Below are 112,497 nucleotides of genomic sequence, written 5' to 3'. Positions count from 1 at the left end.
CGCCCCGTACAGGCAAAGCCGCCACACCAGGAAGTAGCCCGCCGAGGCCGCCAGCCACCGCTCCCAGCCGGCGACGCTGCCGATCAGGTAGATGCCGGCGACGTTGGCTGCCACGACAGCGGCGACGATCCCCACCGTCCATAGCAGCACCTTCGCCGCGCGCCGGCTGAACAGCCAGCGCGGGCGCAGCCAGCCCATGCGCATCGTGCTCATGGCGGGCCTCCCGGATTGCCCCTCTGCAACCGGTCGAGGCGATCGGGCACCGGGTCTCCTTCGTAGATGCCGCGCGATCCTGCCGCGCGCGTGCTGTGGCGCTGGATGATGGCCATCGGCGAGTTGTTGGCCAGCTCGCGGCGCAGTTCCAGCTCGGTCTTGAGGTTGCGGATCTCCTGGTCGAGCGTGTCGTTCTCGTGGTTCACGGCGTCGACCGCAAGCCGGTTCGCCGCGACATTGGGTTCCTTCTTGCCCGTCAGCAGGGTGCGCTGGAGCAGCAGCGCCTTCTCCAGCACCGAGGACAGCGCCACCTCGGACGCCAGGCGCCGCGCCAGCAGGTTCTGATCCGGCTCGTCGCGCAGCGCCTCGATGACCCCGCGGGTAATGGGCAGTGACGTACTGCCGGCCTCGCGCAGGTTCTCGAACGTCGTGTTGCGCGTCCCGGAGATCAGTTCCTGCAAAGCTTCCAGCTTCGCCTCGTACTCCTCCTGGATCAGCGGCGTCAGCCCGACGCCGGGCACCGTCTCGGTCTTGGTGCAGGCATCGCAGGTGCGCTGCTCCTGCTCACCGAGCACCCGCGTGGCCCATTCGACGGCCTGCTGCGGAGACGTCCAGGTTTGGCAGGACAGGCTCGCGCAACTGGCGGGCGAGATGGAGGATGTATCGGTCACGCCGCGGCCGTTGACCAGGTTGTAGCCCGCGCGGGTGACATCGCCGACCACCCGGATTGCAGGCTGGCCCGCGCCGCCGGCATTGCTGCCGCCCACCCAGGGCACGCCGTCATTGCCCCGGCGCGTCTCTGCCTGCTCGATCGCCGACACGGCATCCGTGCTCGCCACCGCGTCGCGCAGCGCCATGCCTTCCGCCATCTGGCTCCAGCCGAGCTGGCCGCCTGCCATGTCGGCCATCTTTTCGGCCATGGCGCGGCATGTCAGCTTGGAGCGGTCGAAATCCATCCTGGCCTGCAGCACGCCGTTGGTCAGCAGGTTGTAGAGGCCTGGATCGGCCCGCTGGATGATCAGCGCAGGCAGGGACGCCACCGCACTGGTGGCGCTCTGGATCACGTTGCTCATGATCTGCTGGAAACCTTGGGTGATGCCGTTGAGCTGGTTGCGCAGCGTGGTCTGGATGCTCATGTCGCCGCAGATCAGGTTGCTGTTCCAGCCCACGCCGACCCCGATGGAGTGCATGCCGGCCGCACGGCCCATCGACACGGCGGTACCGCCGCCGATCGAGTACATGACTTCATCGCCGAGGACGGGGCCGCTGATCTGGAAGCCGGTCTGCGCCCACGCCAAGCCGCAGCCTAGGGCGAGCGCGCCAGCCAGCACCGTCGGACGCAGCAGGCGGCATGCCCGGGTGGAGAGGTTCATCAGTTCAGGACGCTTCATCGCCATCCCCTCAATAGAAATCGACGCTGCCGAGGAACACCTGCCCGCGGCGTTCGCAGCACGAATAGGGCCGCCACAGCGCCCAGGCGTAATCGCCCTGCTGGGCCTGGGTCAGGAAGCCGCTGCGCGGGAAGACCGTGCAGGACGAGAACAGGACGGGCGTGAGTTCCTGCCACTTGCCGGTCGAGGCATCACCCTCCATCAGCGCACCGGCCGGCCAGTAGCCGGGGCGCGCGTTCGCCAGCAGCGGTCGATAGACGTGGATCTGGCCGCGGCGAGTGACGACATCGCCCGCGCGCTGGGCCACCACGGCACCGGCCTTGTGGTCGTCGACCTGGTGGAGGAAGCCGCCGCGTGGGTAGACGTTGCCCCAGAGGTTCAGCGAGGTACGCGCACCGACTTCGCGCAGGCCAGGAATCAGCGCTTCCGGATAGAACATCTCGGGCACGTTGTAGCGCCAGGCCAGCGTATCCAAGGTGCTGAGCAGATACGGCATGAACGCCGTGCCTGCGCCCTCGCAGAAGTAGCCCGAGGACGAGGCGAACTGGTTGAACGCCTCGACCCCGGGATGGCCGATGACGTCGGCATTCTTGAACTTGGCGAGATTGTTCTCATGCTCTTCGTTCGTAGTGCCGTCGCCACCAGCCTGCGCCGTTGGGTTGGGCATGCTAATCGCCCGCACTTCGATCCAGGGGTTCTGCCCTGTATTGCTGTAGCTGGAGACCACCGCATCGGGCACGTAGTGACGCACTTTGACGGACGTGCGCACCGTGCAGCCCGTCAAGGTGCAGTACAGCCAGTAGCAGATGCCCACCACCCGGTACTCCAGGCAGTCGGGCGAAGCCACCGAGCCGACGATCGTGGCGGTGTTGATGGCGTAGCTACCCGTGGCGCTGAACAACAGCAGCGAGGCCACGGCAACGCGCAGGCGGCGCAACCGGTCGAATGGACGGATCACGGCTGCGTCCTCCGGTGCTGCTCGATGCGCGCGACGGCGCGGGCCACGTCCGGCTCGCCATAGACCACGTAGCGTTGATCCACCACGACGGCCGGGATACTGGTGATGCCCAGGCTCCATGCGTCGGTGACGCCCTGGTAGGCCGCGGCGATTCGGCGCTGCAAGTCGGCACCGCCCTGGTTCAGGCGCTCCCGCGCCATGCTTTCCGCCCGCGTGGGGTCAGGCGGCAGGCCGGAGGCCAGTTCAGCCTCGATGCGCGCCGGGGCATCCAGCAGGATGTACCGATCCGCCTGGCCGGAAACCGGGTGCGCCCGATCGGTGATGACCCAGGTTTCGGCGTGCAGCGTGCTGGTCGCAAGCACCGCGGCCAGGCCGATGGACGCCAGCCACGGCTGCTTGGCGGAAACGATCGAAGAAAGACGACGCATGGCAGGCCACCCCGGAGTTCACGATGCCGGTAGTGCAGCGCAGACGGCGATCGGGGACGACTGAAAATAGGAAACGAGGCATGCCCGGTTTCATTCCGGGAATGCGGACGGATCGCCAACCACCAGCATGTCCATAGCCGACAGCAAGGCGTCGCCTTCGATCGGCCCCTGCAGCAGAATCGCCTGGCCCGTCTGGCGATCCTGCAATCGCAGCGATGGCGTGGCGGTCACGCCGCTCTTCGTGGCTTCCGAGGTCTGGGCTTGGATCACCGCATCGGGCCGTTCGCTCGCCAGGCACTGCTCGATGGCGGGCGTGAGGCCGGGATAGCGCAGGCCATCGGGCACGCCCTGGCCGTCGCCGCGGGTGTGGGCATAGACCCATTCGACAGCTTGCCAGAAGGCCGCATGCCCACCTGTTTCGGCGGCGCATTCGGCCAAGCGCGCCCCGGCTGACGCGGCCGGCTCGTGCGCGGGCAGCGGCAGGTGGTGCCATTGCAGGGCCACGTCCGCGTTGTCGTCCATCCAGCGCCCAAGCAGTGGAAAGTACGTCCGGCAGAACGGGCATTCGAGATCCGCGAAGAGCGTCAGCGTGAAGCGACCCTCCGGATTGCCCATCTGCCAGGGAGGGCCGGCGACCTGTGCGGTGCTGACCGGCGCGGGAGACTGCGGCGAGGTTTCGCCGGGCGACCGAGAAACGAGCCAGATCAGCAGCAGCGCAACCAGTCCGGCGGACAGAACCCAGGGCCAACGAGGCCGCTTGCGCCGACGGCGGAACGCCTGCGCCTGCACCTGCATCGGAATGGAAGGACGTTTCGGCGCCATGACGGTCTCCAGCTGCTACTGCGGCAAGTCCAGCGCGGGCGATTCGATGCCGCGCGCCCGGTCGATCTTCTCGGCCACTTTGAAGGCCGCTTCCAGTTCGTTGATGCCGTGCTGCTGCATGAGCTGGTAGCGCTCGGCTTTTTCCTCGGGCTCGGTTTGCGCGAGCGCCAGGTAGAGGCTCGGGGGAACGGCCCGGAACAGCACTTCCATGCTCTTGGACAGGATCACCCCTTCGGAGAACTTCCCGGCCTCCTTGCGCGCCGAGAGCATCAGCGCCTTCTGCGCGGGCGAGAGCTCGCGAAAGCGCGCGATCTTCTCGACTTCATCGGGCGGCATGGACAGGCAGATCCACCACTCGATCATGTTGAGCATGGGCTCCGCGGCGCGCGGAAGATCGTCGATGTTCTGCGTCGCAAGCCAGAACCACGCGCCCAATTTCCTCCACATTTTTCTAATTTTTACGATATAGGGCGCGAGCAGCGGGTTCTTCGTGATGATGTGCCCCTCATCGGTGACGTTGATGATCGGGCGGCCGAGGTACTGGTCGCGTTCCGCGATGTTGTTCACCGCGCTGATCAGGCTGATGTAGGCGATGGAGAGCTGCGCGTTGTAGCCCTCGCGGGCATAGGTCGCCAGATCGACCAGGGTGATGTCGGCCTCGGGCCACGGCGTGCCGTCGCGGTCAAACATTCCGCCATCGGTGCCCTGACAGAACATATCCATCGCGTCCGCCATCTCCATCAGGCGCACGCGGCGCATCTCGGGCAGCGTCGAGTCCTGGCCTCGCGCGCGCAATGCGTTGCGCACGTCGCGGGTGAGCACCGTACGCTTCGCAGCCACGCAGTGCTTGGCGGCGTCGAGGATGCACTGGCGGATCAGCGAGCGGTCGGCCCGTGTCATCCGGGCCTCTTCTTTGTCTTCGCCACCGGTGATCATCAGTCGTGCGGTGATCTCCAGTTCGCCCAGCACGTCGCGCTGCTCGTCCGCCTCCATGGCCGCGGCATCCGGCGGCAGGTCTTCGTCCAGCGCATCGGCGTCGAGCGTCTGCACGTCGCTGGGCGTTTCGATCAGCCGGCGTGCGTCGGCGAACGGCGCCAGGGTGACGCCCGAGCCGGGCGCCAGCTTCACGCGGTTCACGGTCAGGCCAAGGCGCCTCGCGAAGTCGCTGAACAAGCCGAAGCTGTTGCCTGCCTCCACGATGAAGAGCCGTGGCCGGTAGATCGCCGTGACCTGATTCAACAGATTGTTGAGCGTCGCGCTCTTGCCCGAGCCCGTCGGCCCGAACAGGAAGAGATGGGCGTTCATTTGCCTATCCAACCTGTTGAGCGGATCGAAGGTGATCGGGCCACCTCCGCGATTGAAGAAGGTGTTTCCCGGGTGGCCGGTTCCCTGGCTGCGGCCCCAGGTCGGCGAGAGATTCGCGACATGCTGCGCGAACATCAGTTGGGTGAACCAATGCCGCCGATCCTGGCTGGGGTTGTAGCAACACGGCAGCCAGCGCAGGTAGCTGTTCAGTGCTGCGACTTCATCGTCCTCGCGCACGGGCAGCAAGCCGGCGTTGAGCATCACGTTCGCCAGATCCAGGCCGCGCCGGTCCAGTTCGGCTTCGTCGCACCCGCGCAGGTAGAACGCCAGCGTGCCCCGGTAGAGCTTGTGCGAGCTGCCGATCAGCGAACGGGCCTCCTGCACGTCCTTGAGCGCCTGTTCCGACGCCAGGGTTTCGCCCACGGCTTTCTTCGCCAGGTGGTTCAAGTGCGATTCGAGGATGTCTTGGGGCGTCGCCACCATCGTCAGACACATCGTGGTGTCCTCGGGCATCTGGTCGAACAGCGTGTTGATCGCATCGCCCTTGCGGGTCTCGCCGGTCAGGTGTCCCGCGCCGGGCGGCATGCGCAGCCGGTCGGTGACCAGCACGCGATGCGGCATGCCGTCGAAATGCCATGCCCCTTGCGCCACGTCGGAGCGCGGCTGGCCGAAGAACAGCCGCTGGCTGAAATCCCGTCCACTGGCCAGCTCGATCTCGCCGTCCTCGGCCTTGTCGGGGTAGCGCGCCAGCGCATAGAAGCGCTCCCGATCCTCGGCCCCGGGCCCGAGCAGCGCGGGATGGGGGTTGAACCAGCGCAACAGCCAGTCGTGAACGTTCGCTCCGGTCATGCGCCGGGCCTGGATGCCGGCGTTCGCCAGCCCGCCGCACAAACGGTCGCAGACGATGTTCAGCATCTGCTCCGGCGTCTGGCCGCGTCGGCTCGCCTGTCCGGCAGCGCGGCGATAGACCACCATCCGCACGCGCCGCGTCTGGCCGCGCCAGCGCAGCCGCGTGACCACCGTGTCCTCGAACAGGCCGCCAGGCTTGGCCACCGCGCGCAGGTGGTGGCCGAAGAAGCGCAGATAGAACTCCGTGAATGCCGTGCCGCGGGCGCGCGGCTGCACGTAGTCGCGCAAGGTCTGCATGTACTGGTCGAAGCTGGGGTCGTCCTGGGCGTAGAGCTGTATGACCCAGGGGTTCTCGTCCAACTCGTCGAAGCTGTCCTGCAGCGCGTTTTCCAGCGCATCCCGGGTCTGAGCCAGCCAGGCCGGTTCCCGGCCCTCGGTGCCTAGCGGCACCAGCTCGTAGAAGGCGGCCACCGATTGCCCGTCTTCGAGCAGCATGGACTTCGATTCGGGCAGGAACTCCACCCAAGGCAGCAGTTCCACGAACGACGGCGCCACGTCGTACAGTGCCTGCTCGTCGGCCACGGTCGCCGGCCTGCGGCCTTGAACCGCAGTGCCGGGTTCGGGGATGCCGGCCTGGCGCAAGGCCTCGACGTGGCGCTGCCAGCCGTCCGGCTGCTCGTCGTCGGTCGTGTCGCTGGCACCTTCGGCGTTCGGCTTCGGCCAGGGGAGTTTCCAGCGCATCAGTAGTCCTCCACGCGCTCGCCCGGCATGGCGTACTGCACGCGCTGGTACAGCGGGAAGACCGTCGTGTAGCCCGGCACGGGTACGGGATCGGTGCCCGCCAGATGCGGGTACACGTACATGATGAGGTCCGGATTGGGCAGGCGCTGGAACTGGCGATGGACCTCGTTGCGCGCGGTGCGCGTGTAGCGCATCTGCTCGGTGGGCGCGGCCTGCACGTCGGCCTCGGTCAGTGGCCGGCGCAGGCTCTGGCGCGCATCGAGCAGCTGCCGGCGTGCCGCCTGGCCAGCACCGCCGCCGCCGTCGCCGGCTTCCTGCCGCCAGATGTCCATCATCGTGCTGTCGCCGTGGGGCAGCAGCTTTTCCTTGCTGGTGGCGCAGCCACCGAGCACCGCGACGGCGACGGCGACGGCGACGGCCAGCGCAAGGCCTTTGGCCCAATCAGTCGAGTTCGAGAGCATGGCGTTCTCCTGCGCGGTGATCGACGCGCCTGCCTTCGGGGTCGTAGTCGATGGCGAGCGGCTTTTCGAGGTGGACGGCGACCTTGGCGCCAGGCTGCACGTAGACAGCGGCGAAGGCCTGGCCGTAGAGCTTGTTGACCCAATCGGCCATGTCGCGCACGCCGCCGGCCAGGATGCGGCCCACGGCTTCGTTGCCCGAGATGCCGACGCTGCCGATGGAGCCATCGGCGCCCACGTAGGACACCTGGCCGCTGTCGCTGTCGATGAGCGAAGCCACACCGGCGCCGGCGGCGGTGATCAGGGCCTGCGAACCGAGGTACTGTTGTGCGTTGCTGCGCCGTTCGCCGCTGACACAAGGGATGCCGTAGGGATCGCTGATCCAGCCCAGTCCGTCACGCTGCTGGTTGTTTTGCTGGTTGCCGTCGCGGTCTTCGGGGATGGTGCGGATCGTGCCGTCGTGGAAGACGAAGGTGATGCTGCGCACCTGGCCGCGCACGCACGAGAGCGTCCAGTCGCCCGCAGCGGTGCCGCTGAACACGGCGCCCGCCACGTCGGGAATGTCGATGCCGTTGGCGGTCAGGTTGTCCTGTCCGACCAGAACCTTGAAGGGAAACGGGTCGGTGACCGTCCCGTCGATCGGCACGCGGCCGATCAGTGCGGTCATCGCCACCGAGCCCATCAGCGTCGAGTTCGTCGGCACGGTGTAGACGGGTGCGGCACTCCTGACGCCGCCCGCGTCCGCGACGGTTTCCGCCGTGGTGTCCGGCGTGTGCTGCGCCGGGCCGAAGCTCGTCGGGAAGCTCATGCCGCCGCGACCCTCGGATTGCTTCGCGTCGTCCGGCTCCACCCAGCGCATGCCGCCTTCCATGCCGGCCCCGTCGCCATCACGCAGTCCCAGGCCCACGGGCAGATCGGCATGGCCGCCGCCGCGGCCGCCGATGCTGTCCAGGCGCCGCTGCAGGTCGGCGAGCAGCCCCTCGGTCTGCTGGCGTTCGCTGGCCGCCTGCTGCTGGTCGCGGCGCAGATTGGAGCGTTCCGTCTCCAGCGCCGAGTTGATGCGCTGGTCGATCGAAGCCTCGCGCTGGCGCAGGCGCTGGTTCTCGGCGCGCTGAGCGTTGTTGTCGGAGAGCGCGGTTTGAAGCTCGGTGCGCAGTTGCCTCACCTGCGCGACGAGCGTCGCTACGGTGTCACGCGGGGTATCGCCTTCGATGCCCAGCGCCTTCATCTCGTCGGGCGTGAGCTGGGCGCTCGCGTCGATCCGTGTCGGCGCCATTTCCCCGCCGCCCGAGAACAGCCGGATGCCGACGAAGAGCACCAGAACGACCACGGGGATCATCAGCCACTTGAGCAGGCCGTTACTGCGCATGGCGGGCCTCCTTCTTGCCGTCCTTGGTCTCGGCTTCCGGCTGAGGCAGATGCGCGGCCGGGTCGAAGCGGTGGATGGCAGGCAGCAGTGACTGCGCCAGGCCACGCCCGCGCGTCACCATGTACAGGACGGTGGTGTCTTCTGGCGTACCGCGCGGGCCGAGCGCCTCGTGTTGGAAGGTCGCGGTCAGGAAATCTCCTTGCATCACGCGCGGGTCGAGAGTGATCCAGCCGCTGCTTCCGTTGGTGAGGCGCACGGCCGTCACCCATTGGTCTTCCAGCCGCCACGACGCGAGCGCGGTGGCGCGCACCGGCAGCGTCGGCATCAGCGAGGCGAGATCCAGATCGCGGCGCAGGTTGACCCGCATGACGCCGGGCAGTGGCTCGACGGTGCGCAGCGGCGCGTAAAGGTTCTGCGCGGCGAAGCGCGTCAGCACGACCGGAACTGGGGTTTCGCGCCGCGTTGCCCGCGCACCCGCTTGGTCTTGGGCGCGCACCGGAGCCTCGTCGACACCCGCCGGCTGAACGCCATAGCGCGCTGCGGTGCTGTTGCCATCGACGATGCGCACGGGCTCCAGTGCGGACTCGCCCTCCTTCGCAGGCTCGGCCGCGATGTCCAGCAGGATCAATGCGCCCGTGTCGGCGTCCTGTAGCTGTAGCCGGGTCGGTTCGATCGGCTCGCTCGCGCGCAGGTACGCCGCGCCGCCTGCGCTCTGCACGCGCAGGCGCTCGCTCACCCCGGCAGGCACACCCACGCGGACGTTCCTGTCGATGAACACGATGCGCTCCTGGCCGACCTTCAGGGGCACGGCCAGCGGCATGCGTTCCCAGCGCAGGATCTCCACCGCTTGGGCAACGGGCGCCGAGGCCACGGCCAGCAGCCCCAGCAAGGCGAGAACTGGATGCTTCATGGGCTTTCTCCTTGGGGCGTTTGCGGAGCCAGATCGCCGGGCACCGGGCGCGTCGGTTCCGGGCTGCCGATGCGCTGCGGCGCGCCTTCGTAGCAATCGAGTACCAAGCCGAACGGGTTGCGTGCGGGATCGATGTCCACACGCGTGACCTTGATGGGGTAGCGCACCAGGGCGCGCTTGACCTGCTCGGCGCCGTAGTACTCGTCGGCGCTGATGTCCAGCGTCACCACCCAGTCGCGGTCGGAGACCACGCGCACGCGCGCCGTGGGGGCATCGCCGTAGCCGCGGCCGGGGATTTCGTAGATGCCGCGCACGCGCTGCCGCAGCTCGCCCGTGCTGCGCCGGTAGTCGTAGTCGGCCCGCAGGAAGGCCTGGCAGGATGGCGTCAAGTACGCTGAAAGCGCGTACAGGTTGCGCGGGTAGTCCTCCTCGCCATTCGTCGGCCAGCGGTTGAGTTGCTGGAACACATAGAACGTGAAGGCATAGACCGATTCGGGGGGCACTTCCCACCACTTGCGGGTGCTGCCGGAGCGCAGATCCGGCGGAACGTGGATCGTCAGATCGCGGGGCGCGCTCCACCAGCCGCCGCCCATCACCAGCGCGACGATGACTAGGGCGCCAGCGCCCAGGCGCAGCGTCCTGATGTGCGCCTGCAGATGGGTGATCTCGTTTTTGAAACGGCTCATCGCGCGCTCCTTCGGGTGGCCCAGAAGCCCGAGCGCGAGATCAGCGCATGGCCGCCCACCCAGCCGGCCATCAGCCGATGCCGCGTGGCGATGCGCCACTGCAACTGCCGGTACAGCCAGGTGTCGGGTCGTCCGCGTTTGAGGCGGCGCAGGATGCCGCCGCCCACGAACACGCCGAGGGCCACCCCGAGGACAACGAACGTGGGCGCGATCGCGATCATCCGGAACGCCCAGGACAGCGGCGCGCCGACCAGCAGGCCGGCGCCACCGGACAGGCCGCAGCAGATCCACAGCTCGTCGGCGGTGAGGCCGCGCACGACCACGGGATGCCGATTGAGCCGGTGCGGAAGGAACGTGACCGTTCCGTCCGCACGGATGTGCGCGTGCTCGGACATGGCCAGCCCCGTTTACAGAATGCCGGTGGCTTCGGTGAGCAGCCAGATGCCGATCACGAGCAGGACGGCGCCGATGGCGACCGTGAGGCCGAACTGGCCCCAGGTCTTGCGACCGGTGTGGATCTCCGCGTAGGTGCCGTAGGCGTGGTAGCACACACCGATGAACATCGTGGCCACCACCAGCAGCGCCACGAGCATGATGATGTCGTAGCCGTAGTTGCGGATGGTGTCCATGATGCCGCTGCCGGTGCCCCGCGAAGGGGGCTCGATCGTTGGCAGGCTCTGCGCGAACGAGAGCGCGGGCAGCGTGAGGGTGCCCAGGGCCACGGTGGCGCGCAGGGCAAGGCGGGAGGTGAGGATGCGGCTTTGCATGGTCAGTCCTTTCAGGTCAGGAGAGGAGGAAGAAACCCAGGACGAGGTACATCGCGACGAAGCGGATGCAGACGCCGAGGAACTGGCGCTGGTTGAGGTGGTTCTCTGCCCACCCCACGTAGGCGGTTCGGATGGCCCACACCCCCCACACGAGCAGCACGGCGAAAACGACACCGACCAGAACGACCGCCATCGCGGAGGGAGCGATGCCGCTGTTGGCCTGAAAGGCGGAGAGCTGGTCGCCGTTCATGGCTGGCCCTCCGTGGTCGTCAGCGGTTCGACGACCCGCTCGGTGCGGTAGTCGCCGGCCAGTTCGGAGGGATCGCGCGGCTGCGCGCGCGATGGGGTCAGGTAGTCATGGATACCGTCGCGGACGCGTTCAAGGTCGGCGCTCAGCCGGCCATAGTCGAAGTGGTAGCGGGTGCGTTCGTCGCGGGGGCGCGTGGCTTCGTGCGCGATCAGCCGGTCGATGGCGTCTAGCTGGCGCAACGCGGCGGCCAGGCGCGCGTGCTCAGGACTTGCGTCGTCGGCATGGGCGCGTGCCGAGAAGCCAAGCACGATGCACAGCGCCAGCAACAGGCTAGGCACGCAGCGCCAGTGGGCGATAGGAGGAACGGTCACCTGCATTTGCCAGTCCGCGAATCACGAGGAATGGCGAAATGTTCTCGGCGCGGCCGGATGCGCGCCGCAAACAATGCGAACCGGCTTCAGCCCGATTGATGGGAAGTTGAAGGGTGACGTGGATCTGGGGTCTTGTGCGATCCAGACGGACGCCCGCGGACTGTCACGGCTTTGGCTATGCCTTGCCCCCGTGCATTACAAGCTCGTCAATCGCCGTGCCGTCCTTCCGGCATGCACTGGACTCACTTGGCCGCTCGATGTTTTCCGGTTTGCGTCAGCGCTCGTTGCGGAGCTCGGGTCATCGACTTGATGTATTCCACCCGACGGAAGCGGAGAGCCGACCAGTCCTCGTCAATGGCCACCTGCCGGACGCCTTCAAATCCCGCCCGGCCAAGCACATCCCAGCCCCTGTCTCGATTGAACTCGCACTTGTAGCGCTTGGACGTGGTTTTGGGGTATGCGAGCCACAGAACCGCATCGCCCTCAGCAGCCGAGGCAAGTGCTGCGGATGCCTCGTCCAGCTGCTTCTGAGTCACGACGAAGGCGATTCCGAAGCCGGTCTTCTCACCTTTGCCGATCTTGCGGGAGATGGCGACATCGATCAGTGCCGCGAGTTCGGGTTCGAACGACGGCGGAGCATTCAGAACGACGATCGGTGTCTGATCTTTGAGATTGAGCTTCTTGAACATGGAAGTCATGGGAGTGCGTTCCGCGATGCCTGGAGATCGGTGGCCTCAATATGGAAACGCCCGGTCAGTGGGCGCTTGTGCCGCAGGTGGTGCGGAATGGTTGCAGGGCCGCGAAGCGGAAGTCTTGTACGAATCTTGCGGTCGGCGCACGATCTAGGCATCCCCGTGCATCAGCCTGGCGATGCCGTTGAGGTGCTCCCGGAACTCCGTTTGGCTGATGCCGGTGAATCGTCTGAACTCGCGGGTGGCATGCGCCTGGTCGTAGTAGCCCTGCAGGCTGGCGAGCAGGGCGAAGCTACCGTAGCCGCCTTTGAGCAATTCGCCGGAAAAGTGGTAGAAGCGCATGATCGACAGGAACTGTTTGACCGGCACGCCCACGTAGCCCCGGAAGAGCCGGTAAAGCGCGTCATAGCTGATGCCCAAGTGCTCCGTCAGGGCTTCGACGCCGATCAGCCCTCCTTTCGACTCGACCGCATCCATCGTGGAACGCAGTAGGGAAAGTCGATGCGGCGGAAGCGGGTCGAGGTGACCGGAAAGCATCTCCTGCAGGGGACGGGTGGCATCGACGCCGAACCCGTGCGTGCCGCAGGCGGTTTCCAGCGCGGATGTCGCGGCCTCGCCCAGCCACGTCGCCATCGGAAGGGCAGCGTCGATGAGCGGCGGCAAACCAAACGCCTTCAGGCCCCAGGGTCGCAGTTGGGCGGCGACATAGTGCGATACCCCTGCTTGTTCGAGGATGATCGGGCGTGTGGGAACGCCAGCACAGTTGCTGACGTTTGGTTCGATCCGGTTGTCCCGGATGGCGATGCGGCTTCCGGGTGCGGCGACGCACACCAGGATGGTCGGCCTGCCATTAGGGATCAAGATCTCCCGATGCGGTACGGCATGTGCCGGCGCCTCGACCATCCACAGATGCTCGACGTAGTCCGCCAGCGCCGGCGACGGGGGAAAGGTCTGGTAGCGCATCTCAATGGGCGCGGACATGGCGGGATTCCCGACAGGGATCATCGGAGGCCAACAATAGCAGCCAGCCAAGGGCAGGAATTCCCGCCATGAGGTCACAGATACTTCTTGAAGCTCCCCGCGGTCAGGGACACCGCCAGCCCCAGCAAGGCGGCGCTGGGCAGCAGGATCAGCAGCGGATGCACTGAGACTGGCAATGCCAGGTAGGTGATCCAGGGCAGAACCGCCAGCGGCATCAGGCTTGCTTTGGCGCGGTGGTAGATGAAGCCGGATTCCCGGCCCGCCCCGAACCGGCGTACGTCGCGCCGGACGAGGCCATCGATCAGGCCGACGAATGTCGCCGTGAAGATCAGCGGCAACGTGAGCACCAGTACCAATAGCCGGACGAGGAACGTCAGCGTCGTGAACGCCGCGGCGATCAGGTAGCGCTCGGACCAGACATAGGCCTGGCTGATGTAGTAGCGGAAGTTGCGCGCCTGCCCCTCGCTGGGCGCGCGGGCGCGTTCGGCGGTCTGGCTCATGCGCTCCAGCAGTCCCGAGCGCACGAACACCCAATCGTAGCCGGTCTCCACCAGTGCGTGCGCCGTGCGCGCGGGCTCCCGCACGACCACGCTGCGGGTGAAGTGGTTCGACAGGTGCCCCAGCTCGAACTGGAGCATCTGCTGGGAGTGCCGCCAGCCCTGATCCTTCCAGAACAGATGCATGCCGACGCACTCCATGACGATGGAGAACAGTAGCGAACCGATCAACACCCCAAGCACCCGGAGCGGCAAGGTGATGGTGCCGACGATCAGGCCCTGCCGGCGGTTCTGCTCCCGCCGTGTGGTGGTGGCGGCGTCGCTCATGGCGTGGCCTCGTTGCCATCTGCGTCGTCCGCGCCGACGATGGCGGCCTGCCCGGCGGTGGTCACCTCGTCGAGCAGGTCATCGGGCAAGGTGGCATCCTGCAGGGCGGGAGAACTGGTGAACTCCCACCATTGGATCGCCTCGGTGTAGCTCTGGCGCATGTGGCTGGCCAGTTGCTGCAGATCCTCCGGCATCGCTTCGTCTGGATCCGGCGCGGGCAACGGTATCCTGATTTTCCAGAGTTGTCCGCCCTGCATCAGCGCGAAACACTGCCCCTTGGGCAGGCTGACGACGTGCGATGGCTCGATCATCGAGACGCTGGACATGCTGATGCGGTCCTGGGTGTTCGACGTGAAATCCGCCGAGCCACGGATGTCCGAACTGTCGGTCGCACCGCTCACGATGGTGGTGGTGTAGACCTCCACCTTCGGCAGTTGCCGTGTCAGCAACTCGGCGGTGGCCGTCTCGCGCACGCGCAGCATGAACAGGTTGTTGAAGTTGCCGATTACTTGGCCGGCCTTCGCGCGGTTCCCGATGCGCGCCTCGATGTCCGAGAGAGTCTGCGTGTACGCGGTGATCTGCAAGCCGGCACCGCCTCCTTTGTTGACGAGCGGCACGAACTCGTCGCCCATCAACTCGTTGAACTCATCGGCATGGACGTTGATCGGCACGCGTGCGCCGGCCGATGCGTCGGGCAGGCCATCGTCGATCCCGTGCTTGTAGATGTGCCCGGCGACCGACACGAGATCGGAGAACATGGAGTTGCCGACCGCCGCGGCGACCTCGGCGTCGGACAACGCATCCAGACCCACATAGACGATGGCCCGTTTCCTGATGATCTGCATCCAGTCGAAAATCGGGCGCGGATCGGCCAGGTCGGAGTAGTTCGGGGCCAGGAGCTGGGCGATCTTGCCGCTGGTCAGTTTCTCCAGCAGCGGCAGGAGGCTGGCGACGATCTTGTCGAAATAGGTCTTGTCGTACCGAACCGCCGAGCGCAGGCCGTCGAGCACGGGGTCGTAGTTGCGAACCTGACTCAGGTACTGCTCCAGCGCCACCACGCGCTTCTCGCGCCCGATCATGTTGCGCGGGATGTTCTTCTCGTTGAGCCTGGCCTCGATCTGGACGATCACCTCCCACGCCTTGGGCTCGGTCTTGGCGAAGTAGTGCTGGGCGTACTCGATGAACAGCGCGTCGATGTTGATGACGTGCCGCTGGATCAGCATGTAGTCAGGGCGCTGCCCCAGTTCCACCAACGCGCGGGCGACGATGTTGACGAAGCGCCATGCGAACTCGCGGAACGCCGCGCTGTTGCCTTCGCCGGACAGTTGGCCCGCGATGCGGGTGGCGACTTCCGAGATGCGGCCGAAGCGGCCCACCGCGTTATAGCGCGCGGAAATCTCCGGCCAGCCGAGATGGAAGATGTAGAACTCGTGCTCGCGGCCCGCGCGCTTGGCCTCGACGTACATCCGCTTCAGGAGATCCGCATCACCCTTGGGGTCGATGACGATGACGACCTCGTGTTCGCCCGCATCGTTCTTTCGGCGAATGTCTTGGGTCACGAACAGCTCGGCGAGCCGGGTCTTGCCCACCCGGGTCGTGCCGAGCACCAGCGAATGGCCGACGCGCTCACCGAGCGGCAGGCTGACGTCCACTTCCTCCGGCTCGATGCCATGCAGGCGTGGCAGGCCCCCGACGGGCGGCAGCGGCCGAACCGGATTGAAAGGCGCGTCCCAGCGCGTGAGCCTGGATAGCCGGGACAGCGGGAACGGCGCGAACTCCAGCCGTTCCTCCAAGCGCCGCGCCAGACGGTAGGCCGGTGTCGGTTCGACGTAGCGGCGGAACTCCGGCCGGTACGTCTGCATCAGCCTATGGGTGTGCTTCTGCTCCCACAGGAAACCGCGCCCGACGAACAGCCGCTGTTGGCTGACGGGTACGTCCCTGCTCGTGATCACGTAGCGCGGCAAGCGACGGATATTGCGGCGGTAGCGCAGGATCACGCGGGCATCGCGGTAGCGGATCGCGCCGTAGGTGCCGAACGCCAGCGCGCTGCCGACGCCCATGGCAGGGCTCAGCGCGAGCGACCACGGGGCCACCAGGGAGAGAAACGCGGCGCCCGCACACGCTGCGACGGTGTATAGCTCCACCGCTGGGCGAAGCAGAACCTCGACCGGCTGTTTCCCTGGCATGGCTTCATTGCTCGATGCCGGTGGCCGTGACCAGCGCCGGGTAGTGCCGCAGGCTTAGGCGCTCGGCCAGGTCGTCGCCGGCCACCGGCGCCAGCGGCACGCCGGGCGCCAGTGCGCGCAGCCGCGCCAGAGCCTGCGCGGTCTCGACGTTGACCACCAGGCCGACCGCGCCGCGCTCGCGCAGCGAGGCCGCATGGCGCCGCAGCCAGGCCCGGGAAACTTCGTCGTCGCCGACGACCGCGAAAGGCCGCAGGCCCGGCGCTTCGATCACCCGGCGTGCGACGGTGCCGGGCGTGAGCTTGGCGCTGCGCACCGGCAGCATCGCGGCCTCGTCCGCGGGCGTCGCGGGAACCTGGGGCGTCGGGAGGGGCAGCCGCGCCGCGCCATGGCGGTTCGATTCGCGCGGCTGGAGGTTGAGGGCTTCGTAGTACGGCAACGCCGAGGCGCCGCCGCGATCCTCGACCACGATCAGCGGTTCGGCACCGTGCGAGGCCAGCGGCAAGGCCGCCGGCAGCACGAACAGCAGCGGTAGGATCGGCAGAACGGGGTGGCATTTCGTCATGGGGAGGTCTCCTGGCGCGCGGCATGCGCCGCGAAGGTCGGGCGCGTGCCTTGGAGGCGCGCGAGATGGCGCGACACGCTGCGCCGGTAGCGCGCGGCGGGTTCGCCGCCCGCGGGCCGGTGGTAGCGGCCGATCGCTAGCAGCCAGTCATCGCCGGGGGTGTGCTGTTCGCGCAGGATCTCGGCGGCGATCGCGAGGTTGCGGTACGGGTCGAGCAGGTCGCACTGGTGGGTGTAGCGGTGCCGGTGGTAGCCGAGGTTGATCTGGCCCAGGCCCGCGTCGATGCGCGTGTGCGGCGTGGTGCGCATCGCCTGCTGCAGGCCGGCGCAGGCGTCGGCGCGGGTAGCGAAGCGGCGCGATTGCCCGGCGACATTGAGCGACCAAGGCCACGGCACGAGGCGCCCATTGCGCCGGATCCCGCTCTCCTGCAAGGCCACGGCGTAAAGCACGGTCGAGGGAATGCCCGCGCGCTGCGCGGCGAGCTGGTAGGCGGGCGGCGGAATCTCCCGGGCATGGGCGGCGCCGACGCACAGGCCCGCGGCCAGCAGCAACGCGTACAGGCACCGCAAGGCAGGTGCGGCGGCTACGGCTGACGCTGCCATTGCCCGTTGACCTCGCGCACGACGGCCGGCAGGTCGCCGGGCAGGCCCAGCGACAGCCAGCGGCCGCCGTCGTGGTTGAGCGTGATGCTGCCGCTGCGCACCCGCGCCGCATCGATCTGCGCGCGCTTGGCCCAGTCGCGGATGCGCGCATCGTCCTGGCGGCTGCCGACCATGTACAGGTCGAACTCGGCCCCAGAGGATTGCAGCCGCTGCACGAGCGGCCCGCAGGCCGCGCAGCCGTCCCTGACGAACACCGCCGTGCGACCGCTGCCGCGCACGGCGGCGGTGCCCGGCGTGGCATCGGGCAGGTTCACTCGCTGCATGCCGGGGTTGAGGCGTTGCCACGCCTCGTCGTAGGCGCGCTGGTACGCGAGCAGCTTCTCGACGCGGCGCGCTTCGGCCTGCACCTGCAATTCCGCGTAACGCCGCCGTTCTTCGTCCGAGCGGGCTTCGACGCCCAGCGCGGAAAGCGGATCGAGGTTCGGCGAGTAGATGCCGAGCGGGCCTTGCATCAACTCGCGGTAGCGGGCGAACTCGTCGTCGCGCAGGCCCCATTTCTTGGCCAGGCGCGCGTCCTGGCTGTGCGCGATCTGGCTCTGGTTCGCGCGGACGGGCTGGACGTTGGAGGTCTGCTGGGGCGCTTGCTGTGCTGACGCCGGCAGGTGCAGCGCCACCAGCAGCAGGACGAGGATGGTATGGCGTTTCATCGCGCGCGGCCCTCTGCTTCAGGGAATCGCCACGCGGCGGGTCTGTTCGCCGGCCTGGAACACCGCCGTGTTCCCCTCGATGGCCTGCAAGCGCCACGGGCCGACGGCATCGCCCGGCAGCAGCACCTGCACCTGATCGGCGGTGAAGTCCCCGGCGCTCGGCGCGACGGACACGCTGCGCTGACCGGCGCGCAGTTCAGCCGCCACGACGCGGAACGACAGCGGGGTCGGCTCAGGCCTGGACGCGGCGGGCTTGGGTGGGCGCGGTTGCGCTGGTGCGGGAGCACGCGCCGTTGTCTGACGCGCCTTGATCTGCTCGACCTCCGCGCGCAGCGCCTGAAGGTCGTCCGCGGCGGCATGGCCACCCAGCGCCTGCTCGACCTGCGCGATGCGCGCTTCCAGAGCTTGGCGGGTGTCTTGCAGTGCCGTTGCCGTCGCGGCTGTGAGCCGCTGCTGCAAGGTCTGGATGGTCTCGGCCAGGCCGGCGACCTGCGCTTCGAGATGCTGCAGGCCGGCATCCACCCGCTCCCGGTCGGCCAGGTCGCTCAACGTCCGGTGGCCCTGGAGCACGAGGACGCTGAGACAGATCAGCCAGAACCAGAGCAGGCTACGCATCATCACGGCGGCGGTCGGACGCCGAGGAGACGGCGGGGTATTCATGGCTGGCCTCCCGCGAGCGGGAAGGTCTGCACCGCCTCGGCGGTGGGCGGCCCCGCGTCGTCGCCGGGCTGCTCGAAGCAGATTTGGCGCGTGTGGTCGTTTGCGTGCAGTTCCCACGCCGGCCCGGCCAGGGTGAGCAGCGCATCACGCAAGGTCATGGGCCCGAGATGCAGGTGTGCCGCCGGTAGTGGCAGCGCGTACAGCCCGATCACGGCATGCGCCGTCTGGCACAGGCTGTAGCCGCTGCGCTTGAGCACATGCCGCAGCCCGTCGCCGACCGTGGTACGGGCATCCTCGGGCATGGATACGTCGATGGTCTGCAACAGCAGATCGCGCTGCGCCGCCATCGGCGCCAGCTCTACGAGCGTGTAGCGGCCATAGCGCACGACGGAAATGAACTCGGGCGCTGCAGCCTCGGGCGCGGGCGAGACTTCCTCGGCGTCGTCAGGTGCCAGCGGCGGCGGCGTGGTCGCGCAGCCGCTGGCCAGGGCTGCGGTCAAGAGGCCGGCGCCGACCAGGTGCCTGGATACATGGATTGCGGGCATGGCATCGGCTCTTCTGTTGCGATGCCGATACCTTGGCTGCGCGCGGCTGCGCGGTCAGTCAGGAATGCGAACTGGGGGGTGCCCGCTTTTTGCCTTGGAGTAGTGCGGGGCGTGGCAGTACGGAAGCAGAAGCCGTCTCTATCAAGCCTCGCCAGACGCACTTTGGGTTACATTGACCCAGTGTCTACCTTGATTGGCCTTGCCTTGCCATGGAATCGATCGGGATCAGGAATCAGGATATGCCCACAGGATCACTGTTCGCCTGCTGTTGTGGGGCGATGGAATTTGGCCGACTGCCGAATTAGGTTCTAGGAGAAACAAACCGGCATGACGATTCGGTCACCTCATCGCGATGCACTTCGAATTCTGTTCGTTTTAAGGGCAGGAGGCAGCCCCGTCGAACCGCCGACGGCTGAGCATGCTCTCATCTTCAAAGGCGAAGCACGTCTACAAGCGTTCGATTTTTGGATGCGAAACCCAGACTATCTTGCGGCGGAGTTGCTTGATTTGTTCGCAGAAACAAAGGACAAGAGTTACTACAAAGCAGCGCAGGCGATCTTGGACGACGAGGAACCTGACCTTCGCCGTGTCCCTATGGTCCGGTACTTCTTTGGTGCCTATGAACGCCTGGATGATGCCCTCTCGCTGCTGAGGTCCCGGGATCTCATTCGTATCACTGGCACCAAGGGAGCCAACAACAAGGTCTTGGAGACAGACTTCGTTCTTACGAAGGCCGGCTATGACACCTGCTCGACCGCAGTGTCGCAGGAGCCCATTCTTCAATGGTATGCGGATAGGGCGGCGTTGGTAGCGAAGGTTGCGGGTCCTATGGGCGGGACAGCTTTGAAACAAAAACAGTATCAGCGCGCGAGCTATGCGGAAACGAAGTTGGGCGGGGTTATCCCGGCCATCACCGAAGATGTGCGAGTTCGTCTAACACAGCTGCAATCCGTGTAGCGATGGGGGGAAAGATGGCGCAACCAAAGGAAGAATGGCTACACGCGATAGCAACGCGAGCAGAAGTGGAGACTGCCGCAGTTGAGGGCGTCCTTTCCGCTCACCGAATTCAACCATCACCTGTACTTGCCCAGCCTCGCAGGCTTGTTCTGCGAGAGATCGAGTTTTCTGGCGAGAAGGACGGCGTCGCGAATGCTGGCGCTTTCGCGTTTTCATGGACGGCCCTTGATCACGGACTGTGGGCCATGCTTTCTGAGCACAACCTGCGGGGCAAATCAACCATCATCGAAATTGTTCGATGGATGATAAGAGGAAGACCATCAAGCAACCTGCAAGATGATGTGCGACGATGGGTCCATGCCGTGCGGCTGGGCTTCTTCCTTGATTCAGACGAATACGAAATCGTTGCCAAGACTCAGGGTGAGCCTATCGGCAGCCTGTACCGAATTCGTGCGCCCAGCTCTACCGGAGGCGAACCGGGGAGAACCGTTCTTGCCGACTTTGCTACCGATGGCGAGTTCGAAGCAGTCATGGCGGATTTCTTCATGCGCACGTTCGCGATGGATCCGATATCGACTTGGCGACAGGGAAAAGAAGACGAGGGTCAGTCGGTAACACATAGCTGGGTAGCCTTTTCAGGCGCCATGTTCATCGGCACTAACTACGAGGTGCTCCTTGGCGACATGCCCGTCGCCACTGGCCTCACATCGCGGTTGATGCAGATGTACCTCGGCGTCCCGTGGGTTTCGACACTCGCTGCTGCGAAGACCGCGCACCAGATCGTTGAGCAAGCTGTTCAAGTTTCTGCGAGAAAAAATGAAAAAGGACATGAAGCGATCAAAGAGCGCATTGCAAGCATTAGCGCCCAACTGGCAGAGAAACGTGCCGAGCTAGCGAAGATTCCAAGCGATAAGGCCTTGCGCAACGCCATTGATGCCGATGCGGCCGAGCTGGCTGATGTTCGTCGCCAAGAGCGATCCATGGTCGAACATGCGGAACGCGCCGTTGCCGCGCTCCGAGAACTCACGGCTGTCCATCAGGAGGATCGGCGGGACCTTCAGACACACATGGATGCCATGTCCGCAACGGCAGTATTTCGTCGTCTCGAACCCAAGTGCTGCCCACGTTGCGACCACACGATTTCCAAGGTGAAGAAGGAGCTTGAAAGTTCCACCCACTCATGCTCTGTTTGCGGTGAGTCGATCACGAGCTCCGAAGATGGCGAGACGATCAAGGCTGAGCTGCAGGAGCGGGTTGCTGCGTCCGAGGCTGCAGTAGCACGCGCCTCGACCAAGACGGAAGAAGCGGAAGGTGGGTTAGCCACCCTTCGAGCAAAAATTGACATCCTGCAAAATCGCCTTGAATCAACTTCTAGAGAGCTAGGTTCCGCAGTGCGGCGGCAAGAGGCCGCAATAGCCGTAGCAGCTCTGGAAGGTCGGCTGGAGGAGGCCTCAATAAGTCCAGTTGCACAAGCTGACGACCGAAGCGACGAACTGAAAATTCTGTCTGCTGTCGTGGCGGAAACGGAGGCCCGGGTTAAGGCGGTGCGAGACGGCCTGCTCACCGATGTTTCTGCACGCCTGGTCGAATACGCCAGGGCCTTCGGAATGGAGAACTTGTCGGAAGCGTCACTGAAGGGAAACGCGGCTCTATCGTTGGTCAAAGGAGGAGTGCCCACGAGCTACAGCAAAGTAACGGAAGGCGAAAAGTTGCGTCTGAAGGTGGCGGCCGTTCTTGCGATGATTGAAATTTCTGAAGCGCAGGGTATTGGTCGGCATCCGGGATTGCTAATGATTGATTCTCCCGCAGCTCAAGAGGTATCTCCTGTCGACGTCGATCACCTTATTGCGGGGCTTCAGGCAGTTTTCACTAAGCTGCCGCATTTTCAGGTGTTTGTTGCCGGTATCTCGTCCAAGGCGATAACCGATCACATATCGGAGACGAATCGCCGTGAGGTTGCCGGAAATGCCTTCCTGTGGTGACCAGCATGCATCCGATCGAAACAGAACTTATAGAGGCAGTGAAGAGCGGGCGAGACTGGCAGTTGGAAGATCTTGGCGGGATCACGAAGCTTGCGCCGGCAGCACGATCGCTCGGTAGTACGCCCATAATGCCCGAGCTGCTTCACCCGCTTGTGTTGGGGTGGAGCGATGCAAAGGCGGCTGATCGAGACGTGTACAAAGGCATCCTGCACGATCTATTGGAGGTCGCGACAACAGATTTCGTACTTCTTGAGGCGGTCGATATCCTAGAACATCATCGACCGCTACCGGACGACGGGGATGAGTGTTGCTTCATGCTCTTCCTGGCAAAGGCCGCAACTGGCGACCATTCGCTCTCTGGGCTATCGCGCGGCGCGGCGCTTGATGGTGCGTTTCGCTGGGCCGGCGACAACAGACGCTGGCAACTTCGCTTACTGGACTTCTTCCTCGGTCTTTCACCGGGTGACGATACAGATTTTCTGCGACGGGCCGCAAAGATTGTCGGCGTCGCTTTTTCGCACTGGCGCGACAAGGAGTTGGTCGAGGTTTTGCATAAACTCGCTCAACTCGAAGCTGTCCGGCCTGAGGCAGCATTCGAATTGGGAATGGCGGCTCTTGCTGAAGCTATGGACAGAGCCGACAGCAGCGCGGCAGTCACGGCCTTCCGTGACGCCAGAGACTGGTTTGGTGAGTCCGACGGAGTATCTGATTACCGTCCTGAAGCCAGCTTGTACCTCGATGGCCTCGACCTACTCCTGAGCTTCCACGGCGGTGCCACGAGCGCATCGTTCGGTGCCGTGAGCACCCGCGTTCAGCAGCATGCGTTCGAGATGCACGCCTGGTCCGGAGGTTCCGGCCCTCCGTGGCTGGGGGCCAGACAGACCGAAGCGGTGTGTTGGAGCGCGTTGGCCAGTGCCGTTGCGGGACTGGCAGGTGCACTTGATGAACCGAGTTGGTGGGAACCGGCTGTTGTCATCGAGGAAGGTCTCCTGTCTGTATACAGCGCAAGTCGATCGATCTTGCGTCGAGATCAGCACGGTGGCGTCGAAACGATGGTCAGGCCTCGAATACGTGCAAGTGTCGCCACGCGGGCCGGACAGGCGCATCAAGTTCGCACGTGGCTCCAGCAAAACGCGACCCACGAATGGACCGCGGAAGCGCAAGATCTGATTGCACAGATTGATGCTTTCATTGAACAGCCAGACAGTCCGGAAAACCCTCCTGAGGCGGCGAGTGAACGGACCTCGCTCGCCGCCATCATCGCAGGGTCCAGTATTCCGGAAGAAAAGAGGAATGTCCTTCTCGGTGTAGTCGCAAACGCCATGTCTTTACAGCTTGCCAATATGACAAGTGCCGAGACCGATGTCATTGAACGCTGTTGTAACGAAGTCCGGGGACACAACGACTACAGCGCGAACACGAACGGGGCACGTCTCTTCGATACTGTGCTTCTTTGGTTGGTCCGTTTTATATTCAATCGCCTGGAGTTGACTAAGGGCGACGACCCAACTGGGGCCTATCTCTTCGAACGTGATGACGGCTCACCGCCTCACGAGGAGGAACTACAGCAGGACTTTTTTCGCTGGGTGGCAACGTTTGCTGCAGGGAGCGACCTTGAACCGACAAACATTGCGAGTGGCAGAGCCGATATACGCCTGAAATCTGGCCCAGAGCGTCTCGTTGTCGAGGTGAAACGTGAGGAAAAGGACTGCTCTTTTGATGCGCTTTTCAATTCGTATGCAGCACAAACGGCGGAGTACCAGAACGTCAGCATCCGATTGGGCGTACTGTTGGTGCTCGACTTGGCGACACCCAACCGCGAAGGCACCCCGCATCTGACGAGCTTGTTTGAGGTCCGCAGCGTCCGTCGCCTAGGTGAGGATCAATCTCGATTTATTCTAATTGTCAAGGTTCCAGGTCGGCGCAAGAGACCGAGCGATCTTACAAAGCTTGCCAGAACCAACCGATAGCAGCTGCTCTGCGCTTGCTGGGTTCCATGGAAATATTGTCAAGTAATAAAAGCGCAGCCATGCCCACGCAGAACGCGGGCATGGCTGCAAGGCGGAGGAAACGAGAGAGCCGGTGGCGCGAGTGCCGACGTAGGCGTAGAAATCAGGCGGCGACCAGTTGCCGGGCCAGTGCGACCTCGACGGAATCACCATCCTGGTTCAGGACATCCAGCCCCGATTCGGGTACGTCACCCGAGGTGGACTGCGAGACCATGATCTTCTTGGCCATCAGTTCCAGGCAGGTCATCTGCGAGGAACCGGCGTAGCCGAGGTAGATCACGCGCACGGACAGCTTTTGCCCGATACGCCAGGAGCGGCGTGCCGCCTGCTGGAGCGAGTACACGTTGTAGCCACTCTGCATGAACACAATCGTGGGGAAGTCCAACAGGTCCAGCCCCGTCTTGACCAACTCGGGGTTGGTGATGAGCACGTCGATGCCGCGGTCCAGTTGCTCGGCGATCCAGTCCTCGCGACGGCTGGCATCCACGCTTGCACGCAGTACCGCCACCCGAAAACCTTCCTGCTCCAGCAGTACCTTCAGGCGTGACGTCGTGTCGCGCGTGCCGGTATAGACCGTGTAGGCCAGCACCTTGCGGCCCTGCGCCTTCTCTTCCTTGCAGATGTCGATCAGCTCACGCTCCTTGGGGCTGATCTCGAACTCGTTGAACTGAGCCGGGACGAACGCCAAGGTGTTGCGCGTGCGCGGATGCACCACGGTCTCCGACCGGAAGCAGCAGTCCGGCCAAGCCAGCAGCACATTGAGGACCACGCCCAGCAGGGTCGTATCGCGTCTCGCCAGAGCTTGCTTCAGCTCCGCGGTCAGCCGACCCGCCAAATCGCGGTAGGCCGCGGCTTGCGCCGTGTCCATCGCAACTTCACGGAACTCCTCGTCATACGGCGGAAGCACGTTGCCGCCGATGTCCTTGAGCTTGAGGAAGATGGTGAACGGCAGGATGCACCGCAAGACCCCTTTCGGGCCGAAGCCGGGCGCCTTGACCGTGCGCACCGATACCTTGGTGCCCTTGGCTGTCTTGTGCGCCGTGCCGGTGCTCTCGGAGTAGATGTCCTTGAGGACGCCGTGATCGCGCATGAACGCCATCGCGGCCGAGGTCATGCTGCCGCTCGTGGTCGGGCGGTAGCCGTCTTCGATCATCCGCCCGGGAAGGGCTCGGAACAGCAGGTAGAACAGATCGTCGCCGTAGCCGCCCATCAACGTACCGGTCAGCAGCAAGGTCTTGCGAGCCTTCGCTGCCAGCACACCCATGGCCTGGCCCTGTGCGGAACCGCCGTTCTTGTACTCATGCGCTTCATCAGCGATGAGCAGATCGAACGTGCCTTGCGGCAAGTACCTCTTGATGAACTCGGACGGCTGATAGCCGCCCTCGCCAAAGCCGAACTCCATGTTGGCCATCGCCCGTTCCATGCGGGTGGCCTGACGGTCGGAAAACACCAGCTCGCCGTTGCCGTCCATGAGGTTGATGAACTCATGGATGTTGTCGCCGAGCATCGAGGCCAGGAAGCCGTCGCCGAACTTCTGCATCAGCTTCTGCGCAGTGACTTCCCCGATGGTCGGGATGCGCTTCAAGGCTTTGAGGACGGCCGAGGACTGGTCGCTGCCAGACAGGCTGCGCGGGCGGACCAGCGTCCACAGGGGCGCGGCGCAATGGCTGCACTTCCTGCGGTACTCCTCGGCCTCGAGCGCGACCGGGTTGACCGGCTCGCCGTCGAGGTCGGTGATGACCGTGCCGCAGTCCGGGCACGCGGCCACGTCGCCGTGGCGGGTGCGCCGCTGGGTGAAGACAGGCTTCCAATGGAACCCCATCCGCATCCTGACGCGCCCCAGGACAAAGAACTCCTGGCCCGTGGGCTGCACACCCAACTGCTCGCGCAGCTTGATGAGCTTGACCAAGGTGTCGGGGCCATTGAGTACCCACACCTTGGCGCCCGCCACCGTCTCCTGGATCTCGCGCCGCCACTTGTAAACAAGGTGCGGCGGCGAAAGTACCAAGGTACGACGGTAGCCTTCAGCGTTGAGAACGGCGGCCGTGGCAATACCGACGGTCGTCTTGCCGCAGCCCATTTCGCCATTGACGATCGCGGCGCGTTCGCCACGATCGACCAGCAGCTCGGCAGCGGCATGGACGACTTCGGCCTGGGCCTGGAACAACTTGCGCTTGAGGCTGGCGACGACGAGTTGCCGGTGCGCCTGCGGTTGGCCGGTATAGACCGGCGGGTTGGCGCTGTTGAGGGCGTCGAGCAGTTCGTCGCCGAACTCACCGACGAAATCCTGAAGGCTCAGGGTCAGAGGGGAAGATTCCGCGTCGAGCAGTTCGCCCTGTACGGACGTGGCTTCGGCGGCGGTGGTTTCGAGATCGAGGGACATGGTGATGCTCCAAAGAAAATGGGGCATGCACCACCCCCAAACGGGGCGATGGCATGCCCCGTGGTGGGAAAAAGGACGGCGAACCGTCGGCGGTGAAGAGCGATCAGCGGATGGTCAACACCTCGCCCCGTGTCGGGGAGTCAGGCGTCATGTCCAACGCGCGGATCACGGGAACGAACTTGTCGGTGAGGATGCGGGTCTCGGCGATCGAGCCGTCCTCGCGTTCGGTGAATTCCCGCTGGAGCGTCTTGTCCTTGTGGGTGTCACCTTTGACGACGAGCACGCGCCCCGTCTTGGAGCGCACCACGCCGGAGATCGCGCCCGCGGCCAAGGCCAGGGCGAGATGCCAGTGGGACAAGGCTCGCGCCGGCGGACGCAGCGACTGCTGCGCGGCCCCCAGGTGCGTGTCCAGCGACGGCCAGAGGCCTTGCAGCCGGCCAACCTCGTCGGCGAACTGCTCCGGCTCCATCGTCACGCGGAAAAAATGCTCCGGTTCGGCCGGACTGGCAGGGACGATGTACGGCAGGAACGGCCAGTCGCTCGGCAGTTCCTCGGCTTCGGTCTCGCCCTGCCCAACCTGCAACAGCAGATTGCGCATGGCCTTGACGCCATCCGGTGCCTGCTCGCGCTGGCGCACCCGCCGACCGAAGATCACCACCTGCTTGAACTGCGTTTCCACCGCTCGGTAGATCCGCAGGTCCGTGTAGTGGCGTGTCAGCCAACCGACCAGCTCCGCGTCGAGCACGTAGCCGGGGACGATGAAGACCAGCACGCCGCCGTACTGCAACAGCGACAGCGAACGCTGATAGAACAGCTTTTCGAGGCGGGCACGGCCCTGTCCCTGATAGCCGATGTTGCCGTTGACGTCCTTGGACAGGTCGCCATACGGCGGATTCAGCCAGAGCAATCCGAAGGACTGCTTGGAGACCATCGTGTCCATCAGGTCCGCGTGCAGGCAGTGATCGACCATGCCGCGGGCATGGCGTGCCCGCTCCGCATCGAACTCGACGGCGAACGCCTTGGCCTGCTCGCGCCCGAGGGCATGAGCGGCTTCGGCGATCGCCACGCCTTCACCTGCGCACGGATCGAGGATGCACATCGACCCGTCGCTAGGCATCAGTGCGTTGAGGGCTCTTTCGAGCGTGGGTTCATCGGTGGGGTAGTACCCATTTTTCACGAAATTGCGGGCGAGCCGCGGGAACATGAGGGCCATGGAAGTCTCCTGGTTGGCGGGGATGAATGGCGGAAGCACGCCAAGGCGTGCCTCCGCGGGTGGGTCAAGCCGCTATCGCTTCCGGCGTCCAAATCTTGGCCGGATAGGGATAGGCGGTGAGCACGTCACTGCGGATCAAGGAGCCCAACGCCAGAGTCAGCGCCGGCATGTCGATGGCGAGCCGATGGCCTTCCAGCGGCCCGAGGGCGAACGGAAGGCGGGCCAGCATCTCGCGGGTTTGCAGCAGTTCCAGCACGGTCTCGCGCCAGTGGTCGAGCAGCGGTAATGGGCAGGTGTCCCGCACCAGCATCCACAGGCGGTCAAGCCGGTGGGTGCTGTCGCGTGGCAGCAATGCCAGTGCGCTGGCGTTGGCCTTGTCGGGCTTGACGCAGCGCCGGTCGAACAGCCACACGTTGGACAGCGAACCGAACAGCGTTCGCCGGTAGGCGCGCGTGATGCGCTTTTCCAGGTGATCGACGTTGCCGATGAACACCGGGACGCTGCCGCCCTGCTCGGTGATGACGTGGAACTGGTGCAGCCCCTGCTCGTCGCGCCCGAGGGTCAGGCGAGCGAGGAACTGCTGGACGGCGGTATCACGCGCCCAAATCGACAGGAAGATCAGGTTGCCCTGGTCGTCGCCAACGCAAGCGTCGGCCATCACGTCGGGGCATTCGTCGATGCGGTATAGCGTGGTGGAAGAAGTGTGTGCGGGCATGGTGGTGTCCTCGGATGAACGGGGACAGCACCGCCCGCTGGGGCAAGTGCTGCCCCAGGGGGTGGAAGAAAACCGCTCAGTCCGGCTCGAACTGCCGGGTGTAAGGATTGAAATGAAGTGCCTGGTCTGCCGCGGTGATCGGCGTGAAGCCGTCCAGGTAGATGTTGTTGAGGTACTGGTCGCGATAGCTCAGTGCCTGCCGCGCCAGTTCCTCGGTGAGGCCGTTGTGGATGAAGTGCTCCAGCATTTCATCGTCGGAGGAGACTTCGTCGTTGGACAACTGCCCCTCGACGAACGCCAACAGCGAGGACGGGAGCGCTGCCAGGATCGGATCCATGTCGGTTCCTCCTGGCTCACGCCGTCAACACCGCGGCGGATGCCGTGGGTGTGCGCCGCCGTGCGTGGTAGGCGCGAACGCCTGCACGCCAGCCGGCGGACTGCTCCGGTGCGAGGTCCAGATAGGACAGCGGGCACGAGTAGTAGTACGGGTGCATGGACTCGTCCAGCGGCTTGTAGCCCCACTGGTTGCCGCTGCGTTCCAGCAGATCGCAGCGGATGTAGCGCAGGGACTGGCCCGGCGCGAGATCACGATGCACACCCTCGACCTTGGCGGTCATTTCGACTACAGACCACAGCACGTTGCCGCGCAGCGTGTGGGCGATGACCTTCACGCTGGCGCGCTCGGTCTCTTGCGGTGCGATCAGTTCCGCGACCAGTTCGGATCGCGATTGAGGGGAGAAATACCAGCCCATGAGAAGCCTCCTGGAAAAGTTGGGCCGGAGGCCTTCCCGCGGGGAAGAACCCCGGCGGGTGATGAGATGCCGCGTGTGCGGCGATGGAGTCCGTTGCCAGTCCTCAGTACGAACCGCAACCGGCCGGGCAGCAGCCCAGTGAAATGCCGTGCGAGCAGTAGCCGTTTTCAGCATTCCAGTCCTGGGTTTCCTGCCGCTCGGCAGACGTTGCGTAGTCCCATTCCTGTGCGATCTGCAGGGCCTGTGCGCGCTGGTCATCGGGCAATCGATCCACTTGCGCGTCGATTGCCGAACTGAAGCATTCAACGTAGTAGTCGTGAGACAGACCGCAGCCCTTCATGGCTTGTGCGGCGGCTGCCTCGCAGAGAGCCCGCCACGCGGATTCATCCAGCGCGGAACGGGGTTCATCGCAAGCGATGGTGGACATGATGGAGACCTCCGGAAAAAAGCCGGAGTCCTGCCCCGTGCGGGGAAGGAACCCCGGCGGGTGGATGAAGAAAACAGCGGATGCGGTGTCTGTGATCACGCAGGTTGCAGTTCGGCCTTGCGGCTCCACTCTTGCGTCTTGAAGTCCACCTCGTAACCCAGCTTGCCCAGGCGGACGATCTGCGTGCGCAAGGTGCGGCGGTCGATGGTCGAGTCCAGTTTCACGGACTCGCCCAGCGGCCAGAGGATGCCGAACAGCGCGGCGTCATCCTCTTCGGTGCTGCCAGCGGCAGCGGCCGTAGCGGGCGGCGCCGCATCCACGCCGAAGGGCGTGGTATCGATCAGCGGATCCGCCGACGCCTGCACAGGTGCAGGTTTGGCCGGTTTGGACGCCTTGGCGGGCTTGGCCGGCGTTGCCGCAGGCTGCACCTCCAGCTCTTCATCGAGCGGATCGACATCTGGGACAGTGAAGCTGCGAGCTTCGTCCCGGCTCAGTTTGTCGATGCCGTAGAGCGTCATTCCGTCCAGGCTGGCGCGGATCTCGAACCGCATGCCATCGCCAACCGGATAGGACTTCGGAAAGATGTAGCGGATCAGGAACTCCCCGTCGTACTTGCCTTCGGGGTACTGCTCCAGTTCCGGGTCTTTGACGGCGAATACGGCGTTGGGTGTGACGAGACGACCTACCGTGAAGGGGCCATTCCTGCCGCGGATGGTGCGCAGCGTGAGCTGGCCCCGGAGGACGATGGGCGGTACCGATTTCGCGGGCGCCGATGTGACTGCCATGGTGGTTCTCCTTGCGAATTAGGAAGAAGGCAAGGCCCCGTGAGGGGCCGTGCCGGATCAGAACGAAGCAGCCAATGCCGGCGCCTGCTCCTCGACTTCGCGTTCGGGCTCGCGCTCGGCGGGCTCGGAAGGCTGGTCGGCAGCGGTGTCGGCGGCCTCCTCGGCTTCGGGCGCGGGTGCGTCCTCGGCTTTCGGCGCCTCGGCTTGCGCCTGGCTCGTGGGATAGACCTGGGTGCCGTCGATCTTGATCAGACCGATGTGGATCAGCGTCGAATCCAGGCTCGCGGCCGGTTCCCCGGTGTGCTCGCCCTTGGTGCGGATGTACGGATCGATCTTCATGTCGTTCAGACGGAAGGCGATCAGCACCTTGCGATCTCCTTCGATGGCCTGCACGCACCGGCGAACCAGGTGCTCGGCTTCGGGGGTGGCGACGATGGTGTCGATGTACCGATAGTCCGGTTCATTGACGGGTCCGGCCAATGCGGCGATGGAGCACGACAGGAAGGGGTCGCCATCCTTGGGAGTGAAGTACTTCGGACGGTTGAGATAGCCGAGGCCGCGGGTGACCAGTTCGTGCTTCTCGATCGAGGCCAGTTCGGCCCGGTCGATCAGCTCGGCCTTGAGCAGTCGCGCCTTGAGGGACGCGGCGGCCTGGCCTTTCTTCTCACCCCTGTCGCGGATGTACGCATCGCCCCACAGATCACCGAGGCGGAAACGCACCAGCGGGCGCTGCTTGGAATCGTCAGCGCCGATGTAGCGCTGGACGAGCTTCTTGACCTCGGTACCGGAGACCTTGACGTCGAAGTAGCGGTAGCTGGGGTCCTTGGCGGAGCCGACCAGCGCGGCGATGGTGCAGGCCAGGAAAGGCTGCGCACGGCGGCCGCCCCTGACGGGCACTTCACGGGCACGCTGGATGTAGCCGATGCCCGAGGTGTGGAGGTCGAAATACGATTTCTCGTTGGACGTGGTGTTCATGGTGAATCTCCATGGGAAGAAAGCGGAGACACACCAACCCCACGATGCGGGGAGAGGTGCGTAACCCCGCGGTGGGTTGATAAGGCGAAAGCATCCGCCACCAGAGGCTGGTGGCCGCTCGCGGAGGGATGCGGTGCGAGCTGGCTCGGTCACGCAGCGGAAGCTGCACCGCAACCTCGAAGACCGATGGTTGCCTGGCATGTCGCTGACAACGTCAGCAGGCATGGGGGCAGCATGGCCTGGCCTCGCGCGCGAGGCAGCCATCAATCGGCACCCAGGCGATTCCCTTTGTCCACGGCTCCCGGCGCTTGCCACAGGCACTTGCGGCGATGCCTGCGATGCAGAACAAAAAAAAGGCCTTCCACCCGGATGGATGGAAGGCCTGTAGGGCTCATGGTCGGCAGGCTCCGGCCTCAGCCGTAGTGCCGCTGGGCCTCCTGCCGTCGCGTGTCTCGAACGTCATGCCGGCAGCGCCTGGCGTCGCCGGGGAGCCTTGACGTCGATCACGTTCACGTCGATCAGGCGCCAGCGCCCGTCGTCGACGAGCCGCTCCAGCACTTCACCGAGCATGTCGAAATACACCTCGTCGTACCGATCGACCAGTTCACCGTCGCGGCGCAGCTCGACCACGTAGGTGTCGCCCCCACGGTCGTACAGGATCGTCACCCGGCCCTCGAACTTCGCGGTCGAGACCGTGAAGCTGATTGCCGGAGGGGTTTCGATGATCTTGGACGGCTTGGGATCGACCCAGGTGAAGTCGCGGGCGCCGGCATCGACCAGCATGTGGGTGATGCGCCGGAACCCGTCGGGCGCCGGCATTTCCTCCAATTGCTGGATGAGCTGACCCAGTTCCATGCACTGCGGCTCGGGGATGGGCAGCTTGGCTGGCGCGGAACCGAGGATGTGCGTCTTGACGGTGTAGGGAATGCCGTCGGACGTCATCTCGGTGCGCACTTCCGGGGTGTCCGCGCGCAGGCCGTCGAAGCGGCGCCGTGCGTAGGGTTGGACATGCACCTTGGCGCCCTCGTTGGGAACGGCGGTCACCAGCTTGGGGTCGAGCACAGCGAACTCGCTGGGCTTGAGCTTGACGACGATGGCGTCGTCGGTGGCCGCAACCACTTTCCCGTCGAAGGGCTGGGGATCGATGGCGAAGCCCAGCGTCGAGGACTGAGGCTGATCATCGAACACGCGGTACTTGAACGTCCGCACGTTGCGGGGCACATGGCCTGCGACAAGCGAAGGCATCATGGATTTGATGAGGGAACGATCCATGGGAATCTCCTTGAGGACGAAACAAGGGATTCCCCGCCCGCAAGGGAGGGATCCCTTGTGGGTGGCGTGAATGGGCGCGGCGCGCCCGTGGAAGGAAACGACCAGCGCGGTTTCCCGCACTTGCAGCCTCGAAGGTCTTGGCTGCCTGGGCATGTGTCGGCAACGCCGACGAACATAAGGGCAAGGATGGCCCTGGCATGGGCGGCCCGCTCGCAGGAAACGGCACTGCGCCGTACCCGGTTTCCTGCGCTGCGGGCAATAAAAAGCCCCTCGATGAGGGGCTGGCAGGATCAGGCTTCGTACACGAAGTAGTGTTCGCGCTGACGTGGAAAGAAGATGTGCTTCCAGCAGTCGCCGCTTGTGTTGCCGCCGTCGAACACGACCATTTCGTAGCCGTCAATGTCGGTGTCCACCAGGTCGGTACGGTCGATATGGCGCACGTGCAGCATGCCGCTCATGCGCTCGAACACCAGGATCTGGCCCGTGGCGCCGTCCTGACACATGGAATTGATGCAGGCCCCGAGCTGCTGCTCGAAGTCCTGGGCGGGGGTGATGAGGCTTGGGAACATGGGGTGCTCCTGGGAAAGTGAGCCGGCCCGGCTCCTGGCGGGAGACGGGCCGGCATTGGGGAACAAGGAGGAAGACTGGTGCGCTACGAGCCTGCTAGGGCTCGACCAGCGGCAGGCCCGGCAGTACAGGTGCGTCGCCGTCGAAGATGAGGATGCGCACGTCGGCCTGGCCGGCCAGTTCAAGGATGTTCACCAGGTCGTCCGGAATACCCTTGTTCCGGTGCTCCTGCCGGAGCTGTTCGGCGGTGATGCCTTCGGCATGCTCCAGGTTGCGATCCGTCCAGGGCGTGGAGATCAGCTTGATGCCGATCGCCGGGCTGTACGGAACCCGGAAGGTGATGAACAGAAAGGCCTCCGGCGTCGCGAGATCCGCCAGGCTGGCCAGGTAGTGCCAGGTCTCCTCAGCGATGTGCGCGCTGCTGATTTCCCAGCACCGGCTGTAGTAGCCGGTCTCGAAAGCCAGCCGTTGCATGACTTCCCGCGCGGCCTCGGCCGAATAGGTATCACCGACGTGAACCGGGCGGTCGTCAAGGTCGTCGCCGTGGATGGCGTACACCACGGCGCCGATCACGCCTTCGCCACCAACGCCTTCAGCAGCATCACATTCGACCATCAGCTCGTGGTTGATGGTTCCGTTTCTGACCACCGCGAAGTCTCTGGTAACGATGCAAGGGGAGGACATCAGCTCCTCGTCGGAGAGGTGCTGTTGGCTGACATGGATGGGTCGCCAGACATGCGGGCTTCCGTCCTCGTAGCTGATGGACAGCGTTCGGAGGATTCGCAGATTCCAGTAGCCACGGAGGAAGGGGTTGGGATTCTTGGACATGGGATTTCTCCAGATCGAACAATGGAGCCAATCCCCGCCGGGAATCGACCCCGATGGGAAGGAAAGAAAGCGGGCATCGCGCGGCGATGCCCGGCAGGTGGAATGGCGACTAGGCCGGACTGGCCTGCAGCAGCGCCGCGACGCGGTTCCGCAGTTGCTCGCGACGGGCCGCGTCGTTGATGCCGGCGAGCAGCCGGTTCGCTTCGCGTGCGATGAGGGCGGCCGCCTTGTCGAGCTCGTCGGCCAGCAGCGCCCGGCGGATCTCGGGCCCCAGTTGGAGGGCTTGGCCGGAGATGCTGAAGGTCTCGAACTCGCGGCTGAGGTACCAGCCTTCGCCGCCGAACTCGAACAGCCGCGGCTTGTCGCAACGCCAGGAACCCTCGAAACGGATCTCCGAGAGGTTGTGGCCGTCGTTGAAACGCGTAGCGATCAGGAACAACGTGTCGAGATCAGCGGTGTCCTCGAAGCGGTGCTCTTCGAGCATCTGCATCAGTGCCTCGTCCTGGTCGGTGCCGAAGTGCTTTGCCAGCAGCTCCAGCAACTCCTCGATCGGAGGCAGTTCCTCGTCGGGCACCGGCAACCCCAGGGACGTCGCGAGTTTGGCGAGGCTCTCGTGGATGTCATCCCACAGAGCGGCATTGCTCTCCGAGATGAGAGCGATGTAGGCCTCGCCGTTGCCCGGATAAGCCGCATCCAGATTGAGGCCGTCGAACAGCGCAGTGATCACCGGCGTGATCTGGTCGAGAACGAGGACGCCGGTGGCGTCGTAGTAGTTGTTTGCCATGTAGCTGACTCCTGGTTGGATGGAGCGGAGCCAGCCCCTGCGGACATGACATCCGCAGGGAAAACCCGGCGCCGGATGGCGTCGGGTGGTGAGAGGTCGCCGGGATCATTCGCCGAAGTCGGCGGGATCGCCCAGGGCCTCGAGCACATCGATCAGCCCGCAGTTCGCGAGCACGTAGAGCTCGTTGTAGTCGTCGCCCGTGGGCGCCTGTTCCAGGTGGTTGAGGCGGGCATCCAGGTCGAGGATGCTCTGCCGCACGCTGCGGGCGACCGAGAGCGGCGAATCGCTGTCGTCGCCCTTCGGGAGGTCGTCCAGCGCCGCAAGCACGGCCCGGGGGGACAGCGCATCGGTGAGGGACTCGTACACCTCCGGCTCGGCGCTGTGGCAGATCGCCTCCTCCGGCTTGTCGCCGATCAGGAAGTGCGTGATCTCGTCGTCGTCTGCGCCTTCGGTGTCGTAGTCCATCACCGCGATGCGTGGCAGCGGGATGTGTGTGGGCCAGTCCTCGACCAAGAGGGCCTGTACGAGACCGCCTTCGAGGACGACAGCCATGGATATGGGTCGGGTCATGTTCGCTCCTGAGAAGAATGGAGGGACATGGCCCCGATCGGGACGCATGTCCCTCTGGGGATGGGAAAGAATGGTCGGTGGCGTGCCGGTTCGGCCTACCAGCCGTTGTAGTTGAGCGTGAGGTCGGCGATGACCTTGCGCCGCTCCAGGTCGAGGCCGCCCAGGTCGGACAGGCCCTCGAAGCCGCAGCGCTTGAGCATCGCTCCACCCTCGCGCGAGTTGTAGTAGCTGACCATGGCGGATAGGAACATCCGCTGGCCACTGCTCAGGACGCCGAGGGCATCGTTGAGCAACAGCATGTTGGGACGAAGATCCCACTTGCTGGTGGCCTGCTCCAAGCCTTCACGGGTGCCGTCGCCGAACCACTCGGGGCCAGCGATTTCGGCGCCACGCTTCCAGGCTTTGAAGAACGCATCCGGCGCGGCGGCGAAATGCCGGTCTTCCCGGATGATCTGATCGACGACATCGGCTGGCAAAAGCTGATTCATGATGGAACTCCTAAGTAGCGGGATCAGGGGGTGGGCAACTGCGTCCAGCCGCCTCTTTCGAGGGCGCGTTGGGCTGTGGTCGCACTTCGGAAGTACTCGCAGGACTCCCGCGAGACGGGGACTTCGGCGTCGCGCGTGCCGATGTAGTGGCCGGCGGCGCTGTGCAACACTTCGAGCGGCAGGAACTTGCCTGCGTAGATCAGGGCCAAGTGGCCGAAGGAGGCTTGCTGGGACATGGCTGGGCTCCTCGGAGAAGCGGAACCTTGTCCCTGACGGGATGGCATCTCCCGCGTGCGGTTGAAAAAAAGCATCGGCGTCACGGGGACGCGCGTCCGCAGACTTGATGCGATGGCGGACTGGCGGGTGGCGCGGGGGAAACCCGCGGCAGCCTGGAACCCTGGCTGCTGGCATGGTGCTGACGGATCAGCGACACATGCGGGCAGCTTCGTGCGTGCCTAGCGCCGCGTCAGTTGGAAATCGGCATCCGGCCCAGCCCCGATTGATGGGCGCAGGAAAAAAGAAAGCCCCGCATCGGATGCGGGGCTGGCAGGAGGGTGCGGTGACGCGGGATCAGCCGGGCTTGTTGCCCAAGACATGCTGCTTCCACAGCGCGAATGCCTCGTCCGGGGCCAACTCGGCGAGAATGATGATGGGCTGGGTTTGCCGGGCGCGCAGCGAAGCGAAGTACGCCTTGCGGTCGGCGATGGCCTTGAGCTTGATGCCCTTGATGAACAGCAGTTTGCCGTCCTTGACGAAAAGCACCTTGCTGCCGATGTCGCGGTTGAACGCGGCTCGCACCTTGCGCTCCGCGTGCATGGCATCGGCCAGCTCGTCGACCAGGAAGTCGAGCGTGATGTCGATGAGATGGGGAGCTTCATCCTCGTGGCCGAGGTCGAGTGGCGCAGGCGGCAAGTCCTTGGCGAATGCTTCGGCCTGGGCCAGCAGCGCAGCCTTGCCATCGAGCGCGCGGATGAACGTCGAGCCGCCATGGCCGTCGTTGCGGGCCTCGGCGATTGGTGTGCCGTCGAACACGACGGTGGCGGAGAAGCACAAGGTTTCCTCGCTGGCGAAGTCGGCCACCTTGAGATTCTTCAGCGTGATGCGGTCTTGTTGGGTGATGGTTTCCATGGGAAGTCCTGAAGACGACCGGGTGGCGACACGCACCTGACGGGACGTGGCGACCATCCCGTGGGTTGGAGAAAAGAGGCATCGATGCCCCGGTGGGCAGCGTTCGTCGGTGCGATGCTGGGGCGAACTGGTGGGTGGCGTGGGTTGAACCCACGGCAGCCTCGACACCCTGGCTGCGGGCATGGTGCTGCGACAGCAGCGACGCATGCGAGGGAGCATCTGCCTTGCGCCCACGTGCGTCATCCGGCAATCGGGGTTCATCGCGGCCGGATTGCCACAGCCGAAAAAAAAGCTCCCCGAAGGGAGCTGAAGGGATGATCACTGCACGCTGGCGAGCTTGCCTTCGTCATCAAAGCTCAGGCATACGGTGGCGCCAGCGAGCTTGGGCTGCGCCGTGTGGCGCAGGAAGCTCGGCAGCAAGGCATCGAGCACACGATTGGGCGCGTCCGAACAGCCCACAGCGATGAAGGTCTGGACAATCCTGGCATCTTCATCCTCGCGATCCTCGTTGTAACGATCATCGAAGATGTAGTTCGAGACCAGCTCGGTGCATCCGCCTCCATCGGGCGTCAGGTAGAGCGTTTCGCCTTTGCGCACGGCTTGCACCGCGTGCTCCGGCTGGCCCTCGACCCCCACGTGCAGGAACTCGACCAGTTCCAGTTCGACCGCGTAGTCGGCCAGCCATGGATTGCTGTCGCGATGCAGCGTCGTGCCCGAACGGACTTGGATCTGCTTCGGCGTGACCGTCCGCGCCAGGGCTTTGAGCCAGTGTCCGGCGTCCAGCCCATGTTCGTTCAGCAGAAAGGCCTTCGCCGCTTCGAGATACACCTCGACGGTGGGCTCGTCGTTCTCGTCGGTCTCAATCTGCCAGACGCCGAGTTCTTCGAGCACTTCGCGGGCGACCAGGCCCTCGGCCGAGTAGCCTTCCCAGTAGCGGCGGAAGCCGGCAGGCTCATTCGCCCAGTCGCGGAACCAAGCCCGGGGGACAAAGGGCACGTCGTTGAGCAGGTCGGCGTTGGACGAATCGAGGCAGCTCTGCGCGTAGTGCTCGACGAACTCGCTGGCGGCCAAGCGTGCCTTGGCTTCGATCAGCGCCTCGCGGTAGGCCAGGTCGATCGCGGACTGGATGCGCTTGTGGTCTTCCGTCTCGTTCAGCAGGTGTTGCCGGTCGGGAAGCTTGGCGAGCGTGTCGTCGGGCAGCAGCACGACCTGGTGCCTCCCGTAGGTCGGCACTCGGCCGATCGGTAGGCCCTGGAGGAAGGTACGCCACTGCGTGCGCGGTGCGGACAGATCGAGCAACACCTGACCCATGGCGGTCTGCCGCCACTGCAGGACGGAATTCATCAGCGGGCGGTCGACCTTGGCACCGTTGAACGACACAGGGACGGGAAAGGCTTCGCACAGCCGGGCCAGCTCGCGCCCGACCCATTCGGCCAGGCTCTGTCCGGTCTGCGGCGACTGCACGCCGCACAGACGGATCTCGGTCCCGACGCGCGCCGATGCGGGAATGACTTCCACCTCTTCGCCGCTGATGATCGCAGCGGTCGAGGCGCGGAAGGCCTTGTCCAGAGAATGCACGCGCAGGCTGCGCGCGAAATACAGCGTGGAGAGCACGCCGATGCCAAAGGGATTCTCCCGAGCCTTCAGTTTCTCGTCCCAGCCAGATTCGGCGATGCAGATGAGGGTCTGAAGGTCGGCGATGCCCCCGCCGTCGTCGCTGACGGTGAGCGTGTCACCTTCGGCGGTGATGTGGATGTGGCAAGCCTTCGCACGCCGGGCGTTCTGCAACAGCTCGCCCAGCATCGAGGCCTGGGTGAACGCATGACGCAAGGTGGCGATCAGGCGGTTCTGATTCGTCTGAAGACGGATGGTGGTCATGGCATGGTTCCTTGGATGAGGTTGTGCGCCGGTGAGGCGCGGGGAAAAGGCGGCACACGCCGATGCCCGCCACGACGACGCGCTGGGTGGCAATGGCCGTTCTTGCGGGGAATGGGCTGGTTGGCCCGTTGGAGATGCAGCACCGACGCCCGGGGCGGGCGCGTGTCCGCGGCACGATGCGATGCGGACAAGGAGGTCGACGCGGGGAATCCGCGGCGCAGCCTGGAAGACCGTGGCTGCTGGCAGTCGCCGATGCTTCGGCTATGCAGGGATGAGGATGGCGTCAGCCATGCTGGGTGTCGTGCATCAATCCGAAGTGGTCGAGTCCACCTTGTGCAGGCACTGCACCAGTCGGTGGCCCAGCCACGCCATGCACGGGACGGCCATGGAGTTGCCGATGGCCTTGTAGCGCGGAGCGTCGGCGGCAGGTTTGCCGCGGTACGGGATCAGTGTGTAGTAGTCGGGCATACCTTGCAGCCGCTCGCATTCCACGGGCATCAGCCGCCGCACCCGCCATTGCGACCAGTCTCCTGGGTCGGGGTCATTCCAGTCGTACCGGAAATGCGCCTCGTAGTCGGGTGCCAGCACATGGCTCTTATCCGCGCCGCCGTCGCTGGCGCGCAGTGCGGGAGAGATGTCGCCGCCCAGCTCGGCCGCAACGCCGTCGGCACGGCCGCGCAGAGCCAGGCTCAGCACCATCGGCCGCCCTTGGCCGGGCTTGCCGCCGCCGGTCGATAGCGCACCGGACAACTGGCCATGACCGGATTCCCAGCGCAGTTCGCCGCGCGAGTTCTGTGCGAACGCGATCGCCGGCACCACGCCGGCGTTCGCATGGCTGCTGCGGTGCCCGCCCGCGCGCAAGGTGGGCGCCAGTCCCGTCGCCGCATCGGCCCCATAGTCCTGGGAGGTGAAGGCGATGATCGGAATGCCGCGACCGGTTCCATCCTCACTACAGCCCTTGCCTCCGTTGGCAGTGCCGAGCGTGTGGCTGATGCGGCCGGCAACCGACTGCGCGAGGAAGGTTTCGACCTCGAAGTCGTTCTTGGCACCGGGCGCTGCGGTCAGGCAGGCGGCGACGTCGATCGGCCCGGCGGTGTTGCCGCCGCCGAAGCCGAATGTGATGGTCACCTCGCCGTAGGCTTGGTTCAGCCCTGCATAGCCGCCTGCCCCCGCAGGGCGAGATCCAGCAGTGGCGGCAGCGTCTTGCCACGGCGAGAAGCCCGGCGAAGAATCCCCGTGCAGGCCACCGCGCTCAAAAAGTACTTCGGCGGGATCGAGGTCGTCTCGACCACTTGCCACAAGAAACACGCGACGGCGACGCTGGGCGACACCGAAATATTGAGCGTCGAGCACGCGCCAGGCGATGCAGCGCTGGGGGCCAGACACACAACCTGCGTGCGTCCATTTTTCCCCTGGTGGTTGGAGCGCACGGCTTTCTCCGGCCAGTGCGCCCAGGAAATGCCCGAAGGCATTGCTGCGGTCGTTGAGGACGCCCGGGACGTTTTCCCAGACGATGGTTGCCGACGGGCGGCGGTCTTGACGGCGGGTTTGGTCGATGGCATTTGCAAGCTCCACATAGGCAAGGGTCAAGGCGCCGCGCGGGTCATCCAGCCCCCGCGCGCACCGGCCACGCTGAACGACTGGCAGGGCGTGCCGCCGACCAGGATGTCGGGTGCCGGCACGGTGCCGGTGCGCACCTGGCGGGCAATCGCGGTCATGTCGCCCAGGTTGGGCACGCGGGGGTAGTGGTGGGCGAGCACGGCGCTCGGGAACGGTTCGATCTCTGCGAACCATGTGGCTTGGAGGCCGAGTGGTTGCCAAGCGAGGCTCACGGCCTCGATGCCGCTGCACACGCTGCCGTACAGCAACGGCGCGTTGCGCGGCCTACCGTGAGGTTGGTTGCAAGGTTGGGGGTTCATATCGGGTCTCCTGTTCGTGTGGCCCAGGGCTGTGGGCGGGCCGGGACGTTGGTGGGCAGGAGAAAGGCGCCGAAGGCTCTGCGGCCTTCGGCTTGGGAAGAAAGAGGAACCACCCGTGGGCTGATCCGCAGGCCCGGTCGTCGCTGGAACCGTCTGCTGTCAGCAATCACACCCGGCCCATGTCGTGGCTGGGGCCGGCATCGTCTGGCGCACATCCGCGCACAAAGGGAGCCCGTTTTTGCGCCGGCGGGCACCGGCACCGATTACCGCTGACCACGAAGGGTCTCTCGGTGGCTCGCATAGTCAGGCAAGCCACCGGGAGACCCTTCGCAGTGGGCGGAAAAAGCGCAGATCAGCGGAACGCGCGGTTCGCGGAGAAGCTACCTTCAGGCCCCGTGGCCGGGGACGGCCGGGTGGGACGCGCACACGGATCAGGAAGGCGTTGCGTGCTGGGCGTCCCGCGGGGCGTGCGGGACACGGGCCACGCCGCCGATGGCGGGCGCGGCTCACGGGGAACGGGATCGGTCAGGAGCCTTTTCGGCCGCTGCTGCTACGGCGTGGGGCGCGCGAGGTGCCGCGCTTGGACGTGCCGGATTCGACCGGCAGCGTGCCTTTGCAGTCGGGATACCGGCTGCACGAAAGAAACGAGCCGCTCTTGCCGCTGCGCTGGCGCGTGGGTGCGCCGCACTGCGGGCAGGCAGGCCCTTGGGGAACCTTGATGGACAGGGACGCGCTGCCGTACTGCGCGATCAACTGCGAAATCCATGCGGCCTGTTTGCCGATGAACTCGTCCAGCGTGAGCTGTCCGGCTTCGATCATGTCGAGCGCCTGTTCCCAGATGGCGGTAGTGCCGGGGTCGGCAATCGCCGCGGGCACGGCGTCGATCAGCGTGAACGCCGCATCCGATGCGCGAATGGAGCGTCCATTCTTCACGAGGTAGCCGCGGGCGATCAGCCCGCTGATGATGTTGGCCCGCGTCGCCTCGGTGCCGATGCCCGTCGTGTCCTTCAGCTTCTGCTTCAGGCGCGGGTCGGTCACGAAGCGCGCAACGCCCTTCATCGATTTGACCAGTTCGCCCTGCGTGTAGGGGTTGGGCGGCATCGTCTTGAGCGCCTTTATCTCGGCTTCGGTCACCTGGCACGTCAGGCCCTCGCGCAGCGCGGGCAGCACCTGGCTGCGCGCCGCGCCGTCGCCGTCCTCATCCGCTTGTGGCTCGGCCAGCACCAGGCGCCAGCCCTTGATGACGACCAGCTTGCCGGTGGCCACCAGCGCCTGCTGGCCGCAGGAGAGGTTCGCCACGGTGCGGTCGAATTCGTGGTGAGGGAGGAACTGCGCCAGATAATGCGCCCGGATGAGCCGGTACACCGCCAGTTCCCGCTCGCTCATGGCCGAGAGATTCGACGGTTCGAGCGTCGGGATGATGCCGTGGTGGGCAGTCACCTTGCTGTCGTTCCATGCGCGTGAGCGTTGGGTACGGTCGAGCTGATCCATGATCGGACGCAGTGAGGGATCCGTCTTGAGCAGACTGTCGAGGACGGTGGGGACTTCAGCAAACATGCTTTCTGGCAGATAGCCGGAATCCGAACGCGGGTACGTCGTGGCCTTGTGGGTTTCGTACAGGGCCTGGGCAATCTCCAGCGTCTCCTGCACGTCCAGGCCGATTTGCTTGGAACACACCTCCTGCAAGGTGCCCAGGTCGAACAGCAGCGGCGGGCCTTCTCGTATGCGTTCTGTCTCGACCGTGACCACCAGGGCGCTGCCGGCGGCGCGAATCTGCTGCACAGCCTGCTGTGCGACGGGCTGCTGCAGGCAGCGGCCAGCGTCGTCGGTGCAGGCATCGGGCGCGACCCACTGCGCGGTGAAACCCTGGCCGCCTGCGGACAGGGACACGTCGATGGCCCAGTACGGTACGGACACGAAGGCCGCGATCTCGCGGTCGCGATCCACGACCAGTTTCAGCGCCGGGGTCTGGACGCGGCCGACTGACAGCACGCCGTCGTAGCCGGCCTGCCGCCCGAGCATCGTGAACAACCGGCTGAGGTTCATGCCCACGAGCCAGTCGGCCCGCGAGCGCGCCAGCGCCGAGTGGTACATCGGCAGCGTGTCGGCAGAGGGCCGCAGCTTGTCGAGTGCCGCGCGGATGGATGCATCGTTGAGCGCCGACAGCCACAAGCGTTCGATGGGGCCGCTGTAGCCGCAGAGTTCGATGATCTCGCGGGCGATCAGTTCGCCCTCGCGGTCTGCGTCGGTTGCAATGACGAGGTGGGTCGCCCTCGCCAGCAGCGCCTTGACGACCTTGAATTGCGTGGCGGTCTTCGGTTTGACCTCGACCCGCCAATGCTGAGGGATGATGGGCAACTGCTCCAACGACCAACGCTTGAGCGCCGCGTCATAGACCTCGGGTGCTGCCGCTTCTACGAGATGGCCGATGCACCACGTGACGGTGACGCCGGAGCCGTCGAGGTAGCCTTCACCGCGCTGGTTGGCGCCGAGGATGCGTCCGATGTCCTTGCCTTGGGATGGCTTCTCGCACAAGAACAGCCGCATGTCCGTCCATCCGATTTCCGTGGTTCATGGAATTGCCGGGGTCGAGATTGCCGAGCACCGCTAGGTGCGGCAGCAAACAAGCCGCATGCGGTGGCGACCGCTTTCACGGGATGGAATGGCTTGTGCGTGGAAGGCGCGTGGCCGGAGGTGTGCGAGCCGGGAGCCGCGATTCGCGGGAGCGCGTGGAATTTGATGGATGTTGATGGAGCTATCCCCTGGGGATAGCTCGACGGGAAGAAGAAGCAGCGGCCCGGCCGCGCCGCTGCTCCACACGGAGGCTACTCGTCCTGCGGAGGCTCCGCGTTCGACGGCTTGGGGCTGAGCGTTACGGACTCGATGCGGTACGGCAGAATGCCCACGCTGCGCGCGTTGATCTGCCAGGTCTCGCGCGGCTTCTCGTCCTTGTCCTCCCAGGGGTCGCGCTCCATGCGGCCGATGACCAGCACGCGCATGCCCTTCTGGTAGAGATCCTTCCAGTGCTCGGCGTCGCGGTGCCAGATTTCCACCGGTGCCCAGAAGCCGCCGCGATCCTCGAAGGTGCCGTCCTTCTTGGGAACGGGGTTGTCGAAATAGACGTTCAAGCGCAGAAGGCGGCTGGGTTCGTCGTTGCCGTTGGGGAACTCCCGGTACTCCGGGGGCGAGCCGATGTTGCCTTCGCCCGAAAAATGCGTGCTCATGTTGCAATCTCCGTCAGGGTGGGTAAAAACCGGCGCCAACGGGCGTCAGTGCAGGCGTTGCTGGTCGATGAACGACCGGACGAGTTCGCAGCCGATGAAGTGCCGCTGAAGTCGCAGGGCGACGGCGCCAGTGGTGCCGCTGCCGATGAAGGGATCCAGCACCGTGTCGCCCACGCGGGAGCCAGCCTGAATGCAGGGAACGATCAGGCGATCGGGAAACACCGCGAAGTGGCTGCCCCTGAACGGCCGGGTGGCCACTGTCCAGACGTCGCGCTTGTTGCGCATGGCGCGCACGCCGATCTTGTGGAGGCTGCCCCGCAGGTTGGCGTTGGGGCTGGTGACGCGCTCGCCGGGTGGCTGGCGCACGGATCGCAGGTTACCCGGCCCCCGCGGATCGGCCGAAGGCTCGCGGATGGCGGCCTGGTCGAAGTAGTAGCGCGGGCGCTTGGAAAGCAGAAGGATGTGCTCGTGCGAGCGCGTGCAGCGGTCGATCACGCTCTCGGGCATGGCGTTTGGCTTGTGCCAGATCAGATCTTGGCGCAGGTACCAGCCGTCGCGCCGCAAAGCGAACGCCAGCATCCACGGGATGCCCAACATGTCCTTGGCCTTGATGTCGCCCGCAGGCCGGATCGCGCCGACGGCGGCCTGGGCCGCACCGTGCTTGGCTCCGCCCTTGGTGCTCGCGGCCTGGTAGGTGCGATGCGCGGCGTAACTGTCGCCGATCACGATCCACAGCGTGCCGTCATCGGCCAATACGCCGCGCACCGCCCGGAACACCCGAACCAAACGCTCGATGTACTGCTCGGGCGTGCCGCAAGCACCGATCTCCAGGTGCTTGTCTGGATGGTTCGGTGGGAGATAGCTGCGCAATCCGAAGTACGGTGGACTGGTGACGCAGGTTCGCGCCTGCACGCCATCCACGCGCATGCGCTCCAGAAGGGCCAGGCAGTCCCCGGCATGGCTTTGATCCAGCCAACGGCACGCAGAGGGCGGCATCATGCTGACGACTTCCGTTCAGGCGGGCAGCGGCCGGTAATCGCCGTCATCCGGCGCAGGTAGGCGTCTTCCGCCTCGGCGGCCTTGCTGGCGCATTCCTGCGCCTGCCTGCCCAAGGTGTGCAACAGGCTGATCTGCATGTTCAGCGTGATGCGCTGAAGTTCGATCGCGTGCAGGTCGGTCAGCAGGTTGACCGGCGTGCTGGTGCTGGCGATCAGTTCCCGCCACAGAGCCACGCCCATGGCCGAGCGGTCGTGCCTGCGCCATCGGAGGAACGTCGTTCCCGCGCCAGTAGCCTGCTGGGCCAGCTCGACGGGCAGCAGGTGGAAGGGATGTCCGCATGCCTGTTGCAGCACCTGTCGCTGCGCCCGGGCGATCAACTCGTCGCGCATGGCGAAGCACTGGCTGGCCCAGGCCTCAAGATCCCCTTTACCCTTAAAAGGCTTCAAAAGGCCTTTTAGAGAGGCGGCATGTTCCAGCTTCATGAAGGCCGACTGTTGCAAGCCCTGGAAGTAGCGGGTATCGCGGTTCGGGTCGCTCATGCCTGCACGTCCTCACCGGCGCTGGTGTCGGATGCCTCCTCGACAGTGGCGGCCTCGTCGTCCGGGGAAGCGGCTGCGGCAGGGCTGCCACCGCGCTGCTGCAGGCCACGGCGCACGATGGGCGGCGCGAACTTCGAGCGGCGCGTGCCTTCCAGCACGTCCTGCGGCAGTTCGCCGAACTTATCCAGCGCCGCCCGCGCTGCGGCATTCTTCGCCGCGAAGTCGTCGCGCGTCGTGCCCGAGTAGCGGTACTGCTGAGCCAGCGAGAACAGGCTGCGCAGCGCATGCGCGCCCTCATTGAGCCAGCGTTCCAAGGTGCTGCGGTCGATGAGCGCCGTGTGGTGGGCGAGGATCAGCTTGCGGGCGATGTCGTCGTAGTCGGCCAGCAGGTAGACGGCGGCAAAGCCGAGCTGCGCGTTGACGAAGAGGGGCAGCTTGACGGGCTGGACATTGAGGTTCTCGCCCAGGCTCAACGCCGCGGGCACTCCGGCCAAGGCTTGGTCAACCTGCTCGCGCAGCGATTGCAGTGTGGCTCGGGTCTGGTCGAGCTTTTCCTCGATGCGCAGCATCCACCAGTCGCTGTACGGATCGTCCTGCTCCGAGCCACGCTTCATCTTGTTCATCTGGGCGATGTAGCCATTGAGGCCGACGATGCCGGGTCGCCCCTCCGCCGCGGCGCGGCCGTGCCAGATGCGGGAAGCGTGGTGGGTGTGCAGCGTCAGCGACATGGCGCTGCGCAAGGAGCCGAGATTCAGTTGCAGAGGTTCATTGGTTGCCATGGCGGCCGCTCGCTGTTGGACAAGGAGCTGCGAGCTTCGGCAGGAACCGGAAGGCAGTCAGTCAACAAACCGAAATAGCCGAAACCCAGGTTCCGTGCGCACAGCACGAACTATCCCCAGGGGATAGCTCCAGGGACGTCCATCGAACGCTGCAACCCAACCCGCTACGATGGCACGCTGTTGCCGACAATCGATCCACGGGGTGAGGAGACGATGGGGGAAAGTGTCCGACTGGTCTTGAATGGCGAGCAGCGAACGCATGGCGATGCCGTGGTGAACCTGCTCCGGCGTGCCCACCACTTCGAGTGCATGGTGGCGTTCGCCAAGGGCTCGGCGCTGCCCGAGCTGCTTGCGCCGTTGGAACAGGCGCTCAATCGCGGCATGACGGCCCGCTTCGCGATCGGGCTGAGCTTTCATCTCACCGAGCCGGGACTGCTGCGCAAGCTGTTCGACCTGTCGAAGCGGTACGCGATGCAGCTCTACCTGAGCAACGACGACGCGACATTCCACCCCAAGATTTATGCGGCTCGGACGCCAAAGCGATGCACGGTGATCGTGGGTTCCGCCAATCTGACCGCCGGCGGACTCTGCGACAACCACGAGGCGTCGGTATTGATCGACGGTCAGGACACCACGCTATTCTCGGAAGTCCATGCGCACTTCGATGCGCTCATCGCCGAGAGGTCGATTGTCCTGGCGACCAGGAAGCGCATCGAAGACTATGCGGCAGAGTTCGCCATCCACGATGCCTGGCGCAAAATGGCGAAGAGGCGGGCTGATCGCGTCAGCCGCGATGATGTGCAGGACCTGGCAGTGCTGGCCGACAAGCTGGCCGAAATGAAGCGCGACGACACGCGCGATGGATTTGCCGCCCAACAAGTGTTGCGCAAGGCGAACCTGCAGCAGGCCAGACGCCAGATTCAATCCCTCGCGACACCCGTAAAAGGTGGTGCTCGGAACTTCCTGCCGCGATACGAAGCACTAATCGACCTGTTCCACTCGGGCGGGCTGCATCGCGCCAAGACCCGCGTCGCCAGAGAGCCAGGCCGATTCCTCGCAGCGGTCGCGGATATTGCGGCTCGGCCCCGCCTGGCGCCCGCCGAGGCCTTCGGGGTCCTGCACGCCCACTTCGAGAACATCACGGGGGCGGGCATCAACCTGCTGACCGAGATCCTGCATGCGCTGGACAACAAGCGGTACGCCGTAATGAACCAGAACGCGGTGACGGGCCTCGCGGTGGCCGGGTTCGATGGCTATCCCCAGCACCCGACGAAGGGGAACGTCGATGGCGAACTCTACGAGCGATACTGCCACCAGGCTCGATCCGTGCAGAGGGAACTGGGACTGGCGAACCTGACCGAGTTGGACGCCTTGTTCAACTATATGTACTGGCAGGACGAGTCCGAGGTGTAGGCCACACTCCGGGGCCGCGAGAACTATCCCCAGGGGATAGCTCCATGGAAGGCCACGGACGTCTGCTTGCCCGGAATCAGCTCTTGCCCAACAGTCCACGCAGCCGTTCGATATGTTGCCGTGCCACCTCCGGCGACACGACGTTACGCGGCTCCGGTGGTTGGACTGGAGCGGGAGGTTCGGCTGGCTTGGCTTGACCAGCCCACGCATTGAACTCGCCGCGGATGGCGCGCTGAACGATCCCGAACAGGTAGCCTGCCGGGTTGCGGATTGAACTGCCCCTGCAGCGGGCCTCCCATTCGTCGAGGACGGCCTGGCGCATGGGCTCGTCGACCTGCTGCAGCGCCATCCTGACGCCTGCCTGCTGTTCCGCTTTCAGTTCCGCGAAGCGTTTGGGCCATTGCAGATCGCCCAGCGCGTGCGCCCGCGCCGTAGTACGTACTTCATTGATACGACTACTACGTACAGTACTGTCGTTCTTCGGATTCCGAAGAGAGCCGTCCGGCGCGGGTTTCAGCCCTGCTTCGGAATCCGAAGAGGGGCGTTCGGTATTCCGAAGAAGGCTCGCGTCCCCTTCTTCGGAATCGTGAGCGGTGGCGTCTTGTGCATAACTTTCGGAGGCTGTGATGCCCTGTCGAGCCAGGCGCTCGGCCAGCACCTGCAGCCGCGACGGCAACGTACGGCCGGACAGCAGCGGGTCTTCTGCGATCTCCTGGAGGGTGTTCAGACCCACCATCTGGACGGCCTTGGCCGAATGGCTCAGGGACTGGCTGACCAGCGCCAGGTAGTCGGCGTCGAGCTGCATGGACTCGAACGGCGTCAAGGGCTCGTCGTGCAGGACGTAGAGGTTGCCGAGGATGCGGCCGGTCTTGGGGTCGCGCCGCCGCCGCACGAGGCTCAACCATCGGGTGAGGCGCAGCAGCGTTAGCGCCCGTGCCACGGTCTCGTGGGAGGCCTGTCCCGCGCAGGGCATCGACGCCAGCCAAGGGCGCAACTGCTCATAGGTGGGGAACGCGGTCACGCCGTCGTCGTTGAGCAGCAGCCGGAATACCTGCCAGGCATTGCGCTCCAGCGGCGTCAGCCGACGATCGAGGAACAGGCGCCGCGGCACGGTCTCGTGCCGGTTGCCGCTGAACAGAAAGCCGTCGCCCGGCGCAGGCGCGGTCACGCCGGGGTCGGGCGTGAGTTCCTTCAGGGCGCCCTCCAACAGATCGGCAAGCGCAACGGGGCCTTGGCGTATTGCGCGTGGCGCTGTCCCGTCCACGGTCATCGCCTAACCCAATCCCTGGTCGACCCAGCTCTTGATCGCGGCCCAGACCACCGACAGCGGCAGCGACATGCCTTCCGCCAGATCCATGGTTGCGTCGAGAATCGAGGTTTCGTCCTCCAGATCGACGTTCCTGCTGCGGGTCACCGCCTTCCATTGCCGCCACAGCTCCGTGTCTTGCTTCTCGTCCAGCACGGGGTGACGCCCCTTGCGCTTGGGCAGGCCGAGGATTTCGCGCCGGAGGGCGACTTCCTGATGGGTCAGGCCGTAGAAGCGGCTCACCATTTCCGTACTGGCGCCGAGGCGCAACATGCGATCGACCGTCGCGATCTCTTTCTCCACGTCCTGCGCCTGCTTGAGCAACCGCCGGAGCACTTCGCGGTTGACCGTCACGGAGCACCAGGAGACGCTGGCGTTGGCCAGCACGCTGATCAGCGCGGGATGCTTGAGCGCATCCAATTCTTCCTCGCCGAACCCCATCAGCTTGCAGCGGCGCAATTGCCCATTGCGCAGGTCATAGAGCGCCTGGGCGATGACGGCCTGGTTGAGCGGGTGTGATGTGGGCATGCCGGCCTCCCTCGCTCACGCCCCGGAACCCACGGCCCCGGCCTCCAATTCCAGCAAGCGCCGGGCCAGCCGCAACAGCCGGAACAGCTTCACCAGCGCGGTGTCGCTCAATCGGCGGACTGCATCGCCTTGGCCGTGCAGCAGCGTCGGCAGGTCGATGACGACTTGCCCGCTGTCCAAACCGACGTCTGCTGGCTGCTGACCGGCCAGGCAGGCCAGCAGCGCGAGCACGGCGCGGCCCAGCGGAGACGGGACTGGAGTGCGGACAAGGCAAGCGAAGCCGATGCTGTCAGGGCGATCCTCAATGCACTCGGCAAGATCCGCTTCGCCCGCGATCTCGCGCGCGAACTGAGCGATGTGGATGCGCAGGCGATCGGGCGTGTCCAGGCCAGGGTCGATGTACCAGACATCGGAGATGGGATAGAGCCCGCCGGCCTGTACCGGGATGGACTGCAATACGTTGGCAGAGAAATCGGGAGGCAGCGCATCGCCCAACTGATCGGCAACCATGCGCTGGATGGACTGCAGTCGCTCGGTCGTCGGCGCTGGCGAGACGATGTGCTCCTGAAGCCGATCGCCAGCCACGGTCACGGGGCCTCCTGCGGACGGATTGCCTGGGACCGAATCGTCCTCGCGCTCACGCGCCGGGGGCGCGGGTGCCGGCGTGGTGGTGGATGGCGTTGGTGGGACTGGCGGGCGGGCGACGGTTCCGGGCTCAGGCAGTACGGGCGGTGCCGATGGCGGCGTCGGGTCGCTGGCCAGGGCGCGGTGGCGGCTCTCGGATTCGGTGAGATCCAGCGCCAGCACATCGTAGTCGATGCCCAACAGTTCGGACATCTGGCCGATCAATTCATCCTGCACCCGCTGCGATGAAAACTCGTCTCCTTGGGCGTCGAACTGCGACAGCACTTCCTGGAAGAAATCGTCGAAGTCCTGTGCCAAGGAGGGGCCTTTTGCGTAGCGCTCCCATGTGAGCATGCACGCCTTGCGCATGACCGACAGGCGTTCGACCTGGTGGCGACCGAGCCCGCCATAGAGCACGGTTGGAATCGCGGGCAGCAGGTAGCGCACCGCATCGGCCATACGGCTGATGTGCGACTGCTGCACCGGATAGCCGTCGGCCCCCAGGCGGCGGGCCAGCTCGGACTGGCTCAGGGTAGCTCCGCTCTCCAGCTCGTAGAACTCCCGCGCCTTCTCGACGCCGAGGGCGCGCTCGATGAAGGTCAGACCGCCACGCAGTTCGTTCTCGGCGAGATGCCCGGTCAGCGCGACGATCTCTCCGCGCGCGGGCCACGGGCGGAACAGGCACGATATGCGGAAGTACCGTTCATCCTTGGTCTCCGACCAGAGTTCACGCAGGATCGCCAGCCGCGTGTTGCCGCCGTTGCGGATAATGTAGTGACCTTCACCGGGGCGCCGGGTAATGGCCGGCGCCGCGTCCAGGCCGCGCCCGCGGATGGAGGCCTTGATTTCCTCGTAGGCCGGATTGCGCTTCTTGCGCGGGTCGTGGTCGTAGGGTCGCAACTGGTCCAGTGTCACGACCATGGGCGTGTCGGCGATCGGGTCGCTCAAGGTCGAGGCCGACGGGCTGCTGCGCTCGAATCCGGCAGCAAGCAGCTTGCTGGCCATGTCCTGGGAAGTCATCTCAGCCATGGCCGCCCCTGTGGGCGCTGGACACCTGCGCCTTGCGTTCGGCGCGGCGGATCTGCGCACGCGCGTTGAGAGCCGCCCGATGGTCGCTGGCCGTCGAGCTGGTGTAGATCGCGGCGCAACCCGGTTTGGTGAACTTGAGGTGTCCGCCCGGTGTGCGCTTGACGTGCCAGCCTTCGCCCACGGCGAACTCGATCAGGGCACGCAGCCGCTTGTGGCCGCGGGCCAAGTCATGTGCGTTCGCCATGGGGCCTCCCGGCAACAAGAGGACGCGGCGGGCGACCGGACACCCTGGCGAATCTGTCCTGCCACTGCGGGAACAATTCGTCGGCAAGGCCACGCATGGTGTCGAGCGCGGCGGGCGCGACTCTGCCCGGTGGCTGGCGGTACTCGACCCGATGCACCGGCAGGCCGTGCGTCGCGGCGCGCGGGTAGGCTTCGATGGCAGGCACGTCGGTGGCCAGCACGCGGATGCCCGCGTGATCCTGGAACAGGTCGCGCAGCGCCTGCTGGATCAGCCGCGCGTTGGCGGACACGGGATGGACGCGGTTGATGAGCAGGCGCAGCGGCGGCGGTTCGATCCCGAGGTGCCGGTACGGCGCGATGTCCTCCAGCAACTGCATGGTGCCGCGCCGCAGCTCGCGGGCCGCGAGGATTTCCGGGGTCACGGGCGATAGCGCGAGGCCGGAGGCGAGCACCGCCATCTCCAGCAGCGCGCTGCGTGCGCCTTGCGTGTCGAGCAACACCAGGTCGTAACTCGCCTGGAATGCAGGAAGCAGATGCCGCAGGCGTAAGCGTCCATCGGGTGCGTGCAGCAGCAGCGTGTTCAACTGCCCCTTGTCGTCGTTGGAGAGCACCACGTCGAGCCCGTCGATGCAGGTACGGGAGACCAGCTGTTCCAGGTTCTGTTCGTTGAACGCGAGCAGTTCGTAGATCCCGCTGGCCGCGCGATGCGCGAGCGGGTAGTAGCTCGATAGCGTGGGTTGCACATCCAGGTCGATCAGCAGGACGCGCAGGCCCGCGTCTGCGGCGAACCCGCCGAGGTTCGCCGCGGTCGTGGTCTTGCCTACACCACCTTTGGTGGAAATTATGGAGATGACCAACATCGTCTGGCTCCTCGTCGTGTGGATGAAGGACGGGGCTAGACGCGCTGGTTGCGGCGTTCGGCGATCCACTGCTCGACTTCGAGCGAGTCCCAGCCGACCGCGCGAATCCCGAGACGGATGGCCTGCGGGAACTTGCCAGATCGCATCAAAGAGTAGATGTGCGCGCGCTTGAAGCCGGTCTTGGCTTCGACTTCATCGCGGCGCAGGATGCGGTGCTCGACCGCAGGGAGCGGAAGGGGGTTTTCCTCCGACATGGGAGTCACTCCTTAGCGCTCAGGAGCGCTTGTTAGGGTGACTCGTATTGAATAGACCTTGGCGGAAATGGACACCGCAAATGCGGTTTCCGTGACCGCAGATACGGGGTTGCATTTCTATCAGTTGTCCGCTCGCAGCTTCCTGCGCGCCTGGGCGAACTTGGTCTGCAGTGTCCGTTCGGTGATGCCCATCAGGCTCCCGTGATGTGCAATCAGCGCGCTGATCACAGCCTCCTGGCTCGTGAAGCGAGAGTACGGGGCGCCAGATGGAGTGCGTCCGAGCATCACGTCGAGCATCGCGCCGATGACGTGCAGGTAAGTGGACTCGGCCCGGTCGCTGAGCGGGCAAAGCGTGCAGGCCGCGATGGGAGCGTCCTGCTTCTTCTGCTGTTCCTGTAGCGCCTGCAACTGGTGGCGACACAGATCCAGTTGAGATTTCAACGCTTCGCGCTCCACCAGAAGAGCTTGGCCGGCCTCGACGGTGATGACCGGGTGGGCGATTCGCTCGGCACGCGAGAAAAGGAAGGCGGGTCGTTGATCGGGATAGGTGTGAAGTATCCAGCGCTTGAGGTCGACATGACGGATGGTGAGATCGGGCGAATCCCAAAGAGATTCGTCGCTCATCGTGATGCCACTTCGGCCGTACGGCAGTTCGCCATGAAAGATCGCGTCATAGATGCGATCGGTGTATAGGCGCAGCTCGCTGCAGCGAGGGCAATCCAGTGTCGCTGGCAGCTTGCGTGATCGTACGTTTGCCAGGATCTCCTCTCTGAACCGAAACAGCCCTGCCCATCGGATAGCGGCTTCGATGGGCCGGTAGTACACGGCTGAAAACGAACTCCTTTGCATGTCGCTCCTCCTTGCCGGTGCTAACCCGCTAACCCATCGAAGACTCCTCTGCGCCCAGTCGTGGGCTTGGGCGCTACTAACTTGAACCTGTGTCGCGGAGCACGGACCGCGGCACCGGAAGATGTTCAACTACCTGCCGAGAGGCGTTATGAATCGGCCCTTCTAGGCGTAGCATGTGAACTGCTGGCGGCCGCGCCAGCGAAGGGGGGCTAGGCGTAGATGTCGGCGCCGACCGTCAAAGAAGAAGACAGGCCGCCAGTCACACTACTGTCATGCACGCGAGGGTCATGTCGGCAGTGAGCCTTGGCAAGACCCGTTGCGCATGTGCTGTTCTCTTGTCGGTCTATCGGGTTCCGCTACGCGATCCCGTTGTCTTGAGCGGTAGCTGGGAACCGATGTAAATTTAGGTGAGCAGACTTTTCCGGTCTGCTGATAGATCGAATGGGAATTGCACCGAGGGTAGATGTGGAACAAGTAGCGCCTCTCTGCGGCGCTTCTGCGAGGGGCTTCGGTGCATGAAGCCGGCGCTCATCGGCAGGTGTTGCCGGAGCCGTGTCGAACTGGCTGTCGGTGGCCGTGGTTGGCCCGCACTGGAACGTCAACCTTGTCCGGTTTTCGGCAGGTGGTTTACACTAGTCCACTCGGTAGTCCACCCTACGCGCGGGGACTTGTAAAATCGTTCTAACTCAACCGCTTAGGTGTTAGATTCGATTCCCTTCACCCGCTCCAGATACGCAACCGCTGCGTATGCTGCCGCGCTTCCTGCCCGGCACGCCTGCGATGAAGCTCGCAATCCTCTCCCGCAACAGCAAGCTCTATTCCACCCGCCGCCTGATCGAGGCGGCGCGCGCGCGTGGGCACGTGGTGCGCGTGCTCGACCCGCTGCGCTGCTACATGCGCATCGCGCCGGACGGCTTCGCCATGCACTACAAGGGCAGGCCGCTGACCGGGGTGGACGCGGTGATCCCGCGCATCGGCGCCTCCATCACCCGCTACGGCACCGCGGTGCTGCGTCAGTTCGAAATGATGGGCGCACGCACGCCCAACCCTTCCGATGCGATCCTGCGCGCGCGCGACAAGCTGCGCGCGCACCAGGTGCTAGCGGCCAAGGGCATCGACATGCCGGTGACCGTGTTCGGCGACAATCCCGACGACACCGACGACCTGCTGTCCATGCTCGGTCCTCCGCCGCACGTGGTGAAGCTCAGCGAAGGCACCCAGGGCAGGGGCGTGATCCTGACCGAAAAGCTCAGTGCATCGCGCGGCACGGTGGAGGCGCTGCGTGGCCTGTACGCCAATTTCCTCGTGCAGGAATTCATCGCCGAAGCGCAGGGTGCCGACCTGCGCTGCCTGGTGGTGGGCGACCAGGTGGTGGCGACCATGCGCCGGCAGGCGCCGGAAGGGGACTTCCGCTCCAACCTGCACGCCGGCGGCAGCGCCGAGCCGGTGGTATGCAGCAGGGCCGAGCAGCAGGTGGCGGTGCGCTCGGCCAAGGCTCTGGGGCTGGGCATCGCCGGCGTGGACATGATCCGCTCGGCGCGCGGCCCGCTGGTGCTGGAAGTGAATTCGACGCCCGGGCTGGAGGGTATCGAGGCCGTTTCCGGCGGCGACGTCGCCGGGCGGATGATCGACTACGTCGCAGGCCTGAGGCGCTGAGGCCGGACTTGCGCTTTACTCCCATCTTTTTAACGACACTTTAATTCCGCGGCGCATAGGCTGGACGCACTGTACCCTCGCTCTCCTCGGCGGGTCCGGTGATCGGGAATCTTCAGGCCCCGGCGGGACCCGCCGGGGCCTCGTTTTGTCACTTGTTGCGGTAAAACCGGGCCGTTAAAGTCGGCAGCTTGTCCTAATCAATGGCAATCAAGGAAATTGGAGATGAAGGAAATGCATCGCGCGCTGTTTGTTGTTGCATTTTTGGCAACGCCGGCGATATCGGTGATGGCTGCGCCCGCGACGAAGCACAAGCCATTGCAGGAAGGCGCTCCCTACACCGAGCAGCGACAGCACATCGTCGATGATCTTCAAAAAGGCGATGTCTACAGCGAAATCAAGGCAGAGGACCAAGCCCGCGTACTTGCCGCATTGGCGCGCATCGACGCAAAACTCATCAATGGCGAGCGGGCCAATTTGTCCGAAGCAGACAAGGTGGCGGTGTTCAACGACCAGGAATTGGTGAATACCGTGCTCACCCAGGCACGAGAGGACAGCCGCTTGATCTGCAAGCGCGAACGAGTGGTGGGCAGCAACATGCCGCAGCGCGTCTGCATCACGGTGGCAGAGCGCAGGCGGGCGCGGGAAAACAGTACCGATGCGCTGCGGAGCTTGCAGACATTGCCATCGAAGGCGAATACGCCCTGATGTTGCGGTTGGGTTCACGCGCAGGTGTGACGAGGTGCAGTAGAAAACCACAAGGCGCAAAGTGAACTTTGCGCCTTGATACCCGTCAGAGTACGCGGCAGCGATGCGCCGGCATCGCCTGCCCGACGCATACGATTCCCCCGGCAAGGACAACAGAGGCCAACGTGCGCATTCTCGTAATCGAAGACAACAGCGATATCGCGGCCAACCTGGGCGACTACCTCGAAGACCGCGGGCATACGGTGGACTTCGCCGCAGACGGCGTGACCGGCCTGCACCTGGCCGTGGTGCATGATTTCGACGCCATCGTGCTCGACCTCAACCTGCCCGGCATGGACGGCATCGAGGTCTGCCGCAAGCTGCGCAACGATGCGCGCAAGCAGACGCCGGTACTGATGCTGACCGCACGCGATTCGCTGGAAAACAAGCTGGCCGGCTTCGACTCCGGCGCCGACGACTACCTGATCAAGCCCTTTGCCCTGCAGGAAGTGGAGGTGCGGCTCAATGCGCTGTCGCGGCGCGGCAAGGGCGGCCACACCCGCGTGCTGGAAACCGGCGACCTGGAATACAACCTGGACACGTTGGAAGTACGCCGCCAGGGCAAGCTGCTGCAACTCAACCCCACCGCGTTGAAGATCCTGCAGGCGCTGATGGAAGCCTCGCCGGCGGTGGTCACCCGGCAGGAGCTGGAAACCCGCGTCTGGGGCGAAGAGCTGCCCGACTCGGATTCCCTGCGCGTGCACATCCACGGCCTGCGCGCGGTGGTGGACAAGCCGTTCAACGCACCGATGATCCAGACCCGCCACGGCATCGGCTACCGGATCGCCGCACCCGATGCCTGAACGTGTGTCGCCTGTGGTTGTCCGCAAGCAAGGGCGCTACCGCCGCCGCCTGCGTAGCCGCATCATCGTCTCGTTCGTGTTGCTGGGCTTCTGCCTGACGACGCTGTTTGCGTTCGCCACCAACTGGGCACGCATGCGTGTGGAAAACCAGTTGGTCGAGGATGTGATGAATCGCAACCTGGACGAATCGTGGCGGCGCTTCGCACAAAGTGACGGGCAGGTCGCTCCGGGCGCACCGATCGAGCAGGTCAAGGGGTATTACTATCTGCCGGACAAGTTCGAGAGCCTGCGGATCAACAAGCCGGAGTGGTACGCGATGCCGGACGGTATTCATACCGTTACCGACATTGGCGAGGACGGCAAGCCGTTTACCTTCAAACTGGGCGTCAGGAAGACTCCCCAAGTGTGGTTCTTTATCGCCTATGACATGAGTCAGGCGATGCGGGGTGAAGAACAGCTCAAGCGCGCGCTGTTCCTGTCGGTGATCGTATTCAGCCTGTTGTCGTGGGTGCTGGGCTGGTGGTCGGCCTCACGGGTGATGCGTCCGGTGTCAGATTTGGCTGCACGTCTGCGTGCATATCGTGGCGGTACGACGCACCCTGAACCTTTGGCACCGCGTTTCCCCGACGACGAAGTCGGCCAGTTGGCCGAAGCACTCGATGACTACTCGGCACGCCTGACCGAAGTGGTGCAGCGCGACCGCGAGTTCAATGCCGACGTCAGCCACGAACTGCGCACGCCGCTGGCGGTGATCCGTGGTGCCACCGAACTGTTGCTGGCCCGCCCCGGGCTGGACGACAAGATGCAGCAACGCCTGCAGCGCATCCAGAGAGCAGAGCAGCAATGCAGCGACCTGATCGGCTCGTTGCTGCTGCTTTCGCGCAACGAGCGCGGGCAGGGCAGCAGCAACGTGGCGAAGGTGGCCGAGCAACTGCTGGAGGCCCACCGTGCACAGCTTGGCGGCAAGCCACTGGAGCTGATGCTGGAAGGCGGTCGCGAACTGGTCGTGGACGCGCCGGAGGCGGCATTGTCGGTGGCGCTCGGCAACCTGATCGGCAATGCGGTCAAGTACACGCAGGAAGGGCAGGTGCGGGTACGCGTGCTCGACAATGCGGTGGAAGTGGTCGATACGGGCCCCGGCCTGAGCGAGAAGGATGCGGCCAGCCTGTTCCAGCGCGGTTACCGTGGCACCCATGCAGGGCATTCGCAGGGGGGCGGCATCGGCCTGTCCATCGTCAGCAGGCTGTGCACGCTATACGGCTGGCAGGTCGGTATCCACCCGGGCGAGGAGTGCGGCGTGGTGGCGACGCTGACATTTGCCCCGGCCGTTTGACCCCGTCTTTCGTAGAGCGGGCCTTGGCCCGCTGCATTGGGCGGTGTGCATGGCGTGGGGGGCAAGCCCCCCACCTACGGCTTCGTGTGGAGGGGGCCCGGGTCCGCGGCCTCGTCCGCAGCCAATAGCCGGTATAGACGATCCAACGCCTCCACCTGCGGCTGCAACTGCTCCGGATGCCCGTCGTTGACGATCACATCATCGGCCAGCGCCAGCCGCTGCTCGCGGCTGGCCTGCGCCTCGATCATCCGAATGGCCAAGGTTTCCTCAATGCTGTCGCGGCGCAGCAGCCGGGCATGCTGTACCGCCTGCGGGGCATCGATCACCAGCACTCGTCGCAGCCATGGGTAGGCTGCGCGGCCACCGGCTTCCGTCAGCAATGGAATTGCGGCGATGGCATAGGGGCTGCTCGCAGATTCGCAGGCATCCCTCACCCATGCGCGGATGGCGGGATGGGTGATGGCCTCCAGCGCCTTGCGCTCCTGCGCATCCGCGAATACGTGCTCGCGCAGCCGTGCGCGATGGAGCGTGCCATCGGCCTGCAGCATGTCCGCACCGAAACGCTCGGCAATCTGCTTCAGCGCGGGGCTGCCGGGGGCAACCACTTCGCGTGCGGCCACGTCCGCATCGGCCACGACGATGCCCAGCGCCTCGAAGCGTCGGGTGACTTCACTTTTGCCCGAGGCAATGCCTCCGGTGAGGCCGATGATGAAGGTGCTCATGCCGAATACCATGGATGCCGGCGTAGATGCGGGGCTTGCCCCGCATTGGGGCTTTCCCGGTAATGCCACGTGCGGGGCAAGCCCCGCACCTGCGTCAGAAGCCTGCCAGTTGCCTGTAGCCGGCAATCATCTGGTCACCCCACATGAACACCAGCCAGCCGGCGATGGCGAGATAGGGGCCGAACGGGATTGGCGTGGCGCGGTCGCGGCCACGCGAATACAGCCAGATCGAGCCGATGATGGCGCCCACCAGCGAGGACAGCAGGATGATCGGCAGGATGCCTTTCAACCCGCACCACGCGCCCAGCGCGGCCAGCAGCTTGAAGTCGCCGTGGCCCATGCCTTCCTTGCCGGTGATCTGCTTGAACAGCCACCACACCGTCCACAGCGACAGGTAACCCACCGCCGCGCCCAGCAATGCCGGCTTGGCCGGCATGTAGAGGTTGTCCATGCTGCCGACCAGCCCCAGCCACATCAGCGGCAGGGTCAACTGGTCGGGCAACAACTGCGTGCGCAGGTCGATGCCGGACAGGGCGATCAGGAAGCAGGTCAGCACGATGGCACCGAAGCCCTGCCAGCCAAAGCCGAACTGCCATACGCAGGCCAGCACCATCAACGAGGTCAGCAGTTCCACCAGCGGGTACTGGATGGAGATGGGCGCCTGGCAATGGCGGCACTTGCCACGCTGGAGCAGCCAGCTGAACAGCGGGATGTTCTCGTACCAGCCCAGCTTGTGCTTGCAGTGGGGGCAATGCGACGGCTCCACCACGATGCCCGGCGGCGGCGGCTCGTAGAGGTCCGGCTCTTCCAGGATCTCGCGCGCGTCGCGCTTCCACTGCCACTCCATGCGCCGGGGCAGGCGCAGGATCACCACGTTGAGGAAGCTGCCGACCAGCAGCCCCAGCCCGGCAGCAAGGGGGTAGCCCAGGCCGGGGTTCTGGTCGAGAAATGCCATGTATCAGTTATCCGACAACGGAGGCGAGCTTGAAGATGGGCAGGTACATGCCGACGACCATGCCGCCGACGACCACGCCGATGAACACCATGATCATCGGCTCGATCAGGCTGCTCAGTGCGTCCACCGCATTGTTCACTTCCTGCTCGAAGTATTCGGCCACCTTGAACAGCATGGTGTCCAACGCACCGGCTTCCTCGCCGATGGCGGTCATCTGGATGACCATGTGCGGGAAAACGTTCACCTGCTTCATCGCCATGTTCATGGGGTAACCCACCGACACGTCGTCGCGCATGTGCAGCACGGCTTCTTCATAGACCTTGTTGCCGGTGGCGCCGGATACGATGCCCAGGGCCTCCACCAGCGGTACGCCGGCACGGAAGGTCACCGCCGTGGTGCGCGAGAAACGGGCGATGGCGCTGTTGTGCATGATCTGGCCGATCACCGGCACCCTCAGGATCAGGCGGTCCATGCCGTGCTGCATCCTGGGCGAGCGCTTGTAGGCAAAAATGAAGGCCGTGATCGAGCCCACGACGATCAGCAGGATCAGCCACCACCAGCCCACCATGAAGCGCGAAGCGGCCACGATCATCTTCGTGAACACCGGCAGGTCGGCACCGAAGCTGCTGAATACTTCTTCGAACTGGGGCACCACGAACACCAACAAGATGGCACTGACCAGCAGTGCTACCGCAATGGTCATGGTCGGGTAGAACAGGGCTTTCTTGATCTTGCCTTTCAACGACTCCAGGTTTTCCTGGTAGTTGGCAATGGTCTCCAGCACTGTTTCCAGCACACCGGCACCTTCACCAGCCCTCACCAGGTTGCGGTACAGCTCGTCGAACTGCACAGGATGCTTGCTGATGGCTTCGTTCAGCGAAGAGCCGCCTTCCAGATCGGCGCGTATCTGCCCGATCATCTTGGCCATGCGCGGGTTCTTGTGGCCGCTGCCGATGATCTCCAGCGCGGTCACGATGGGCACACCGGACTTCATCATCGTCGCCATCTGGCGGCTGAAGAAGGCGATGTCCTTGGGCTTGATGGGCTTGCCCGACGCGCCGAACAACGGCTTGGGTTTGGGCTTGACCACCGTGGGGGTGATGCCCTGCTTGCGCAGTTCCGCACGCAGCAGGTTGGCATTGCGGGCGTCCTGCTCGCCCTTCATCTTTGCACCGCGCTTGTCGGTGCCTTCCCAGACAAACGGCTGCATTTGGCTGGTGCTGCGGGACACCGGCTCTTTTTTCATTGCGCTACGGGTAACGGACATCGATCTTCTCCCCAGCCGGCCACTCCCCGGGCCGGACGATTCCCGCATGTTAGCTGGTCCGCTCGTATCCGGCACCCTGCCGATTGGCAAGCGTGCAGGGCGTCACGTTCAGACTCTTGCATGCAGGGTGACTTGGTCGCTGGACTTGGGTGGATGCCAGCTTGTTCGACCGACAGCCGGTTGAAATTCGCCCTTGGTCAAGACAGGTCTGTCGTCGGGGACGGCGGGTGTCGCAAGGTGACGCAATGCGTCACCTTGGTGGATTCGTCCCAGAATTGGCACAAGGGGCTTTTCTTTCCGCTGGATGCTGCCATCATGCGCACCGGGGAGTTGGCAGGGGGCTGGCATTTGGCACGCAACCTGCTTCGCATACCCGTACCGGCTGGGCGACGGCCCATCCGTACCTACAATCCAGACCTCTAGGGGATGTACTCATGAAGAAGATGCAGCAGGGCTTTACCCTGATCGAACTGATGATCGTGGTTGCGATCATCGCCATCCTGGCCGCCATCGCGCTGCCGCAGTACCGTAATTACACCCAGCGTTCGGCCAATGGCGCCTGCCTGGCCGAAGCCAAGGCCCACATGAGTGCGGCCGTGGCCAACTGGGCCGATGATCGTACGGCTCCGGACTACACCCCGAAGGCTTGCGATAGCAGCACCGCTGTCACCCCGGATGTGGACAACTACAGCGATGGCGCATCCCTCGACTTCGTGGCGAGGACCAAGGGTAACGCCGACATCCAGAAGAATACCGTGTGCGACGCTGGTAGCGGCTCCTGCCGTCTGATTGATCCGTAATCTGTACCTTGGTTGTGAGACGAAGAGCGCCGAAAGGCGCTCTTCGTCTATCTGGAATATTTATTCATATCCTTCATGGTTCCCGCATGGTGGGGTGGCTTCAAGGGAGCATGGATTCAGTGTCCGGTTCATCTGCTCGTTTTCGGATGGGGGCTGTCCTTCTGGTAGTTCTGGCGGTCTGTTTGTTCGTGCCGGGCCTGCATGGTGGATTCCTGTTCGACGATGTGCCGAACATCGTGAAAAATACCTCGATCCATATTACCCAGTGGAATATGGATGATTTGCTCTATGCGGCCTACAGCTTTCAACCGGGCAAAGGCTCGCGTTCACTGGCGATGCTCAGTTTTGCACTGGACCATTGGCGTGGTGGACTGGACGCGCGCGCATTCAAGATAACGAATCTGCTGATCCATGCACTGACCATGTGCGTGCTGGCGTTGTTTTTCCGCCAATTGCTGGCGATGGCCCGGTGGCCCATACACAAGGCGACAATGTGTGCATTGGTCTTGGCACTGCTGTGGGCCATCCATCCTTTGCAAGTGTCGTCGGTGTTGTATGTGGTGCAGCGCATGCAGACGCTGGTGACATTGTTCGTGGTGTTGGCGCTATGGGCTTATCTTTGCATGCGGCAGGCCCAGATGGAGGGGCGGCGCAGCCGGCAATACGGTGCGCTTGCGATATTGTTTGGTGTGCTGGGATTCGCCAGCAAAGAAGATGCAGCCCTGTTGCCGGCCTATATGCTGGCACTGGAGCTGACCGTGCTGCGTTTCCGTGCCGCGCGACCAGAGTTGGCAAAGGTATTGCGCAATGGCTATCTGGTCGTGGCGCTGGCAGGGCTGGTGATCTATCTGGTACTGGTCGTGCCGCATTACTGGCATTGGGATGCCTACCGCAGTAGAGATTTTTCCAGCTACGAACGCTTGTTGACCCAAGGGCGGGTATTGGTGATGTATCTCGGGCAGATCATGCTGCCTTTGCCCCGTCTGCTGCCCTTCTATTATGACAACCTTGCCATTTCGCGCGGCTGGCTGCAGCCGCTCACCACACTGCCAGCCTGGTTGATGGTAGTGGGAATGCTGGCATGGGCGTGGCGGTGGCGTTCGCGCCGCCCGTTGTTCTCGCTGGGCGTCCTGTTGTTCTTTGCCGGGCACTTCATGACCAGCAACGTCATCAATCTTGAGTTGGCATTCGAACACCGCAACCATTTCCCGTTGGTGGGAGCCATCTTGGCGGTGGCTGATTTGTGCATGATGGCATGGCAGCGCTGGTCGATCCGGACATCCTTGGCCGCTGTGCCGATTGCATTGATCGTGGTTGCATTGGGGACAGGAACCGCATGGCGTGCCCATATATGGGGAGATCCCTTGCGCTTTGCAGAGTACGGGGTTGCCGTCTCGCCGCATTCCGAGCGGGCTTGGCTGCGCCTCAATGGCGTCTACACCGAGCGTAGCGAGTTGAAAGCGGATAGTCCTTGGCTGGACAAGGCAATCGAAGTCTCCGAAAGAGGGGTGGAGATGACGGGCTCCGTGCCATTGCTGTCGAATCTGGTGGTCTACAAGACCATCAAGGGGACGGTGGGAGATGAGGATTGGGACCGCCTTCTGTCACGGTTACGACAGGTACCGGCAAGCGCCCAGAACAGGAACATCCTCTGGGTCCTGCTCAACAATACAAGGCGTGGAGTTCCATTGGATGAGAAGAGGGTGCTGCAGGTCATCGAGGAGATTTCCAGCCGCGCAACCTTCGCTCCAAGCCGATATCTGGAAATCGGGGCCTATATCCACAATGACACCCATTCTCCGGGCAAAGCGCTCCCTTATCTGAGGCGAGCCGTTGAATTGTCCCCGCCCGGTGATCCGGCGATCACAAAATTGTTGGCCGAACTGGCGGCTGCGGACAGAAAGGATTGGGTGAAGAGGTTGATGGATGCCCAGGAACGGGCAGGCCATCACAATCAGGAGCGCAGCATTCCCTAGGTGACGTGAGTTGGCCCGATTTTTGCTGATACCCGGATGTGCCTGCATGCAATGCAGGCGAACATGATCCTATGGAGTGCCTTGGCGTGAACAAGATCCAGCGCGGCTTTACCCTGATTGAACTGATGATTGTCGTGGCGATCATCGCCATCTTGGCGGCCATCGCCCTGCCGCAATATCGCGACTACACCCAGCGTTCGGCCAACGCGGCCTGTCTGGCCGAGGCGAAGGCTTTCATGGGCGCTGCGGTGGCCGATCTGGCCGATGAGAGGCTGCCCGACCCTGCCTACAAGCCAAAGGCATGTGACGAAACTGCCGATCCCGGGCTCGCAGTCGGTGACTTCGCCAATCCCAGGACGGTCACGTTCACGACAGCATCCCGTGGGAATGCCAGCATCAAGAAGAATGTTGATTGTGGCACCGGGAGTGCGCAGTGCGAGCTGCAGGACTGATTGCCTTGCAGAGCTTGTGGTCCATGCGTTCCACCTGAGGGGTGGCTGCCGATCATCGGGCATGCACGGGTACAATGACGCCGCCAGTCTTGGGGCGTGAAGCCATACCCGTGAAACGATGATCGCCGACCTCAGGAAAATCTGGGCCGTATTCACTCCTGTGGAGCGTCGCAAGGCGACGTGGATGCTGGCATTGGTGGTACTGATGGCCGCAGCGGAGACGCTGGGTGTGCTGTCGATCATGCCATTCCTGTCGGTGCTGGGCCGGCCGGCGGTGATCCACGAGAACCCGCTGCTGCAAGCGGCCTACGCAGGGCTGGAGTTCACAGATACGCGTGGCTTCATCTTCGCGCTGGGCATTGCTTCGATTACGGTGGTGCTGCTGTCCTCGATGTTCAAGGCGGTAACCCTGCATCTGCTTAACCGCTTTGTCCATCTGCAACGGCATTCGATCAGCAGCCGTTTGTTGTCGGTGTATCTGCACCAGCCATACGAATTCTTCCTGCTGCGAAATACTTCCGACCTGTCCAAGAACATTCTGTCGGAAGCTGATCAGTTGCTGTTCAACCTTGTTCAGCCGCTATCCCAGTTGGTCGCGCAAGGCGCGGTGATTCTGGCGATGACGTTGCTGGTCTTCTTTTATGACCCTGTGGTCGCGTTTGGCATCCTGTTCGGGGTCGCGCTGCTGTACGGTGCCATCTATACCTTGGTACGAAAGCGTCTGGCGCGGATTGGTGCGGAACGAGTGATGGCCAATCGTCAGCGTTACCAAGCTTGCAACGAGGCGCTTGGCGGTATCAAGGATGTGAAGGTCACCCATTCGGCCGATGCTTATGTCGGGCGCTTCAATGCCTCCTCGCGTCTGTATTCGCGCCATCTTGCTGCCAGTGACACATTGAGCCAGACGCCGCTGTATCTAGTGGAAGCGACCGGTTACGGTGGGCTGATCTTGATTGCGCTGGTGTTGCTGTTGCGTTCCGGTGACATTGGACATGTGTTGCCAGCGCTTGGTCTTTATGGCTTTGCCGCTTACCGGATGCTGCCGGCAGCGCAGATCGTTTATCGCGGTTTCGCCAAGTTGAAGTTCTCGTCGCCGGTGTTGGATGCGATTCACGCCGACTTGGCATTGCCGGAGGCGGGTGAGCCGGTGGCACACGGGTTGTTGGTGCCGCAGCGGGAGATTCGCCTGTCCGGCATTCGCTATGCTTATCCATCCATGCCAGACAAGCCAGTGCTGGATGGTTTCGAACTGGTCATTCCGGCCAATACCAGCATCGGTATCGTCGGTCGTAGTGGGGCAGGAAAGAGTACGCTGATGGACGTGCTGCTGGGGCTGCTGCAACCGCAGTTGGGCACGTTGAGCATCGATGGTGTGGCGGTGGATGAAGGAAACGTGGCCGCGTGGCAGCGTGCAATCGGTTACGTGCCGCAGCACATCTTCCTGCTGGATGCGAGCGTGGCAGCGAATATCGCTTTCGGCGTGCCCGAGCACAAGATCGACATGGCAGCGGTGGAGCGCGCGGCGCGTGCGGCGCAGTTGCACGATTTCATCGTGGGCGAGCTTGCGAATGGTTATGAGACTGAAGTTGGTGAGCGCGGCATCCGCCTTTCAGGTGGGCAGCGCCAGCGTGTCGGCATTGCACGGGCGTTGTATCGTGATCCGCCGGTGCTGTTCTTCGATGAGGCGACAAGTGCGCTGGATGCACAGACCGAGGAGGCGCTGAACGATGCGATCCGGGGGGTGTCCGGCAGCAAGACAATCGTCGTGATCGCGCACAAGGAAGCATCGTTGAGAGAATGCGACAGGGTGATTCATGTCACTCCCGGTGCAGCATCTACTTCCGGGCAGAAATGCACCAGCCAACAAATTTCAGTTGATAACGAATGAGCGACGTAAAAAAAATCGCAGTCATCCTCGCGTCTGGCTCAGGTATTCGTTTCGGTGCTCCTGTACCTAAGCAATTCCTGAAGTTGGCGGGCAAAACGGTTCTCGAACACACTCTGGATGTATTCGAACGGCACCCAGCCATCGATGAGGTCGTGATAGTTGGAAGTGCCGACAATCTGCTACTGATCAACGAAATCATCAATCGTGCTGGCTACAGGAAAGTAACCAAGGTTGTATCCGGTGGCACAACTCGCCAGCAAAGCTCTGCGGCTGGCATCGCCGCCATTTTGGGGGATGACCACAAGGTACTGGTTCACGATGCGGTCAGGCCTCTCCTCGACCATGCGACGATTGACCGCTGCCTGCATGCGCTGGAGCGGGGCGATGCTGTGGATACTGCAATTCCCGCCAGCGATACCGTGATCCAGGTGACGCCCGAGTCGCGTATTGCCAACATTCCGGATCGCTCGGTGCTGCGCCTTGGTCAGACTCCGCAGGCATTCCGCTCCGGCGTGCTACGCAAGGCGCACGAATTGGCAAAGTCCGCCCCGGATCTGATGGTGACCGACGATTGTGGGCTGATTCTGCACTACAGCTTGAGCGATGTGGAAGTCGTCGCCGGAGATGTCAACAACATCAAGATCACCTATCCATCCGACATCTATTTGGCGGATCGCATTTTCCAGTTGCGGGCCCGTCGGATTGGCGTTGGCGAAGGCGATCTGGCTCTAGCTGGCAAGACAATCGTGGTATTCGGCGCGAGCCGCGGCATCGGCAAGAGCGTCTGCGAGATCGCCACGGCGGCTGGAGCCAACGTGATTGCGGTTTCCCGGGCAAGCGGTGTGGATATCTGCGACGAAAAGGCGGTACGAACCACCTTGCGCGAAGCCGTCGAATCCTATGGCCGGATTGACGCAGTGATTGCGACCGCCGGCATCCTTCGGACGGGCCTGATCGCCGGGCAAAACTACTCGATCATCGACGAGCAGATTGCTACCAATCTGCGCGGCAGCATTGTTGTTGCCCGCGAAGCGTTCGAAGCCATGCGTGAAGCCGGCGGAAGCATTGCTCTGTTCACGTCGAGCTCGTATACGCGTGGTCGAGCCAGATACAGCGTTTATTCGGCAACCAAGGCCGCCATCGTCAACTTGGTGCAGGCGCTAAGTGAAGAATTCCTACCGTTCCACGTGCGGATCAATGCTATCAACCCGGAGCGTACGGCGACGCCGATGCGGATCGAGAATTTCGGTGTCGAGCCTGCCGAGGCATTGCTCGATGCGAATGTAGTCGCGCAGGAAACCCTGTCAGCTTGCTTTTCACAATCAACCGGAGAAGTCATCGATATACGGCTTTAATCGGCCGCGTCTAGCATGGGTGCCTACTCCATCTTGGGGTGTGCGCGTGTGAACGGTGCAGGATTACCTGTGGGTCGGGAGTTATTCAAATGCGGTTCTTGCCAAATTGAATTTTCAAGAAAATTTGACATTGTTCTTGTGGATACTTCAACATGAAGGTAGTCAAAAAGATGCTGGGGATATTGCGTATCGCCAGAGGCATCTCAAATCACCCGATTCATCGAGGCCGCAAGACGAAGGCGATCATCCGTTGGTTATTCCTTGTCATTTCCAGTCGTTTGACACCGACGCGGCAAATTGCAATTCCGTATGTGGGTGAATCAATACTCGTCTGGCCGGAAGAATCCACAAGTGTGACGATCTGTGCTAGGTATGGCCTTGGAGAATACGCCGACATGGCTTTTCTCTTGCACATGCTTCGGAGCGATGACATCTTCTGTGATGTCGGAGCGAATGCTGGGGTCTATACCGTCCTTGCCGGGCATTCGGTAGGATGTAATGTAGTCGCAATCGAGCCAATCCCTAGGACATTTGATCTCCTGATGCAGAATGTTTTTGCGAACCACATTGCACCGAAGGTTGATGCAAAAAACATCGGGGTTGGCAGCAAGCGTGACGTCCTGAATTTCACGTCATCGCTTTGGAGTTACAATCATGTCGTTGAAACATGCGGTGATGAAACTATACGGGTCGATGTATTTCCATTGGATCATGTTCTCAATGGAAATATTCCTTGTGCCATCAAGATAGATGTCGAAGGGTTTGAGGCGCAGGTGATCCAAGGGGCTATGAAGACCCTTTCGAATCCCTTGCTTCAGGCCGTTATCGTCGAAGTGTGGCATGGACATTTGGAGCGATACAGCAATTCCACGAGTGATGTCTTGCTTGCCCTGCAAGAGGCTGGGTTGCACGGCCCCTATTGGTATGAGCCGGAGGGCCGGATTTTGATAAACCCCGGTCAGCAAGAGAAGCGGAAATTCAATCAAATTTTTGTAAGAGATATTGATTGGGTTCTGGCGCGTGTCAAGGAGTCGCGCCAGTATGAGATTCATGGAGCACTCGTTTGAATTTTAATTTTCCGAGAGTGCAGGGAATGTCCATCATAAATTTAATTGACGGTCGTCTGCATGCGCTTTTGAATCGTCGTGGCTATTTGCTTATGCGTAAGTCCAATCCCAATTACTACTTGGGACGCCGCATGAAGCTGATGCGCAGCTACGGGATCGACATGGTGCTGGACGTAGGAGCCAATACTGGGCAGTACGCAATCCGCCTGCGTGAGATGGGCTACACCGGCGAAATCGTGTCCTTCGAACCCATGCGCTCCGCTTATGAACGATTGGTAAGCAATTCAAACCATGATCACCTTTGGAGTTGCCGCGATTTCGCGCTCGGTGATTCCGAATCCGACGTGGAAATCCATGTCTCTGGCAACTCTGTGTCGAGTTCGATTTTGCCAATGCTTCCAGAACACGAGAAGCATGCTCCCGCTTCCCACGTCATCAATGATGAGGCCATTCATGTCAAGCGTATGGATACCTTGCCCGACTGGAGCCAGTGGAGGGCGAAGAAGGCGACGTGGCTAAAGATCGATGTGCAAGGCTATGAGCGTCAGGTGCTTGATGGAGCAAGCGGCTGCATTGCTGATATCGCCGCCATTCAACTGGAACTTTCGCTGCGTCCGTTGTATGCGCAGCAGCTTACCATCATCCCGATGATGGAACGGCTCGCGGAACTTGGATTTGATCCCGTCGCCTTCGAGCCAGGGTTCTCTGACAAGGAGAGTGGCGAATTCTTGCAGGTTGATGGGATTTTCCGTAACCGGCGGATGCGCTGATGCCAGTCCCCAACCTCTGGCGCGATGCGCGTACCAACTTCGTCGAAATTTCCATAAGCCTCATGGGCTGGCTGCTGTTAGCCCCGCTAGCCGCCCTTCCTCTGAGACGACGTGATTGGATTGCCGTCATTGGCCGCGAGTCCGGCGCTTTTGTCGACAACACCAAATATTTCTACATCGATGTCGCTACGGACAATGCCAATGGGCTGCGCATCGTGCACATCACTGAACGAAAGGATGTGGCAGAGGCGATTGCCGGCGAGGGCGGGCAGGCCTTTGTATACCCATCTTTGCGCGCCGCATGGTTCCTCATGCGCTGCGGGTTGGCGGTAGTGGATTCTGTCGAGTGGTACAAGAGGGCGCGTCGTTTCCTGCTTGTCAGGGCGCGACTGGTTCAACTCTGGCACGGTGTAGGCTTCAAGCGCATCGAGCTGGACAAATGGCGCAACGAAGCCGAGGGGAAAAAGTTCCTGTCCAGCAGGTGGTTGCTATGGCCTCGCATGGTGCGCAGGTATCTGTATGGCCGCGCACCGATGTACGACGCGGTCGCGACGACTTCCGTTTTCTATCGCGACAACGTGTTCACGACTGCGTTTCGCAGCCGTCATTTTCCGATCACCGGGTATCCGCGCAATGCGTTCGCCAACACACATCCGCTGGCATGGGTCAATGTCGATGTTGGCATTCGCGACAGGCTGAATGAGTGGGCCGAAGCGGGCCGTAAGCCGGTCTTCCTTGCTCCGACCTTCCGCGATTCTCGTGCGACACCGCTCGGTCTGGATGATGGGAAACTGGCGATGCTTGACGCGTTCTGCGAAAAGCATGGCTTTGAGTTCGTCTTCAAATTCCACCCCTACGAGCGTGGCGCATCCAGGATCGCAGGACGGCATCTGCATGTCGTGGATCCGTGCAGTGATGCGTACCCGCTGTTGCCATTGATGCATGCCTTGGTTACCGACTACTCGTCGATTTACATGGATTTTCTATTGCTCGATCGTCCGGTTCTGTTTATGACTCCAGATCTGGAAAAATATATTTCCAGTGATCGCGGAATCCAGTTTGATTTCGAGTCGATGACGCCCGGCCCGAAGTTCAGAACCTGGGACGAGCTATTGGCAGGCTTGTTGCAGCCGGAGCCTCCAGAATGGCGGGATTGTCGCCATCGCCTCGCACGCATGGCCTTCGATGGCTTGCCGCAGAACATGGCAACTAATCAACTCTTGCGCTTCTTTACGGAGCAGGGTTGGATTGAACCTGCGGTGCGCGGATAGAATTTTTAGGCATAAACTTCCTGCCAAGCTCATGACGACTGTTCTTACCTTTGGCACCTTTGACGTATTTCATGTCGGCCATCTGCGTATTCTTGAACGCGCAGCGGCTCTCGGTGACCGCCTCATCGTCGGTGTTTCCTCGGACGCACTCAATATCGCCAAGAAGGGGCGGGCACCGGTGTTCTCGCAGGAAGAGCGACTGTGCCTTGTGAGGGCACTGCGTTGCGTTGACGAGGTATTCGTCGAAGAGGCGCTGGAGTTGAAGCGTGACTACCTGCGTCAGTGTCGGGCCGATATCTTGGCAATGGGTGATGACTGGCGCGGTCGCTTTGACGAATTTGGTGATATCTGCCGGGTGGTTTATTTCGAGCGTACCCCTGCCATTTCCACGACGGCGGTGATCGAGAAAATCAGGCTTTAGCTGCGTGCCGCGGTGTGGAGTATTGCGTTCAAGCGGTTGACGCAGCGCTGAGTGGCGTTTCCGTCTGCGCACTCGCCGTATATCGCCAGCTTCGTCGATTGATGACCAGCTTGATGGTGCTGCCAGTATCGTTCCGGTGCGACGAGACAGGTCTCCAATGACTGAAGCAGTTCCGACAGGTCGCCGATGACGGCTCCAAAGCGATATTCCGGCCCGAGCGAGAAGCCCTTGCGGAACGGGGGGGGGACGTCGAGGAACAATGTGGGCCGATCCAATAGCAGGAAGTCGAACGCGATGGATGACCAGTCGCAGATCAGGATGTCACTGGCCAGCAGGATGGACTCGGTGTCCGGGTAATCGCGGCTGGGCAGTTGCAGTATGTTTGGTTGCAGGACCGCTACCATGGCGTCACTGTTGAGATGACTGCGCAGCAGCACGGTTGCTCCGTGCCGGGCTGCGATGGTGGACAGTGCGCCCATGAATGTTTGTTCGGTGCAACCAAACGGGTAAATACTCCGGCCTTTGTCGTCCTGTCGCCAAGTTGGGGCAAACAGGAGGGTTTTGCCGCACGTTTCTGGTTTCAGTCCCAGCCGCTGCTTGGCGGTGGCGGGCCCCATGTCGGGACGGATCAATCGGTCTACGCGGGCATAGCCGGTGGCATGGACAATGCCGGGAGGAAATCCGAATTTCCTGATCCATAGTTGGCGTTGCGATTCCGATGCTACCCAGACTTCGTCATAGTGCCGTTGGAGGCGGAAGTCGTCCGCATCGAAGCCCTTGAATGGCACGCCATGCCAGACGTCCACGCACTTCAGCCCGGCCTTGCGATAGGAGGGCAGCAGTGGTTCGAGGCTGTGCAATCCGTGATCGCTGACCAGCACGCGGGTGCGGGCCAGCAGCATTGCCGCGCCGAAGCTGCATGCCCATTGGCTGCGGATACCATTGCGCTGTAATGCCCGGCAGTAGGTTCGGTCCATGCTGACAAATACTGCGGCAGAGCAGCCCTGGTAGAGCGGCAGCAGATTGCCATTGAGCCTATGCCCATAAAGGACGATGGCTGATTTCCGCATGAAGGGCCGAAGGATCAATCCCGTTATGGCTTGTATGGCGAAGCTGGTGAGGAGGAGCCAATGCACCGGGTTGTGCTTGTCTATCTTCATTGGCGGACGGTTGCTACAGGGGGCATGCCGAGTTGAAGGGCTTCGCACAGGTTCTTGCCGAAGTTCGGCCAGGCGAAATTCCGTGCGAAAGCGATTGTCTTGTCTCGGTCGAAAGCGGACTGCTTGTCAAATGAATGCAGTACGGCTCTTGCCAGCGCCGGGTAATTTCCGGGTTCCACCAGTACCCCGGATTGTCCCGGGGCGACGGCATTGACTATTCCCCCGGTGGCGAATGCCGCCGTGGGTATGCCGTGTGCGGCTGCTTCGATGGCAACCATGCCGAAGCCTTCTGGATCACCAGGGATATGGCGAACAGGGAACACATGGGCCGAAGCGGACTCGTAGGCGCATGCCAGTTCGGCGGGAGTGGTGATGACACCGAGAAAGCGGAGGTGCTGACCGATACCGGCCTCATCGGCTGCGGCCTGGATACTCTCGCGCGTTTGCAGGTTTGCGTTCAATGCGTCAGTAGGGACGTCGCCAATGATGACGAGCAAGGCATCCGGCACCTCACGGACAATGATTGGTAGTGAGTTTTGAACGAATTCACGCAGCCCCTTGCGGGTGGTCAGGCGGCCGATTGAAAGCAAAATGCGGTGGCTTCCGAGGCGATGCCGTTGGCGGAACTCCTGCAATGCATCAAATGGTTGTGGAGTGTCGGGCACCTGGACGCCGGGATGTACGATATGCATGCGGGTTGTATTCACCCCCAGCGCCTGAGCAAGTTCGGCGGTGGGTTGGCTGTTTGCGATGGCGATATCCATGCGACGAATGGCCGGATGCCATATCGCCCGATATACGGGGTGCCGCACTGCGACATCCAAACCATGCAGATATATGGCGGCACGAGCGCTGACAGCCCGTGCCGCCATCAATGCTGCAGGGGCGGTCAGCCCGCTTCCGGCTAACACGATATCGGGTTTCCAGCGGCGGGCGATGCGTAATGCTTGCCATGCGGATGCTGCCAGGAATCGCGATAGCGGGCGTAGCGGCACTTCGGTCAGTTCGACTTGATCCGGACGCGTGGCTGCGGAGCCTTCAGGACCGACTATGGCTACGTCTGCATGGTGCGACAGTTCGTCGGCAATATGCCAATTCAGTCGTTCCATGCCACCCACCAGTGGCGGTAGATTGCGGGTGACGAGGAGAATCCGGGGGCGTAGGGGTTCAGCCATCGCGCCGATAGGTCAGATTGGTGATCTGCTCGGAAATCAGCCCGATCAGGAAGATGATTACTGCTGCGCTGAACAGCAGGACGCTCATATTGGTGAAACGATGCATGGTGGCGAAGGTGTAGCCGTAATAACCCAGCCCAGTGAGGAAAAAGGCAATGGCTACGGGTGCAAACAGTTTCAACGGCGAATACAGCGTGGCGATCTTGAAAATGATCAGCAGGAAACGAATGCCGTCCTTTATCGGGCGGATGTGGCTGCCGGTCCCCACGCGCTTGGCTACCGGGATGGGCACATAGGCTACCGGGTAGGCGCTGCGGAAGAACGCCATGGTGCTGGTGGTGGGGTAGCTGAAGCCATTGGGCAGCAGGTGCAGGAACTCACGGAACTTCTCCGCGCGTACGGCGCGGAAGCCGGAGGTCAGGTCATCGATGCGGTGGCCGGTCATGTGGCTGGCCAAGCGGTTGTAGAAGCCGTTGGCCAGGCCGCGATGCAGGTTGGCCTGGCCGCTGGCGTCTCGCGCTCCTACCACCATGTCGTATCCCTCTTCCAGTTTGGCCAGCAGCGCGGCGATGTGTTGCGCGCTGTGCTGGCCGTCGGCATCCATGAACACCAGCACGTCGCCGCTGGCGGCGCGGCTGCCGCGCTTGATCGCCGCGCCGTTGCCCATCGAGTAGGGGTTGCTGACCACCTGCGCACCGTGGCTGGCGGCGATGGCGGCGGTGTCGTCGGTGGAGCCGTCGTTGACGACGATGATCTCGGCCTGCGGGTATGCCTGCCGCAGTGCCGGCAAGGTGCGTTGCAGGCCCTCGGCCTCGTTCTTGGCCGGCAGGATGATGCTCAGTTGCTGCACGTGGTGTACCTGTTGATTCTCCCCGGCCACATGGTAGCGGGAAGCGGCATGGGGGAGGTCAGGCCAGTTGCATGATCTGGTTGAGGACCAGCAGTACCTCGGCGAATGCCCCATCGCCAATGCGGCGCATGGGGTGGGGGCGGGCACCACGTACACGCCAGTCGAAGGATTTGGGTTGGTGGCAAAGTACGTAGCTGGGGGCGCCGGCTTTGCGCCCGCTGGCCACGCCGGCAAGCACGGCAAACGGGTTGTCCGCGTTGTAGGCGGCGGTTGTCATTGGCAACCCCAGCACCAGCGAAGTGCGTTCATTGAAGGCGCGTGGGGACAGCACCAGGAACGGGTGCACATCGCGCATTTCGCGGCCGGCCTGTGGGTTGCAGTCGATCCAGATGACATCCTGCCTGTCAGGCTGCCAAGTCTTGCTCTTGGGGGCTACCACCGTTCGGCACCCTGCATGTCGCAGGCCATGGCTTCGCCGCCATGGCGCGTTGCATCGAAGCGGGCCAGCCGTTGTGACAGGCTGGGAGTGGCCTCGCGCAGGGGTTCGATCACCACCCGGCCGTCTTCCACGTGCACCCGCACGCGCTGCTCGGCTTGCAGGTGGGCGGCACGCGCCACCTTGGCGGGCAGGCGCACGCCGAGGCTGTTGCCCCAGTGCTTGATGTCCAGCAGGGCTTCGGTCATTGGCTGTCTCCGTGGCAGAATGTTTAAACGCGTTTATACCACGGGTGTGTGGTGAAGGCATGGGTGCCAAATGAATGGGGCATCAGCTTGTTGGGAAGTGAGGCTCACCCTTCAGCTGCCGAGAAGGGCTGCCGTCTGCGCGGGTGGCAGTGGGTGCAGGGGCGATCACTGTTGCTTATGCCCATTCAATTGGGCTTGCAGATGCCGCCCGGCTTCGATCAGGCGGTAGACGTTTGCCAAGCCGCGACGCAGGTTGGTTTGGTAAACGGCGTCGTCGGCAAGGCTCCGTGCCGGGCAAGCCCGGCACCTACGGGGGCTTGCGGGGCGGGATAATGACCATGGATTCGTTTGCAGGTCGTGCCGAATCATTCCACCAGACGAACTGATGGCCCGTAGCCCATCAGGGTTGCATCGGCAGTGAGCAGGGGGATGCCTTCGGTCATTGCCTGTGCAACCAGCAGGCGATCAAAGAGGTCCCCATGCAAGGCCCCGAGGGAAAAGACTTCGACGGCATGTGTTGCCTGCACCGGCAGCAAGTCGAAGCCGGAAGGCTCGATGGCGTCAAGTACTTCCTGCGGGTTGATTTTCAGCTTGCCCAGGCCGGCCTTGATACTGATTTCCCAAAGCGAGGCCGTGCTGACCAGCACCTCGGAGCGCTCGATGAGGCCGCGGGTTTTCCTGCCCAGTTTGGCTGGGTTGTCGAGCGCCCACAGCAGCACGTGCGTATCCAGCAGCAGGCGCATGTCAGGCCTGCTTGCCGGAAATCAGGAAGTCTGCCGGTAGTGGGGCATCGAAATCCGGGGCAATCCCGACTTTTCCCTGCAACAGGCCGAGCTTCTTGGGTTTGACGACGGGGGCCAGCGGTACCAAGCGCGCCATCGGTTTGCCGGCCTTGGCGATGATGATTTCCTCGCCCGCCGAGGCTTGCTCCACCAGCCGTGACAGGTGGGTCTTGGCTTCATGGATGTTGATTGCGGTGCGCATGGGCAATCTCTTGCCATCGGATTGGTCTGGTTTAGTCTAGTCCGACCGGGAATCGAGTACAAAGGGATGCCGATGATTCATTGGCGATGTTGGTGGCCCGTCGTGCAGTCATGCCTGCGATGGGGCCGCTTGCCCGTACAATCGCCCCATTGCTGTCTGCTCTGGGGAAAACTGAATGAACGCAGCCGCCAATCTCGTGGGCATCACCGGCATTGCGCGCAGGCTGGTGCAGGACGGGGCGCTGGACGAGGCCGTCGCCCGCAATGCAATGGCACAGGCCGGGGAGGCCAAGGTGCCGCTGGCGCAGTGGCTGGCTGACAAGCGCCTGGCCACCGCGGCGCAGTTGGCCGCGGCCAACGCCGTGGAATTCGGCATGCCGCTGCTGGACGCGTCGGTGTTCGACGCCAGCCACAATGCGATGAAGCTGGTCAGTGAGGAATTGCTGCGCAAGCACAACGTGCTGCCGCTGTTCAAGCGCGGCGGCAAGCTGTTCATCGGTACCAGCCACCCCACCCAGTCGCTGGATGAGATCAAATTCCACACCAATCTGGTGGTCGAGCCGATCCTGGTGGACGAGGACCAGATCCGCCGCACCCTGGAGCTGTGGGTGGCCAGCAACGATTCGCTGGGCGATTCGCTGGGCGGCGGCGACGAGGATATGGGCGACCTGGAGGTCAGTGCCGGCGACGAGGACATGGGCGGTGGCAGCGACTCCGGCGTCGATGCCAAGGGCGATGACACCCCGGTGGTGAAGTTCGTCAACAAGGTGCTGGTGGACGCCATCCGCAAGGGCGGTTCGGACATCCACTTCGAGCCCTATGAAGACGACTACCGCGTGCGTTTCCGCATCGACGGCCTGCTCAAGACCGTGGCCAAGGCGCCAGTGAAGCTGCGCGAGCGCATCGCCGCGCGCCTGAAGGTGATGTCGCAGCTGGATATCGCCGAGAAGCGCGTGCCGCAGGACGGCCGCATCAAGCTCAACCTGTCCAAGACCAAGCAGATCGACTTCCGCGTCAGCACCCTGCCGACGCTGTTCGGCGAGAAGATCGTGCTGCGTATCCTCGACGGCAGCGCGGCCAAGCTGGGCATCGACAAGCTTGGCTACGAGCCGGAGCAGCAGAAACTGTTCCTGGAGGCCATCCACAAGCCCTACGGCATGGTGCTGGTGACCGGCCCCACCGGCTCGGGCAAGACGGTGTCGCTGTATACCGCGCTGGGCATCCTCAACGACGAGACCCGCAACATCTCCACTGCCGAGGACCCGGTGGAAATCCGCCTGCCGGGCGTGAACCAGGTGCAGCAGAACAACAAGCGCGGCATGACCTTCGCCGCGGCGCTGCGCTCGTTCCTGCGCCAGGACCCGGACGTGATCATGGTCGGCGAAATCCGCGACCTGGAAACGGCCGAGATCGCCATCAAGGCAGCGCAGACGGGCCATATGGTGCTGTCCACGCTGCACACCAACGACGCGCCGCAGACCATCGCGCGCCTGATGAACATGGGCATCGCCCCGTACAACATCACTTCGTCGGTGACGCTGGTGATCGCCCAGCGTCTGGCGCGGCGGCTGTGCAGCCATTGCAGGCGGCCGGCGGACCTGCCGGAAAACGCGCTGCTCGCCGAGGGCTTCACCCCGGCGCAGATCAGCCAGGGCATCCAGTTGTACGAGCCGGTCGGCTGCGACGACTGCACCGAGGGCTACAAGGGCCGTACCGGCATCTACCAGGTGATGCCGATGACCGACGAGATCGCCACCATCGTGCTGCGCGGCGGCAACGCGCTGGACATCGCCGAGGCCGCGCAGCAGATCGGCGTCAACGACCTGCGCCAGTCGGCCCTGCTCAAGGCGGCGCAAGGCATCACCAGCCTGGCCGAGATCAACCGCGTCACCAAGGACTGAGCCAGTCCCCCACGCCTTTGTGGATGCGGGGCTCGCCCCGCGGCGCTTTCCCGGTGAAGCCCCGTGCCGGGCAAGCCCGGCACCTACGCGTCCTGCTCCTCAAGCAGGTTGACGCCCGGCCGATACCTTGGGGACAGGGGCTGGCAGGGTGGTTCGACCGCTGCGCGGGGTTGCGGTAGGCTGGCGCGGCACGTGTCGGTCCACGCAGCGGTGTCTGGGGGAAAGAGTGCATGAGCGGTAGCGTTCGGTCGGGCGATGACAGGATGTTCGAGTTCCGCCAGGAACAGGCAGACGACGGTCCGCCTGCCGACGGTGTCGCTTTTACCGTGTTGAGCGTGGACGACGACCCCGCGTTCCAGCAGTCGCTGCGCATGGCGCTGTCCGACTTCCGCTTCAACGACAGCCCGCTGCGGCTGCTGACCGCATCCTCCTCCAGTGAAGCGCAGGAGGTGATGGTCGCCCACCCCGATGTCTCGGCCATCCTGCTGGACGTGGTGATGGAGAGCGACGACGCCGGCCTGCAGCTGGTGCGCGCGGTGCGCGAGCAACTGGGCAACGCCGAGGTGCGCATCGTGCTGATCACCGGCCAGCCGGGCATGGCGCCGATGCGCAAGACGCTGCAGCAGCTGGATGTCAGCGATTACTGGCTGAAGACCGACCTGTACCGCGAGCGCCTGCAGGGCATCGTCACCGGCTCGCTGCGCACCTGGAGCGAGATCCACGCGCTGGCGCGGGCCAAGCGCGGCCTGCAGCACATCGTGCAGATGGGCAACCGCCTGACCGGGCAGCGCGACCTGGACGGTTTTTCGCGACAGTTGCTGCATGAACTGGCCACGTTGCTGGAAATGCCCGCCGATGGCCTGGTGTGCGTGCGCGAGGACGGGAACGGCACGCCGCCGGAGGGCGTGCGCGTGATTGCCGCCGATGGTGCCTTCGCGACGCAGCAGGGGCGCTGGCTGGCGGATGTCGACGATGCGATGGCGCGCGACCTGCTGGCCGAGGCGTTCGTCAGCCGTGCCAGCGTCGGCATGCCGGCCTGCCAGATGCTGTACCTGGATGGCGATGGCCGGGTGCCGCCGCTGGTGGCGTACCTGGCCAGCGAGCGTTCGCTCGACGCCGAGGAACATGAACTGCTGCAGGTGTTCACCGCCCATGCCAATGCCAGCCTGGTCAATGTCGATCTGACCTCGCGGCTGGACCGGGTGGCCTACCGCGACAGCCTGCTCGACATTCCCAACGGCAATGCGCTGCGGCTGGAGCTGCAGCAGGTGCTGGAGCAGCCCTGGCCCAGCGGGCAGAGCCTGCTGGTGGTGGACCTGGGGCAATACACCGACGGCAGCCTGGCGCTCGGCCCGGAGCAGGGCGACCTGCTGCTGCAGCGCATGGCCGAACGGCTGGCGCAGCTGTATCCCCCGCCATGCAGGGTGGCGCGGTTGCACGAGGGCACGTTCGCGGTGCTGGGCCCGACGACGTGGCTGGCGCTGGATCCGGTCAGCGCACTGGAACAGAGCGAGGACACCGGCGAGCTGCCGTTCCTGCGGGTGGATGCGGCGCGGGTGGACCTGGACCATTACCGCGGCGGTGCCGGCGGAGCAGTCGCCGCCGGCCTGCTGCTGGTGAACCGCATCCGCGCCGATGGCGGGCATGGCGTGGCCGACTACCGTGCCGAGGGCGAGCAGGAGAACCTGCAGCGTTTCCTGCAGTCGCGGGCACTGTACCGCGCATTGCGCGAGGACCGCATCGGTGTCGCGTTGCAGGCGCAGGTGGACATGGACAGCGGCGCCGTCGTCGGCGCCGAGGTGCTGGCGCGCTGGAACGAGAACGGCCAGCCGGTGTCGCCGGCGGAGTTCATCCCGGTGGCCGAGGCCAGCGGCCTGATCGTGCCGCTGGGCCAGCGCGTGATCGAACTGACCTGCGACGCGCTGCGCGCGCTGGAAGCGGCCGGCTTCCCCGAGGTGCCGCTGTCGGTGAACGTGTCGCCGCTGCAATTGCACCGGCGCGAATTCATCGACGAACTGGCGGCCACGCTGGAGAAGCAGGGCATCGAACCGCGGCGGATGGAGCTGGAAATCACCGAAGGCGCGGTGATGAACGACTACCAGGCCGGACGCGAACTGTTGGCGCGGTTGCGGCGATTGGGGTTCGGCATCGCCGTGGACGATTTCGGCACCGGCTATTCGTCGCTGCGCTACGTGCACTCGCTGCCGGTGACGCGGCTCAAGCTGGACCGCCACTTCACCTCGGAAATCGGCGAAGCCCGCGTCGAAAGCAGCGTGGCCGACATGATCCTCGCGCTGGGGCGCCGGCTGGGGCTGGACGTGGTGGCCGAAGGCGTGGAAACCCGGGAGCAGGCCAACTGGCTGCGCGAACACGACTGCCCCTGCGCCCAGGGCTATCTGTTCGCGCGGCCCGAACCGCTGGAGGATTTCATCGCCCGCATGCGCCGGCAGCGGACGGGCGATGGCTGAAGTGCCGCGCGCGGGGTTCCTCCGGCGGCGCTGGCAGGAGGCCTGGGCGGGCGTGCGCCTGCAGCCGTGGCGGGTGGCGCTGATCGCCGCGCCGTGGTTGCTGGGCCTGCTCACCGCGCTGCCGTTGCTCTGGTACGAAACCGACCGGGTGCTGCGCGTGCCCGAGCGCCAGGCCAGCCACGACGCGGTGCAGTACGCCGCGCAATCCATGCTGCGCTGGATGGAGCGGCTGAGCGACGACGCCCGTTTCCTCGCGCTGCTGACGCCGCGCCTGCTGGAGGACGGTTCGCAGGCTTCGCTGGTGGAAACCTATGGCAGTTTCCTGCGTGCCGGCAGCGACTACCACAAGGTGCGTTGGCTGGATGCCACCGGCCACGAGCGCCTGCGCCTGGACCAGGACGGCGGCGACATCCGGCGGGTGCCGGTGCCGTCCCTGCAGGACAAGCAGGGACGCCCGTTCTTCGAGAAAGCGCTGCCGCTGCAGCCGGGGCAGGTGCATCTTTCGCCGCTGGACCTGAACGTCGAGAACGGCGGCATAGAGCAGCCGCTGCGGCCCACGCTGCGCGCGTCCTCGCCCTTCGTGCTGGCCGACGGCGGCAGCGGCGTGGTGGTGCTCAACCTGCATGGCCGCGTGCTGCTGGAGCGGCTGCGCGAACAGGCGCAGCAATCCGGCTTCACCCTGTACCTGGTGCACCCCAGGGGCTATTGGTTGATCGGCCCGCAGGCATCCGATGCGTGGGGCTGGCAACTGGGGCACCGCGAGCGCAACGTGGCCGCGTTCGACCCGGCGCTGTGGCGCGAACTGCAGCGGCATCCGGCCGGTTACTGGCAGGGGTGGAGTTTCTCCACGCTGGAAGCCGCATGGGGGCAGGGCGAGGGCCGCCTGCTGGCGCATGCCGACCCGACGCTGGCGCAACTGCGCATCCTCGTGCACCGCGTGCCGCCGCAGGGAGCGCGTTGGCAGCTGATCCTGGCCGTGTTCGCGGTGCTCGGCCTGTGCATGGTGGCGTGGGTGGTGCTCGGGCAGGCGCGCGGGTTGGCGCGCGAGACCGCCTACGTGCAGCGCCTGCGCGACGGCAACGCGGCGCTGGCGTTGGCCAACGAGCGCCTGCTGATGGCGCAGCAGGAACTGGCGCGCGCCGAACGGCTGTCCTCGCTGGGGCTGATGGTGGCCGGCGTCGCGCATGAAATGAACACGCCCTTGGCCAGCGCGCAGCTGGCGCTGGGCAGCCTGGGCGATGCCATCACCACCCTGCAGGAGCAATTGCGCACGGGGCTGCGGCGTTCGGAGATGGACGCCTTCCTCGCCAATGCGACCAGCGCCTGCACCCTGGCCGGCAACGAATTGCGGCGCAGCGCGGCGCTGGTGCAGCGGTTCAAGCAGGTGGCGGTGGACCGTGCCTCGCTGGAACGGCGACGGTTCGACCTGGCCGAAGTGCTGTTGGATGCCGATCCGCGGCTGCGCAAGGGCGGGCCGGTGGAAGGCGTGGAACTGGTGCTGGAGCTGGAACCGGGCGTGGCGATGGACAGCTACCCGGGGCCGCTGGGGCAGGTGGTGGCCAACCTGTTCGCCAATGCCCTGCTGCATGGCTGCCCGCCGGGTGGCCCGGGCCGCATCGCCCTGTCGGCGCGTGCGGACGGCCCAGGGCAGGTGCGTATCGACGTGGCCGACGACGGGCAGGGAATCGCGGCCGACGACCTGCCGCGCATCTTCGAGCCGTTCTTCACCACCCGCCGCAACCGCGGGGGCACCGGGCTGGGGCTGCACATCGTCCACCAGATCGTGACCGAGGTGCTGGGCGGACGCATCGAGTTGCACAGCCGCCGTGCCGGCGCCCCCGGCGACGGGCCGGCGGGAACGCGTTTCGGCTTGTACCTGCCGTGCCAGGGCCCGGACCGCACGGCCGAAACCCCGTAGATGCGGGGCTTGCCCCGCATGGAGCCTTCTCGGTGAAGCCCCATGCCGGGCAAGCCCGGCACCTACGTGCAGCACGGTGAGGTGGCTTGTGTAGATGCGGGGCTTGCCCCGCATGAAGCCTTCCCGGTGAAGCCCCGTGCCGGGCAAGCCCGGCACCTACGATGTACAGCGGCTGTGGATGAGAGGCTTTGCCGGGGAATGCTCTATAGGTCATCGAATCCCGCATGGCGGGAAATCCATTGGCATCCCCAGTACGTGTATTCCCGGATGTCGGCGACCAACCCGGCGCGCAGCGGGTTGGCGACGACGTACCGCGCCTGTACCCGCAGGTCCTCGTCATCGCGCAAACGATGGTCGTAGAAGCCGCTTTGCCAGACAGGTCCCGAAACCCGTCGAATCGTGTTGATGGCCCGCGCGCAACGCGATTTGAAGCGACGAAGGCAGGCCGAAAGATCATCCTCGCGCAAGGTAAACAGCCAATGCAGATGGTCGGGCATGGCCACCCATGCATGGGTCTGGCTGATGCCTTCCCGGTCGCAGTGGTGCAGTTGGTCGTGTACGACATTGGCCAGCGCCGGCGTCTGGAACAATGGTTGCCGGTGATGTGTGGCCATGGTCACGGCATACACCGCATTTTGCCGGGAATGACGCCCTCTCGTGAGTCTTGGGCTGGACATGCGGCCAGCGTGCGGGCAGGCGATGGCGACGTGCATCGGAGATTGCCGCATGTCGCATCGGCGAAATCCTTGCGAGCGCCGCAAGCGGTCGGATTTGTAGAGCGAGGCTTGCCCTGCTGGGGGATCGCCGGGAAAGCTTCGTGTGGGGCAAGCCCCACACCTACATGATGCGCGGTGGAGGCTTGTGTAGATGCGGGGCTTGCCCCGCATGGGGCTTTACCGGGCAAGCTCCGCGGCATCTGTGAGAGATGGCCGGTCAGTCCATCCCCAGTTTCTTCAGCTTGTAGCGCAGCGCCCGGAAGGTGATGCCCAGCTGGGCGGCGGTGCGGGTGCGGTTCCAGCGGTTTTCTTCCAGCGCCTTCTGGATCGCGGCGCGCTCCATCTGCTCGATGTAGGACGGCAACGCGGCATTGGCCGGGTCGGGGTCGGCCGCCGTTTCGGCCTGCACGGCGGTGGCGGTTTCGTGGCGCGGGGCTGGCAGGTGCAGGTCGCCGGCGCCGATGCTGTCGCCTTCGACCAGGGCGAGGGCGCGCTCGAGGATGTTCTCCAGCTCGCGCACGTTGCCGGGGAAGGCATAGCCGGCCAGGGTATCCAGCGCCGAGGGCGACAGCAGCGGCGTCGGCAGCTGCTGCGCGCGGGCCAGGCGGCGCAGGATGGCGGCGGCCAGCTGCGGCAGGTCCTCGCGGCGTTCGCGCAACGGCGGCACGCGCAGCTCGATGACATTGATGCGGTAGTACAGGTCGTGGCGGAAACGGCCGTCCTGCACCAGTTCGGACAGGTCCTTGTGGGTGGCCGAGAGGATGCGCACGTCCACCGGCACCTCGCTGGCCGCGCCGACCGGGCGCACGGATTTTTCCTGGATGGCGCGCAGCAGCTTGACCTGCATCTGCAACGGCAGCTCGGCCACTTCGTCGAGGAACAGCGTGCCGCCGTGCGCGGCCTGGAACAGCCCCGGCTTGTCGGCATGGGCGCCGGTGAAGCTGCCCTTCTTGTGGCCGAAGAACTCGCTTTCCATCAGTTCGCCGGGGATGGCACCGCAGTTGACCGGCACGAACGGCCCGGCCGCGCGCGCGCCTTGGTCGTGGATGGTACGCGCCACCAGCTCCTTGCCGACGCCGGATTCGCCGACGATGTAGACCGGCGCCTGGCTGCGCGCGACCTTGGCGATGGTCGCGCGCAGGGCGTCCATCGCCGGCGAGTCGCCGAGCAGGCGCGAGGCGCTCTCGGCCGGTTCCACCCTGGCCGGGCGCTCGATGTTGTTCAGTTCCAGTGCGTGGCGGACCATGCCGCGCAGCACGCCGATGTCCACCGGCTTGCTGACGAAATCGAAGGCGCCGGCCTTCAGCGCCTCCACCGCCAGGTCCATGCTGCCGAAGGCGGTGATCATCGCCACCGGCGTGCACGGGTGGTCGCGGGCGATTTCGGTGACCAGCTCGATGCCGTTGCCGTCGGGCAGGCGCATGTCGGTCAGGCACAGGTCGAAGCGGTTGTTGGCCAGCAGTTCGCGGGCTTCGGCCAGGTTGGCGGCGGTGCTGATGCGCAGCCCCATGCGGCCGAGGGTGAGCACCAGCAGTTCGCGGATGTCGCGTTCGTCGTCGACGACCAGGGCGCTATGCGTCACATTCATGCTGGAACGATAGCCGAGGATGACGCGGATCGTCACCCGGTTTTCACGGCGAGGGGGCGTTGAGCCCTTCGCCCGGCCGAGGGGAAGGCAATCGGGCAGCCTGCTGGATGATCCTGCCCCGTGGGTGCCGGGCTTGCCCGGTACGGGGCTTTGCCGGGAAGGCTTCATGCGGGGCGAGCCCCGCATCTACGGCGGGCCGCCTGCCCCGTGTGTGTCGTGCGGCCGGAGAGGGGCGGATCAATGACCGGCGAAGGTGCTGCGCGCCGTGGCCAGGGTGAGGCGGAAGCAGGCGCCGCCGGTGGCGACGGGCACGTAGTCCAGCTGCGCCTGGTTGGCGCGGCACAGCTCGCGGGCGATGTACAGGCCCAGCCCGGTGCCGTGCTCGGAGGTGGTGTAGAACGGCCGGAACAGCTGGGTGGCCACGGCGTCGGGGATGCCGGGGCCACGGTCGGTCACCTCGACCACGGCGTTGCGCCCGGCCGAGGCGACGCGGATGCGCACCTGCGCCGGCGCCTCGCCGCTGCGGCCATACTTGAGCCCGTTGTGCACCAGCGCGGTCAGTATCTGGTGCAGGTGGCGCGGGTCGAACAGCCCCGGCACCGACGATTCGTGGATCAGGGTTTCCACGCTGCCGGCCTCGGCCGACAGCATCTGCCGGTACTCCAGCACGAAGCGGCGCACGCAGGCGGCCAGGTCCAGGTGTTCCGGGTTGGCGCGTTCGCGCCGCGCCAGCGCCAGCACGCTCTCGACGATGCCGTTGGTGCGCTGGCACTGCTGGTGGATGATCTGCAGCAGGCGGCGGTCGGCCTCGCCGAGGTCGGCCGACTCCTCCAGCAGTTGCGAGGCGTAGTTGATCGCCGCCAGCGGGTTGCGGATTTCATGGGCGAGGCTGGCCGAGAACCGCCCGAGCGTGGACAGGGTCAGCGATTCGGCGCGGCGCGAAGCCACGGTAGTGTCGTCGAGGAACACCAGCGTCTGGTCGCTGTCGGCCAGCAGCCGGGCGAAGCGCGGCTGCACCTCGGGCAGGTCGCTGGCCAGTTGCAGCGGCAGTTCCTCCTCGTTGGCGCCGTTGCGCCAGCGCTGCAGGCGCCGCGCCAGTTCCGGCACGGCCTGCGCCAGCCGCGCCTCGCCGCTGGCCAGGTGGTCGCCGCTCTCGCCCATCAGCGCGGTGGCCGCCTCGTTGGCGACGGTGATGCGGCCGCTGCCGTCCACCACCAATACCCCGGTGCGCATGCGGCGGATGATCAGCTCGTTGATCTCGAACAGGTTGGCCACCTCGGCGCCGCGCTGTTCGGCCAGTTGCTGGTTGCGGCGGGCGCGGCTGCCGATCTGGTGGCTGATCCAGGCCAGTGCCAGGTAGCTGGCGGCGAACATCGCCAGTTCGGCGATGTTGCGGGTGCCGTCGCCGCCCTCGAACTCGCGCCAGGCGTATTCGGCCACCGCCGCGCTGCTTGCGACCAGCGCCAGCAGCATGCCGCGCGAGAGCGGCAGCAGGGTGGCCGCGGCGGCGATGTTGAACAGCAGCGTCATCGAGATGCCGGCGCTGGCGCCGGGCAACGCGTGGGTCAGCAGGGTGGCGGCGAGGATGTCGAGCACCGCGCTCCAGAACACCAGCGGCTGCAGCCAGCGCTCGTTGCGGCCCCATACCAGAAGGCAGGCCGCGGCCAGCAGGTAGACGACCGATACCGCTTCGGCCAGCCCCGGGTGGTGCGCCTCCTCCATCAGCGCGCTGAGCGGGCTGAATACCAGCGCCGCGATCAGGCTGGCGATCAGCACCCGGAACAGGGCGAAGAAATACAGCTCGCGCCGCGGCAGCGACTCGATGCGGTCGATGAGCGAGGAACGGGAGTGCAAGCGCGGGACTCCTGCGGCGGTCGGTGTCCAGTATAGGTGCCGGCCGCGCTTGCCATGCCGCGCTTGCCGGTGTCGGGCTTGCCACGGCAAGTGGCTGAAAAGGCCGGGGAAATTTTCCGGGACGCACCGTTTCCAGTGGGTTTGCTTTGCGCCACGGGCCGCGGTCGGCGACAATGGCGGGCCCGCCCGCCCTGCCGGAAGGCCAGTTTCTGGCCCCGAGGACCTGTGGCGGTTGTTCCCATTCCCACGGTGACACATGAATTTCCACGAGTACCAGTCAAAACAGCTGCTTGCCGAGTACGGCATTCCCGTGCCGGCCGGCAAGGTCGCGGCGACCCCGGACGAAGCGGTTGCGGCCGCCCAGTCGCTGGGCCAGGGCCCCTGGATGGTCAAGGCGCAGATCCACGCAGGCGGCCGCGGCAAGGCCGGCGGCGTCAAGTTCTGCAAGACCGTCGATGACGTGAAGGCTGCTGCGGCCGGCATGCTCGGCAAGCGCATGGCCACCTACCAGACCGCCGGCGTCGAGCTGCCGATCAACCTGGTGCTGGTGACCACCGCCGGCGAGATCGTCAAGGAGCTGTACCTGTCGGTGCTGGTCGACCGTGGCACCCGCACCATCAGCTTCATCGCCTCGAGCGAAGGCGGCATGGAGATCGAGCAGGTCGCCGCCGAGACCCCGGACAAGATCCACACCCTGAACGTGGATTTCGTCGAGGGCGTGCAGGGTTACCACGGCCGCGACATCGGCTTCAAGATGGGCCTGACCGCCAAGCAGGCCGGCCAGTTCGCCAACATCATGGTGAACCTGTACCGCATCTTCAACGAGAAGGACCTGGCGCTGGTCGAGATCAACCCGCTGGCGATCCTGGACGACGGCAACCTGTACGCGCTGGACGGCAAGTTCAACAGCGACGACAACGCCGCGTTCCGTCACAAGGAACTGGTCGCCATGCGCGACAAGAGCCAGGAAGACGAAACCGAAGTGACCGCTTCGGAGCTGGACATCAACTACGTCACCATGGACGGCAACATCGGCTGCATGGTCAACGGCGCCGGCCTGGCGATGGCGACGATGGACGTCATCAAGCTCAACGGCGGCGAGCCGGCGAACTTCCTCGACGTGGGCGGCGGCGCGAACAAGCAGCGCGTGATCGAGGCGTTCAAGCTGATCCTGTCCTCGGACAAGGTCGAGGGCATCTTCGTCAACATCTTCGGCGGCATCGTCCGCTGCGACATGATCGCCGAGGGCATCATCGCCGCGGTCAAGGAAGTGGGCGTCAAGGTCCCGGTGGTGGTGCGCCTGGAAGGCACCAACGTGGAAGAAGGCAAGCAGCTGCTGCGCGACAGCGGCATGGCCATCATCCCGGCCGACAACATCAACGACGGCGCCAAGAAGGTCGTTGAAGCGGTCAAGAACGCCGCCGCCTGATCATTCCCTGTTTCGGGACACCGGGCTGCGCTTCTCCAGTCCCCTTGAGTCAAGGGGGCGACATCGCCGCGAAGCGGCGATGTGGGGGATATGGAGGCATGCCTGAGTGATGTTTCGCATGGCGGAACACCACGTGGTTCTGAAGCCGATAAACAGCAAGAGATTCAGAGGACTCAAACGAATGTCCGTTTTGATCAACAAGAACACCAAGGTGATCGTGCAGGGCTTCACCGGCCAGCAGGGCACCTTCCATGCCACCCAGATGATCGAGTACGGCACCCAGGTCGTGGGCGGCGTCACCCCGGGCAAGGGCGGCACCACCCATCTCGAGCTGCCGGTGTTCAACACCGTGGCCGACGCGGTGCAGGACACCGGCGCCGACGCCTCGGTGATCTATGTGCCGCCGCCGTTCGCGGCCGACGCGATCCTGGAAGCCGCCGCTGCCGGCATCAAGGTCATCGTCTGCATCACCGAGGGCATCCCGGTGCTGGACATGCTGCGTGTCAAGAACATGCTGACCCGCACCTACCCGGACACCGTGCTGATCGGGCCGAACTGCCCCGGCGTGATCACCCCGGGCGAGTGCAAGATCGGCATCATGCCGGGCCACATCCACAAGCCGGGCAAGATCGGCATCGTGTCGCGTTCGGGCACGCTGACCTATGAAGCCGTGAAGCAGACCACCGAGGTCGGTCTGGGCCAGTCCACCTGCATCGGCATCGGCGGCGACCCGATCAATGGCCTGAACTTCGTCGACTGCCTGAAGCTGTTCAACGAAGACCCGCAGACCGAGGGCATCATCATGGTCGGCGAAATCGGCGGCGATGCCGAGGAAGCCGGTGCCGAGTACATCAAGAACCACGTGAAGAAGCCGGTCGTCGGTTTCATCGCCGGTGCCTCGGCCCCGGCCGGCAAGCGCATGGGCCACGCCGGCGCGATCGCCTCGGGCGGCAAGGGCACGGCCGAAGGCAAGTTCGCGGCGATGGAAGCCGCGGGCGTCGTCACCGTGCGCTCGCCGGGTGATCTGGGCGCGGCGATTGCCAAGCTGGTCAAGTAAGACAGGACCGGCTGCGTTGCAATGAAAAGGCCGCCCGTAAGGGCGGCCTTTTTGCTTTTCTTTCCCTGTGCGCTGCGCTGTGTTTTTCCCTTCTCCCTTTGGGAGAAGGTGGCGCGAAGCGCCGGATGAGGGTACGGGCGAAGCCTCGTGCAGCCTGACATCAAGAGGGCTTCGCCCTCGAACCCTCACCCCAACCCCTCTCCCGGAGGGAGAGGGGCTTTTGAGCCTCAATTCAACGACTGGATGGTCAGGTCCAGCGCATCCTTGCCGCCCTCGCGCTGCAACAGGCGTACCGGTACCGGCATATCCGCGGCGATCCAGGCGATCTGCTCCTTGTCGCCATCCACGCGCGACACCTTGGTCGTCTCCACGGTCTTGCCGTCGACGGTCATGTTTTCCTTGCCGACCACGCGGTAGGACAGGGCCTTGGTGCGGCCATCGTCGACCATGCGGTAGTTCAGCGGCTGGCCGGCGGCGACGTCGCGGGCGATGGCCAGGTTGATCAGCAGCGCGTCCATGTCGCCGTTCTGCAGGCGCACCGGGCCGCGCCGTTCCGGCTTGACGTCGCCGCTCCAGGTGGCCTGCCTGCGGTTCCAGTCGTAGCTCGCGTCGACCTGCTTGCGCTTTATCAGCAGCACCGAGCGGTCGTGGCTGCTGAGCGGGCGCAGCGCGTCGCCATGCTCCTCGAACACGGTGCTCTGGCTCAGGTCGGCCATCGGGTTCTTGATCTGCAGGCTGTAGCGCCAGCGGTTGCCGGCCTCGCTGGCCAGGGTCATCGTGCCGCTGGCCTGCATGCCCATGTAGCTGGCGCGGTAGTTGGCGGTGAACGGCTGCATGGCCAGCGCCGGCAGGCTGGCGAAGGCGGCGAGGGCAATGGCGGCCACGGAAAGACGGCGGAAGGTGGGCTTCATGCTCAGGCTCCTTGGTATTCGATCAGGCGCAGGTCGATGGCGTCCTCGCCGTCTTCCCGCTGGAGGATGCGCACCGGGGTCGGCACGCCGTTGGCGATCCACAGGATGGTTTCGTCGTTGCCGCCGTTGGTGCGATGGATGCGCAGGGCGTCATAGCTGAGGTCGCCGACCTGCACGGTCTCGGCGGCCGGTGCCGCCATGTATTCGTACTGGCGTACCCGGCCCACGTCCACGTAGCGGTAGTTCAACGGCTGGCCGGGGCGGGCGTCGCGCATCAGCGACAGGTTCAGCAGCAGCGCGCTTTGGTCGCCGCGCTGCAGCGGGATCGGGCGCTGGCGCTCCTTCTTCAGGTCGCCCTGCCATTGCGCGCTGCCAAGCTGCCAGTCGTAGACGCCGGTGACCTTCTTGCCGAAGAACAGCGCTTTCTTCACCGTGCTCTGGCTCAGCGGCACGTACACCGTGCCCTGGTTGTCGAACACCGTGCTCTGTTCCAGGTTCAGCCCGAGCACGCCGGCGAAGCCGCGCTTGCCGTGCACGGCCATGTCCACGCGCCACTGCCCGTTGTCGCCGTGAACCACCTGCATCGTCGCGTCGCCGGCTTCCTTGCCCTTGTAGAAGGCCTGGTAGGTGGCGACGAACGGTTCCAGCGGCGGCGGGTTCCATTCGGCAGGCGGCAGCAGGGGGTTGTCGGCCGGTGGCGGCTCCTGCGCCAGCGCCGGCGCGGCCACCAGCAGGGCCGTCAGCAACAGGGAGTTGAGGGAGGCGAGGTTCATGCTCGGAAAGGGCGGGGAAGGGAGAGGGTGCGCTGCCGGCCCGTGCATCCGTGGCGGGGGCCGGTCAGGGTTGCAGGTTCCCGGCGGAATCTAGGCGCAACGGATTAAACAGGGACTGACCATCGAGCCGGACCCTGCCATCCTGTTCAGCTACGCGTCCGGCGACCAGCAACCGCACCGTCGCCAGCAGCAACGGATGTTCTACCGCAAGCACGCGTGCAGCCAGCGTGTCGGCGTCGTCGCCGGGCAGCACCGGTACCCGCGCCTGGGCGATTACCGTGCCGGCATCCAGCTCGGGCACGACGAAGTGCACGCTGGCGCCGTGTTCGGCATCGCCGGCCTCGATCGCGCGGGCGTGGGTGTGCAGGCCCTTGTGCCGTGGCAGCAGCGAGGGGTGGATGTTGACCAGCCGGCCGGCGAAGCGCTGCACGAAGCCGGCGCCGAGGATGCGCATGTAGCCGGCGCAGACGATCCAGTCCGGCATGCTGGCGGCCACCGCGTCGGCGAGGGCGGCATCGAAGGCATCGCGGCTGCCGAACTCCCTGGGAGTACGCGCCCAGCGGCGTTCCGGCGCGACCTTGTCCAGCGCGGCGGCGGTGGGCTTGTCGGAGAACACGCCGACGACGTCGGCATCCAGTTGCCCGGTGGCGATGCCGTCCAGCAGGCATTGCAGGTTGCTGCCGCGGCCAGAGGCGAGCACGGCGATGCGGGTGCGGGAGGTCATCGCGTGGCCTTCCGCAGCAGCGGCCACGACAGCAGGCTGCCCAGCGTGGCCAGCAGCATGTCGGCGTGCGCGTCCCAGATGTCGCCCTGCTGGCCGTTGTAGGCCTCGGCCGCCTCCGGTGACATCAGCAGGGCGATGCCCCATTCCAGCCATTCGTAGACCAGGCTGGAGCACATGATCGCCATCAGCGCCAGCGCGAAGGCCTGCCCGCCGCGCAGTGCCGGCCAGACGTGGCGCGCCAGCTGCACCAGCGCCGGGGTCAGGCAGGTGCCGTAGAGGAAGTGGATCAGCCGGTCGAAATGGTTGCGCTGCCAGCCGAAGGCCTCGGCCGGCGACCAGCCGAGGCTGGCTTGCAGCCACTGCTCGTAGGGTACGTTGGAATACAGCCAGCGCGCGGCGATGCAGTGGACGGCGACGAAACCGCAGATGGCCGCGAACGCGCCGTTGCCCAGCGGCCAGCGCCGGTCCACCCACCACAGGCCGGCCAGGCCGAGTACGGTCAGCGAGCTGTGCAGTGCCTGCTCGACCGGCCACAGCGGCTTGATCCACGTGAGCGCGAATACCGCGAGCACGCCGATGAACGCGGCCTTCTTGGCGGGGGACATGGGCGCGGGCGGTCAGCCGATGCGCACACGCTCGCCGTCGCCGGCGGCCACCACTTCGCCGATTTGCCAGTGCGCCAGTTGCAGCGCGTCCAGCGAGGCGTTGATGGCGGCCACGTGCTCGGCCGGCACCAGCAGCACGAAGCCGATGCCGCAGTTGAAGGTGCGCCACATTTCGCTGTCGGCGACGTTGCCTTCGCGTTGCAGCCACTGGAACACCGGCGGCAGCGTCCAGCTGGAGGCGTCGATCGACAGGCCCAGGCCGTCGGGCACGACGCGGATGATGTTCTCGGTCAGGCCGCCGCCGGTGATGTGGGCCATGCCGTGGATCGCTTCGCCATGTTCCTTGAGCAGCGACAGGATCGGCTTGACGTACAGCCGGGTCGGCGCCATCAGTGCATCGACCAGCTTGGTGCCGTCTTCCAGCACCAGCTCGGCCGGGCGGCCGGCGCGGTCGTAGATGCGGCGCACCAGCGAATAGCCATTGGAATGCGGGCCGGAGGAGGCGATGCCGATCAGCACGTCGCCCTGCCGCACGCTGGAGCCGTCCTTCAACTCGCTCTTTTCCACCGCGGCCACGGTGAAGCCGGCCAGGTCGTATTCGCCCGGCGCGTACATGTCCGGCATCTCCGCGGTTTCGCCGCCGATCAGCGCGCAGCCGGCCTCGGTGCAGCCGTTGGCGATGCCGCCGACCACCGCCGCGGCGGTGTCGATGTCGAGCTTGCCGGTGGCGAAATAGTCGAGGAAGAACAGCGGCTCGGCGCCCTGCACCAGCACGTCGTTGACGCACATGGCGACCAGGTCGATGCCGATGCTGTCGTGGCGGCCCAGTTGCTGGGCCAGCTTGAGCTTGGTGCCGACGCCGTCGGTGCCGGACACCAGCACCGGCTCGCGGTACTTGTTCGACAGGTCGAACAGCGCGCCGAAGCCGCCCAGCCCGCCCATCACCTCGGGGCGGAAGCTGCGCTTGACCAGCGGCTTGATGCGTTCGACCAGTTCATTGCCTGCGTCGATGTCCACGCCGGCGTCACGGTAGGTCAGGGGAGAGTGGGCGGGAGTCGGGGTGCTGGTCACGGTCGGCTGCGCTGGCGGGGTGAACGGGCGATTTTAACAGGCCACGTTGGCGCCAAGGCCGCATTCGGGCAACAATTCCCGCCGGAACCGTCGAGCAATGGAATCCTCAATGCGTCGCAGCCTGGTCTTCACCCTGTTTCTGGCGTTTTGCTTGTCCGCCCCGGCGGCGCTGGCGCAGTCCGGCCTGCGCACCGAAGGTGACGTGGCCAGCGCGCAGAGCGCCTATGAGGCCGAAGTGCCGGTCAACAGCCAGAGCGATGCCGACCGCAGCGGGGCACTGGCGCGCGCGCTGGGCGCGGTGCTGGGCAAGCTGTCCGGCGACCGCAGCGCGATGACCCGCCCCGGCGTGGCGCAGGCATTGCGCGGCGCGGTGAACATGGTCGAAAGCTACGACTATCGCCAGGACCAGAGCGTCTCGGCCAGCGGCGCGCCGAGTTTCCGCACCCTGCTGGTGGCGCGTTTCCGCCCGGACGACGTGGACGGGCTGGTCGCCGCGCTGGGCCTGCCGGTGTGGCCGCAACCGCGGCCGAAGCCGGTGGTGTGGCTGGCCATCGACGATGGCAGCGGCCCGCGGCTGGTCGGCGTGCAGCAGTCGAACGCGGCGCGGCCGTTGCTGGACCGCGCGGTCGAACGTGGTTTCCGCCTCGGCCTGCCGGGCGGGGGCGCGGCCGAGCAGGCGCTGGTCGGGGCGATCTGGCGGAAGGACAGTGGCGCCGTTGCCCGCGCCTCGTCGCGCTATTCGCCGCCGATGCAGTTGATCGGCAAGCTCTATCGCGCCAGTGGCGGCGGTTGGATGGCCGACTGGGTGTTCGTCGATGGCGGCCGCGAGCTGGCCAAGTGGAGCACCCGCGACGGCGATGCGCGCCGGGCGATGGCCGGCGGCGCCGACGGCGCGGCCGACGCGCTGGTCAAGCGCTACGCCAAAGCCGCGGTGGCCGGTGCCGCCGGTACCTATCGCATCCGCGTCACCGGTATTCGCAGCGCCGCCGATTACCTGCGGGTGGCGGCGGCATTGCAGGCGGTGCCGGTGGTCAGGGCCATCATGCCGGTGCAGGCCGGCGGCGAGCAGTTGGAGCTGGACCTGGAACTGTTGAGCGGCCTGCAGGGGCTGAACCGCATGCTCGGCGCCGATTCCGTGCTGCAACCGCTGGCGCCGCCCGGTGAGGATGAACCGCCGGTCAGCACCGGCCCGGCCGAGTACCGCGTCCAATGACCAGTGCCGCCGAAGACGAGATCGCGCTGTTCCTGCGGCGCCTCAGGTGGCTGGTGCTCGGCGCCCTCGGGTTGTGGGTGGTGTGGCTGCTGGCGCCGATCCTGACCCCGTTCGTGGTCGCGCTGATGCTGGCGTGGCTGGGCGACCCGCTGGTGGACCGGCTGGAGGCGCGCGGGCGCTCGCGCAACACCGCGGTGGTGCTGGTGTTCGTGCTGATGATCCTGCTGCTGGCGCTGGCGCTGCTGATCCTGGTGCCGATGATCCAACGCCAGATCGTCACCCTGGTGGCGGTGCTGCCGCAGGGGCAGGAGTGGCTGCTGGGCAAGGCGCTGCCGTGGATCGAGCAGAAGACCGGCGTGGAAATCCTGGCGTGGCTGGAGCCGGAACGGCTGTTCGAATGGATGCGCAGCCACTGGCAGCAGGCCGGCGGCGTGGCCAGCACGTTCTTCGGCTACCTGTCGCGCTCGGGCTTCGCGATGGTGGCATGGGTGGTCAACCTGGCGCTGCTGCCGATCCTGGCCTATTACTTCCTGCGCGACTGGGACCGGCTGGTCGAGCGGGTGGCGTCGATGATCCCGCGCAACCACATCGAGACCGTGTCGCGGCTGGCGCGCGAATCCGACGAGGTGCTGGGGGCGTTCATCCGCGGGCAGATCGTGGTGATGATCGCGCTGGGCCTGGTCTATGCGCTGGGGCTGTCGCTGGTCGGGCTCAAGCTCGGCCTGCTGATCGGGCTGGTGGCCGGGCTGATCAGCTTCATCCCGTACCTGGGCGCCACCACCGGCGTGGTGCTGGCGGTGCTGGCCGCGCTGGTGCAGGCGCAGGGCTTCGACCTGAAGCTGCTGGTGCTGGTGGGCGTGGTGTTCACCGTCGGCCAGTTGCTGGAAAGCTACGTGCTGACCCCGCGCATCGTCGGCGACAAGATCGGCCTGCACCCGGTGGCGGTGATCTTCGCGGTGATGGCCGGCGGCCAGCTGTTCGGTTTCCTCGGCATGCTGCTGGCGCTGCCGGCGGCGGCGGTGATCAACGTGCTGCTGCGCTATGCGCATGAACGCTACCGCCAGAGCGAGCTGTACGCCGGCCACGGCCCGACCATCGTGCTGCCGCCTTCGCACGAAGAGCCGGCGGCGGACATGGGCATCGTGCCCAAGGATGCCGACCCGCAGTGAGCGTGCCGCAGTTGCCGCTGGCCCTGCGCTACCCGCCGGACCAGCGCTTGGAAAGCTACATCGGCGCCCCGGACGGGGCGCTGGCGCAGTTGCGCGCGATCGCAGTGGGCGAGGCGCAGGACTGGGTCTACCTGCTGGGCCCGGCCGGCACCGGCAAGACCCATCTCGCGCTGGCCCTGTGCGCGGCCGCCGAGCAGGCCGGGCGCGGCTCGGCTTATCTGCCGCTGGCCGCGGCCGCCGGCCGCCTGCGCGACGCGCTGGAAGCGCTGGAAGGGCGCGACGTCATCGCCCTCGACGGGCTGGACGCCATCGCCGGCCAGCGTGACGACGAGGTGGCGCTGTTCGAGTTCCACAACCGCGCACGCGCGGCCGGCGTGGCCCTGCTCTATACCGCCTCCGCCGCCCCCGACGGGTTGGGACTGGTGCTGCCGGACCTGCGCTCGCGGCTGGCGCAATGCGGCCGCATCGTGTTGTCGCCGTTGGACGACGAAGGTCGCAGCGCGGTGCTGCGCACCCGTGCGCTGCGCCGCGGGCTGGTGCTGGACGAAGCCGCCATCGACTGGCTGCTGGCCCGTACCGGCCGCGACCTGGCCGGGCTGGTGCGGCTGCTCGACCGCCTCGACCGCGAATCGCTGGCGGCCAAGCGGCGCATCACCGTGCCGTTCCTGCGCCAGGTACTGGACGCTTCGGACCTGTAGCGGCGCCGGCGCGGGCGCGCCGGGATCACCGCCGGCCCGGCCTGTTCCGTGCCGGTGGCGCGCAGTAGATGCCATGCAGGGTCTGCATGACCGACAGTGCCGGGCCCGGCGCCAGTGCGTAGTAGATCGTCTGCGCCTCGCGCCGGGTCCGTACCAGCCCTTCCTCGCGCAGCACCGCCAGGTGCTGCGACAGCGCCGACTGGCTCAGGTCGAGCAGGGCGTTGATGTCACCCACCGAGCGTTCGCCCTCGGCCAGCAGGCACAGCACCTGAAGGCGGTTCTCGTTGGCCAGCGCCTTGAGCAACTGCGCCGCGTCGCCGGCGTGGGCGCGCATCGCGGTCACGTCGAAGCCGCTGCCGCTGTTCTTGGCCATCGTCATTCCACTGGAGCGGTAATCGTGCATTGCGCCACGCATCGGCGCCGCCGGCAAGCGGATGCGTGGACGCGGGAGCCCGCGGGTTGCCTTGCATTCAATATATCAGTTGATTCTAATATTAGTTGTTGCTAATTTTATGGCGCCCCGGCCAGCGTGGCCGCCCGGCGAACCGACTGGAGATGCCGCAATGAACCTCGACCGTGCCGTACTCGCCTTTGCCGGCGTGATGATCCTTGCCAGTGTCGCGCTGGCGCACTTCGTTTCCCCTTCGTGGCTGTGGCTCACCGCATTCGTCGGCCTGAACCTGCTGCAGGCCAGCTTCACCGGTTTCTGCCCGGCCGCGCTGGTATTCCGCAGACTGGGTGTTCCCGGCGGTTGCGCGTTCAAGTGAGGGCGATGCCGTGAGCCTGCGCACGACACGCTGGTTGCTGCCGACGCTGCTGGCCGTCGCGCTGGTGGCCTGCGGCGGTGGCGGGAAGGTACAGGCGCCGGCCGCGGTCGACGGCCTGCAGACCCTCGTGGTGCCGGCCGCCGATGCGGCCGAAGGCCGTGGCTGGGACGGCGTGGTCGAGGCGGTGCATCAGGCCACGTTGTCGGCGCAGACCAGCGGCCGGGTCGGCGAGGTGCTGGCCGACGTCAACGACCGCGTCAGCGCCGGACAGGTGCTGCTGCGGCTCAGTGCGGTCGAGCAGCAGGCCGGCGTCGATGCGGCGCGCGCACAGCTACGTGCGGCCGAGGCCAGCGCCAACGAAGCCGAGTTGAACTACCGGCGGCATGCCGATCTCGTGCAGGGCCGGTACGTGTCGCGCGCGCAGTTCGACCAGGCGCGTGCCAGCCGCGACGCCGCCGTCGCCGCACGCGATGCGGCACGCGCGCAGCTGGCCTATGCCGGCCAGCAGAGCGCCTACACGACGATCCGTGCACCGTATGCGGGCATCGTCAGCACACGCGAGGTGGAGCCGGGCGAAAGCGTCGGCGCGGGCCGCGTGCTGATGACGGTGTTCGCACCCGATGCGCTGCGCATCGAGGTCAGCGTGCCGCAGTCCGACGCCGAGGCCATCCGCGCCCATCCGCAGGCGCGGGTGCGTTTCGACGATGGCCACGGCATCGATGCGGCGCAGGCGACGGTATTCCCCGCCGCCGATGCCGCCACCCATGCGGTGAAGGTGCGCGTGCAACTGCCTGCGCTGGAGCCCGCGCCGTGGCCGGGCAGCACCGCCCGCGTCGCGTTCCCGGCACTGAAAGGCGACGCCGGTGTGCGCGTGCCGGCATCGGCGCTGCTGCGCCGGGGCGAGGTCAACGCGGTCTACGTGCTGGCCGACGGGCGCGTGGCGTTGCGCCAGTTGCGCCTGGGCGAACGCGTGGGCGACGAGGTCGAGGTGATCGCCGGCCTGCGGCCGGGCGAGCGCATCGCCGTCGATCCGCTCGCGGCGATGCAAGCGCTGGCCGCCGCGCGCGGAGAGCAGTGACATGGCCGTGCACGATACGCCGCGGCTGGGTATCTCCGGCCGCCTTGCCCGCACCTTCCAGGACAACCCGTTGACGCCGATCCTCGCGTTGCTGGGGCTGCTGCTGGGCCTGGTCGCGGTGGCCATCACCCCGCGCGAGGAAGAGCCGCAGATCGACGTGACGATGGCCAACGTCATCGTGCCGTTCCCCGGTGCCGACGCGCGGCAGGTCGAGCAGATGGTGGCGTACCCGCTGGAGCAGAAGCTGGCCGGGATCGAGCAGGTGCGGCACACCTATTCGGTCAGCCGCCCGGGCATGGCGGTGCTGACGGTGGAGTTCGAGGTCGGCGTGCCGCGGCAGCCGGCGCTGGTGCGGCTGTACGACAAGGTATTTTCCAACCGGGACTGGATGCCGCCGGATCTCGGCGTCGGCCAGCCCATCGTCAAGCCCAGGGGCATCGACGACGTGCCGGTGATGACGCTGACGCTGTGGACCGACGATGCGCAGCGCAGTGCGCTCGACCTGGCCGAAGTGGCGCACACGCTGGAAACCGAACTCAAGCACATCCCCGGCACCCGCGACATCCACACCCTCGGCGCGCCGGAGCGGGCAATGCGGGTGACGCTGGACCCGGCGCGGCTGGCCACGCACGGCCTGACGGTGGCCGATCTGGCCGGCGCCTTGCAGGCCGCCAACCTCGCCCGGCAGGCCGGCGAGCGCATCGGTGGCGATGGCGTGGTGCAGGTCAGCGCCGGGCAGTTCCTTGCCGACCGCGCAGACGTCGCCGGGCTGGTGCTGGGCGTTGCCGGCGGGCAGCCGGTACGCCTTGCCGACGTCGCCACGGTCGACGATGCCGCCGATCTGCCGTCGAACTACGTCTGGCATGGCGCACCGGCCGGCCGCGCCGGCCCGCGCACCGGCATGGCGCCTGCGGTCACGCTGGCCATCGCCAAGCAGCCGGGCAGCAACGCCACCGACATCACCCGCAGGGTGTCGGAGCGGGTCGAGGCACTGCGCGGGCAGGTCATCCCCGAGGGCGTGGAAGTCACCGTCACCCGCGACTACGGTGCCACCGCCGGCGACAAGGCGCGCACGCTGATCAAGAAGCTGGTGTTCGCCACCGGCTCGGTGGTGTTGCTGGTGCTGTTCGCATTGGGCCGGCGCGAGGCGGTGGTCATCGGCAGCGCGGTGGTGCTGACGTTGGCGGTGACGCTGTTCGCGTCCTGGGCGATGGGCTTCACCCTCAACCGGGTGTCGCTGTTCGCGCTGATCTTCTCGATCGGCATCCTCGTCGATGACGCCATCGTGGTGGTGGAGAACATCCACCGGCACATGGCGCAGGGCGGGAAAACGCTGCGCGAGGCGATCCCGCCGGCGGTCGATGAAGTAGGTGGGCCGACGATTCTGGCCACGTTCACCGTGATCGCCGCGCTGATGCCGATGGCCTTCGTCAGCGGCCTGATGGGGCCGTACATGCGGCCGATTCCGGTCAACGCCTCGGTCGGCATGTTGTTGTCGCTGACGATCGCGCTGGTGGTGACGCCGTGGCTGTCGCTGAAACTGCTGCGTCGCCATGCTTTGCCCCCCTCTCCCTGTGGGGCGAGAAGGCACGGCTTGCGCGCCATTGGCGCGCAAGCCTTGGAGCGCCTGCGCCGCTGGCGCAGGCCGGGGCGCGGAGCGGGGGATGGGGGAGAGGGTTCGGTTGCCGATGTTGTAGCCGGAGCTGCCACTGCCTCCGTCGTACCCTCACCCCAATCCCTCTCCCGCAGGGAGAGGGGCTTGAAGCGGTACCTGCACGATTTCTTCGAGCGGGTAATGACGCCCTTCCTCGTCGCCGACGGCGGCGCGCGCCGACGCCGCCTGCTGTTCATGGCGATGGCCGCGCTGGTGGCGTTGGCCGCGAGCCTGGTGGTGTTCAAGCTGGTGGTACTGAAGATGCTGCCGTTCGACAACAAGTCCGAATTGCAGCTGGTGGTGGACATGCCCGAAGGCCGCACGCTGGAGGACACCAACGCGTTGCTTGTCGAACTGGCCGGGGTGCTCGACCGCACCCCGGAAGTACGGGATTACCAAGGCCATGCCGGCACCGCCGCGCCGATCAATTTCAACGGTCTGGTGCGCCAGTACTATCTGCGCGAAGGCGCCAACGTCGGCGACCTGCAGGTCAACCTGGTCGGTCGCCACGAGCGCAGCCGCAAGAGCCACGACATCGCGGTGGCGTTGCGTCCGCAGGTGGCGGGGATCGGCCGCCGTCATGGCGCGTCGGTCAAGGTGGTGGAGGTGCCACCCGGCCCGCCGGTGCTGTCGCCGATCGTGGCCGAACTGTACGGCCCGGATCATGCGCGCCTGCGCGGCATCGGCCGTGCGCTGGAACAACGCTTCCTCGATACCGACGACATCGTCGATGTCGATACCAGCGTCGAAGCCGACGCCACGCGCGAAGTGCTGGCCATCGACCGCGTGCGCGCGGCGCGGCTGGGCGTGTCGCAGGCCGATATCGCCCGGACCATCGCCGCCGGTTTGTCCGGCATGGACGCCAGCCACGTCATCGACGGCAGTTCCAGATACCCGCGTCCGATCCGGCTGCGTCTGCCGGCTGCCGGGCAGACCACGCTCGACGGCGTGCTGGCGCTGCGCGTGCGCGGCGGCGACGGCCAGTTGCTGCCGCTGTCGGAACTGGTGCAGGTACGGCGCACGCAGTGGGATGGTGCCATCCACCACAAGGACCTGCTGCCGGTGGTCTACGTGATGGGTGACGAGGGCGGCAGCTTCGACAGCCCGCTGTACGGCATGTTCGATCTGGTCGGGCAGGTCGGCGACAACGCCATCGGCGGCCAGCGGTTGTCGCAGTTTTTCGTGCGCCAGCCAGCGGATACCGCGGGCTTCGGCCTGAAGTGGGACGGCGAATGGCAGATCACCTGGGAAACCTTCCGCGACATGGGCGTCGCCTATGCCGCCGGCATGGTGCTGATCTACCTGCTGGTGGTGGCGTATTTCCGCAGTTACGTGGTGCCGCTGGTGATCATGGCGCCGATCCCGCTGACCGTGATCGGGGTGATGCCCGGCCATGCCCTGCTCGGCGCGCAGTTCACCGCCACCAGCATGATCGGCATGATCGCGCTGGCCGGCATCATCGTGCGCAACTCGATCCTGCTGGTGGATTTCATCAACCACCTGGTCGAACGCGGGCACGCGCTGGAGCGTGCGGTGGTCGAGGCCTGCGCGGTGCGCGCGCAGCCGATCGCGCTGACCGCGATCGCGGCGATGGCCGGCGCGTTCTTCATCCTCGACGACCCGATCTTCAACGGACTGGCGATCGCGTTGATCTTCGGCATCCTCGTCTCCACCGTGCTGACGCTGGTGGTGATCCCGCTGCTGTACTACGCGCTGCTGCGGCGTCCGTTGCGTGGCGTATCGTGAACCCGAATCCCGACCGCAGGAGATGGCCGTGAGCATTGACCAACCGATCCGCATCAGCCTCGAACAGGACGGCGACTACGCCTTCCGCATCAGCTTCGACGACACCGCGCTGGCGCCGCTGCTGGGCGACGAACCGGCGCCGCTCGGCCACGACCAGGGGCCCAACCCGTCCCGCCTGCTGCTGGCCGCGGTGGCCAACTGCATGGCCGCCAGCCTGCTGTTCGCCCTGCGCAAGTTCAGGAACGCACCGGGGCCGCTGAAGGCGAGCATCCGCGCCCAGCCCGAGCGCAACGCCGCTGGCCGCTGGCGCCTTACCGGCGCGCAGGTCGAGCTGCAACTGGCCGACCCGGCCGCCGATTACCAGCAATTGCCGCGCATCCTCGAACAGTTCGAGGAGTTCTGCGTGGTCACCCAGAGCGTGCGCGCCGGCATCGACGTGCAGGTGGTGGTGAAGGATGGCAGCGGCGCGCTGGTCCACGACGGCCGCGCGGGAGCGGATGCGTGACTGCGCCGTTGCGGGTGGCCTGCCCGCACTGCAACGCGCTCAACCGCGTCCCCGGCGAGCGCCTGGGCGAGCGCCCGAACTGCGGGCGCTGTGGCAAGGCGCTGTTCGACGCGCATCCGCTGGCGCTGGACGCAGCGGGTTTCCAAGCTCATGCGATCGACAGCGAGCTGCCGCTGCTGGTCGATTTCTGGGCGCCGTGGTGCGGCCCGTGCCGGATGATGGCGCCGCATTTCGAGGCTGCCGCCGCGCAGTTGGAGCCACGGCTGCGGCTGGGCAAGGTCGACACCCAGGCACAGCCGGAGCTGGGTGCGCGCTTCGGCATCCGCAGCATTCCAACGCTGGTGCTGTTCAAGGGCGGCCGCGAATTGGCGCGCCAGCCGGGCGCGATGGGGCAGGCCGACATCGTGCGCTGGGCGCAGGCGCACGCCTGAGCTTTCCGTAGGTGCGGGGTTTGCCCCGCAACGGGGTATTCCCGGCAAAGCCCCATGCGGGGCAAGCCCCGCATCTACGAGGCGGTTCTGCCGCTCACTCGATCTGCCGCGCCGGGTCGCTCAGCTCCAGTTCGCGCAGCACCACGCTGGCCTGGGTGCGGTTGCGCACGCCCAGCCGCTCGAAGATCGCCGACAGGTGCGCCTTGACCGTGCGTTCCTGCACGTCCAGGCGGTCGGCGATCTGCTTGTTGAGCAGGCCCTCGGCGACCAGCGCCAGCACCCGGAACTGCTGCGGCGACAGGCTCGCCAGCCGCGCGGCCAGTTCGCTGTCGTGGCTGGACGACTGCGCCCGCGCCACCGCCGCACGCAGCGAGGCCGGCAGCCATTGCTCGCAGGCCATCACGCTGCGGATCGCCTCGCGCAGCTCGTTCAGGCCCGAGCTCTTGGGCAGGTAGCCGGCCGCGCCGTGGTCGAGCGCGCGCCGCACCACGCGCGGGTCGTCGTTGGCCGACACCACGATCACCGCCACGCCCGGGTGCTGGGCGCGGATCGCCGCCAGCCCGGCCAGGCCGTGGTTGCCGGGCATGTGCAGGTCGAGCAGGATCAGGTCGGTGTCCGGCGCGGCGTCCAGCGCCGCCAGTACGCCTTCCAGTGATTCGGCTTCATGCACCTGCAGATCGGCCATCGCCTCGCCGGCCGCCTGGCGCAGCGCGGCGCGGAACAGCGGGTGGTCGTCGGCGATCAGCAGGTTGGGCATGGGGCTAGGAACGAGTGGGGAGGAACGAGGAACGAGTAGAGGCAAAGGCAAGGGCGAAAAGCAAGCGCGGCACTGCTCTCACTCGTTCCTCTTCACTCGTTCCTGCTTCACTGCGCCGTCCAGGCGCCATCCATCGGCAACGCCGCGCCGGTGAGGTTGTGCGCCTCGCGGCGGCACAGCCACACCACCATCGCGGCGATGTCTTCGGGCAGCGACATGCGCTGGCTGGGTTGCTTTTCCTCCAGCAACGCGCGCACGCCGTCGTCGCGGCTGCCGCCGTTGCGGTGGGCCTGGACCTGCGGCTCGATCAACGGCGTCTCCACCCAGCCCGGGCACACGCAGTTGACGGTGACGCCGCCGCTGTCGCGGCTGCCGGCGGCCGCGTACTCCAGCGCCGCCACCTTGCTCAGGCCGACGATGCCGAACTTGCTGGCCACGTAGGGCGCCTTGTTCTTCGACGCCACCAGCCCGTGCACCGAGGCGATGTTGACCACCCGGCCATAGCCGCGCTCGGCCATGCCCGGCAATGCCTGCTGCATGGTGTGGAAGGCGGCGCTGAGGTTGATGGCGATGATGTCGTCCCATTTGGATGTGGGCTGTTCGGCCAGCGGCGCAGCGTGCTGGATGCCGGCGCAGTTGACCAGCACGTCGAGCGTGCCCCAGTCCTGCACCTGCGCCATCAGCGTCGCGATCTCTTCGGGCCTGCGCAGGTCGGCGCCGAAATGGCAGGCCTCGGCGCCGGCCTCGCGCACGCTGGCCAGCGCGGCGTCGATCTGCTCGGGGCTGCCGAGGCCGTTGATCGCCACGCGCGCGCCGGCCGTGGCCAGCGCGCGGGCGATGGCCAGGCCGATGCCGGAGGTACTGCCGGTCACCAGCGCGGTGCGGCCTTGCAGGAAGCGGTCCATCGGGAACTCCATGAAACGGATGCGGGGATGCCGCAGAACGTAACAGCCGCGGCGCCGTCGCGCGTGGTACCAAAGTACGATGGGCCCGGTGGAGGGCTCTGTTAACGTGCCTTCATGACCATTTCCCTCCTGCGCGCCGCTTGCGGCCTCCTCGTCGGGTTCGGCCTGGCGTCCTGTGCCAGCGGGCCCGCCCGCCCGTCCGTGGAGCCTTCCATGTTCAGCAACGAATTGCGCAGCGAACACCGTGGCGACGACGACCTGCTGACCGCCGGCTTGGGCCTGGCCGGGCTGCGCAGCATGGCGCCGCCGGCGTTCGCCGACGCCGCCGCGCCGACCGTGGACGAATTGCGCCGGCGCGCGCTGTGGGGCAGCTGGCGCGGCATCGCCGACTTGGTCCCGGGCGGCGGCTACGGCGAACTGTTCGGCACGCTGGCGCCGGTGCCGGGCCGCGAATACTCGGCCTATGCGCGCCTGCCCGGCGCCAGCCAGCCGCACCGGGTGCTGGCGCAGGTGCCGGACAACTTCGACACCGGCAAGCGCTGCGTGCTGGTGGCGCCGGCCTCCGGCTCACGTGGCATCTACGGCGCGGTGTCGGTGGCGGCGGCCTGGGGCCTGCCCAGGGGCTGCGCGGTGGTCTACACCGACAAGGGTGCCGGCAGCGACTATTTCGACCTGGACGCGCAGGTGGGCGTACGCGCCAACGGCATGGTCGGCAAGCTGGGCGAGGCCGCCGACCTGGCCTTCGTGCCGGATGCGCCGGTCAATGCCACCGGCGTGGCCTTCAAGCACGCCCATTCGCAGGACAACCCGGAGGCCGACTGGGGCCGCCACGTGAAGCAGGCCGCCGAGTACGCGCTGCTGGCGTTGGACCAGGCTTACCCGCAGGCGGCGCCGTTCACCTTCGACAACACCCGCATCATCGCGGTGGGCATCTCCAACGGCGGCGGCGCGGTGTTGCGCGCGGCCGAACTGGAGGGCGACTGGCTCGACGCGGTGGTCGCCGGCGAGCCCAGCGTGCTGTCCGATGGCCCCGGCAACCGCGCGCTGTACGACTACGCCACCGAGGCGGCGCTGCTGATGCCGTGCGCGCAGCTGCACATGGCCGACCTGCCGCAACCGCCGTTGACCGCCGCCTTGCAGGCCGGCGCGGCCGTGCGCTGCGCGACGCTGGCCGCCGAGGGCGTCATCAGCGGAGCAACGCCTGCCGCGCAGGCCAGATCCGCCTACGAGCTGATGTTGAGCAAGGGCTGGACCGATGCCGGCCTGCGTGCCGGCGCGCTGTCCACCGGCTTCGACCTATGGCGCGCCATCGCCGCCACCTACGCCTCGGCCTATGGCCGCTATGGCGTGGGCGAACATCCGTGCGGCTTCGGTTTCGCCGCGCAGAACCCGGACTTCTCGCCGCGCGCGGCCAGTGCCATCGAGCGCGCCGCGTGGATCGCCGATGGCGGCGGCATTCCGCCCGGTGCCGGCGTCGGCTTGCTGGACAGCAAGGTGCAATTGCCCGACCTGACTTACCCCGGCCTGAAATGCCTGCGTGCGCTGTGGGACGGGCAGGGCGAGGACGCACGCCGGGTGCAGGCCGGCATCGAGCAGACCCGCGCCGGCCTGCCGCGCGCCGGCCTGCCGGTGATGGTGGTGCACGGTACCGACGACGGCCTGATCCCGCCGGCCTTCAGCAGCGCGCCGTACGTGGCCGCGGCCAAGGCCGCCGGACGCGAGGTGAATTACTGGCAGGTGCGCCACGTGCAGCACTTCGATGCGTTCCTCGGCCTGCCGGACTACGGCGTGCGCTACCTGCCGCTGCTGCCCTATGTCTACGCCGCGCTGGACCGCGTGCAGGAACGGTTGGACAAGGGCACGCCGCTGCCGGCCGATGCGGTGATCGAGACCGTGCCGCGCGCGGGCAAGCTGCTGACGATGGAAAATCTCGCGATGCCGAAGTAGTCCGTAGGAGCGCACCTTGGTGCGCGATGAGGCTTCGCCGGGAAAGCCCATCGCGCACCAAGGTGCGCTCCTACCGAGATGGCGGCAATGGCATCATGCCGCGATGGAAATCCTGAGCTTCCCCTCCCGCGTCATTCCCGCTGCCGACTATCGTCGAGAGCGTTGGCGCAACGGGCTGGGCTGGACCCGCGAGATATTGCGCCTGCCTGTAGAGGGCGAGTGGCAACTGCGCCTGTCCATCGCCGAGATCGAGCAGGACGCGGCGTTCTCGGCCTTCCCCGGCGTCGAACGCGAATTGGTGCTGCTGCACGGCGAAGGCCTGCGCCTGCGTTTTGCCGACGGCCGCTGCGAAACCCTGTTGCCGCCGCATCAGCGGCTGCGCTTCGCCGGCGAGGACGAATTGACCGGCGAACTGGTCGATGGCGCCACCCAGGACTTCAACCTGATGTGGCGGCGCGCGGACCTGCGGGCCGAGCTGCTGCACCGGCCGCTGGTCGGCAACATGCTGTTCTTCACCGAACCGCAGGCGGCATGGGCGATCCACCTGCTGGCCGGGCAGGCGACGTTCGGGGATGGCGCGTTGCTGCCCTTGCAGGCCGGCGATACCGCATGGCTGGGCGCAGGCGAGCGCCGCCGCTACTCGCTGGATGGCGGTGGCGAGTTGCTGGCGATCCGGGTCACGCCGGCGTAGGTCGGGGTTACACCCCCGACGCCTCGGGATTGCTCCAAAAGCATGTCGGGGGTGTAACCCCGACCTACGGTGCGCTCAATACACGTCGCGGCGGTAGCGGCGTTCGAGGGTGAGCTGTTCCTTGCGCTCGCTGCCCAGTGCCTGCGCGATCACCGCGTCCACCGCCGGGGCCATGCCTTGCAGGCTGCCGCAGACCAGCACGGTGGCGCCGCCCTCGACCCATTGACGCAGCTCGTCGGCGTGGGCGGCCAGGGCGTCCTGCACGTAGCGGTGCGCCTGCCCGTCGCGGCTGAACACCGTGTCCAGCCGCTCGATCCAGCCGTCGCGCTGCCACTGCCGCAGCTCGTCGCCGAAGTGGAAATCGTGGGCGTGGCTGCGTTCGCCGAACAGCAGCCAGTTGCGGCGCGCGCCGGCGTCGATGCGCGCGCGCAGGTGCGCGCGCAGGCCGGCGATGCCGGTGCCGTTGCCGATCAGCAGCAGCGGCGCGTCACCTGCCGGTGGATGGAAGTTGCTGTTCTCGCGCAGGCGCAGGTCGATGCGCGCACCGATCGCGGCGTGGTCGCAGAGCCAGCCGCTGGCCAACCCGGGCGTGCCATCCGCATGCGCCTGCCGGCGCAGCAGCAGTTGCAGGCCGCCTTCGGCGGGCAGCGAGGCGATGGAGTATTCGCGGTGCGGCAACGGTTGCAGGCTGGCGGCCAGTGCCGCCGGATCGCTGGTGTCCAGGTTGTCGGGCAACTGCGAGCGGGCCAGCAGGTCGCGCAGGGCGCGGCCGTCGGCCAGTGTCGTTCGCGTGTCCACACCGTGTCGCCGCATCCACTGTTCGACGGTGGCCGGCGCATGGCGCGGGCCGATCTCGGCGATGTCGCCGGCCTGCCACTGCGGCAACGGGCCGTCCGCCGGTTGCAGGTGAAGGTGAAACACCGGGCCGCCGACACTGCCGGGGTTCAGCAGCTTCCGGTCGCACAGTCGCCAGTGCTGGTAGTCGGGCGCGCTCCAGTCGGCCTGCGCGGTGCCGTCGCCGAGCTGGCCGAGCAGTTGCTGCCAGTGGCGCAGCGCGGCCGGGTCGGCGTTGTCCACTTCGATGGTGTCGAACAAGGGTTGCGCGCCGTGCTGGCGCAGCCAGTCGTTGAACTGGTGGCCGAAGGCGCAGTAGTGGTCGTAGCTGCGGTCGCCCAGCGCGAGCACCGCGTACTGCAGGTGCGGCAGTGCCGCCGGCTGCTTCATTACCCGGCCGAGGAAGGCCAGGGCATGGTCCGGTGGGTCGCCCTCGCCGGTGGTGCTGGCGACGAACAGCGCCTTGCGCGTGGCCGCCAGCAGCGCGGCATCGACTTCGTCCAATGCCCGCAGGCGGACCTTGCAGCCGCCTTCGCGCAGGCTTTGCGCGCTGCGCTCGGCCAACTGCCGGGCAAAACCGGTCTGGCTGGCCCAGACCACCAGCAAGGGCGGTTCACCGTCGCTGTCGGCCTCGTCCCTGCGCGGCCGTGCGCGCCACCACAGCGCGAGGCACCACGCCAGGTAGGCGCACAGTGCGGCCAGTGCGCCGGTGCGCCGTGCGGGCAGGGGTGCAGCCAGCCACCAGTCCTCGCCCATGTGCAGCCGCAGCAGCAGGCCGGCGGCGACCAGCAGCAGGGCGATGACGGCAAGGTTGCCGGCCAGTGCACGGGGCGGGCGCGAAGGGTTCATGCGGCCCACGCGTCCAGATGCTGGCGGAAGGCGGGCGACAGGGTTTCGGCCAGCCCTTCGTCGCCACGCTGGACGAAGCGCGCGGCCAGACCCTGCGCTTCGGCGAAGGCCGGCCCCACGGTGGCACCCATCACCGTCAATGCGGTGGCCCAGGCATCGGCGAGCATCGCCTCGCGGTGGATCACGGTGACCGCGGCGGCGGCCGCCGCCACCGGCGCGTGCCGGCGCGGGTCCAGGGTGTGGCTGTAGCGCGTGCCGTCCTGTTCATAGCGGTGCCAGCGGTCGCCGGAGGTGGCCACCGCCAGGTCGTCCAGCGCCAGCACCCGGGGCGGGTAGTCGGCACCGGCATCTTCCTCCGGTGCCGATTCGACCAGCACGCGCCACGGCTGGCCATCGGGCTTGCGGCCATAGCCGTGCAGCTCGCCGCCGACTTCGACCAGCGCGGCGGCGACGTCCTGCGTGCGCAGCCAGCGGCCGACCAGGTCGACGCCATAGCCCTTGGCGATGGCCGACAGGTCCAGGTGCAGGCCACCGGGTTGCACTACCGCTTGCCGTTGCGCGTCCAGTTGCAGCCGTTGCCAGCCGCAGCGCGTGGCGGCTTCCCGCACGAGCGCGGCCTCGGGCACGCGCTGCCGCCCGGCATCGGCGCCGAAGCCCCACAGCGCGAGCAGCGGGCCGAGGGTGGGATCGAAGGCGCCGTCGCTGCGCTGCGCGACGCCGTGCGCGGCCTGCAGCACCCGCCAGAAATCGTCCGGCAGCACCTGCCAGCTGCCGGCGTCGGCACGGTTGTAGCGGCTGATGTCCGAGCCGGCCTCCCACGTGCTCATCTGCGCGACGACGCGGTCGAGCTGCTGCTGGATGCCGGCGTGCAGCGGATGCAGGTCGCGGTTGCGCGGCGCCACCAGCTTCACGCTCCAGGAGGTGCCCATGCTGTGGCCGCCGAGGGTGGCGATGTCGGAATGGGAAGGCATGGGGATGGGCGGGGCGAGGCTCGGGAGCGAATGCGTTGGTTGGGTTGGGCGTGGCCAAGCCCAGCGTCGGGGGGAACGAGCATGGAGGCACCGGGAGTCCCTTCGTCGGCGCAATCTGCTTGCCGGGATGCGGATTTTGGGGGGGGGCGGGCTCCCGGTGGTTCAGGTGACCGGGCTCCGTTCGCCCCTCACCCCAACCCCTCTCCCGCTGGGAGAGGGGCTCAAGTCCGTGCTGCTGGTCATGGGGTCGGGCGGAGAGGGAGCCGCGGGTGCTGCTTCCTCTCCATTTCCCCGCCTTACTGCGGCAGCACTTCCAGCGTGGCGACGTAGCTCAGGCGGCGCACGTTGGCCTGCGGGATCGCGACCTTGTCGTCCTCGGTGCCGGTTTCCAGCCAGTACATGCCGGCTTCCGGCCAGGTCACGCTGAACTCGCCATTGGCATCGCTGGTGGCCTTGATCTCCTCCTGCGCGTTGCGATAGCGGGTACCGCCGCGGACGATCTCCACTTCCAGCCCGGCCTGCGGCTTGCCATCCACCAGCAGGCGGAACCTGGCCGCCTCGCCGGCGAACAGGTCGTTCGGGTGGCCCAGCACCACCAGCTCCAGGCCCTGCCCGCTGGGCTTGAGCGCGGTGTCGTTCGGGGTGCCGTTGGTGACGAAGGTCTCCACGCGGCCCAGGCTCTGGGAAACCTTCAGGTCGGTGGCGTTCTTCGGTACTTCGCTGGCGAATTTGGCGGCATCCCCGCGCCAGCGCTTGGGCTTGCCGTCTTCCTTCCAGCTGGCCATCAGGCCGGCGTTGACGTTGGACAGGCGGTAGGTGCCCTGCTGGTTGAGTTCCAGGTCGAACACGCTGCGGTACTTGCCGGTGGCCAGGTTCTGCGGCTGCGCGGTGCTGCCGTCGGGCGCGGTGACCATCAGCCCGTCCAGCCGCAGCGGCACGTGGTTGAAGTAGAACAGGTCGTTGGAGACCGCCGCGTCCACGGTGATCCACGGGTTCTGCCCGGCGATGACCGTCTGCGACGGCAGCAGCCATGCCTTGTGCGCGGCGGCGGTGAACGGAAGGGCGGCGGCAAGCGCGGCGGCGAGGAGCAGGGAACGTTTCATCTGCGGACTCCGGTTCGGGTGGGCAATCAGGGTTTGATGGCGAGGGTGACGGCACCAAGCTCGGTGCTGCCTTGGGCGCGGCCGTTCTGGGCCGTGCGCGCCGGCCAGGTGAAGGGGATCTTCAGCAGCTCGCGGCCGCCGACTTCGCGCACCGCTTCCACCACCAGCGCGTACTGGCCGGCGGGCAGGTCGCGCAGCTGCGGCTGGCTGTCGCCGAAGCTCAGCGCGTGGGTGCCGGCCGGGCGGGTCGGGCCGGTCACGCCGTCCACCGGCACCTGCAGGTTGCGGCCGCTCTTGCGCCACCACTGGCGCAGGTCCGGCAGCCACTTGGTGCCGTGCCCTTCGTTGTTGGAGGTCTGCTGGTACCACACCGACAGGTTGGCGGCGGCCTTCTGCTCGGCGTTCTCGATCCACACGGCCACATACGGGCGGTGGTATTCGGCCACGTTGAGCTTGGGGACTTCGACGTTGACGTCGATGCTGGCGGCGTAGGCGGCCGGGGCGGTGGCGAGCAGGCCGCTGAGGGCGATGGTCAGGGTGACGCGCATGGTGCGACTCCGTGGAGGGAATGGGTCAGTGGATCAGGAGCAGGGCGATCAGCAGCGGCACCAGCAGGCCCAGGCCGACCAGCGGCCAGGTCATGCGCCGCTGCCGCGCATGCAGGTGCAGCAGGAAAAGGCCGGTGATGCAGAACACCAGGCAGGCGATGGCGAACACGTCGATGAACCAGCCCCAGCCGGGGCCGGCGTTACGGCCCTTGTGCAGGTCGTTGAAATAGGACACCCAGCCGCGCCGGGTCTGTTCGTATTCCACCGCGCCGGTTTCGCGGTCGATGCTCAGCCATGCATCGCTGCCGGGGCCGGGCATGGAGAGGTAGATTTCCTCGGGCGACCACTCACCGCTGCGCCTGCCGATGGATACGCCCAGCTCGCGTGACAGCCAATCGGCGACCTTGGCCGGCAGCGGTGCATTGCCTTCTTCGCGCGTGCCCAAGGCTTCCAGCATCGGCGCGGGCAGCTCCAGCTGGCGGTTGCTCACCTGCGGCGTGGCTTCGATTTTCGCCGCGTGGTTGAGGGTGATGCCGGTGGCCGCGAACAGCAGCATGCCGACCAGGCACACCGCCGAGCTGATCCAGTGCCACTGGTGCAGCGTGCGCAGCCAGAAACCACGGCTGGCCTGCTGCTGGACGAGATGGGCGGTGGAGCGTTCGGCGGACACGTGCGCGGAGGGGAATCAAAGAACCGGGATTAGAGCATTGATGAGAATGATTCGCAATTTGTGTCGCTTCGTATCGGTTGATGCCTGTTTGCCGCTGCAGGGCGGAAAATGGCGAAAAAGCTTGGCGCCCGTGCCTGCGCACGGGCGCCAAGGCGCCGTCAGAAGCGGAAATTCAGGCTTACCCAGAAATTGCGGGCCTTGTCCTTGTTGTTGTAGTGATCTTGCGGACTCAACGTCCAGGTGCCGTCGCCGTTGTCGGTGAAGTTGGCATCGTAGGTGGTGAAATCCCGGTCCAGCAGGTTGTTGATACGGGCATTGACGGTCAGCCATTGCGTAGCCTCGAACGAGGCACCCAGGTGCAGTACGGTGTAGTCCTTGTAGTGCAGGTGCTCGCCGGTGCTGCTGACGCCGCGGTAGCGCTTGGAGCGCGCTTCGCCGGTGAGGAACATGCTGAAGCGATCCGTTGCATGCCAGTCCAGTGAGGCATTGGCCATGTGCTTGGCGCTGTTGGTCAGCGGGAGGCCCTTCTGGCTGCCGCTCTTCTGCTCGCTGTCGGTGTAGGTGTAGTTGGCGCGGAAGGCGAAGGCTTCGCTGATCTTCCAGCGGCCGGCCACCTCGGCACCCTGCACCACGGCCTCGTCGATGTTCACCGTCTTGCTGCTGCTGGCATAGCCCAGGTCGAGGTATTCGCCGGAGCTGATGCAGCTCAGGGCCAGGCCGGCACCGCAGGGCTGGCTGGCGATCTTGTCGTCGAACTTGTTGTGGAACAAGGTGGCGTTGAAGCCGTGCCCGGCCGGGTGTTGCCAGTACAACGCCAGCTCGGTGCTGGTGCTGGTTTCCGGCTTCAGGTCAGGGTTGCCGAACATCGGCGAGGTACCCTGGCCGCCGAAGCCGATGACGCCGTCATACAGTTGGGTGGTCTTGGGGGTCTTGAAGCCGGTGCTGACACCGCCCTTGACCGTCCACTGCTTGCTGACCGCATAGACGCCATACAGGCGCGGGCTGACCTGGCTGCCGAAGACTTCGTGGTCGTCGTAGCGCAGGCCGGCAGTGAGGGT

Annotated in this window: 108 protein-coding genes and 4 pseudogenes (2 of these 112 only partly in view); 32 read left to right on the top strand and 80 right to left on the bottom strand. The window is 65.5% G+C overall.

Translation table 11 applies throughout. From position 1 onward, the window contains the following. The 23 genes from MIC98_RS14075 to MIC98_RS13965 all read right to left on the bottom strand — a co-directional run. Positions 1-204 carry the 5' portion of a hypothetical protein gene (locus MIC98_RS14075; RefSeq protein WP_239738189.1) on the bottom strand. Its footprint begins 144 nt before the window's first position, so 204 of the gene's 348 nt are visible here — the first part of the coding sequence; the start codon lies at positions 202-204; its stop codon lies off the left edge, out of view. A 5-nt stretch (positions 205-209) separates the two neighbouring features. Beyond that, positions 210-1,604: an integrating conjugative element protein gene (locus MIC98_RS14070; protein ID WP_239737578.1), complete on the bottom strand. Its 1,395-nt coding sequence runs from the start codon at positions 1,602-1,604 to the stop codon at positions 210-212. Between the two features lie 10 nt (positions 1,605-1,614). After that, a complete protein-coding gene (locus MIC98_RS14065; protein ID WP_239737577.1) occupies positions 1,615-2,562 on the bottom strand; it encodes a TIGR03756 family integrating conjugative element protein in 948 nt (315 codons plus the stop codon). Then, positions 2,559-2,990 (bottom strand): TIGR03757 family integrating conjugative element protein, encoded by a 432-nt coding sequence (locus MIC98_RS14060; protein ID WP_239737576.1) that lies wholly within the window; start codon positions 2,988-2,990, stop codon positions 2,559-2,561. The genes MIC98_RS14065 and MIC98_RS14060 overlap by 4 nt, the downstream gene beginning before the upstream one ends. Positions 2,991-3,080: 90 nt before the next feature. Next, the gene (locus tag MIC98_RS14055; protein ID WP_239737575.1) at positions 3,081-3,812 is read right to left on the bottom strand and encodes a thioredoxin domain-containing protein; all 732 of its coding nucleotides are present in this window, start codon (positions 3,810-3,812) and stop codon (positions 3,081-3,083) included. A gap of 15 nt (positions 3,813-3,827) precedes the next feature. Beyond that, complete coding sequence (locus tag MIC98_RS14050; protein WP_239737574.1) at positions 3,828-6,707, bottom strand: conjugative transfer ATPase; 2,880 nt, start codon at positions 6,705-6,707, stop codon at positions 3,828-3,830. After that, the gene (locus MIC98_RS14045) at positions 6,707-7,168 is read right to left on the bottom strand and encodes a TIGR03751 family conjugal transfer lipoprotein (protein ID WP_239737573.1); all 462 of its coding nucleotides are present in this window, start codon (positions 7,166-7,168) and stop codon (positions 6,707-6,709) included. The genes MIC98_RS14050 and MIC98_RS14045 overlap by 1 nt, the downstream gene beginning before the upstream one ends. Further along, on the bottom strand, positions 7,149-8,534 hold the full coding sequence (locus MIC98_RS14040; RefSeq protein WP_239737572.1) for a TIGR03752 family integrating conjugative element protein: 1,386 nt from the start codon (positions 8,532-8,534) through the stop codon (positions 7,149-7,151). Before MIC98_RS14040 ends, MIC98_RS14045 begins: the two co-directional genes overlap by 20 nt. Continuing rightward, positions 8,524-9,444: a TIGR03749 family integrating conjugative element protein gene (locus MIC98_RS14035; protein WP_239737571.1), complete on the bottom strand. Its 921-nt coding sequence runs from the start codon at positions 9,442-9,444 to the stop codon at positions 8,524-8,526. The genes MIC98_RS14040 and MIC98_RS14035 overlap by 11 nt, the downstream gene beginning before the upstream one ends. After that, positions 9,441-10,130, bottom strand: coding sequence for a PFL_4703 family integrating conjugative element protein (locus tag MIC98_RS14030; RefSeq protein WP_239737570.1), 690 nt, complete (start codon positions 10,128-10,130; stop codon positions 9,441-9,443). Before MIC98_RS14030 ends, MIC98_RS14035 begins: the two co-directional genes overlap by 4 nt. Continuing rightward, on the bottom strand, positions 10,127-10,525 hold the full coding sequence (locus tag MIC98_RS14025; RefSeq protein ID WP_239737569.1) for a TIGR03750 family conjugal transfer protein: 399 nt from the start codon (positions 10,523-10,525) through the stop codon (positions 10,127-10,129). The genes MIC98_RS14030 and MIC98_RS14025 overlap by 4 nt, the downstream gene beginning before the upstream one ends. 12 nt (positions 10,526-10,537) lie before the next feature. Beyond that, positions 10,538-10,897, bottom strand: coding sequence for a TIGR03745 family integrating conjugative element membrane protein (locus tag MIC98_RS14020; protein WP_239737568.1), 360 nt, complete (start codon positions 10,895-10,897; stop codon positions 10,538-10,540). 16 nt (positions 10,898-10,913) lie between these two features. Further along, the gene (locus tag MIC98_RS14015; protein WP_239737567.1) at positions 10,914-11,147 is read right to left on the bottom strand and encodes a TIGR03758 family integrating conjugative element protein; all 234 of its coding nucleotides are present in this window, start codon (positions 11,145-11,147) and stop codon (positions 10,914-10,916) included. Then, complete coding sequence (locus MIC98_RS14010; protein ID WP_239737566.1) at positions 11,144-11,524, bottom strand: RAQPRD family integrative conjugative element protein; 381 nt, start codon at positions 11,522-11,524, stop codon at positions 11,144-11,146. The genes MIC98_RS14015 and MIC98_RS14010 overlap by 4 nt, the downstream gene beginning before the upstream one ends. Positions 11,525-11,760: 236 nt before the next feature. Further along, a complete protein-coding gene (locus MIC98_RS14005) occupies positions 11,761-12,216 on the bottom strand; it encodes a hypothetical protein (protein WP_239737565.1) in 456 nt (151 codons plus the stop codon). A 144-nt stretch (positions 12,217-12,360) separates the two neighbouring features. After that, positions 12,361-13,191, bottom strand: a complete 831-nt coding sequence (locus MIC98_RS14000) for a helix-turn-helix domain-containing protein (RefSeq protein WP_239737564.1) — start codon at positions 13,189-13,191, stop codon at positions 12,361-12,363. A 74-nt stretch (positions 13,192-13,265) separates the two neighbouring features. After that, positions 13,266-14,015 (bottom strand): TIGR03747 family integrating conjugative element membrane protein, encoded by a 750-nt coding sequence (locus MIC98_RS13995; protein ID WP_239737563.1) that lies wholly within the window; start codon positions 14,013-14,015, stop codon positions 13,266-13,268. Next, positions 14,012-16,201 (bottom strand): type IV conjugative transfer system coupling protein TraD, encoded by a 2,190-nt coding sequence (gene traD / locus MIC98_RS13990; protein WP_239737562.1) that lies wholly within the window; start codon positions 16,199-16,201, stop codon positions 14,012-14,014. Before traD ends, MIC98_RS13995 begins: the two co-directional genes overlap by 4 nt. A gap of 4 nt (positions 16,202-16,205) precedes the next feature. After that, positions 16,206-16,763: an integrating conjugative element protein gene (locus tag MIC98_RS13985; protein ID WP_239737561.1), complete on the bottom strand. Its 558-nt coding sequence runs from the start codon at positions 16,761-16,763 to the stop codon at positions 16,206-16,208. Further along, positions 16,760-17,365 carry a transglycosylase SLT domain-containing protein gene (locus MIC98_RS13980; RefSeq protein WP_239737560.1) on the bottom strand — a complete coding sequence of 202 codons (606 nt, stop codon included), beginning with the start codon at positions 17,363-17,365 and terminating at the stop codon, positions 16,760-16,762. Before MIC98_RS13980 ends, MIC98_RS13985 begins: the two co-directional genes overlap by 4 nt. Then, positions 17,347-18,072 (bottom strand): TIGR03759 family integrating conjugative element protein, encoded by a 726-nt coding sequence (locus MIC98_RS13975; RefSeq protein ID WP_239737559.1) that lies wholly within the window; start codon positions 18,070-18,072, stop codon positions 17,347-17,349. The genes MIC98_RS13980 and MIC98_RS13975 overlap by 19 nt, the downstream gene beginning before the upstream one ends. 18 nt (positions 18,073-18,090) lie before the next feature. Further along, positions 18,091-18,732 (bottom strand): cell division protein ZapB, encoded by a 642-nt coding sequence (locus MIC98_RS13970; protein ID WP_239737558.1) that lies wholly within the window; start codon positions 18,730-18,732, stop codon positions 18,091-18,093. After that, positions 18,729-19,277 (bottom strand): PilL N-terminal domain-containing protein, encoded by a 549-nt coding sequence (locus tag MIC98_RS13965; RefSeq protein WP_239737557.1) that lies wholly within the window; start codon positions 19,275-19,277, stop codon positions 18,729-18,731. Before MIC98_RS13965 ends, MIC98_RS13970 begins: the two co-directional genes overlap by 4 nt. Positions 19,278-19,604: 327 nt before the next feature. On the opposite strand from MIC98_RS13965, the gene MIC98_RS13960 reads away from it, so the two are divergent. From MIC98_RS13960 to MIC98_RS13950, 3 genes are read left to right on the top strand one after another with little or no spacing between them, the layout of a single operon-like run. Continuing rightward, a complete protein-coding gene (locus MIC98_RS13960) occupies positions 19,605-20,234 on the top strand; it encodes a hypothetical protein (RefSeq protein WP_239737556.1) in 630 nt (209 codons plus the stop codon). Between the two features lie 14 nt (positions 20,235-20,248). Then, a complete protein-coding gene (locus MIC98_RS13955) occupies positions 20,249-22,216 on the top strand; it encodes a hypothetical protein (RefSeq protein WP_239737555.1) in 1,968 nt (655 codons plus the stop codon). 5 nt (positions 22,217-22,221) lie between these two features. After that, on the top strand, positions 22,222-24,186 hold the full coding sequence (locus tag MIC98_RS13950) for a hypothetical protein (RefSeq protein ID WP_239737554.1): 1,965 nt from the start codon (positions 22,222-22,224) through the stop codon (positions 24,184-24,186). A 142-nt stretch (positions 24,187-24,328) separates the two neighbouring features. Here the strand turns inward: MIC98_RS13950 and MIC98_RS13945 are convergent, their stop codons facing one another. From MIC98_RS13945 to MIC98_RS13835, 23 genes and pseudogenes are all read right to left on the bottom strand, one after another. Beyond that, entirely contained in the window at positions 24,329-26,608 is a 2,280-nt protein-coding gene (locus MIC98_RS13945; RefSeq protein ID WP_239737553.1) for a helicase-related protein, read from the bottom strand. 103 nt (positions 26,609-26,711) lie between these two features. Next, positions 26,712-27,845: a DUF6094 domain-containing protein gene (locus MIC98_RS13940; protein ID WP_345772174.1), complete on the bottom strand. Its 1,134-nt coding sequence runs from the start codon at positions 27,843-27,845 to the stop codon at positions 26,712-26,714. Between the two features lie 40 nt (positions 27,846-27,885). Further along, a complete protein-coding gene (locus MIC98_RS13935; protein WP_239737551.1) occupies positions 27,886-28,536 on the bottom strand; it encodes a hypothetical protein in 651 nt (216 codons plus the stop codon). A 76-nt stretch (positions 28,537-28,612) separates the two neighbouring features. After that, the gene (locus MIC98_RS13930) at positions 28,613-28,873 is read right to left on the bottom strand and encodes a hypothetical protein (protein ID WP_239737550.1); all 261 of its coding nucleotides are present in this window, start codon (positions 28,871-28,873) and stop codon (positions 28,613-28,615) included. Positions 28,874-28,889: 16 nt separating this feature from the next. Beyond that, the gene (locus tag MIC98_RS13925) at positions 28,890-29,288 is read right to left on the bottom strand and encodes a hypothetical protein (protein ID WP_239737549.1); all 399 of its coding nucleotides are present in this window, start codon (positions 29,286-29,288) and stop codon (positions 28,890-28,892) included. A gap of 103 nt (positions 29,289-29,391) precedes the next feature. Next, a complete protein-coding gene (locus MIC98_RS13920) occupies positions 29,392-29,715 on the bottom strand; it encodes a hypothetical protein (protein ID WP_239738187.1) in 324 nt (107 codons plus the stop codon). A gap of 95 nt (positions 29,716-29,810) precedes the next feature. Then, positions 29,811-30,500, bottom strand: a complete 690-nt coding sequence (locus tag MIC98_RS13915; protein ID WP_239737548.1) for a DUF3275 family protein — start codon at positions 30,498-30,500, stop codon at positions 29,811-29,813. Positions 30,501-30,557: 57 nt separating this feature from the next. Next, positions 30,558-31,475 (bottom strand): DUF3577 domain-containing protein, encoded by a 918-nt coding sequence (locus MIC98_RS13910; RefSeq protein WP_239737547.1) that lies wholly within the window; start codon positions 31,473-31,475, stop codon positions 30,558-30,560. Between the two features lie 459 nt (positions 31,476-31,934). After that, the gene (locus MIC98_RS13905; RefSeq protein ID WP_239737546.1) at positions 31,935-32,747 is read right to left on the bottom strand and encodes a GTPase; all 813 of its coding nucleotides are present in this window, start codon (positions 32,745-32,747) and stop codon (positions 31,935-31,937) included. A 290-nt stretch (positions 32,748-33,037) separates the two neighbouring features. Beyond that, the gene (locus MIC98_RS13900; RefSeq protein ID WP_239737545.1) at positions 33,038-33,316 is read right to left on the bottom strand and encodes a uridylate kinase; all 279 of its coding nucleotides are present in this window, start codon (positions 33,314-33,316) and stop codon (positions 33,038-33,040) included. A 94-nt stretch (positions 33,317-33,410) separates the two neighbouring features. Then, positions 33,411-34,142, bottom strand: a complete 732-nt coding sequence (locus tag MIC98_RS13895; protein WP_239737544.1) for an ABC transporter substrate-binding protein — start codon at positions 34,140-34,142, stop codon at positions 33,411-33,413. Positions 34,143-34,251: 109 nt separating this feature from the next. Further along, positions 34,252-34,926, bottom strand: a complete 675-nt coding sequence (locus MIC98_RS13890; RefSeq protein ID WP_239737543.1) for a hypothetical protein — start codon at positions 34,924-34,926, stop codon at positions 34,252-34,254. Between the two features lie 105 nt (positions 34,927-35,031). After that, entirely contained in the window at positions 35,032-35,496 is a 465-nt protein-coding gene (locus MIC98_RS13885; protein ID WP_239737542.1) for a hypothetical protein, read from the bottom strand. Between the two features lie 95 nt (positions 35,497-35,591). Then, entirely contained in the window at positions 35,592-35,984 is a 393-nt protein-coding gene (locus MIC98_RS13880) for a hypothetical protein (protein WP_239737541.1), read from the bottom strand. A 23-nt stretch (positions 35,985-36,007) separates the two neighbouring features. Continuing rightward, positions 36,008-36,220: a hypothetical protein gene (locus MIC98_RS13875; protein ID WP_239737540.1), complete on the bottom strand. Its 213-nt coding sequence runs from the start codon at positions 36,218-36,220 to the stop codon at positions 36,008-36,010. 334 nt (positions 36,221-36,554) lie between these two features. Then, the gene (locus tag MIC98_RS13870) at positions 36,555-37,112 is read right to left on the bottom strand and encodes a hypothetical protein (RefSeq protein WP_239737539.1); all 558 of its coding nucleotides are present in this window, start codon (positions 37,110-37,112) and stop codon (positions 36,555-36,557) included. 318 nt (positions 37,113-37,430) lie between these two features. Further along, the gene (locus tag MIC98_RS13865) at positions 37,431-38,990 is read right to left on the bottom strand and encodes an ATP-binding protein (protein ID WP_239737538.1); all 1,560 of its coding nucleotides are present in this window, start codon (positions 38,988-38,990) and stop codon (positions 37,431-37,433) included. Between the two features lie 306 nt (positions 38,991-39,296). Continuing rightward, positions 39,297-40,909 (bottom strand): annotated as a pseudogene (locus tag MIC98_RS13860) (DNA cytosine methyltransferase). Positions 40,910-41,434: 525 nt separating this feature from the next. Further along, complete coding sequence (locus tag MIC98_RS13855; RefSeq protein ID WP_239737537.1) at positions 41,435-43,456, bottom strand: DNA topoisomerase III; 2,022 nt, start codon at positions 43,454-43,456, stop codon at positions 41,435-41,437. 278 nt (positions 43,457-43,734) lie between these two features. After that, entirely contained in the window at positions 43,735-44,133 is a 399-nt protein-coding gene (locus MIC98_RS13850) for a single-stranded DNA-binding protein (RefSeq protein WP_239737536.1), read from the bottom strand. 45 nt (positions 44,134-44,178) lie between these two features. Beyond that, positions 44,179-45,132 (bottom strand): site-specific DNA-methyltransferase, encoded by a 954-nt coding sequence (locus tag MIC98_RS13845; protein WP_239737535.1) that lies wholly within the window; start codon positions 45,130-45,132, stop codon positions 44,179-44,181. Beyond that, positions 45,129-45,671 carry a DUF3158 family protein gene (locus MIC98_RS13840; RefSeq protein WP_239737534.1) on the bottom strand — a complete coding sequence of 181 codons (543 nt, stop codon included), beginning with the start codon at positions 45,669-45,671 and terminating at the stop codon, positions 45,129-45,131. Before MIC98_RS13840 ends, MIC98_RS13845 begins: the two co-directional genes overlap by 4 nt. Further along, entirely contained in the window at positions 45,668-46,450 is a 783-nt protein-coding gene (locus tag MIC98_RS13835) for a PFL_4669 family integrating conjugative element protein (RefSeq protein WP_239737533.1), read from the bottom strand. Before MIC98_RS13835 ends, MIC98_RS13840 begins: the two co-directional genes overlap by 4 nt. Positions 46,451-46,687: 237 nt before the next feature. Here MIC98_RS13835 and MIC98_RS13830 point away from each other — a divergent pair, with 237 nt between their 5' ends. After that, positions 46,688-47,863: a phospholipase D family protein gene (locus MIC98_RS13830; RefSeq protein ID WP_239737532.1), complete on the top strand. Its 1,176-nt coding sequence runs from the start codon at positions 46,688-46,690 to the stop codon at positions 47,861-47,863. Between the two features lie 76 nt (positions 47,864-47,939). Here the strand turns inward: MIC98_RS13830 and MIC98_RS13825 are convergent, their stop codons facing one another. The 7 genes from MIC98_RS13825 to MIC98_RS13795 all read right to left on the bottom strand — a co-directional run bounded on the left by MIC98_RS13825 (position 47,940) and on the right by MIC98_RS13795 (position 53,556). After that, on the bottom strand, positions 47,940-49,133 hold the full coding sequence (locus MIC98_RS13825) for an STY4528 family pathogenicity island replication protein (protein ID WP_239737531.1): 1,194 nt from the start codon (positions 49,131-49,133) through the stop codon (positions 47,940-47,942). 3 nt (positions 49,134-49,136) lie between these two features. Then, on the bottom strand, positions 49,137-49,697 hold the full coding sequence (locus MIC98_RS13820) for a DUF2857 domain-containing protein (protein WP_239737530.1): 561 nt from the start codon (positions 49,695-49,697) through the stop codon (positions 49,137-49,139). Positions 49,698-49,712: 15 nt separating this feature from the next. Next, positions 49,713-51,350 (bottom strand): ParB family protein, encoded by a 1,638-nt coding sequence (locus MIC98_RS13815; protein WP_239737529.1) that lies wholly within the window; start codon positions 51,348-51,350, stop codon positions 49,713-49,715. Continuing rightward, positions 51,343-51,594, bottom strand: a complete 252-nt coding sequence (locus tag MIC98_RS13810) for a type II toxin-antitoxin system HicA family toxin (protein WP_239737528.1) — start codon at positions 51,592-51,594, stop codon at positions 51,343-51,345. Before MIC98_RS13810 ends, MIC98_RS13815 begins: the two co-directional genes overlap by 8 nt. Beyond that, positions 51,578-52,453, bottom strand: coding sequence for a ParA family protein (locus tag MIC98_RS13805; protein WP_239737527.1), 876 nt, complete (start codon positions 52,451-52,453; stop codon positions 51,578-51,580). Before MIC98_RS13805 ends, MIC98_RS13810 begins: the two co-directional genes overlap by 17 nt. 35 nt (positions 52,454-52,488) lie before the next feature. Further along, positions 52,489-52,707: an AlpA family transcriptional regulator gene (locus MIC98_RS13800; RefSeq protein ID WP_239737526.1), complete on the bottom strand. Its 219-nt coding sequence runs from the start codon at positions 52,705-52,707 to the stop codon at positions 52,489-52,491. 120 nt (positions 52,708-52,827) lie between these two features. Then, positions 52,828-53,556, bottom strand: a complete 729-nt coding sequence (locus MIC98_RS13795) for a hypothetical protein (protein WP_239737525.1) — start codon at positions 53,554-53,556, stop codon at positions 52,828-52,830. A 780-nt stretch (positions 53,557-54,336) separates the two neighbouring features. Between MIC98_RS13795 and rimK the strand changes: the two genes are divergently transcribed. The 4 genes from rimK (at position 54,337) to MIC98_RS13775 (ending at position 58,092) form a co-directional block, all read left to right on the top strand. After that, a complete protein-coding gene (gene rimK, locus MIC98_RS13790) occupies positions 54,337-55,212 on the top strand; it encodes a 30S ribosomal protein S6--L-glutamate ligase (RefSeq protein WP_057639957.1) in 876 nt (291 codons plus the stop codon). A gap of 222 nt (positions 55,213-55,434) precedes the next feature. Continuing rightward, on the top strand, positions 55,435-55,917 hold the full coding sequence (locus tag MIC98_RS13785) for a hypothetical protein (RefSeq protein WP_239737524.1): 483 nt from the start codon (positions 55,435-55,437) through the stop codon (positions 55,915-55,917). A 164-nt stretch (positions 55,918-56,081) separates the two neighbouring features. Further along, positions 56,082-56,759, top strand: a complete 678-nt coding sequence (locus tag MIC98_RS13780) for a response regulator transcription factor (RefSeq protein ID WP_057639909.1) — start codon at positions 56,082-56,084, stop codon at positions 56,757-56,759. Further along, a complete protein-coding gene (locus tag MIC98_RS13775; protein ID WP_239737523.1) occupies positions 56,752-58,092 on the top strand; it encodes a HAMP domain-containing sensor histidine kinase in 1,341 nt (446 codons plus the stop codon). The genes MIC98_RS13780 and MIC98_RS13775 overlap by 8 nt, the downstream gene beginning before the upstream one ends. A gap of 74 nt (positions 58,093-58,166) precedes the next feature. Here MIC98_RS13775 and coaE read toward each other — a convergent pair whose 3' ends face one another. The 3 genes from coaE to MIC98_RS13760 all read right to left on the bottom strand — a co-directional run bounded on the left by coaE (position 58,167) and on the right by MIC98_RS13760 (position 61,036). After that, positions 58,167-58,814, bottom strand: coding sequence for a dephospho-CoA kinase (gene coaE / locus MIC98_RS13770; RefSeq protein ID WP_239737522.1), 648 nt, complete (start codon positions 58,812-58,814; stop codon positions 58,167-58,169). A 94-nt stretch (positions 58,815-58,908) separates the two neighbouring features. Next, a complete protein-coding gene (locus MIC98_RS13765; RefSeq protein ID WP_239737521.1) occupies positions 58,909-59,769 on the bottom strand; it encodes an A24 family peptidase in 861 nt (286 codons plus the stop codon). Between the two features lie 7 nt (positions 59,770-59,776). After that, positions 59,777-61,036, bottom strand: a complete 1,260-nt coding sequence (locus tag MIC98_RS13760) for a type II secretion system F family protein (protein ID WP_239738186.1) — start codon at positions 61,034-61,036, stop codon at positions 59,777-59,779. 434 nt (positions 61,037-61,470) lie between these two features. On the opposite strand from MIC98_RS13760, the pseudogene MIC98_RS13755 reads away from it, so the two are divergent. The 9 genes and pseudogenes from MIC98_RS13755 to MIC98_RS13715 all read left to right on the top strand — a co-directional run. Continuing rightward, positions 61,471-61,578 (top strand): annotated as a pseudogene (locus tag MIC98_RS13755) (prepilin-type N-terminal cleavage/methylation domain-containing protein); the annotation flags it as partial. A 368-nt stretch (positions 61,579-61,946) separates the two neighbouring features. After that, positions 61,947-63,812, top strand: a complete 1,866-nt coding sequence (locus MIC98_RS13750; RefSeq protein ID WP_239737520.1) for a glycosyltransferase family 39 protein — start codon at positions 61,947-61,949, stop codon at positions 63,810-63,812. Positions 63,813-63,898: 86 nt separating this feature from the next. Further along, positions 63,899-64,036 (top strand): annotated as a pseudogene (locus MIC98_RS13745) (prepilin-type N-terminal cleavage/methylation domain-containing protein); the annotation flags it as partial. A 346-nt stretch (positions 64,037-64,382) separates the two neighbouring features. Beyond that, a complete protein-coding gene (locus tag MIC98_RS13740) occupies positions 64,383-66,152 on the top strand; it encodes an ABC transporter ATP-binding protein (protein WP_239737519.1) in 1,770 nt (589 codons plus the stop codon). Beyond that, a complete protein-coding gene (ispD, locus tag MIC98_RS13735; protein ID WP_239737518.1) occupies positions 66,149-67,507 on the top strand; it encodes a 2-C-methyl-D-erythritol 4-phosphate cytidylyltransferase in 1,359 nt (452 codons plus the stop codon). Before MIC98_RS13740 ends, ispD begins: the two co-directional genes overlap by 4 nt. A 152-nt stretch (positions 67,508-67,659) precedes the next feature. Next, entirely contained in the window at positions 67,660-68,574 is a 915-nt protein-coding gene (locus MIC98_RS13730) for an FkbM family methyltransferase (protein ID WP_239737517.1), read from the top strand. A 26-nt stretch (positions 68,575-68,600) separates the two neighbouring features. Further along, complete coding sequence (locus tag MIC98_RS13725; RefSeq protein WP_239737516.1) at positions 68,601-69,344, top strand: FkbM family methyltransferase; 744 nt, start codon at positions 68,601-68,603, stop codon at positions 69,342-69,344. Next, positions 69,344-70,615: a CDP-glycerol glycerophosphotransferase family protein gene (locus tag MIC98_RS13720; protein ID WP_239737515.1), complete on the top strand. Its 1,272-nt coding sequence runs from the start codon at positions 69,344-69,346 to the stop codon at positions 70,613-70,615. Before MIC98_RS13725 ends, MIC98_RS13720 begins: the two co-directional genes overlap by 1 nt. A 31-nt stretch (positions 70,616-70,646) precedes the next feature. Beyond that, on the top strand, positions 70,647-71,036 hold the full coding sequence (locus MIC98_RS13715) for an adenylyltransferase/cytidyltransferase family protein (protein WP_239737514.1): 390 nt from the start codon (positions 70,647-70,649) through the stop codon (positions 71,034-71,036). Here the strand turns inward: MIC98_RS13715 and MIC98_RS13710 are convergent. From MIC98_RS13710 to MIC98_RS13680, 7 genes are all read right to left on the bottom strand, one after another. Continuing rightward, positions 71,033-72,196: a CDP-glycerol glycerophosphotransferase family protein gene (locus tag MIC98_RS13710; RefSeq protein WP_239737513.1), complete on the bottom strand. Its 1,164-nt coding sequence runs from the start codon at positions 72,194-72,196 to the stop codon at positions 71,033-71,035. The genes MIC98_RS13715 and MIC98_RS13710 overlap by 4 nt on opposite strands. Next, positions 72,193-73,305: a glycosyltransferase family 4 protein gene (locus MIC98_RS13705; protein ID WP_239737512.1), complete on the bottom strand. Its 1,113-nt coding sequence runs from the start codon at positions 73,303-73,305 to the stop codon at positions 72,193-72,195. Before MIC98_RS13705 ends, MIC98_RS13710 begins: the two co-directional genes overlap by 4 nt. A gap of 58 nt (positions 73,306-73,363) precedes the next feature. Further along, positions 73,364-74,221 (bottom strand): glycosyltransferase family 2 protein, encoded by an 858-nt coding sequence (locus MIC98_RS13700; protein WP_239737511.1) that lies wholly within the window; start codon positions 74,219-74,221, stop codon positions 73,364-73,366. Positions 74,222-74,279: 58 nt separating this feature from the next. Continuing rightward, positions 74,280-74,660 (bottom strand): type II toxin-antitoxin system PemK/MazF family toxin, encoded by a 381-nt coding sequence (locus tag MIC98_RS13695; protein WP_239737510.1) that lies wholly within the window; start codon positions 74,658-74,660, stop codon positions 74,280-74,282. Further along, a complete protein-coding gene (locus tag MIC98_RS13690) occupies positions 74,654-74,905 on the bottom strand; it encodes an AbrB/MazE/SpoVT family DNA-binding domain-containing protein (protein ID WP_239737509.1) in 252 nt (83 codons plus the stop codon). Before MIC98_RS13690 ends, MIC98_RS13695 begins: the two co-directional genes overlap by 7 nt. 365 nt (positions 74,906-75,270) lie before the next feature. Next, complete coding sequence (locus tag MIC98_RS13685; RefSeq protein ID WP_239737508.1) at positions 75,271-75,648, bottom strand: type II toxin-antitoxin system VapC family toxin; 378 nt, start codon at positions 75,646-75,648, stop codon at positions 75,271-75,273. A 1-nt stretch (position 75,649) separates the two neighbouring features. Further along, a complete protein-coding gene (locus MIC98_RS13680; protein WP_239737507.1) occupies positions 75,650-75,889 on the bottom strand; it encodes a type II toxin-antitoxin system Phd/YefM family antitoxin in 240 nt (79 codons plus the stop codon). A 175-nt stretch (positions 75,890-76,064) separates the two neighbouring features. Here MIC98_RS13680 and pilB point away from each other — a divergent pair, with 175 nt between their 5' ends. The 3 genes from pilB (at position 76,065) to MIC98_RS13665 (ending at position 82,175) form a co-directional block, all read left to right on the top strand. Continuing rightward, a complete protein-coding gene (gene pilB / locus MIC98_RS13675; RefSeq protein WP_239737506.1) occupies positions 76,065-77,789 on the top strand; it encodes a type IV-A pilus assembly ATPase PilB in 1,725 nt (574 codons plus the stop codon). Between the two features lie 230 nt (positions 77,790-78,019). Continuing rightward, entirely contained in the window at positions 78,020-80,257 is a 2,238-nt protein-coding gene (locus MIC98_RS13670; protein ID WP_239737505.1) for an EAL domain-containing protein, read from the top strand. Continuing rightward, positions 80,250-82,175, top strand: a complete 1,926-nt coding sequence (locus MIC98_RS13665; protein ID WP_239737504.1) for a sensor histidine kinase — start codon at positions 80,250-80,252, stop codon at positions 82,173-82,175. Before MIC98_RS13670 ends, MIC98_RS13665 begins: the two co-directional genes overlap by 8 nt. A 203-nt stretch (positions 82,176-82,378) precedes the next feature. On the opposite strand, the gene MIC98_RS13660 is transcribed toward MIC98_RS13665, so the two are convergent. The 3 genes from MIC98_RS13660 to MIC98_RS13650 all read right to left on the bottom strand — a co-directional run bounded on the left by MIC98_RS13660 (position 82,379) and on the right by MIC98_RS13650 (position 86,333). Beyond that, positions 82,379-82,888 carry a transposase gene (locus MIC98_RS13660; protein ID WP_239737503.1) on the bottom strand — a complete coding sequence of 170 codons (510 nt, stop codon included), beginning with the start codon at positions 82,886-82,888 and terminating at the stop codon, positions 82,379-82,381. Between the two features lie 220 nt (positions 82,889-83,108). Then, positions 83,109-84,479 carry a sigma-54 dependent transcriptional regulator gene (locus MIC98_RS13655; protein ID WP_239738184.1) on the bottom strand — a complete coding sequence of 457 codons (1,371 nt, stop codon included), beginning with the start codon at positions 84,477-84,479 and terminating at the stop codon, positions 83,109-83,111. Positions 84,480-84,716: 237 nt separating this feature from the next. Next, entirely contained in the window at positions 84,717-86,333 is a 1,617-nt protein-coding gene (locus MIC98_RS13650) for a HAMP domain-containing sensor histidine kinase (protein WP_239737502.1), read from the bottom strand. 256 nt (positions 86,334-86,589) lie between these two features. On the opposite strand from MIC98_RS13650, the gene sucC reads away from it, so the two are divergent. Both sucC and sucD read left to right on the top strand, forming a co-directional pair. Further along, a complete protein-coding gene (sucC, locus tag MIC98_RS13645; protein ID WP_239737501.1) occupies positions 86,590-87,762 on the top strand; it encodes an ADP-forming succinate--CoA ligase subunit beta in 1,173 nt (390 codons plus the stop codon). 181 nt (positions 87,763-87,943) lie between these two features. Beyond that, on the top strand, positions 87,944-88,819 hold the full coding sequence (sucD, locus tag MIC98_RS13640; protein ID WP_239737500.1) for a succinate--CoA ligase subunit alpha: 876 nt from the start codon (positions 87,944-87,946) through the stop codon (positions 88,817-88,819). 227 nt (positions 88,820-89,046) lie between these two features. Here the strand turns inward: sucD and MIC98_RS13635 are convergent, their stop codons facing one another. The 5 genes from MIC98_RS13635 to purM form a co-directional block, all read right to left on the bottom strand. Further along, a complete protein-coding gene (locus MIC98_RS13635; RefSeq protein WP_239737499.1) occupies positions 89,047-89,730 on the bottom strand; it encodes a DUF3108 domain-containing protein in 684 nt (227 codons plus the stop codon). A gap of 2 nt (positions 89,731-89,732) precedes the next feature. Continuing rightward, positions 89,733-90,503: a DUF3108 domain-containing protein gene (locus tag MIC98_RS13630; RefSeq protein ID WP_239737498.1), complete on the bottom strand. Its 771-nt coding sequence runs from the start codon at positions 90,501-90,503 to the stop codon at positions 89,733-89,735. A 64-nt stretch (positions 90,504-90,567) separates the two neighbouring features. Next, complete coding sequence (gene purN / locus MIC98_RS13625; RefSeq protein ID WP_239737497.1) at positions 90,568-91,227, bottom strand: phosphoribosylglycinamide formyltransferase; 660 nt, start codon at positions 91,225-91,227, stop codon at positions 90,568-90,570. Beyond that, a complete protein-coding gene (locus tag MIC98_RS13620) occupies positions 91,224-91,832 on the bottom strand; it encodes a DUF2238 domain-containing protein (protein ID WP_239737496.1) in 609 nt (202 codons plus the stop codon). The genes purN and MIC98_RS13620 overlap by 4 nt, the downstream gene beginning before the upstream one ends. Before the next feature lie 12 nt (positions 91,833-91,844). Continuing rightward, on the bottom strand, positions 91,845-92,903 hold the full coding sequence (gene purM, locus MIC98_RS13615) for a phosphoribosylformylglycinamidine cyclo-ligase (RefSeq protein WP_239737495.1): 1,059 nt from the start codon (positions 92,901-92,903) through the stop codon (positions 91,845-91,847). A gap of 46 nt (positions 92,904-92,949) precedes the next feature. Here purM and MIC98_RS13610 point away from each other — a divergent pair, with 46 nt between their 5' ends. The 3 genes and pseudogenes from MIC98_RS13610 to hda all read left to right on the top strand — a co-directional run bounded on the left by MIC98_RS13610 (position 92,950) and on the right by hda (position 95,983). Then, a complete protein-coding gene (locus tag MIC98_RS13610; RefSeq protein WP_239737494.1) occupies positions 92,950-94,116 on the top strand; it encodes a DUF2066 domain-containing protein in 1,167 nt (388 codons plus the stop codon). After that, positions 94,113-95,198, top strand: a pseudogene (locus MIC98_RS13605) (AI-2E family transporter); the annotation flags it as partial. The gene MIC98_RS13610 and the pseudogene MIC98_RS13605, both read left to right, overlap by 4 nt. 83 nt (positions 95,199-95,281) lie before the next feature. Beyond that, positions 95,282-95,983: a DnaA regulatory inactivator Hda gene (gene hda, locus MIC98_RS13600; RefSeq protein ID WP_239737493.1), complete on the top strand. Its 702-nt coding sequence runs from the start codon at positions 95,282-95,284 to the stop codon at positions 95,981-95,983. A 25-nt stretch (positions 95,984-96,008) separates the two neighbouring features. On the opposite strand, the gene MIC98_RS13595 is transcribed toward hda, so the two are convergent. Continuing rightward, positions 96,009-96,356 (bottom strand): metalloregulator ArsR/SmtB family transcription factor, encoded by a 348-nt coding sequence (locus tag MIC98_RS13595; protein ID WP_057639954.1) that lies wholly within the window; start codon positions 96,354-96,356, stop codon positions 96,009-96,011. Positions 96,357-96,546: 190 nt separating this feature from the next. On the opposite strand from MIC98_RS13595, the gene MIC98_RS13590 reads away from it, so the two are divergent. The 5 genes from MIC98_RS13590 to trxC are packed head-to-tail and all read left to right on the top strand — an operon-like array spanning position 96,547 to position 102,164. Next, the gene (locus MIC98_RS13590; RefSeq protein WP_057639885.1) at positions 96,547-96,750 is read left to right on the top strand and encodes a DUF2892 domain-containing protein; all 204 of its coding nucleotides are present in this window, start codon (positions 96,547-96,549) and stop codon (positions 96,748-96,750) included. 10 nt (positions 96,751-96,760) lie between these two features. Further along, positions 96,761-97,828: an efflux RND transporter periplasmic adaptor subunit gene (locus MIC98_RS13585; RefSeq protein WP_239737492.1), complete on the top strand. Its 1,068-nt coding sequence runs from the start codon at positions 96,761-96,763 to the stop codon at positions 97,826-97,828. A 1-nt stretch (position 97,829) separates the two neighbouring features. Beyond that, positions 97,830-101,228, top strand: coding sequence for an efflux RND transporter permease subunit (locus tag MIC98_RS13580; RefSeq protein WP_239737491.1), 3,399 nt, complete (start codon positions 97,830-97,832; stop codon positions 101,226-101,228). A gap of 28 nt (positions 101,229-101,256) precedes the next feature. Beyond that, positions 101,257-101,733, top strand: coding sequence for an OsmC family protein (locus tag MIC98_RS13575; protein ID WP_239737490.1), 477 nt, complete (start codon positions 101,257-101,259; stop codon positions 101,731-101,733). Beyond that, positions 101,730-102,164 (top strand): thioredoxin TrxC, encoded by a 435-nt coding sequence (gene trxC, locus MIC98_RS13570; RefSeq protein WP_239737489.1) that lies wholly within the window; start codon positions 101,730-101,732, stop codon positions 102,162-102,164. Before MIC98_RS13575 ends, trxC begins: the two co-directional genes overlap by 4 nt. Before the next feature lie 94 nt (positions 102,165-102,258). Here trxC and MIC98_RS13565 read toward each other — a convergent pair whose 3' ends face one another. Continuing rightward, on the bottom strand, positions 102,259-102,921 hold the full coding sequence (locus MIC98_RS13565; protein ID WP_239737488.1) for a response regulator transcription factor: 663 nt from the start codon (positions 102,919-102,921) through the stop codon (positions 102,259-102,261). A gap of 107 nt (positions 102,922-103,028) precedes the next feature. Then, positions 103,029-103,826 carry a 3-hydroxybutyrate dehydrogenase gene (locus MIC98_RS13560; RefSeq protein WP_239737487.1) on the bottom strand — a complete coding sequence of 266 codons (798 nt, stop codon included), beginning with the start codon at positions 103,824-103,826 and terminating at the stop codon, positions 103,029-103,031. A gap of 213 nt (positions 103,827-104,039) precedes the next feature. Here MIC98_RS13560 and MIC98_RS13555 point away from each other — a divergent pair, with 213 nt between their 5' ends. Further along, positions 104,040-105,773: a D-(-)-3-hydroxybutyrate oligomer hydrolase gene (locus tag MIC98_RS13555; RefSeq protein ID WP_239737486.1), complete on the top strand. Its 1,734-nt coding sequence runs from the start codon at positions 104,040-104,042 to the stop codon at positions 105,771-105,773. Between the two features lie 103 nt (positions 105,774-105,876). Further along, positions 105,877-106,464, top strand: coding sequence for a HutD family protein (locus MIC98_RS13550; protein WP_239737485.1), 588 nt, complete (start codon positions 105,877-105,879; stop codon positions 106,462-106,464). A gap of 75 nt (positions 106,465-106,539) precedes the next feature. On the opposite strand, the gene MIC98_RS13545 is transcribed toward MIC98_RS13550, so the two are convergent. The 6 genes from MIC98_RS13545 to MIC98_RS13520 all read right to left on the bottom strand — a co-directional run. Then, entirely contained in the window at positions 106,540-108,147 is a 1,608-nt protein-coding gene (locus MIC98_RS13545) for a sulfite reductase subunit alpha (RefSeq protein WP_239737484.1), read from the bottom strand. Then, entirely contained in the window at positions 108,144-109,118 is a 975-nt protein-coding gene (locus MIC98_RS13540) for an FAD:protein FMN transferase (protein ID WP_239737483.1), read from the bottom strand. The genes MIC98_RS13545 and MIC98_RS13540 overlap by 4 nt, the downstream gene beginning before the upstream one ends. A gap of 296 nt (positions 109,119-109,414) precedes the next feature. After that, a complete protein-coding gene (locus MIC98_RS13535; protein ID WP_239737482.1) occupies positions 109,415-110,221 on the bottom strand; it encodes a DUF4198 domain-containing protein in 807 nt (268 codons plus the stop codon). 26 nt (positions 110,222-110,247) lie between these two features. Next, the gene (locus MIC98_RS13530; RefSeq protein WP_239737481.1) at positions 110,248-110,769 is read right to left on the bottom strand and encodes a DUF2271 domain-containing protein; all 522 of its coding nucleotides are present in this window, start codon (positions 110,767-110,769) and stop codon (positions 110,248-110,250) included. Positions 110,770-110,794: 25 nt separating this feature from the next. Continuing rightward, on the bottom strand, positions 110,795-111,439 hold the full coding sequence (locus MIC98_RS13525) for a PepSY-associated TM helix domain-containing protein (RefSeq protein ID WP_057639876.1): 645 nt from the start codon (positions 111,437-111,439) through the stop codon (positions 110,795-110,797). Between the two features lie 158 nt (positions 111,440-111,597). Then, positions 111,598-112,497, bottom strand: partial view of a TonB-dependent receptor gene (locus MIC98_RS13520; RefSeq protein WP_239737480.1) — the end only. 1,506 nt of this gene lie beyond the right edge of the window; only the last 900 of its 2,406 coding nucleotides appear in the window; its start codon lies beyond the right edge, outside the window — the gene reads right to left on this strand; its stop codon occupies positions 111,598-111,600.

It is taken from the genome of Stenotrophomonas sp. NLF4-10, assembly GCF_022359915.1.
Taxonomy (GTDB): Bacteria; Pseudomonadota; Gammaproteobacteria; order Xanthomonadales; family Xanthomonadaceae; genus Stenotrophomonas; species Stenotrophomonas daejeonensis.
This window is presented reverse-complemented; position numbering and strand designations above follow the sequence as displayed.

Excerpts from the sequence above, each read along its gene's own strand:
- MIC98_RS14070 (WP_239737578.1), bottom strand. The coding sequence starts at position 1,604 with ATGAAGCGTCCTGAACTGATGAACCTCTCCACCCGGGCATGCCGCCTG.
- MIC98_RS14060 (WP_239737576.1), bottom strand. The coding sequence starts at position 2,990 with ATGCGTCGTCTTTCTTCGATCGTTTCCGCCAAGCAGCCGTGGCTGGCG.
- MIC98_RS14055 (WP_239737575.1), bottom strand. The coding sequence starts at position 3,812 with ATGGCGCCGAAACGTCCTTCCATTCCGATGCAGGTGCAGGCGCAGGCG.
- MIC98_RS14050 (WP_239737574.1), bottom strand. The coding sequence starts at position 6,707 with ATGCGCTGGAAACTCCCCTGGCCGAAGCCGAACGCCGAAGGTGCCAGC.
- MIC98_RS14045 (WP_239737573.1), bottom strand. The coding sequence starts at position 7,168 with ATGCTCTCGAACTCGACTGATTGGGCCAAAGGCCTTGCGCTGGCCGTC.
- MIC98_RS14040 (WP_239737572.1), bottom strand. The coding sequence starts at position 8,534 with ATGCGCAGTAACGGCCTGCTCAAGTGGCTGATGATCCCCGTGGTCGTT.
- MIC98_RS14035 (WP_239737571.1), bottom strand. The coding sequence starts at position 9,444 with ATGAAGCATCCAGTTCTCGCCTTGCTGGGGCTGCTGGCCGTGGCCTCG.
- MIC98_RS14030 (WP_239737570.1), bottom strand. The coding sequence starts at position 10,130 with ATGAGCCGTTTCAAAAACGAGATCACCCATCTGCAGGCGCACATCAGG.
- MIC98_RS14025 (WP_239737569.1), bottom strand. The coding sequence starts at position 10,525 with ATGTCCGAGCACGCGCACATCCGTGCGGACGGAACGGTCACGTTCCTT.
- MIC98_RS14020 (WP_239737568.1), bottom strand. The coding sequence starts at position 10,897 with ATGCAAAGCCGCATCCTCACCTCCCGCCTTGCCCTGCGCGCCACCGTG.
- MIC98_RS14015 (WP_239737567.1), bottom strand. The coding sequence starts at position 11,147 with ATGAACGGCGACCAGCTCTCCGCCTTTCAGGCCAACAGCGGCATCGCT.
- MIC98_RS14010 (WP_239737566.1), bottom strand. The coding sequence starts at position 11,524 with ATGCAGGTGACCGTTCCTCCTATCGCCCACTGGCGCTGCGTGCCTAGC.
- MIC98_RS14005 (WP_239737565.1), bottom strand. The coding sequence starts at position 12,216 with ATGACTTCCATGTTCAAGAAGCTCAATCTCAAAGATCAGACACCGATC.
- MIC98_RS14000 (WP_239737564.1), bottom strand. The coding sequence starts at position 13,191 with ATGTCCGCGCCCATTGAGATGCGCTACCAGACCTTTCCCCCGTCGCCG.
- MIC98_RS13995 (WP_239737563.1), bottom strand. The coding sequence starts at position 14,015 with ATGAGCGACGCCGCCACCACCACACGGCGGGAGCAGAACCGCCGGCAG.
- traD (WP_239737562.1), bottom strand. The coding sequence starts at position 16,201 with ATGCCAGGGAAACAGCCGGTCGAGGTTCTGCTTCGCCCAGCGGTGGAG.
- MIC98_RS13985 (WP_239737561.1), bottom strand. The coding sequence starts at position 16,763 with ATGACGAAATGCCACCCCGTTCTGCCGATCCTACCGCTGCTGTTCGTG.
- MIC98_RS13980 (WP_239737560.1), bottom strand. The coding sequence starts at position 17,365 with ATGGCAGCGTCAGCCGTAGCCGCCGCACCTGCCTTGCGGTGCCTGTAC.
- MIC98_RS13975 (WP_239737559.1), bottom strand. The coding sequence starts at position 18,072 with ATGAAACGCCATACCATCCTCGTCCTGCTGCTGGTGGCGCTGCACCTG.
- MIC98_RS13970 (WP_239737558.1), bottom strand. The coding sequence starts at position 18,732 with ATGAATACCCCGCCGTCTCCTCGGCGTCCGACCGCCGCCGTGATGATG.
- MIC98_RS13965 (WP_239737557.1), bottom strand. The coding sequence starts at position 19,277 with ATGCCCGCAATCCATGTATCCAGGCACCTGGTCGGCGCCGGCCTCTTG.
- MIC98_RS13960 (WP_239737556.1), top strand. The coding sequence starts at position 19,605 with ATGACGATTCGGTCACCTCATCGCGATGCACTTCGAATTCTGTTCGTT.
- MIC98_RS13955 (WP_239737555.1), top strand. The coding sequence starts at position 20,249 with ATGGCGCAACCAAAGGAAGAATGGCTACACGCGATAGCAACGCGAGCA.
- MIC98_RS13950 (WP_239737554.1), top strand. The coding sequence starts at position 22,222 with ATGCATCCGATCGAAACAGAACTTATAGAGGCAGTGAAGAGCGGGCGA.
- MIC98_RS13945 (WP_239737553.1), bottom strand. The coding sequence starts at position 26,608 with ATGTCCCTCGATCTCGAAACCACCGCCGCCGAAGCCACGTCCGTACAG.
- MIC98_RS13935 (WP_239737551.1), bottom strand. The coding sequence starts at position 28,536 with ATGCCCGCACACACTTCTTCCACCACGCTATACCGCATCGACGAATGC.
- MIC98_RS13930 (WP_239737550.1), bottom strand. The coding sequence starts at position 28,873 with ATGGATCCGATCCTGGCAGCGCTCCCGTCCTCGCTGTTGGCGTTCGTC.
- MIC98_RS13925 (WP_239737549.1), bottom strand. The coding sequence starts at position 29,288 with ATGGGCTGGTATTTCTCCCCTCAATCGCGATCCGAACTGGTCGCGGAA.
- MIC98_RS13920 (WP_239738187.1), bottom strand. The coding sequence starts at position 29,715 with ATGTCCACCATCGCTTGCGATGAACCCCGTTCCGCGCTGGATGAATCC.
- MIC98_RS13915 (WP_239737548.1), bottom strand. The coding sequence starts at position 30,500 with ATGGCAGTCACATCGGCGCCCGCGAAATCGGTACCGCCCATCGTCCTC.
- MIC98_RS13910 (WP_239737547.1), bottom strand. The coding sequence starts at position 31,475 with ATGAACACCACGTCCAACGAGAAATCGTATTTCGACCTCCACACCTCG.
- MIC98_RS13905 (WP_239737546.1), bottom strand. The coding sequence starts at position 32,747 with ATGGATCGTTCCCTCATCAAATCCATGATGCCTTCGCTTGTCGCAGGC.
- MIC98_RS13900 (WP_239737545.1), bottom strand. The coding sequence starts at position 33,316 with ATGTTCCCAAGCCTCATCACCCCCGCCCAGGACTTCGAGCAGCAGCTC.
- MIC98_RS13895 (WP_239737544.1), bottom strand. The coding sequence starts at position 34,142 with ATGTCCAAGAATCCCAACCCCTTCCTCCGTGGCTACTGGAATCTGCGA.
- MIC98_RS13890 (WP_239737543.1), bottom strand. The coding sequence starts at position 34,926 with ATGGCAAACAACTACTACGACGCCACCGGCGTCCTCGTTCTCGACCAG.
- MIC98_RS13885 (WP_239737542.1), bottom strand. The coding sequence starts at position 35,496 with ATGACCCGACCCATATCCATGGCTGTCGTCCTCGAAGGCGGTCTCGTA.
- MIC98_RS13880 (WP_239737541.1), bottom strand. The coding sequence starts at position 35,984 with ATGAATCAGCTTTTGCCAGCCGATGTCGTCGATCAGATCATCCGGGAA.
- MIC98_RS13875 (WP_239737540.1), bottom strand. The coding sequence starts at position 36,220 with ATGTCCCAGCAAGCCTCCTTCGGCCACTTGGCCCTGATCTACGCAGGC.
- MIC98_RS13870 (WP_239737539.1), bottom strand. The coding sequence starts at position 37,112 with ATGGAAACCATCACCCAACAAGACCGCATCACGCTGAAGAATCTCAAG.
- MIC98_RS13865 (WP_239737538.1), bottom strand. The coding sequence starts at position 38,990 with ATGACCACCATCCGTCTTCAGACGAATCAGAACCGCCTGATCGCCACC.
- MIC98_RS13855 (WP_239737537.1), bottom strand. The coding sequence starts at position 43,456 with ATGCGGCTGTTCTTGTGCGAGAAGCCATCCCAAGGCAAGGACATCGGA.
- MIC98_RS13850 (WP_239737536.1), bottom strand. The coding sequence starts at position 44,133 with ATGAGCACGCATTTTTCGGGCGAAGGCAACATCGGCTCGCCCCCGGAG.
- MIC98_RS13845 (WP_239737535.1), bottom strand. The coding sequence starts at position 45,132 with ATGATGCCGCCCTCTGCGTGCCGTTGGCTGGATCAAAGCCATGCCGGG.
- MIC98_RS13840 (WP_239737534.1), bottom strand. The coding sequence starts at position 45,671 with ATGAGCGACCCGAACCGCGATACCCGCTACTTCCAGGGCTTGCAACAG.
- MIC98_RS13835 (WP_239737533.1), bottom strand. The coding sequence starts at position 46,450 with ATGGCAACCAATGAACCTCTGCAACTGAATCTCGGCTCCTTGCGCAGC.
- MIC98_RS13825 (WP_239737531.1), bottom strand. The coding sequence starts at position 49,133 with ATGACCGTGGACGGGACAGCGCCACGCGCAATACGCCAAGGCCCCGTT.
- MIC98_RS13820 (WP_239737530.1), bottom strand. The coding sequence starts at position 49,697 with ATGCCCACATCACACCCGCTCAACCAGGCCGTCATCGCCCAGGCGCTC.
- MIC98_RS13815 (WP_239737529.1), bottom strand. The coding sequence starts at position 51,350 with ATGGCTGAGATGACTTCCCAGGACATGGCCAGCAAGCTGCTTGCTGCC.
- MIC98_RS13810 (WP_239737528.1), bottom strand. The coding sequence starts at position 51,594 with ATGGCGAACGCACATGACTTGGCCCGCGGCCACAAGCGGCTGCGTGCC.
- MIC98_RS13805 (WP_239737527.1), bottom strand. The coding sequence starts at position 52,453 with ATGTTGGTCATCTCCATAATTTCCACCAAAGGTGGTGTAGGCAAGACC.
- MIC98_RS13800 (WP_239737526.1), bottom strand. The coding sequence starts at position 52,707 with ATGTCGGAGGAAAACCCCCTTCCGCTCCCTGCGGTCGAGCACCGCATC.
- MIC98_RS13795 (WP_239737525.1), bottom strand. The coding sequence starts at position 53,556 with ATGCAAAGGAGTTCGTTTTCAGCCGTGTACTACCGGCCCATCGAAGCC.
- rimK (WP_057639957.1), top strand. The coding sequence starts at position 54,337 with ATGAAGCTCGCAATCCTCTCCCGCAACAGCAAGCTCTATTCCACCCGC.
- MIC98_RS13785 (WP_239737524.1), top strand. The coding sequence starts at position 55,435 with ATGAAGGAAATGCATCGCGCGCTGTTTGTTGTTGCATTTTTGGCAACG.
- MIC98_RS13775 (WP_239737523.1), top strand. The coding sequence starts at position 56,752 with ATGCCTGAACGTGTGTCGCCTGTGGTTGTCCGCAAGCAAGGGCGCTAC.
- coaE (WP_239737522.1), bottom strand. The coding sequence starts at position 58,814 with ATGAGCACCTTCATCATCGGCCTCACCGGAGGCATTGCCTCGGGCAAA.
- MIC98_RS13765 (WP_239737521.1), bottom strand. The coding sequence starts at position 59,769 with ATGGCATTTCTCGACCAGAACCCCGGCCTGGGCTACCCCCTTGCTGCC.
- MIC98_RS13760 (WP_239738186.1), bottom strand. The coding sequence starts at position 61,036 with ATGTCCGTTACCCGTAGCGCAATGAAAAAAGAGCCGGTGTCCCGCAGC.
- MIC98_RS13750 (WP_239737520.1), top strand. The coding sequence starts at position 61,947 with ATGGATTCAGTGTCCGGTTCATCTGCTCGTTTTCGGATGGGGGCTGTC.
- MIC98_RS13740 (WP_239737519.1), top strand. The coding sequence starts at position 64,383 with ATGATCGCCGACCTCAGGAAAATCTGGGCCGTATTCACTCCTGTGGAG.
- ispD (WP_239737518.1), top strand. The coding sequence starts at position 66,149 with ATGAGCGACGTAAAAAAAATCGCAGTCATCCTCGCGTCTGGCTCAGGT.
- MIC98_RS13730 (WP_239737517.1), top strand. The coding sequence starts at position 67,660 with ATGAAGGTAGTCAAAAAGATGCTGGGGATATTGCGTATCGCCAGAGGC.
- MIC98_RS13725 (WP_239737516.1), top strand. The coding sequence starts at position 68,601 with ATGTCCATCATAAATTTAATTGACGGTCGTCTGCATGCGCTTTTGAAT.
- MIC98_RS13720 (WP_239737515.1), top strand. The coding sequence starts at position 69,344 with ATGCCAGTCCCCAACCTCTGGCGCGATGCGCGTACCAACTTCGTCGAA.
- MIC98_RS13715 (WP_239737514.1), top strand. The coding sequence starts at position 70,647 with ATGACGACTGTTCTTACCTTTGGCACCTTTGACGTATTTCATGTCGGC.
- MIC98_RS13710 (WP_239737513.1), bottom strand. The coding sequence starts at position 72,196 with ATGAAGATAGACAAGCACAACCCGGTGCATTGGCTCCTCCTCACCAGC.
- MIC98_RS13705 (WP_239737512.1), bottom strand. The coding sequence starts at position 73,305 with ATGGAACGACTGAATTGGCATATTGCCGACGAACTGTCGCACCATGCA.
- MIC98_RS13690 (WP_239737509.1), bottom strand. The coding sequence starts at position 74,905 with ATGACCGAAGCCCTGCTGGACATCAAGCACTGGGGCAACAGCCTCGGC.
- MIC98_RS13685 (WP_239737508.1), bottom strand. The coding sequence starts at position 75,648 with ATGCGCCTGCTGCTGGATACGCACGTGCTGCTGTGGGCGCTCGACAAC.
- MIC98_RS13680 (WP_239737507.1), bottom strand. The coding sequence starts at position 75,889 with ATGCGCACCGCAATCAACATCCATGAAGCCAAGACCCACCTGTCACGG.
- pilB (WP_239737506.1), top strand. The coding sequence starts at position 76,065 with ATGAACGCAGCCGCCAATCTCGTGGGCATCACCGGCATTGCGCGCAGG.
- MIC98_RS13670 (WP_239737505.1), top strand. The coding sequence starts at position 78,020 with ATGAGCGGTAGCGTTCGGTCGGGCGATGACAGGATGTTCGAGTTCCGC.
- MIC98_RS13665 (WP_239737504.1), top strand. The coding sequence starts at position 80,250 with ATGGCTGAAGTGCCGCGCGCGGGGTTCCTCCGGCGGCGCTGGCAGGAG.
- MIC98_RS13660 (WP_239737503.1), bottom strand. The coding sequence starts at position 82,888 with ATGCACGTCGCCATCGCCTGCCCGCACGCTGGCCGCATGTCCAGCCCA.
- MIC98_RS13655 (WP_239738184.1), bottom strand. The coding sequence starts at position 84,479 with ATGAATGTGACGCATAGCGCCCTGGTCGTCGACGACGAACGCGACATC.
- sucC (WP_239737501.1), top strand. The coding sequence starts at position 86,590 with ATGAATTTCCACGAGTACCAGTCAAAACAGCTGCTTGCCGAGTACGGC.
- sucD (WP_239737500.1), top strand. The coding sequence starts at position 87,944 with ATGTCCGTTTTGATCAACAAGAACACCAAGGTGATCGTGCAGGGCTTC.
- MIC98_RS13635 (WP_239737499.1), bottom strand. The coding sequence starts at position 89,730 with ATGAAGCCCACCTTCCGCCGTCTTTCCGTGGCCGCCATTGCCCTCGCC.
- MIC98_RS13630 (WP_239737498.1), bottom strand. The coding sequence starts at position 90,503 with ATGAACCTCGCCTCCCTCAACTCCCTGTTGCTGACGGCCCTGCTGGTG.
- purN (WP_239737497.1), bottom strand. The coding sequence starts at position 91,227 with ATGACCTCCCGCACCCGCATCGCCGTGCTCGCCTCTGGCCGCGGCAGC.
- MIC98_RS13620 (WP_239737496.1), bottom strand. The coding sequence starts at position 91,832 with ATGTCCCCCGCCAAGAAGGCCGCGTTCATCGGCGTGCTCGCGGTATTC.
- MIC98_RS13595 (WP_057639954.1), bottom strand. The coding sequence starts at position 96,356 with ATGGCCAAGAACAGCGGCAGCGGCTTCGACGTGACCGCGATGCGCGCC.
- MIC98_RS13590 (WP_057639885.1), top strand. The coding sequence starts at position 96,547 with ATGAACCTCGACCGTGCCGTACTCGCCTTTGCCGGCGTGATGATCCTT.
- MIC98_RS13580 (WP_239737491.1), top strand. The coding sequence starts at position 97,830 with ATGGCCGTGCACGATACGCCGCGGCTGGGTATCTCCGGCCGCCTTGCC.
- MIC98_RS13565 (WP_239737488.1), bottom strand. The coding sequence starts at position 102,921 with ATGCCCAACCTGCTGATCGCCGACGACCACCCGCTGTTCCGCGCCGCG.
- MIC98_RS13560 (WP_239737487.1), bottom strand. The coding sequence starts at position 103,826 with ATGGACCGCTTCCTGCAAGGCCGCACCGCGCTGGTGACCGGCAGTACC.
- MIC98_RS13555 (WP_239737486.1), top strand. The coding sequence starts at position 104,040 with ATGTTCAGCAACGAATTGCGCAGCGAACACCGTGGCGACGACGACCTG.
- MIC98_RS13550 (WP_239737485.1), top strand. The coding sequence starts at position 105,877 with ATGGAAATCCTGAGCTTCCCCTCCCGCGTCATTCCCGCTGCCGACTAT.
- MIC98_RS13545 (WP_239737484.1), bottom strand. The coding sequence starts at position 108,147 with ATGAACCCTTCGCGCCCGCCCCGTGCACTGGCCGGCAACCTTGCCGTC.
- MIC98_RS13540 (WP_239737483.1), bottom strand. The coding sequence starts at position 109,118 with ATGCCTTCCCATTCCGACATCGCCACCCTCGGCGGCCACAGCATGGGC.
- MIC98_RS13535 (WP_239737482.1), bottom strand. The coding sequence starts at position 110,221 with ATGAAACGTTCCCTGCTCCTCGCCGCCGCGCTTGCCGCCGCCCTTCCG.
- MIC98_RS13530 (WP_239737481.1), bottom strand. The coding sequence starts at position 110,769 with ATGCGCGTCACCCTGACCATCGCCCTCAGCGGCCTGCTCGCCACCGCC.